Genomic DNA, 110,582 nt, shown 5'->3' with positions numbered 1-110,582 from the left:
GTTCCGTCAGGCCATCGACGGCCTCGGCATTCACTTCGTGCACCTCCGTTCGCCGGAGCCGGACGCGTTTCCGCTGGTGATCACGCACGGCTGGCCGGGTTCGGTGCTCGAATTCCTGGAGATCCTCGGCCCGCTGACCGACCCGCGGGCGCACGGCGGCGACCCGGCGGACGCGTTCCACGTCGTCGCGCCCTCGCTGCCGGGGTACGGCTGGAGTGACAAGCCGACCGAAGCTGGTTGGGGCGTGCGGAAAATCGCGATGGCGTGGGATCAGCTGATGGTCTCCCTCGGCTACGACCGGTACGGCGCGCAGGGCGGCGACTGGGGTTCGGCGGTGTCGGGGGCGCTCGGCGAAGTCGCGCCGGAGCGGGTCGCGGGCGTGCACGTCAACATGGCGGCCGCTCCGCCCGGGGAGTTCGCGGACGAGACGGCCGAGGAACGCGAAGGCGCGCAAGCGATGGCGGAGTTCCGGCGTACCGGCCAGGGGTATTCGGGGCAACAGGGCACGCGTCCGCAAACTCTCGGCTACGGCCTCACCGACTCGCCGGCCGGACAGGCGGCCTGGATCGCCGAGAAGTTCTGGGCCTGGACTGACAACAACGGCCGTCCAGAGGACGCGGTCACCCGGCAGCAGCTCCTCGACGCGATCTCGGCGTACTGGTTCACCGCGTCGGCGACGTCGTCCGCCCGGCTGTACTGGGAGAGCTACCGCAGCTTCGGCGATCTCGTCACCGCGCCGTCGGGCATCTCGGTCTACCCGCGCGACATCGTCCGTCCCTCGCGGCGGCAGGCGGCGCTGAAGTACACCGACCTGCGCTGGTTCGAGCGGCTGCCGCGCGGCGGGCACTTCGCGGCGATGGAACAGCCAGAGTCGCTCGTCGAGCAGATTCGCGGGTTCTTCCGCCTCGTGCGCTGATCTTTCCCACCTCGCGGAACAGGGCTGGGAGAACGCTCCACCAGGCATTAGAGTGAAGTTAGGCTAACCTGTATTGCACATATGCGCATGTCACTATATATTTCCTCTCGACACCGAAACTTGGGAGGCGAGCGATGGGACACGGGCACGGCCACGGGCACACCGCCGCTCCGGCGAGCGCGTCCGGCCGCTACGTCCGCGCACTGCTGATCGCGCTCGCGGTCGGTGCCGGGTTCATGGTCCTGGAGTTCGCGGTCGGCTTCGCCACCGGCTCGCTCGCGCTGATCTCCGACGCCGCGCACATGTTCACCGACGTCCTCGGCGTCGGCATGGCGCTCGCCGCGATCGTGCTCGCGCGCCGCAGCGGGCCGACGCCCAGCCGCACGTTCGGCATGTACCGGGCGGAAGTCCTTGCCGCGCTTGCCAATGCGGTGCTGCTGTTCGGCGTCGCGGGGTACGTGGCGGTCGAGGCGATCGGCCGGATCACCGACCCGCCGGAGGTGCCCGGGCTGCCGGTGCTGCTCGCCGCGGCGGCGGGGCTCGTCGCGAATATCGTCTCGTTCCTGGTGCTGCGCTCGGGCGCGAAGGAAAGCCTGAACGTCCGCGGCGCGTACCTCGAAGTGCTGGCCGACCTCGTCGGCTCGGTCGGCGTGCTGCTCAGCGGCGCGATCACGCTCACCACCGGATGGCGTTACGCCGACCCGATCATCGGTGTCGCGATCGGACTGTTCGTGCTGCCGCGCACCTGGACGCTCGCCCGCCGCGCGCTGCGGATCCTCTTCCAGCACGCGCCCGCCGGCGTGGACGTCGGCGAGATCAGCACCGAACTCGCCGCGCTGCCGGGCGTCGCGGACGTGCACGACCTGCACGTCTGGACCCTCACCTCGGGCATGGAGGTCGCTTCGGCGCACTTGACGGTGAAAGCCGACGCCGAACAGTCCACAGTGCTCACCAAGGCGCAGGACCTGCTGTCGGTCCGCTACGAGATCAAACACGCGACGCTGCAAGTCGAAGGACCGCAATGCGCGCGCCGGTGCTCGGAGCTGTCCTGGTAGACCGGGGGCTATGCGCAAGGATTTCGACCCCGCACAGCTGGCCCCGAACGCGTTCTACCACCTCCTGACCGCCGCCGTCGTGCCCCGGCCCATCGCCTGGGTGTCGAGCACGTCGCGGGCCGGGGTGGACAACCTCGCGCCGCATTCGTTCTTCACCGTCGCCTCGGCCGCGCCCGCCGTCCTGCAGTTCACCTCCGTCGGACGGAAGGACACCCTGCGCAACGTCGAGGCGACCCGGCAGTTCGTGGTCAACCTCGCGCCGGAGCCGTTGTTCGAGCAGATCAACGCCACCGGCGCGGATTTCCCGCCGGAGCTGAGCGAATTCGACGAAGCGGGGTTGACCCGCGAGCCGAGCCTGAAGGTCCGCCCGCCGCGGGTGGCGGAATCGCCGGTGGCGTTCGAGTGCGAACTGCACAGCACGGTCGGGTTCGGGCGTTCGACGGTGGTGTTCGGGCGGGTCGTGCACCTCGCGGTCAGCGAGCAGGTGCTCGACGGGGACCATCCGATGATCGAGCGGCTGCGGCCGTTGTCCCGGCTGGGGCGGGACGAGTGGGGGAAGCTGGGGGAGATCGTGGAGCTGGCGCGGCCGCGGTACAAAAGCTCGTGAGTGGCAATCCCGGTTAGAACCGGGATTGCCACTCACGACGTCTTTCAGGGGCCAGGCAGCGGCTGCGCGCTCCGGTCCTTCAGCATCGCCTTCATCTGGTCCATCTCGGCCCCTTGCGACACCAACATGCTGCGGCACAACGCTTTCACCGCGTCATTGGCCGTGTGGTCCTGCGTGTACTCGGCCATCGCGACGCCGCCCTGGTGGTGGCGCAGCATCAGCTGCAGGAAGTCGACGTCCAGCGCGCGGCCGGACAGCGTGCGCAGCTTCGCGAGTTCCGCGTCGGTGGCCATGCCGGGCATCGGCGCGCCGCCCGCCGGGGAGCTGGTCGGCATCTGCATGCCGGCGTGCCCCATCGGCTCGGTCATCCACTTCATGTACGCGCCGGTCGCCTGCTCGGGCTGGTCCCACAGCATGAGCCAGCCCTTCATCCGCCCGACCTGCTCGGTCTGCGTGCGCTCGATGTCGAACGCGAGCTGGCGGATCTCCTGGTCGGCCGAATGGTCGCGGGCCCAGCCCGCCATGGTGACCGCCTGCAGGTGGTGCACCGACATGTCCTGGGCGAACCCGACCTCGACCGAACCCGCGCCGGGCGTCGCCGGCACCGCGTCGCTGCCGTCGGTGAGCCGCGTCGCGAAGACGCCGATCGCGGCCCCGACCAGCAGCACGGCGAGCAACGTCCCGCCGATGACCACCCAGCGCGACCAGCCGGTCCGTTCCACCGGAGCCGGCTCAGCCTGCTCAGCGGGTTCGGCGGCCTCGAGCTTGGTGCTTTCGACGCCGCCGACCTCAGCCGCCTCTTCGGAACGCCCCACGGTCACTGCCCGGCCGGCGGGGTCCCCGGCATGCCGCCCTGCTCGCCCTGTGCTCCGGGGCTGCCCTTGTAGTCCATCGGCTTCGCGTCCTTGCCCGGCTTGCTCGGGTCGAACTTCGGCGGGTTGGCCGGGTCGAACAGGCCCTTGCCGAGCGCGTCGCACGAGGCGCCGATCTCCGGGTACACGCCGTTCGGGTTGCTCCGCAGCGCGGCGATGAACTGGTCGATGCGCGGGTCGTCGGCGCTGTCCAGCTTCAGCTGGTGGCCCCACGACTGCAGCGAGATCGGCTTGTCCAGGCCCGGATACGGCGACATCATCGTGAACGGCTTGCCCTTGACCCGCGCCTCGAGCAGCGCCACCTGGTCGTCCTTGACCTGGTCCGGGTTGTAGGCGATCCACACCGTGCCGTGCTCCAGCGAGTGCACCATGTTCTCGTTGCGCACCGCTTCCGGGTACACGACGCCGGTGCAGGTGGCCCAGCTCTGGTCGTGCGGGCCGCCGAACGGCGGGCTCTGGTCGTAGGCCACCCGCTCGGTGGGCAGGATGTGCAGCTGACCGGTGTACTGCTTGATGACGATGCCGGGGATCTTCTTTGACGGGTCCGGGTTGCTCGCGGTCGGCGCGAAGGCGGCGGCCGCCTCGTCGCGGGACGCCTGGTCGCGCTTCGGAGCGGACTTCACCAGGTAATAGGTGACGACACCGGCCAGCAGAGCGACCACCACGACGACGCCGATGATGGTGCCCCAAGGCGTCCGCTTGCCCGCGACGACCGAGCGGTTCTTCGCCGCCTTGACCGCGGACGAGCCCTTTTTCTTGGTGGTCCCGTTGGCCATGATTGCCGAGATCTCCTCGTGAGAGCGGGGAAGGGAGCCGGGCGGACCCCTGCCGGTAGCCCAGTGTAGAGACCGGGCGTGCGATCACCGTGAACACCCGGGAGGCGCCCCGGCGAGCGGAACATCCGCCTCCGGTGTGCCCGCCGTCTCGCCAGCGCGTACCGCCGCGAGCGCGCGGCCGAAGCGCACCTAGAATCCGGAGAGTGACTCCCGCCGCTCTCGCCGATCTGGTCCGCAGCTCCGCCGAGCAGGTCCTCGCCGCACGCGGCGTCGACGCCGCCGTGCTGCCGGAGACCGTGACCATCGAACGCCCGCGCAATCCGGACCACGGAGACTACGCGACCAACCTCGCGCTGCAGGTGGCCAAGAAGGCGGGCATGCAGTCGCGCGAGTTCGCCGAGGCGCTCGCCGAGGTCGTCGCCGGCGCGGACGGCGTGGCCGCGGCCGAGGTCGCCGGGCCGGGCTTCCTCAACTTCCGGCTCGCCGCCGACGCGCAGGGCGAGGTCGTGCGCCAGGTGCTGGCCGCGGGCGCGGAGTACGGCCGCGGCGACGCGCTGGCCGGGACCCGGATCAACCTGGAGTTCGTGTCGGCGAACCCGACCGGCCCGATCCACCTCGGCGGCACGCGCTGGGCCGCGGTCGGCGACGCGCTGGGCCGCGTGCTGGGCGCGCAGGGCGCGGACGTCACCCGCGAGTACTACTTCAACGACGCCGGCGCGCAGATCGACCGCTTCGTGCGCTCGCTGATCGCCGCCGCGAAGGGCGAGCCCGCGCCGGAGGACGGCTACGCGGGCGGGTACATCAGCGACATCGCGGCCGAGGTGATCAAGGCCGAGCCGAGCGCGCTGAGCCTGCCCGAGGACGAGCGGCACGAGACCTTCCGGCGCATCGGCATCGAGCTGATGTTCAGCCAGATCAAGCAGAGCCTGCACGAGTTCGGCACCGATTTCGACGTCTACTTCCACGAGAACTCGCTGCACGAGTCCGGCGCGGTCGACGCGGCGGTGCAGCAGCTCAAGGACTCCGGCAACCTCTACTTCGCCGAGGGCGCCTGGTGGCTGCGCTCCAGCGAGTACGGCGACGACAAGGACCGGGTCGTCATCAAGAAGGACGGCAACCCGGCCTACATTGCGGGCGACCTGGCCTACTTCAAGGACAAGCGCAACCGCGGTTTCGACCTGTGCTTCTACATGCTCGGCGCGGACCACCACGGCTACATCGCCCGGCTCAAGGCCGCCGCGGCCGCGTTCGGCGACGACCCGGCCACCGTCGAGGTGCTGATCGGCCAGATGGTGAACCTGGTCAGCGACGGCAAGCCGGTGCGGATGTCCAAGCGCGCGGGCACCGTGATCACGCTCGAGGACCTCGTGGAGGCGGTCGGCGTCGACCCGGCCCGCTACGAGCTGATCCGGTATTCCGTCGATTCCTCTTTGGACATCGATTTGGACTTGCTGCGCAAGCATTCCAACGACAACCCGGTCTACTACGTGCAGTACGCGCACGCCCGGCTGTCGTCGCTGCAGCGCGGCGCGGCGGACCTCGGCATCACGGTCTCGGACGTCGATTTCGGACTGCTCACCCTGCCCGCCGAGGGCGATCTGATCCGCACCATCGGCGAATTCCCCGCCGTGGTGCGCCGGGCCGCGGAGATGCGCGAACCGCATCGCGTCGCCCGCTACCTCGAGGAACTGGCCGGGGCGTACCACAAGTTCTACACCGTGGGCCGTGTTCTTCCGCAGGGCGACGAGGAGGCCACCCCCCTCACCCACGCCCGCCTCGCTTTGTGTGAAGCCGCGCGCCAGGTGCTGGCGAACGGCCTGTCGCTGCTCGGTGTCTCCGCTCCGGAACGGATGTAAACCATGGCGCACCCCGCGGGCCCCCGCCACGCCGACGTCTACCCCCATGCCGACGCCTCCGGGTTCCCTCCCGCGAGTGCCGGCGAACTCGACCAGCTGCCCGCGAAAGTGTGGCCGCGCAACGTTTATCGCGCCGCGGACGGCGTCGTCCGGATCGCCGGGGTCGACGTGCGCGACCTCGCCGAGAAGTACGGCACGCCGTTGTTCGTGGTCGACGAAGCGGACTTCAAGTCCCGCTGCGCCGACTACGCCGAGGCGTTCGACGACCCGGCGCTCGTGCACTACGCGTCGAAGGCGTTCCTGTCCGTCGAGGTCGCCCGCTGGGTGGCCGAGCAGGGGCTGAGCCTCGACGTCTGCAGCGGCGGCGAGCTGGCCGTCGCGCAGCGCGCGAACTTCCCGGCGGAGCGGATTACGTTCCACGGCAACAACAAATCGGTCGCCGAACTGGACGCCGCGGTCGAGGCCGGGGTCGGCACCGTGGTGGTCGACTCGTACTACGAGATCGCCCGGCTCGCCGAAATCGCCGCCGCGCACGGGATCGAGCAGAAGGTGCTCGTCCGGGTGACGGTCGGCGTCGAGGCGCACACCCACGAGTTCATCGCGACCGCGCACGAGGACCAGAAGTTCGGCTTCTCGCTGGCTTCCGGCGACGCCGCCGAGGCCGTGCGCCGGGTGCTGAACGCGCCGTCGCTGAAGCTGGTCGGCCTGCACAGCCACATCGGTTCGCAGATCTTCGACGCCGACGGGTTCGAGGTCGCCGCGCGCCGCGTCGTCGGGCTGCTCGCCGACCTGGCCAAGGAACACGGCCGGGACCTGCTGGAGCAGATGAACGTCGTCGACCTCGGCGGCGGTTTCGGCATCGCGTACACCGAAAAGGACAACCCGCCGCCGCCGTCGCAGATGATCACGCAGATCCGCGACATCGTCCGCAAGGAATGCGCGTACGCCGACCTTCCGGTGCCGCGCATCGCGGGCGAACCCGGCCGCGCGATCGCCGGTCCGGGCACGTTCACGCTGTATGAGGTGGGCACGATCAAGGACGTCGCGCTCGGCGACGAGACCGCCCGCCGGTACGTCAGCGTCGACGGCGGCATGAGCGACAACATCCGCACCGCGCTCTACGACGCGGTCTACGACTGCCGGGTGGTTTCCCGGTCCGCGGCCGACGGAGACGACCCGGTGACCCCGGCGCTGTCTCGCGTGGTGGGAAAACACTGTGAGTCCGGCGACATCGTCGTCCGAGACTGCTGGTTGCCAGACACCCTGGCTCCCGGCGACCTGCTGGCCGTCGCGGCGACCGGTGCCTATTGCTACGCGATGGCCAGCGGTTACAACCGGCTGCCTCGGCCCGCGGTGGTCGCCGTGCGCAACGGCGCCGCCCGGCTGCTGCTGCGCAGGGAGACGACGGACGACATGCTGCGCCTGGAGGTTTGAGAAGTGTCCACTGTGTCTCCGAAGAGCCTGTCTCCAACGGACCGTGCGCCCATCCGGGTCGCCATGCTCGGCTGCGGCACGGTCGGCAGCGAGGTCGCCCGGCTGCTCACCGAACAGGCAGGCGAGCTGGCCGCCCGTGCGGGCGCGCCGGTGGAACTGGCCGGCATCGCGGTGCGGCGGCCGGACAAGCACCCGGAGCTGCCCGCCGAACTGCTCACCGACGACGCCGCGGCGCTCGTGGCCCGCGAAGACGTCGACGTGGTGGTCGAGCTGGTCGGCGGGATCGACCCGGTGCGCAGCTGGCTGCTCACCGCGCTGAACGCGGGCAAATCCGTGGTCACCGCCAACAAGGCGCTGCTAGCCGAGCATTCGGCCGAACTGTTCGAGGCGGCCGACGCGGCAGGCGTCGACCTGTACTTCGAGGCGGCCGTCGCCGGGGCCATCCCGCTGCTGCGCCCGCTGCGCGAATCGCTGGCGGGCGACCGGATCACCCGCGTGATGGGGATCGTCAACGGCACCACCAACTACATCCTCTCCGCGATGGACGCCACCGGCGCGGGCTACGCCGAAACGCTCGACGAGGCCAGCCGCCTCGGTTACGCGGAGGCCGACCCGACGGCGGACGTCGACGGCTACGACGCCGCGTCGAAGGCCGCGATCCTTGCCTCGCTGGCGTTCCACACCCGCGTCACCGCGAAAGACGTGCATCGCGAAGGCATCGCGGACGTCACGGCGTCCGATCTGGCCGCCGCGCGCACGCTCGGCCGCACGGTGAAGCTGCTGGCGATCTGCGAACGGGTGACGGCCGACGACGGTGCGGAATCGGTGTCCGCCCGCGTGCATCCGGTGATGATTCCGCGCAGCCACCAGCTGGCCGGCGTCGGCGGCGCGTTCAACGCGGTCTACGTCGAAGCGGACGCCGCGGGCGAGCTGATGTTCTACGGCCAGGGGGCAGGCGGCGCGCCGACCGCCAGCGCGGTGCTCGGCGATCTCGTCGCGGTCGCGCGCAACCAGGTGCTCGGCGGCCGCGGCCCGCGCGAATCCGCGCACGCCGCGCTGCCGGTGCGGCCGATGGGCCAGACGCCGACGCGCTACCACGTGAGCCTCGACGTCGCGGACCGCGCCGGGGTGCTCGCCCAGGTGGCGCAAGCGTTCGCCGGGCACGGCGTGAGCATCGCCGCGGTGCGCCAGCGCGACGCGAACGACACCGCGAGCCTCGTCGTGGTGACTCATCTTGCGCCCGACGCGGCTTTGCAGTCCACTGTGGACGAAATCGCGAAACTCGATGTGGTGCACGAGGTTGTCAGCGTGATGCGGGTGGAAGGCGAAGACGCATGAGTGCGTGGCCGGGAATTATCGAGGCGTACCGCGACCGGGTTCCGGTCCCCGACGGGGCGCGCGTGGTGACGCTCGGCGAGGGCAACACCCCGCTGCTGCCCGCCGCGCACCTGTCCGAGCTGACCGGCGCCGAGGTGTACCTGAAGGTCGAGGGCGCGAACCCGACCGGCTCGTTCAAGGACCGCGGGATGACCGTGGCGATCACGCACGCGCTGGCCAGCGGCCTCAAAGCGGTGATCTGCGCGTCCACCGGCAACACCTCGGCCTCGGCCGCCGCGTACGCCGCGCGGGCCGGGCTCACCTGCGCGGTGCTGGTGCCGCAGGGCAAGATCGCGATGGGCAAGCTCGCCCAGGCGGTGCTGCACGGCGCGCGCATCCTGCAGGTCGACGGCAACTTCGACGACTGCCTCGAACTCGCCCGCAAGACCGCCGCGGACTATCCGGTCACGCTGGTCAACTCGGTCAACCCGGTGCGCATCGCGGGCCAGAAGACCGCCGCGTTCGAGATCTGCGACGTGCTCGGCGCGGCCCCGGACGTGCACTGTCTCCCGGTCGGCAACGCGGGCAACATCACCGCGTACTGGAAGGGCTATTCGGAGTACGCGGCCGACGGTGTGGTCAAGAACACCCCGCGGATGTTCGGTTTCCAGGCCGCCGGTGCCGCGCCGCTGGTGCACGGCGAGCCGGTTTCCGACCCGGACACCATCGCGACCGCGATCCGCATCGGCAGCCCGGCGTCCTGGGCGGGCGCGGTGTCCGCGCGCGACGAGTCGGACGGCCTGTTCGAGGCGATCACCGACGAGAAGATCCTTGAGGCGTACCGGCTGCTGGCCCGCCGCGAGGGCGTGTTCGTGGAGCCCGCGTCCGCGACGAGCGTGGCCGGCCTGCTGGCCACCGCGGCCGACGGACGGCTGCCGAAGGGCGCGAAGGTGGTCTGCACGGTCACCGGGCACGGCCTGAAGGACCCGGCGACGGCGCTGGAAGGCAACGTCGAGGTGGAACCGCTCGCGGTCGACCCGACGGCCGTGGCGGCGGCGCTGGACCTGCGATGACCGCGCTGCCCGGGTTCCGCGCGACGGTCCCGGCGTCGACGGCGAACCTCGGCCCGGGATTCGACGCGCTCGGCCTCGCGCTGGCCCGCTACGACGTGGTCGAACTGCAGGTCACCGAGGGCGGACTGAAGATCGAGGTGCTCGACGCTGGGGCGGGCGGCGTCGAGGACGTCCCGACCGACGATTCCCACCTGGTGGTCCGTGCGATCCGGCGGGCCTGCGAGCACCTGGACGTACCGGTGCCGGGCCTGCATCTTCGTTGCCATAACAGCATTCCGCACGCGCGCGGCCTCGGTTCGTCGGCCGCCGCGGTGGTGACCGGCGTGGCGCTGGGCTACGCGCTGGCCGAGCGTCCGCTCGACGACGACGCGCTCCAGCTCGCGGCCGAGTTCGAGGGCCACGCCGACAACGCGGCGGCGAGCCTGTTCGGCGGGCTCGCGGTGGCCTGGGCCGAGGACGGCCGGTTCCGCGCCGAGCGCGTGGAGCCGAACCCGGCGATCCGGCCGGTGGTCGCGGTGCCGGCGGAGAAGTCGTCCACCAACATGACGCGCGGCCTGCTCCCGGCGCAGGTCCCGCACGCCGACGCGGCGCACAGCGCGGGACGGGCGGCGCTCGCCGTGCTGGCCGTCACCGAGCGGCCTGAGCTGCTGATGGCCGCCACCGAGGACCGGTTGCACCAGGATTACCGCGCCGAGGCGTACCCGGCGAGCACCGCGCTCGTGCGCACGCTGCGTGCCCAAGGCGTGCCCGCCACGATTTCCGGAGCCGGGCCGACTGTGCTCGCTCTCACGCTGAACGGAATACTCCCGGCGGGCGTGGACGTCACCGGGTTCGACGTCGCCGAATTGCCGGTGGACCGCGATGGCGTGCAGGTTGTGGCCAGGTGACGACCTGGTCACAGGCTGGGCGGCAGCGTGCGCCACGCGGGGGGTGGTTGTTGCACCCGGACAGGGCGCGGTCTACCCTCGGGGGCGTTCGATCACCGTGCGTTTCCGCACCCGATGCCGGGCCTGTTCGCCCCTAGCGGCGGCTCCGGTCCGCATCCTTCGTCGATCCGCCGATTCCGCACCGCCTGGCACGCGGGAGGCGGAGGGACGCAGGCGGGTTTCCGGTTCCGGCGGTGCCGAATTCCGCTTTCTCCGTCCGGAGGGGGCAAACACCCTGTGCTGGCGGCGCTTCGCTGTGTCTCGCACGGCTGGGCGCGAGCCGTCCGCATCGGAGGCAGAAGCCGTCTCGCTACCGGCGGCAGTCCGCTGATCCACCTGGAACGTGGATCGGTCAGGAAGGACATGTGTGAGCAACACCGATCTGTTGAGCGGCGACGTGGAGACCCCCGCCGCGGCCGCTGAGACCAATGGGGCCGCGGCAGCTCCGAAGCGCCGCACCGGGGGCCTGTCCGGAATGGTCATCGCCGAACTCCGCCAGCTGGCGGGCGAACTGGGCGTTGGCGAGACCACCGGCATGCGCAAGGGGGACCTGATCGCCGCGATCCGCGAGCGCCAGGGCAAGAGCAAGAAGCGCGCCGCCGCGACGGCCGAGACGCTGCCGCTCGACGGCGTCGGCGAGCCGGTCAAGGCGGAGAAGGCCGAGAAGCCCGCCCGCCGGGCCAAGTCCGACGCGCCCAAGTCCGAGGCCCCCAAGGCGGAGCCGAAGACCGAGCAGGCGCAGGCGGAGGCTCCCAAGGCCGAGGCTCCGAAGGCGGAGACCGCGCAGGCTCCCGCCGAGAAGCCCGCCGCGCAGGAGCGCCCGGAGCGGCACGACCGCTCCGAGGGCCAGTCCGACGGCCAGTCCGAGGAGGGCGGCCGCAACCGCCGCCGCCGCGGCGGCGCGAACCGGGGCGACGGCCAGCGCGACCAGCGCGGCGACCGCCAGGGCGGCAACCGCGACAACAACCGGGACAACCGGGACGGCAACCGCGATAACCGCGACAACCGGGACGGCAACCGCGACAACCGCGGCGGGCAGGACAACCGGCAGCGGAACAACCAGCAGGACAACCGCGACAACCGGAACGACAACCGGAACAACGGCCCGCAGGACGACGACGAGGAAGGCGGCCGCCGCGGGCGCCGCTTCCGCGACCGCCGCCGCCGGGGCAGCGGGGGCGGCCAGCGCGAGGGCGGCGCGCCGGACACCGAGATCCGCGAGGACGACGTCCTGCTTCCGGTCGCCGGCATCCTGGACGTGCTCGACAACTACGCGTTCGTGCGCACCTCGGGCTACCTGGCCGGGCCGAACGACGTGTACGTGTCGCTGTCGCTGGTCCGCAAGTTCGGCCTGCGCCGCGGCGACGCGATCACCGGTGTCGTGCGCCAGCCGCGCGAGGGCGAGCAGCAGCGGCAGAAGTTCAACCCGCTGGTGCGCGTCGACTCGATCAACGGGCTGGAGCCGGACGAGGCCAAGCGCCGTCCCGACTTCACCAAGCTGACCCCGCTGTACCCGAACGAGCGGCTGCGCCTCGAGACCGAGCCGCACAAGCTCACCACCCGCGTGATCGACCTGATCATGCCGGTCGGCAAGGGCCAGCGCGCGCTGATCGTGTCCCCGCCGAAGGCAGGCAAGACCACGATCATGCAGGACATCGCGAACGCGATCACGACCAACAACCCCGAGGCCCACCTCATGGTCGTGCTGGTCGACGAGCGTCCGGAAGAGGTCACCGACATGCAGCGGTCGGTGAAGGGCGAGGTCATCGCCTCCACCTTCGACCGCCCGCCGTCCGACCACACCTCGGTCGCCGAGCTGTCCATCGAACGGGCCAAGCGCCTCGTCGAAATGGGCCACGACGTGGTCGTGCTGCTCGACTCGATCACCCGTCTCGGCCGGGCCTACAACCTGGCCGCGCCCGCGTCCGGCCGGATCCTGTCCGGTGGTGTCGACTCGACCGCGCTGTACCCGCCGAAGCGTTTCCTCGGCGCCGCGCGCAACATCGAGAACGGCGGCTCGCTCACCATCTTCGCGACCGCGATGGTGGAGACCGGGTCCACGATGGACACGGTGATCTTCGAGGAGTTCAAGGGCACCGGCAACGCGGAGCTCAAGCTGGACCGCAAGATCTCCGAGCGCCGCGTGTTCCCGGCGGTCGACGTCAACCCGTCCGGCACCCGCAAGGAGGAGCTGCTGCTCTCGCCGGACGAGCTGGCCGTCACGCACAAGCTGCACCGCGTGCTGCACGCGCTGGACTCCCAGCAGGCCATCGACCTGCTGATCTCGCGGCTGCGCAAGACGAAGACCAACATCGAATTCCTGATGCAGGTCTCGAAGACCGCCCTCGGCGGCGGAGACGACGACTGAGTCTCGCCTCTTCGTGAAGCGGCCCGCCCCGGGTTTCCGGGGCGGGCCGCTTTCGTTTCACGATCAGGCGCGGCTCCCGGTCAACCGGCATCCCGGCCGGTCAAGGTCGATCCGGTTTCCCGGGGCGAGGCAGCCGTCGATCGCCGACACCTGCTGTCCGTAGCTGCGGCCCTTGACCGCGGTGACCGTTCCGTCCGCCGCCACCTCGCACGGGTTGCCCTCGGTGCACGACTCGCCGTCGCGGTTGTGGGTGTTGTTGATCCCCACCACGGTGTTCCCGTCCGGCGACAGCAACGCCGTCCCGGAGTACCCGGGCAGGCTGACGCATTTGTCGCTGTCGGCGTATCGCACCGACTGGTCCTGCTGCCAGCCGCCTTCCCTCAGATGCGGCACCACGGCCGCCGCCTCGCATTTCGGCCGGCTGCTTTCGTAGGCCATCTGCATCCGGTCCCCGGCTCGCATCGGGGAAGACGACAGCTGGAACACCTTGGCGCCCGCGGCCGCCAGCTGCGCGTACGTCCGGTCCAGCCGGTACAACGCGACGTCGGTGCCGGTCATCGTCGCGTACGCCAGCCGGGTCGCCTTGGCGGTGGTCTTCGGATATCCCTGCCGATCGGCGATGGGAATCGCCTTTTCCAGCCCGGCCGGCTGATTCACCAGCGCTTTGCCCGGCTCCGGCCGGTTACCCGACACGCAATGGCCGTTGGTCAACGCCAGCGCCGGGTCCGAATCCTTGGCGGTGCGCGGCCGGATCACCGATCCCATGCACCCGCCGATCTTGGCGGTGCCTTCCACGTTGGGAATGACCGAGTCCGGCGGAACGGCGGTGCCGGACACGATCCCGTTGATCCATCCGGCGTTCCGCGTCACGTCGACGTACATGGCAGGCAGATCGGCACCGCGGATGCCCGAGCCGACTACCGTTCCGGCTAACGCCCATCCCGCGCCGTCGCGGACCAGCGCCGGTCCGCCGGAGTCGGTCACGCCCGGCCCGACCTTGTCCTGCAGGCTTCCGATGCACAGGGGAGGCGAGATTCCGTTGTCGTCCCAGCATTGCGGCAACGGCTGCACCACGGTGTCCGCTTGGTGCAGCTTCCGGGGAAAGCAGACCGGATCGGCGAAGTTCCCGCACGACAGCGAAGTGGCGCCCCAGCCGAGAATCCGGACCTTGGTGCCGTCGGCCGGGGTGCCGGTCGCCAGCCGGACCGGCTGCGCCCGGACCGGACTGGCCAGATGCAGCAGCGTCAGGTCCTCGCCGGGCGGGTTGTAAGTGGCGTGGCGGCGGTAGAACTTGTCGACCGAGACCAGCTCGCCGCCGGATTTCGTGTCCGCCGATCCGACCCGGACTTTCCAGCCGCGGGGCACCGCCGTGGTCGCCCCGGTGGGAGTGTTGGCGCAATGCCCGGCGGTCAGCGCCCACTGCGAGCCGATGAGCACGCCGGTGCACCGATGCCCGTCGGGCCGGGGCGCGTCGTACTGGAGGGAAACGAGGAATGAGTAAGGCTGCGAAGACTCGGTGCCGCCGATGATGGCGGACGCTGGGCTGGCCTGGACCACGGTGGCGGCCAGCACAGTGCCGAGCAGCAGCGCGGAAGATCGAATGCGCATGGCTCGCACGATGTCGGCCGCATGTCCGCGGACGGCAACCGCTGGGTGATAGCTGTGTTGCAGTAAGGGTTTTCTCGCGCCGACGGAGCGCTCCCGAGGCGGGGAGCGCTCCGTCGGTTCAGCCGCTCATCCGGGGGATGGCAGGGATGAGCGGCCTCCGCCGCTCAGTGGCGGGGGACAGCGGCGGGGGTCCAGCCGCGGTAGTTGTTGAAGTAGCTCGTGGAGCTGGCGTGGCCGATCTTGCCGCCGACGGCGGTGGCGTAGAACCCGCCGTTGCCGTCCGCGATGCCGACGTGGCCGTAGGCGCTGATGTTCCAGTACACGAACGAACCGGCGGGCGGTTTCCCGCTGGTGTGCTTCGGGCTGGCCCCGTTCCAGTGCGCGTTGGCCGACGCCCAGACCCCGGTGGTGCCGTAGGAGTTCTCCGCGGCCTTCTCGCAGTAGTGCTCCCACCCGGTGCTTCCGGCGTGCGCCTTGTACCAGGCGATGGCACCGGCCGGAGTGCCGTCGGCGGCCCCGGCCAGGTTCGCTTCGGGCAGCTCCGAGAACGTCCCGGCGGCGGGGTTCACGTCCGCCGCGGTGATCCCGCCGGAAGCGTTCGCGGCAGGCGCGAAGACCGCGGCGGAAGCGGCCAGTGCGAGCACCGCGGCCGGCTTCGCGAGCCGGGTGAGCAGGTCGGTCGTGCGCATGTCCGGACCTCCAGTGTGTGAGCGATTCACGAACTCGGCCAGCTTCCCGCCAGCGGGTACAAAATCCGTACAATGCGAATGTCCTTCACTACCCACCGTGGCGTCCGGCGCTGGAATACCTGGTCACCGGGGTGTGTTGAAGCCCTTGCCAGCGCGTCTGGCAGAATGACCCGCTGAAGTCCGGCACCGGTTCACCCCGCACTGGGGACCCGGGGCCAACGAGAGAGGACACCATGAAGAGCGGTATTCACCCCGAATACGTGACCACGACCGTCACGTGCAACTGCGGGAACAGCTTCGTCACTCGCAGCACGAAGGAGTCGGGTCAGATCCACGTCGAGATCTGCTCGAACTGCCACCCCTTCTACACCGGCAAGCAGAAGATCATGGACACCGGTGGCCGGGTTGCCCGGTTCGAGAAGCGCTACGGCAAGCGTCAGCAGAAGACCGACGCCAAGTAGCTTGTCCAACGGCGCCCACCCGCACGCCCGGGTGGGCGCCGTTGTTCTGTCCGGGCCCGTTCGGGAAAGGGAGACGGCGAAGTGGATTCGAGTTCGCTCAAGGGGCTGCTCGACGAGCACGCCCAGCTGGAACAGCAGCTCGCCGACCCGGCGGTGCACGCCGACCAGGCCCGCGCTCGCAAACTGGGCCGCCGCTACGCCGAGCTGAGCCCGGTCGTGCGCGCGGTGCGCGAGCTGGACCAGGTGCGCGACGACCTTTCCGCGGCCAAGGAACTGGCCGCGGAGGACGCCGCGTTCGCCGCCGAAGCCGACGAGCTGACGGCGAAAATCCCGCAGCTGGAAGCGAAACTGACCGAACTGCTGCTGCCGCGCGACCCGTACGACGGTTCCGACGTCGTCATGGAGATCAAGTCCGGCGAGGGCGGCGAGGAATCCGCGCTGTTCGCCGGCGACCTGCTGCGGATGTACCTGCGCTACGCCGAGCGGCACAACTGGAAGGCCGAGGTGCTCGACTCGACCGAGTCGGATCTCGGCGGCTACAAGGACGTCACGCTGTCGCTCAAGAGCAAGACCGCCGACGTCGAAGGCGTGTGGGCGCGGCTGAAGTTCGAGGGCGGCGTGCACCGCGTGCAGCGCGTGCCCGCCACCGAATCGCAGGGCCGCATCCACACCTCCGCGTCCGGCGTGCTGATCTACCCGGAGCCGGAGGAGGTCGAGGTCGAAATCGACCCGAACGACCTGCGCATCGACGTGTTCCGGTCGTCCGGCCCCGGCGGGCAGAGCGTCAACACCACCGACTCGGCCGTGCGGATCACGCACCTGCCGACCGGGATCGTCGTGTCGTGCCAGAACGAGAAGTCGCAGATCCAGAACCGCGCGCGGGCCCTGCAGGTGCTGCAGGCCCGGCTGCAGGCGATCGCAGAGGAAGAGGCGGCCGCGAAGGCGTCGGACGCCCGCCGTTCGCAGGTCCGGACGGTCGACCGGTCGGAGCGCGTGCGGACGTACAACTTCCCGGAGAACCGGATTTCGGACCACCGGGTGAACTACAAGGCGTACAACCTGGACCAGGTTCTCGACGGCGAACTGGACGGCGTGCTGGACGCGCTGGCCACGGCCGACCGGGAGGAGCGGCTCGCCTCGCAGGCGGGCTGATTCTTAGACGGCGGCGGGGATTTCCTCGGCGCTCGGGTCCTCAGTGTGTTCCGGCGCGGTTTCCGCGCGGGGGAGCAGGCTGAGGACCGCGAACACCACGGCCAGTACGGTCGGGAACAGCGTGAGCAGCTGGTGTTTCACGCCTTCGATGCCTTCGCCCAACGCGGACAGTCCTAACTGTCCGGCCGCGAAGAACACCAGCAGGAACGCGACAATCCCGTACTCGCGCCGGTTCCGGCGGAACGCGCGCACGCCGGCCCAGCCGACGAGCACCCAAATCGGTACCAGCACGAACAATCCGAGCGGCGCGACCAGCGCGGCGAGGCCGGAGAACACCGGCACCCGGTACTCCTTCGCGAGCCGCGGCTGTCCGGACTGTTCGCCGAAGCTGCCGAGGTTGTCCGGCCGGGCGGTGAGCGCGTCGACGCCGCCCTGCTGGAGGATTTCCGCGGTCCGCGCGGGATGCGTCGCGTAGTAGTTCAGCACGTTGCGGCGGCTGATTTTGTCTTTGTACTGCGGGTAAAGCGGGTCGTGCCAGGCCGCGCGCTCGCCCCACCAGCCGGTGCCGACGTACTGCTCGAACGACTCCGGCAGCCCGAGCGCGGCGAGATCGGCCTTCGTGTCGTGCTTTCCGTCCACAATGGAGTCGAAGACCGCGTGGTACATGTTGGCCTCGCGGTACTCCGCGTTGGCCGGGTCGCCCTGGGACTGGATCGCCAAGGTGCCCGCACCGGTGATCGCGAGTACCGCCAGCGGCAGCACCCAGCGATGCCGTCCGCGCGCGCCGGACGGCCGGGTCAGCAGCAGCGCGAGCGCGAAAAGCGGGATGAGCAACAGAGTCTGCGATTTGGCGTTGATCCCGACGAGTCCACCAAGGACAGTCACCGCGGCACCGGCCCAGCGCAGCTTTCCGGTGCGGTGCAACAGGAACAGGCCGCCGCAGATCAGCAGGATGCCGAGGAACGCCGCGCCTTCGCTGAGCACCGACGCGAAGTAGCCGAAGAACGCCGAGTCACCCATGACCAGCAGCAGCAACACCGTGGCGATCAGCCGGTTTCGCCGGTTCAGATCGAGGCCGAGCACAGTGACGGTGATCGCCCCCGCGACCAGCACGCAGGTGAGCACGCCGAGCACCAGCAGGTTCAGCACGCCGGACGCGCCGAACAGCGCGCCGATCTTGCTCGCGGCCCAGTCGAGCCAGTTCTGGCTGGAGACGTACGCGGAATCACACGGCGGCGCGGACCCGTAACTGAACCGGACGAAGCCTTCCAGCGGCCGGTCTGGCTGCCGCCCGCCGAGCTGGCACAGCAACCGCCAGCCGTCGCCGTTGTCGGCCATCCCGACCGGGCGCGGCACGAGGAACCGCAGCAGCAACAGCCCGAGCGAGGCGACGAATACCCCGAGGCCGAAGCGCAGGTCCCTGGATCTCACCGGGCGGAGTCTAGGGGGCGGACGAGAAGGGGGACGCGGGCGGGCATCGGCGGTGGCTGGGTCTCGTGAGTGGCAATGCCGGTTCTAACCGGGATAAACACTCACGAGACCCAACCACCGTCCCAGCCGCGCCTTACTCGCTCCCCGCCGCGAACGCCGCCATCCGCTCCTCATACCCCTCGTCCCCGCCGAAGTGCACCGCCACCGCGTCCGCCCCCGCCTCCCGATACGCGCGGTAAGTCTCGACCGCCTTCCCCTCGTCGAACTGCTGCCGGGCGATCCGCCGCACCCGCCGTTCGGGGTCGAGCTGGTCCAGCGTCGCCACCCGCTCGGCGAACGTGTCCGGCGAAAGACCCGCGCTGACCCACTGATCACCAGCTCGGACCGCCCGGCGCAGCGCGACCGTCGAGTTCCCTCCGACGAGGATCGGAATCCGCCCAGCCGGCCGTGGCTCGAAGTACCCGCCCGCTCGGCCGCGTCCGGTGGTGAACAGCTGCTCCAGCAGCGAAAGCGTGTCGTCCAAGACCGCTCCGCGGCGCGGGAAATCCGCGCCGATCTCGGCGAACTCCGGCTCGTTCCATCCCGCGCCGACGCCGAGGATCAGCCGGTGCCCGGACAGCCGGTCGATCGTCGCGGCCTGCTTGGCCAGCAGGTACGGCTCGCGCAGCGGCGCGATCACCACGGACGTGCCCAGCTGGACGCGTTCGGTCGCCGCGGCCAGGTAAGCGAGCGTGGCCAGCGGTTCGTACACCCCGCCGAAGACCTCGCCGAACGGTTCCGGCGGCAGCACGTGGTCCGGCAGCCAGACCGACTCGTAACCCAGCTCCTCGGCCAGCCGGGCAAGAGAGGCGAGGCGCTGCGGGGTCAGGTCGGGGGATTCGTTCGGCAGGACGACCTGGCGGCTCATCGCAGCCCCTTCCGGATCGCGGTCAGCCAGGCATCGGGCGCTTCGTCGGTGATGCCGTGCCCGGACGCGATCTCGACCAGCTCCGCGCCGGGAATGCCGTCGGCCAGCTCCCGCGAATGCCTGGGCGGCACGAGGGCGTCCAGGGTCGTGGCGATCACCAGGGCCGGGACCGCGATCGACGCCAGCTCGGCCCGGGTGTCGACGTTCCGGACCAGCTCGACCTGCTTCGCCGTGCCTTCGGGCACCGACGAGGCCAGCCCGGCTACCGCCCCGGCGAGCTGGTCGGGCGAGAGCGAGGCGAGGAAGGGCTCGCTGACGGCGGTCAACATCAGGAACTTGGCGAGCAGGGTTCGGTCGCCCTCCAGCAGGTGCGCCCACACGTTGAGGGCCAGCTCCATGCGCGCGTCCGGCCGGGCGAAACCGGCGGTCAGGATGAGCCCGGTCACGCGGTCGGGGTGCCGGGTCGCGACGCGGACCGCGACGGCGGTGCCGAGCGAGTAGCCGAGCACGGTGAACTTCTCGACGCCCGCGTCGACAGCGGTCTTGACCAGGCCGTCGGCGAGTTCGTCGAGAGAGCCGCCCGCGGCCGGGTAATCGGCCCCGACCACGGTGTGCGTGCGGGAGAGGTCGTCCAGGAGCGGGCCGAAGTTGGCGGTCACGCCGCCGCCCGCGCCGTGGGCGAGCAGCAGGCCGGGGCCTTGGCCGCGAACGAAATGTTCTGTCATGTCCGCGACGTTAAGGATTGACACCAGTGTGAAGGCCAGATTCAGGGGAAAATCGGATGCTGATCGGCGAACTCTCGCAGCGCACCGGCGTGGCCTCGCGGCTGTTGCGGTACTACGGCGAACAGGGGCTGCTGGACTCGTCCCGCAACACGAGCGGCTACCGCGTGTACGGGGAAGAGGCCGTCGTGCGGGTGCGGCAGATCCGGAAACTGCTGGCCGCGGGCCTGACCACGGAGATGATCGCCGAAATGCTCGACTGCGCGATCGGACCCGCCGCGCACCTCGACCTGTGCCCGGACCTGGTGCGCAGGCTGCGCGGGGAACTGGCCGAAGTGGACCGGCGGATGGGGGATCTCGCTCAACGGCGCGAAGTCCTGTCCGGGTATCTCGGCAAGGCGTGAGGCCCGCGCGGCCGGGGGTCGATACGCTGGGCAGCACCCCCGACGGGGGGAGTTTCGACGAGTGAAGGACGACCAGTGAATCGGCAGCCGCTGCGCCTGGCCATCATGGAGGCCACCCGGATCCTCACCGAGGCGGGCGTGGAATCGCCGCGGTCGGACGCGGATCTCATCGCCGCGCACGTGCTCGGCGTCGAACGGGGCAGGCTGCCGATGGTGCCGCTGGTCGACCCGCCGGTGATCGACGCGATCGGCCAGCTGGTCGCGCAGCGCGCCAAACGGATCCCGCTCCAGTACCTGACCGGCTGGGCCGCGCTCGGCAACATCACGGTCAACGTCGGCGCGGGCGTGTTCGTCCCCCGTCCGGAGACCGAGCTGCTGCTCGAATGGGGCGTCAAGTTCCTGCAGGGCCGCGAATACCCGGTGGTGGTCGACCTGTGCACCGGCTCCGGCGCACTGGCGCTGGCGCTGGCGCACGAACGCCCGGACGCGGTGGTCTACGCGGTCGACGTCGACGCCCAGGCGCTTGCCTGGGCCCGGCACAACGCCGACGTGCACAGCGCGGCGGGCAACACGCCGATCCGGCTCTACTCCGGCGACATCGCGGACCCGACGATGTTCGCCGAGCTGGACGGTCTTGTGGACTTGGTGCTCTGTAACCCGCCGTACGTGCCGGAGGGCACGCCGGTCCCGCCGGAGGTCGGCGAGCACGACCCGGCACGCGCGGTGTTCGCCGAGGAAAGCGGCCTGGCGGTGATCCGGCACGCCATCGCGGCCGGCGCGCGCTTGCTGCGCCCCGGCGGCGGTCTGGCGATCGAACACGACGACACCCACGGGTCGGCGGTCCCGGCCCTGGTACGGGCGCGCCGGGTGCTGACCGGCGTCGAGGACCATCCGGACTACACCGGCCGTGCCCGGTTCGTCACCGCTCGCCGCCTGGGCTGAGGCTCCTCCGCTCCGAGGCTGTCCGTGAAGGTGCCCCTCACGGCCCGGCTGGCGTCTGTGAGGGGAACCCTGGGGGAATCAGCGTCCGTGAAGGTGGCCCTCACGTCCCGCCGCCGTCTGTGAAGGTGCCCTTCACAGCCCGTTGGCGTCCAATGCCGGGGACTCAAGGCGGCGCGGTGGGCGCAGTTGAGGCGCGTTTGACCAGGTCGCAGGGCTGGCAGGACTGGCGTCGGCTCGTCGGCTCGGCGGCGGGGAGGACCAGCGCCCCAATGTGGCGTTGGGTGCATGTGACGCACCCAACGCCACATTGGTGCGTCAAAGGAACGGACAGGCAGACACCAATCGGTCATTTCACCCACGCAGGTGTCCTTTATGGATGGTCAGCGGGCTGCGGCCACCCGGCTTAAGTCCCGGGCATGGGAATCCAAGTCTGTGAAGGGGCCCCTCGCAGCCCGCTGATGTCCGTGAGGGGAACCCCGAGGGAATCAGAGTCCGTGAAGGTGGCCCTCACGTCCTGCGGCCGTCCGTGAAGGTGGCCCTCACGGACCACCCCCGGCACTGCCCGCCCGCCACTGGGCCATTCGCACCTTTGCCCTCCTCCTGCCCGACTTTCGTCGTGCGGCAGCGGGGTGGATCTCGTTCGCTCGCCTAACGATCACCGTTAGCGTCGGGCGTCGGGACCGCCGGGCGTACCGGCGGACTGTGAGGAGCGAGGATGAGATCCCCCTTACCCCGCCGGAATCACCGCACCCGGAACCATCACGCCCGGAACCACCGCACCCGAAACCGCGCCGCCGTAGTCGTGGCGATCGCGGCACTGGCGCCCGCGTTGCTCGCCGGGACCGCCGCGGCCGATCCGCTCACCCGGGGATGGCCCGCGCCGCTCGACTCCGCGCGCTGGGCCGACCAGGCGAGCATGACCTGGCAGGACTACCGCCAGGTGCCCGGCACCAACTGGGCCGACCCGTCCCTGAAACCGACCGTGCGCAAGTTCAAGGGCGCCGTCGTGCTCGCCGACTACCCGGACGCGGATTTCGTCGTCACGAAGCCGCCGCATTCGACCGTCTTCGGCAACCCGTCGCCGTCGGCGAGCGATCTGCCGCGCGGGAAAGTCGCGCAGTACTACCAGGATTTCCTCAACAAACCCGAAACCCTCAACCACGGCCACACCATCAACGAGTACTGGATGGAGGACTCCGGCGGCCGGTTCGGCGTCGACCTCACCGCGTTCGGCCCCTACCGGATGCCCGGCAAATCCTTCGAGTACGGCATGGAAATGCAACCGCAGGACTGCCCGCCGTCCGCCGACTGCACCCGGGACCTGCGCAAGGACGCGGGCGACGCGTGGCGCGCCGACGTCGGTCCGATCGCCGACCAGTTCGACTTCATCTTCTTCCTCTCCGCGGGCCAGGACGAAAGCTCGACCTGGCAGGAGTTCGGCGAGATGAAGTTCGGCGCGAAGGAGAACGTGCCCGCCGAGTTCGGCCCGCCGGGCAGCAAACCGGGGGACCCGAACTGGGCGCACACGCGGTACGTGCCGTGGACGTCGTGGGCGTCGGCGTCGAGCATCTGGCCCAATGCGGTCGAGGGATCCTCGACCCAGGCGGAAAGCTCCGGCCAGGGCGTGTTCGCGCACGAGTTCAGCCACATTCTCGGCATCGGCGACAACTACAACAACCCGTTCGGCAACCCGCCCCGGCGCGCGTACACCGGGCCGTGGGAAATGTTGTCGCGCGGCAGTTTCAACGGTCCGGGCGGTCCGCACACGCGCTGGCAGATCCCGGCCACCGAGGGCGGTTCGATGGGCGCGCACCACATGCTGCGCAACAAGATCAAGCTCGGCATCGTCGATCCGAACGCCGTCCTGCAGTTGGACCGGAACCAGCTCGCCAAGACCGGTCCCGTCACCGCTCGGGTGACCGCACGCGAGGCAGTGCCGGAACAGGGTGCGTACGCGGGCGTCATGATCGCGCTCACCGGCGGCGACCATTCGCCCAAGTGCGATCCGAAGAAGGACCCGAAGTGCGACGGCGGCGGATACGACCACTACAGCGTCGAGGTCGTCGACCGGATGGGCTCGGACTCGTTCGCGCCGGACTCCGGCGTCCTGCTGGCCAAGACCAAAAAACGGGACGCGGCACCGTTCGAATGGATCGTGGACGCGAACCCGCAGGACATCGGGCTGACCGACTACGTCCGCCCGGACGGCACGCCGGTCAAGATCACCGTCGGTGATTACCGGCAGCTCAACGACGCCACGTTCAAGGCGGGCACCGGGGCGGCCGGTGGTTACGAGTACACCGACGAGGCCAACCGGTTGCGCTTCCTCGTCGCTGACCTCGACCGGGACAGCCGCGGCGTCCTGTCGTACACGGTCACCGTCGCGTCCCTCGACGGTGCCGGACCGCAAACCCGGGGCGCGTGGCTGTGGCCCGCATTGCCCGCGTTCACTCGCGGCGGGCTGGCTACCTGCGACTTCCGCCTCTCGAACCAGGGTTCGGCGCGCGGCGCGGCCGCCCCGTACGACCAGGACACCTACCGGCTGAGCGCGTCTACCGACACCCGCGGCTGGGAGGTCCGCCTCCCGAACGCATTGGCCACCGCCAAGTTCGGCGACTCGACCCGAATCCAGGCGTACGCGAAACGCTCGGCGAACGCCCCGCACACCGCACGGGTGAAGCTGACCGCGACGTCGATCGCCGACCCGACGAAGACCACGACCACCGCCTGTACCGCGATCGGATTCTGAACCAGCTGACGGTGCCATCCGCCTTCCCGGTGGATGGCACCGTTTTCGACTGGGCGACAACCACTTGCCGACCCGCCGGACGACCCCCTACGTTGGGGCGGCCTATCGACCAGACTCTGGGGGAGTCATGTCCTTACGTCATCGAATCGGCGCCGGATGCGGCGCTGTGCTCATCGCCGCCAGTGTGCTCACCGCGAGCGCGACCGGCGCCTCCGCCGCGGCAGGGCCGACCACCCTTCCCGCCGGCGAATACACCCTGACCTCGGATTACCACAAGTACGACGCGGCCTATTCCGGTCTCGCGGCCAAGCTGCCCGTCCGGGCGGTGCACACCGTGATGGACAACGCGAACCACGACCGCAAACCGCTGCCGTCGACCTTCAAACCAGCCGGGCTGACCGGCGGTTTCCGGTTCGACGACGGCGACAACGACGACTGCACCAACTACCCGCAGGGCATCACCACCAGCCGCGACGCGGTCGGCGGGGCCAACGGCGGCAACTACGACGGGCACCAGCTCGTCGCGGTCAGCTGGTACACCCGCGACGCCTGCGGCGGCAAACAGGTCCGCAGCCGCATCACGCTCGCCGACTGGGACGCGACGTACCCGAACAAGTACCGCAAGATCCTGCTCGTCGAACCGACCGGCACCACCGCCGCGCCGAACTACAAGGACATCCCGATCCACGCCGGCGGCGTTTCCTGGTACGGCGACTACCTGTACGTCGCCGACACCGGCGGCGGCATGCGGGTCTTCGACATGCGCAAGATCCTCGAGGTCAACTCGGGCGGCACGGCGGACCAGATCGGCGAGTCCGGCGGCCAGTACTACGCGCACAACTACCGCTACGTCCTGCCGCAGGTGGGCACGATCGCCGCGCACACCACGTCCGGCACGAACCTGTCCTGGTCGAGCATCTCGCTGGACCGGGTCAGCAAGTCGATGGTGATGACCGAGTACACCTGCAAGGCCGACTGCACGCAGTACCCGAACCGGGCCCCGCGCGCGGTGCGCTTCCCGTTCGCCTCGGGCGCGACGACGTTCGCCGCCTCCACGACGGCGAGCCAGGCGCTGAAACTGCCCTGGTACAACCTCAACGGCGTCGCCTCGCACAACGGCCGCTGGTGGTTCAACTCCTCCACCCAGAAGCAGCTCTACTACTGGGCCCCGAACGCGGGCCCGGCCACCCACTCCTGGGTGAGCTACGGCGAGAGCATCTCGTACTGGGAGGACCCGGCGGGCGCGGACCTGCTGTGGTCGCTGCAGGAGGGCAAGGGGAACCGGAACGTCTTCGCGGTCAAGCAGGCCACCTACGGCGCCTGACCTCTCGCTCGCCGGACCCCGCTCCAGATGTCCGTGAGGGGAACCCTGGGGGACTCTGATTCCCTCGGGGTTCCCTTCACGGACTTCTGCGGCCCGCACCGGGCCCACCCTGCGTCGGGGCGCTCCAGGGACCGGCGCGGCGGGGGATAGGCTGCCGGTCATGAGTGCGGTCTACGACTGCGGCAAGCGCGAATCCCGAGCCGAAGGCCTGTCCGCGGCGGCTGCCGCGGTGCGGTCGAGCCGGCTGGTCGTCCTGCCGACGGACACGGTGTACGGCATCGGTGCCGACGCGTTCGACTCCGGCGCCGTCCAGGCGCTGCTGCGGGCGAAGAACCGCGGCCCGGACATGCCGGTCGGCGTTCTCGTCGGTTCCTGGTCCACTGTGGACGGTCTGGTGCTCGGCGTGCCGCCGCAGGCGCGGGCGCTCATCGAGGCGTTCTGGCCCGGCGATCTGTCGATCGTGCTGCCGCACGCGCCGAGTCTGCAATGGAATCTCGGCAACTCGCGCGGCACGGTGATGCTGCGGATGCCGTTGCATCCGGTCGCGCTGGAGCTGCTGCGCGACGTCGGCCCGATGGCGGTGTCGAGCGCGAACGTATCCGGGCGTCCGCCCGCCGCGACGGCCGAGGAAGCCCAGGAGCAGCTCGGCGATTCGGTGTCGGTGTATCTCGACGGCGGTTCGAGCGGCGAGCCGGTGGCGTCGTCCATCGTGGACCTGACCGGCGACAAGCCGGTGGTGCTGCGCGAGGGCGCGGTCACGAAGGCCGCCATCGCCGAGGTGATCGGCGTCGCCGAGGAGACCTTGGACTGAGCCGGGGAAGTGACTGCCGTTCACCGGGGCCGCACGCGGGCGCGGTAGCGTGACGCCGTGACTCCGACCTCCCGGCGGGCGTGACACATGCCTGTAGTCCAAGGACTTCTCCCGATCCGGGAGTACCTGCTCGTAGCGCTGACCGCGACCGCGGTGACCTATCTGCTGACCGGCGTCGTGCGGCGCGTGGCCATCCGGATCGGCGCGATCGCCAACCCGCGCGCGCGCGACGTGCACGTGAAGCCGATCCCGCGGATGGGCGGCGTTGGCATCTACCTCGGGATCGCCGCGGCGATGGGGCTCGCGCACCAATTGCCCGCGCTCAGCCACGGCTTCGACGTCTCCTACGACGCGGTCGGCGTGCTGCTCGCGGCGGGCGTCATCTCGCTCATCGGCATCCTGGACGACCGGTTCGAACTCGACGCGTGGACGAAGCTCGCCGGACAGGTCATGTGCGCCGGGATCCTCGTCATCTTCGGCGTGCAGTGGGTGTCGTTCTGGGTGCCGTGGGGCGGCAACGCCGATTCCATCGGCTCGGTGCTGGTGCTGGACAAGAACCAGGGCGCGCTGCTGACCGTGGTCATGGTCGTGGTGATGGTCAACGCGATGAACTTCGTCGACGGCCTCGACGGGCTGGCCGGCGGGCTCGGCTTCATCGCCGCGACCGCCACCTGCGCGTTCTCGATCGGCCTGCTCGACAACGCGGGCGGCGACTTCGGCGCGTACCCGCCAGCGCTCATCGCGGCCGCGCTCGCCGGGGCCTGTCTCGGTTTCCTGCCGTACAACTTCCAGCCGGCAAAAATTTTCATGGGCGACTCCGGATCGATGATGATCGGGCTGATGCTCGCCGGGGCCACCACCTCGGCGAGCGGCCGGGTCAACTACACCCGGTTCTCCGCCTCGGACGCGCTGGCGCTGCTGTCCCCGCTGGTCGTCGTGGTGGCGGTGCTTTTCGTGCCGGTGCTGGACCTCGTGATGGCCGTCGTCCGGCGCACGCGGCGCGGGCAGAGCCCGTTCGCCGCCGACAAAATGCATCTGCACCACCGGCTGCTGGAAATCGGCCATTCGCAACGGCGGGCAGTGCTGCTGATCTATTTGTGGGCCGGAATTCTGTCTTTCGGCGCGGTCTCCATCACGATTTTCGACAGTCCGGTCGTGTTCTGGGCCATTGCCGCCGCACTGGTGGTCGCGGTCTTGGTTTCACTGGTGCCGAGGCTGCGTTCCCGGCACCGCCACGGCGTGTGACTTCCCCGGCGGTCTATACTGGCGGGTCGAACCGAACGAGGAGCGAATGCAGTGAGCGACACCGAGACGCCGGACACGACGCCCGAGACGTCCCAGGCACCGGCTCAGGCCACAGCTCCGGAGAACCCGCACGCCGCTCCGGTGCGCCAGCTGGCGCGCTCGATGACGAAGGCCTCGCTGCTGTTCACCCCGCCGTTCATCGTGGTCTGCATCGCGCTTTTCACCGTCCTCAACGGACTGCACGGCTTCCTCGGCGCACTGGTCGGCGGCGTGCTGGCGATGGTCGCGTCGCTGTCCACGCTGGGCATGATGAAGGTCTCCGCCGGGCAGGACCCGTCACTGGTGATGCTCATCGCGCTCGGCGGTTACGCGGCGAAGGTCATTCTGCTGTTCCTCGCGCTCACTCTGCTCAAGGGCGTCACCGTGCTGCACCCGCTTTCCCTCGGGATCACGATGATCGTCGCCATTCTCGTGGCCGCCGCGGTCGAGTTCGCGGCATTCCGCAAAGCGCGTATCCCGACCATCATTCCCGCCGCGAATTGACGGGTTCGGGACAAGGGTCCCAGCCGGATTCGGGACCTAGGTCCTGGACCGTTCGGCTGGTTAGGAGTACGCCTGTACGGCAGTGATTGACCTGCTGGTATGGTCCGCGTCATGGGTGGCGGCCTCGGCCGCGCACTCCCGACGACGAACCGCGATCAGCAGTGTGGCGACCGGATGGTTCCGCCTCTCAACCCGCTGGTCCGAAGTAGACCGCAGGGCAGTGTTCACGCGAGACCTCCCTCGTGCGCAGACCGGCTGACTGGCTCCGCGCACGGTGGATACCCGCCGCCTCCGGCGTCCCGATGCGTATCGGGTACGTTAAGTCCAGATCGTGACGATTCCCCCGGCGGAGTGAACGCCGGCCGGGAGAACCGGGAGGAGCCCAGTGGCCGCGCTGGTACTGACCGAGGGTGCGACCTTCACACCCCCTGGCGCCGAAAGCTTTGAGCTGCCGCCGTTGTTCGGCTTCGTCACGAAGCCGATGCTTCTGGTGGTGCTCTCGGTGATCATCATCGCGGGGTACTTCCTGCTGGCGACGCGCAAGCTGAAGGTCGTTCCGACCAAAGGCCAGTTCGTGGCCGAGGGTATCTACGACTTCGCGCGCAACAACATCGCCCGCGAGCAGATCGGCTCGAAAGACTTCAAGCGGTTCGTGCCGGTCATCTTCGCGTTGTTCACCTTCATCCTGCTGAACAACCTCTACGGGGTCATCCCGTTCCTGCAGTTCCCCACCATGGCGCGGTTCGGATTCCCGGTCGCGCTGTCGGTGCTCGTGGTCTACCCGGTCTACCACTACGTCGGGATCAAGAAGCACGGTCTCGGCGGGTACTTCAAGAAGGAACTCGCCCCGGCCGGCGTCCCCGGCCCGGTGCTGCCGCTGTACGCGCTGATCGAGTTCGCGGAGAAGTTCTTCCTGAACCCGCTCACGCTCGCCATCCGTGTTTTCGCCGCCATGTTCGCGGGACACCTGATCCTGGCGGTCTTCACTCTCGGCGGCACCTTCCTGCTCACCGAGACCTCGAGCATCGCGCTGAAGCCGGTGTCGCTGGTGGCGTGGATCTTCGCCATCGGCCTGACGTTCCTGGAGGCCTTCATCCAGTGCCTCCAGGCGTACATCTTCGCCCTGCTGTCCGCGGGGTACATCGGCGCCGCGCTGGCGTCGGAGCACTGAGAACACCTAAAGACCCCGATCCGCGTGAGTGCGCGGACCGAAGTGAAGGGAAACGCACGTGAGCAACATCGTTCTGGCCCAGGCCGCCGCCGAGACCATCAACCTCAACAAGGGCCTCGCCGCGATCGGCTACGGCCTGGGCGCGATCGGCCCGGGCATTGGTGTGGGCCTGATCTTCGCCGCGGTGATCAACGGCACCGCGCGTCAGCCGGAGGCCCAGAGCAAGCTGCAGGGCATCGGTTACGCCACCTTCGTGCTCACCGAGGTGCTGGCCCTGATCGGTATCGTCATCTACTTCATCGCCTCCGCCTGAGTCGTCCGCTCTCGCGTAAGGAGACGTTGTGCTGAAGACCGAAGCTGTGCTCGCAGAAGCACACAACCCGATCGTTCCGGACCCCTCGGAACTGATCCTCGGCATCGTCGCCTTCCTGATCCTGCTCTTCCTGCTCAAGAAGTACGTCGTCCCTCGCTTCGAGAAGGCGTACGAGGAGCGGGCACAGAAGATCGAAGGCGGGATCGAGAAGGCCGAGAAGGCTCAGGCAGAGGCCGAGAAGGCGCTGTCGGAGTACAAGGCGCAGCTGGCGGACGCTCGTTCCGAGGCCGCGAAGATCCGCGACGACGCCCGGCTCGAAGCCGAGCAGATCAAGGCGGAACTGCGGGAGCAGGCCGAGGCCGAATCCCAGCGGATCGTGGCGCAGGGCCACGCCCAGCTGCAGGCGCAGAAGGCGCAGATCGTCGCCGAGCTGCGGGCCGAAATGGGCCGCAACGCGGTCGAGCTGGCCGGCCGCATCGTCGGCGAGTCGCTCGAGGACGAGGCGCGCCGTCGCGGCACCGTCGACCGGTTCCTGGCGGAGCTGGACACGGCAGGGGCCACCAACGGAGCGGGGAAGTAGACCGTCATGACGCTGCATGCTGCGAGCCGTGAAGCGCTCGACCTCGCCGAGCGGTCGCTCGGCGAGGTGCTGGCCGGAGCGGGTGCTGATCCCGCGAAGGTCGGAGATGAGCTGCTCTCGGTCGTCGACCTCCTTGACCGCGAAATCGGCCTGCGCCGTGCGGTCGGCGATTCTTCGGTCGCTCCGGAGAGCCGCCAGGGCCTGGTCCGCCGCCTGTTCGACGGAAAGCTGAGCGAGCAGGCCCTGAAGGTGCTCGACACCGTGGCGGGCAGCCGCTGGTCCAGTCCCCGCGAGCTGGTGGACGGGCTCGAGTCGATCGGCCGTTCGGCGCTGCTCACCGCCGCCGAAAAGGCCGGGACCGTCGAAACCGTCGAGTCTCAGCTGTTCCAGGTCGCGCGGATCGTCGCGGGCGCCCCGGAACTCGAGGCGGCGCTGTCCGACCTGACCGCTCCCGCGGAAGCGAAGCGGACCCTGGTCCGCGGGCTGTTCGCGGGCAAGGTCGACGCGGTCGTCGAGACCCTCGTCGAGCAGGCCGTGCAACGCGCCAAGGGGCGCGGCATCGGCAACGGGCTCGACAAGCTGGTCGCGCTGGCCGCCGAGCGGCGCGAGCGCTCGGTCGCGTACGTGACCTCAGCGAACGCGCTCACCGACGAGCAGCGGGCCCTTCTCGGGACCAAGCTCGACGGCATCTACGGGCGGCCGATCGCGCTGCACGTCGAGATCGACCCGGCACTCGGCGGCGGCCTCGTCGTCCGCGTCGGGGACGAGGTCATCGACGGCAGCACCTCCGGGCAGCTGGCGGCCGTGCGCCGCACGCTGAGCCGGGCCTGAGCGGCACAACAGACTTTGCACACTGGACAGAAGAGAAGCGAGAGCGGGAACGAAATGGCGGAGCTGACGATCTCCTCGGACGAGATCGCCCACGCGATCGAGAACTACGTCTCGAGTTACGCCCCTTCCGTGGAGCGGGAAGAGGTCGGCGTCGTCGCCGACGCCGGTGACGGCATCGCCCACGTCGAAGGGCTGCCCTCGGCCATGGCCAACGAGCTGCTCGAGTTCCCGGGCGGCGTGCTTGGCGTGGCGCTGAACCTGGACGCGCGCTCCATCGGCGCGGCGATCCTCGGCGACTTCGAGAGCATCGAAGAAGGCCAGCAGGTCAAGCGGACCGGCCAGGTCCTCTCGGTGCCGGTCGGCGACGGCTACCTCGGCCGGGTCGTCAACCCGCTCGGCCAGGCCATCGACGGCCTCGGCGAGATCGAGACCACGACCCGGCGTCCGCTGGAGGTCAAGGCCGCCTCGGTGGTCGAGCGCCAGCCGGTGGCCGAGCCGCTGCAGACCGGCATCACCGCGATCGACGCGATGACCCCGATCGGGCGCGGCCAGCGCCAGCTGATCATCGGCGACCGCAAGACCGGCAAGACCGCGGTCGCGGTGGACACGATCATCAACCAGAAGGCCAACTGGGAGACCGGCGACCCGAAGAAGCAGGTTCGCTGCATCTACGTCGCGGTCGGCCAGAAGGGCTCCACGATCGCCTCGGTGAAGTCGGCGCTCGAGGACGCGGGCGCGATGGAGTACACCACCATCGTCGCGGCCCCGGCGTCGGACTCGGCGGGCTTCAAGTGGATCGCCCCCTACACCGGCTCGGCCATCGGCCAGCACTGGATGTACGAGGGCAAGCACGTCCTGATCGTGTTCGACGACCTGACCAAGCAGGCCGACGCCTACCGCGCGATCTCGCTGCTGCTGCGCCGCCCGCCGGGCCGCGAGGCGTTCCCCGGCGACGTCTTCTACTTGCACTCCCGTCTCCTCGAGCGGTGCGCCAAGCTCTCGGACGAGCTGGGCGCGGGCTCGCTGACCGGTCTGCCGATCATCGAGACCAAGGCCAACGACGTGTCGGCCTACATCCCGACGAACGTCATCTCGATCACCGACGGCCAGTGCTTCTTCCAGTCGGACCTCTTCAACGCCGGTCAGCGCCCGGCCATCGACGTGGGTATCTCGGTGTCCCGCGTGGGTGGTGCCGCGCAGGTCAAGGCGATGAAGAACGTCGCGGGCTCGCTCCGTATCGACCTGTCCCAGTACCGCGAGCTGGAGGCGTTCGCCGCCTTCGCCTCGGACCTGGACGACGCGTCGAAGGCGCAGCTGGAGCGCGGTGCCCGGCTGTACGAGGTGCTCAAGCAGCCGCAGTACTCGCCGGTTCCGGTCGAGGAGCAGGTCGCCACGGTGTACCTGGGCACGAACGGCTACTTCGACTCGGTCCCGACCGAGGACGTGCGCCGCTTCAACCTCGAGTTCCTCGACTCGGCGCGGCGCAAGCACGCCGAGGTGCTCGGCGCGATCCGCGACACCGGCAAGTTCGAGGACGACACCCGCGACGCGCTCATCGCGGCGGTGAACGAATTCAAGAAGGAGTTCACCACCTCTGAGGGCAAGCCGCTGGAGTCGAACGCCGACGCGATGGCCGCCGAGAAGGTCGGGCAGGAGACCGTCAAGGTCAACAAGCCCGCCCCGAAGAAGTGAGCTGGTAGCCCATGGCCGCACAACTCCGGGAGCTTCGCTCGCGCATCAAGGCGACGAAGTCGATCGGCAAGATCACCAAGGCGATGGAACTCATCGCCACCGCGCGCATCACCAAGGCGCGCGCGAAGGTCGCCGCTTCCCGGCCGTACGCGGACGAGATCACCAAGGTGCTCTCGGCGCTGGCCGGCGCGGCGGCCAACCTCGACCACCCGCTCCTGGTCGAGCGCCCGAACCCGAAGCGCGCCGCCGTCCTGGTCGTCACCAGTGACAAGGGCCAGTGCGGCGGTTACAACTCCAACGTGCTGAAGGCGACCGAGGAACTGCTTGCCCTCCTGAAGAAGGAAGGCAAGGAGGTCGACGTCTACACGACCGGCAGCAAGGGCCTGAACTACTACCGGTTCCGCAACCGCCCGGTCACCGGCAGCTGGATCGGGTTCTCCGACCAGCCCGGCTACCCGGACGCGGTCGCGGCGGCCGAGACGCTGGTGCAGTCCTTCAACGCGGGCGTCGATGACGCCTCGGGCAACGCGGACGGCATCACGGGCGTGGACGAGATTCACGTCGTCTACACCGAGTTCGTGTCGATGCTGACGCAGCGCCCGGTCGCCAAGCGCGTCGCGCCGCTCGAGGTCGAGTACTCCGAGGGCGAGGACGAGAAGCCGGCCGGTCTGCTGCCGAGCTACGAGTTCGAGCCCAGCGCCGACAAGCTGCTCTCCGCGCTGCTGCCGAAGTACATCAACACCCGGCTGTACTCGGCGCTGCTGGAGTCCGCGGCCTCGGAGCTGGCGGCCCGCCGTACGGCGATGAAGGCCGCGTCGGACAACGCGAACGACCTGGTCGGCACCCTGACGCGGGAGATGAACCAGGCCCGCCAGGCGCAGATCACCCAGGAGATCTCCGAAATCGTCGGTGGCGCGAACGCGCTCACCGCAGCAGGAAGTGATGATTGATGACCACTACTGAAGCCCCGCGCGCCAAGGGGCGCATCGTCTCGGTGACCGGGCCGGTCGTCGACGTCGAGTTCCCGCGCGGTTCCGTCCCCGACCAGTTCAACGCGCTCAAGTGCGAGATCGAGTTCGAGCAGCTGCGCAAGACGGTGACGCTCGAGGTCGCGGCCCACCTCGGCGACAACCTCGTGCGCACCATTTCGCTGCAGCCGCAGGACGGCCTCGTCCGCGGCGCGGAGGTCACCGACACCGGCGGCCCGATCACCGTTCCGGTGGGCGACAAGGTCAAGGGCCACGTCTACAACGCGCTCGGCGAGTGCCTCGACGAGCCCGGCTACGGCGACGACCTCGAGCGCTGGGGCATCCACCGCAACCCGCCGTCCTTCGACCAGCTCGAAGGCAAGACGGAGATGCTGGAGACCGGCCTGAAGGTCGTCGACCTGCTGACCCCGTACGTGCAGGGCGGCAAGATCGGCCTGTTCGGCGGCGCGGGCGTGGGCAAGACGGTGCTGATCAAGGAAATGATCACCCGTGTCGCCCGGAACTTCGGCGGTACGTCGGTGTTCGCCGGCGTCGGCGAGCGCACCCGTGAGGGCAACGACCTCTTCCTGGAGATGTCCGAGGACGGCGTCATCAACGACACCGCCCTCGTGTTCGGCCAGATGGACGAGCCGCCGGGCACGCGTATGCGCGTCGCGCTGTCCGCGCTGACCATGGCGGAGTACTTCCGCGACGTCCAGAACCAGGACGTGCTGCTGTTCATCGACAACATCTTCCGGTTCACCCAGGCCGGTTCCGAGGTGTCGACCCTGCTGGGCCGCATGCCTTCGGCGGTGGGCTACCAGCCGACGCTGGCCGACGAGATGGGCCAGCTGCAGGAGCGGATCACCTCGACCCGGGGCCGTTCGATCACCTCGATGCAGGCGATCTACGTCCCCGCGGACGACTACACCGACCCGGCCCCTGCCGCGACGTTCGCCCACCTGGACGCCACCACCGAGCTTTCCCGGTCGGTGTTCCAGAAGGGCATCTTCCCGGCGGTGGACCCGCTGGCGTCGACGTCGACGATTCTCGACCCGGCGATCGTCGGCGAGGACCACTACCGCGTCGCCTCCGAGGTCATCCGGATCCTGCAGAAGTACAAGGAGCTGCAGGACATCATCGCGATCCTCGGCATGGACGAGCTTTCCGAAGAGGACAAGCTGACCGTGCAGCGGGCGCGCCGGATCGAGCGGTTCCTGTCGCAGAACATGCTGGTGGCCGAGGCCTTCACGCAGATCCCGGGCTCCACGGTGCCGCTGTCCGAGACCATCGAGTCGTTCGACCGCATCACCAAGGGCGACTTCGACCACTACCCGGAGCAGGCGTTCCTGGGCATTGGCGGGCTCGAGGACCTCGAGAAGAAGTACCACGAGATCACCGGCAAGTGAGTGCGTGAGACCGGCGGGGGCACTGTCCATTGTGGACACCGGCCCCCGCCGTTCTCGTAACCGAAGCAAGACCTATTACACTCGGTGGTGACACCCCGAGCGAAGGAGTGCTACGTGGCTGAGATGTCCGTGGAGCTGGTTGCCGTCGAGCGCCGGCTCTGGTCGGGTACCGCCACCTTCGTGGTGGCGCAGACCACCGAGGGCGAGATCGGCATCATGCCCGGACACGAGCCGGTGCTCGGCCAGCTCGTCGAGGGTGGCGTGGTGAAGGTGAACACGACGGACGGCGACGTGCTGACCGCCGCGGTGCACGGCGGATTCCTGTCCGTCACCGCGACCGGGGTGAGCGTGCTCGCGGAGAGCGCCGAGCTGTCCGACGAAATCGACGTGGCCGCCGCGAAGGCGGCCCTCAGCACCGGCGACGAGGCGGAGCGGACGAGGGCCACGGCCCAGCTCCGCGCGGCCGGACAGTCGGTCTGACCGGACGAGACGGGCAGGAGCCGGGCCGTGCAGATCGCTGTGGTGGTGCTAGTGCTCCTGATCGTGCTCGTCGTCGTGGTCGGCTGGTACGGCCAGCGGTGGATCCGGATGCGCCGCGGCGGCGGCGTCAGCGTCGCGCTGCGGTGGCGTCCGGACAGCCCCCGTTCGAGCTGGCATCTCGGCCTCGGCCGGTACGAGGGCGAGAAATTCGTCTGGTACCGCGTGTGGAGCCTGCGCACCGGCCCGGATCGCGTGTTCCAGCGGGAAAGCATGCAGATCGCCGACCGGCGGGATCCGTCCGGGTCCGAAGCGTACGCGGTGCCTGAGGGGTCGACGGTGCTGCGCTGCGAGTCCTCGGACCAGGAAGCGATCGAGATCGCGATGGGCCCGGGTGCGCTGACCGGCTTCCTGTCGTGGCTGGAGTCGGCTCCGCCGGGGCGAAGGCTGCCGCGAGCCTCGTGAGTTTTTCCGCAAAGCCCGTCACCGCGGTGGCGGGCTTTTTGCTGCTCGTGCACCGGGCGGCTCGGCGCTATTCTTGAGCCATGGACGCCCGAGAACGGGAAGACCGGGCCCGCCGCTGGCGGACCCTGCCGGAGCCGGTGCGGCTCGAGGACCTCACGCTGGCCCAGGCCGTCGAGCCGGGCAGTGACTCGACGTGGAACGTCGACTACGAGCGCTACTGGGCCGCGCAGGAAGCTAACTGGTCCGGGCGGTAACCGAGCGGACGATCTCGGCGAAGCGTGCCGGTTTCTCTCCGTGCACGTTGTGTCCGCTGTCCACTCGCACTACCTCGACGTCCGAGATCAGCGAAGCGATCTGCCGCGCGTCGTCCGCGTCGATCGCGCCCAGCAGGACGCCGTCGTCACCGTGCTTCCAGTTCGCGTGGATCAGGATCGCCGGCGCTTCGATCTTGCGCAGCGTCGCCTCGTGATCGAAGCCGTCGTCCCAAGCTCCGGTGTAGAACGCGTCCCCGAAGCGCGGGTCGTAGTGCTCGACCGCGCGTTGCATGTCGTTCCAGCTCGACGGCATGAAGAACACCGTGATCGGCTCGTCCGGATGCTTTTCCCGGCGCTTGAGGCCAGATCGGACGATCCGCTCCGCGCCGTCGCCGAAGAAGTCCCACAGCTTCTGGTGCGCGAACAGGTAAGCGCCCCAGTCGGATTCGCCGGAGTGCAGGTACGTGTGGCAGGCGGTGGCGAGGTCGACCCAGTTCCAGGTCTTCTCCGCGCGCGGCAGCAGGGTGGTGAACAGCGGCGGGTCCTCCAGCACGACCGCCTTGACCAGATCCGGCCGGTTCCCGGCGAGCCAGGCCGCCAGCTGCCCGCCCGATGAGTGCCCGGACACGATGACCCGCGTTCCGATCACCTCTTCGACGAACCGGGCCAGGTCGGCGCCGATCGCGGCCGCGGTGTACTTCTCCGGCGTCCGGGCGGACTGGCCGTGTCCGTGGACGTCGACCGCGTACACCGTGAAGTCGCGCGCCAGCTCCGGCAGCACCCGCGCGTAGCTCTGCCAGTCGACGGCCTGGCCGTGGATCAGCAGCAAGGCTGGCTTGGCTCCGGCCGGGCCGGCGGCGTAGTGGAGCTTCGAGCCGTTGATCACCGCGTCGTGTTCGGTGAATCCGGCCCGCCGGGTGCGGGCCATCGCCCAGTCGTACGTCTTGAGGTTGCGCGCCGCCCAGCCGCCTGCCGCGAGGCCCGCCGCCGCGACGACGGAGGCACCACCGGCCGCGATCAGCCGCCCGGCTGCCACAGCACGTCCCCTTCCGGGTTGGCCAGCCGGGCGAGGATGAACAGCAGGTCGGACAGCCGGTTCAGGTACTTGGCCGCGACCGGGTTCGAGGTCTCCGGCTCGGCCTCCATCAGCGCCCACGCCGACCGTTCCGCGCGGCGGGAGACGGTGCGCGCCTGGTGCAGGAAAGCCGCGCCCGGGGTGCCGCCCGGAAGGATGAAAGACGTGAGCTTCGGGAGCCGCTCGTTGAAGTCGTCACACCAGCCTTCGAGCCGTTCCAGGTACGCCTCGGTGATGCGCAGCGGCTCGTAGGGCGGGTCTTCCTGGATCGGCAGGCACAGGTCCGCGCCGACGTCGAACAGGTCGTTCTGGATCCGGCGCAGCACGCCCGCGATCTCGTCGGGGAGCCCGCCGAGCGCGATCGCCAGGCCGAGCACGGAATTCGCCTCGTCGGTGTCGGCGTAGGCGGACAGCCGGGCGGAAGTCTTGGGCACCCGGGACCCGTCGCCGAGCGCGGTCGTGCCGCTGTCGCCGACCTTCGTGTAGACCCGGTTGATACGAACCACCATGCGCCCGACTCTACCGGCCCGGGTTCGGGCAAAACTGGGCGAGAGGGCATGATTGGCGGCCATGAGCGAGCACTTCGACGTGCATGGCGGAGCGCGGCTGGTCGGCGAGGTCGACGTGGTCGGCGCCAAGAACAGCGTGCTGAAACTGATGGCCGCGGCCCTGCTGGCCGAGGGCACCACGACCATCACGAACTGCCCGCAGATCCTGGACGTCCCGCTGATGGGCGACGTCCTGCGCAGCGTCGGCTGCGAGGTGGAGATCGAGGGCGACACGGCGCGCATCACCACGCCCGCGGAGCTGTCGCACCGCGCCGATTCGGCGGCGATGGGCAAGCTGCGCGCCTCGGTGTGCGTGCTCGGCCCGCTGGTCGGCCGGCTGAAGCAGGCGGTCGTCGCACTGCCCGGCGGCGACGCGATCGGCCAGCGTCCGCTGGACATGCACCAGAACGGCCTCCGCAAGCTCGGCGCGACGAGCACCATCGAGCACGGTTGCGTAGTGGCGAAGGCCGAAACGCTGGTGGGCACGCAGATCTGGCTGGACTTCCCGAGCGTCGGCGCGACCGAGAACATCCTGATGGCGGCGGTGCTGGCCGAGGGCACGACGGTGATCGACAACGCCGCCCGCGAGCCGGAAATCGCTGATATCTGCACGATGCTGACCGAGATGGGCGCGAAAATCGAGGGCGCGGGCACCTCGACGCTCACCGTCCACGGCGTCGAGGCACTGCACCCGACCGAACACCGCGTGATCGGCGACCGGATCGTAGGCGCGACCTGGGCTTTCGCCGCGTCGATGACCCGCGGTGACCTGACCGTGCGCGGAGTGAACCCGCACCACCTCGACCTGGTCCTGGACAAACTGCGCCTGGCCGGCGCGGAGGTCACCACCTACGACGACAAGGGTTTCCGCGTCGTCCAGCCGGAACGCCCGAAGGCGGTGGACTGGGTGACCCTGCCGTACCCCGGCTTCGCCACCGACCTGCAGCCGTTCGCGGTCGCGCTGTCGGCGGTGTCCGAGGGCACGTCGATGATCACGGAAAACGTGTACGAGGCGAGGTTCCGCTTCATCGAGGAAATGATCCGGCTCTCCGGCGACGCCCGCACGGACGGCCACCACGCGGTGGTCCGGGGCGTGGAGAAGCTGTCGAGCGCGCCGGTGTGGGCGTCGGACATCCGGGCAGGCGCCGGCTTGGTGCTGGCCGGACTGTGCGCGGACGGGGTGACCGAGGTGTGGGACGTGTTCCACATTGACCGGGGGTATCCGCATTTCGTGGAGAACTTGAACCGGCTGGGTGCCCGGATCGACCGGGTGACGGGGGAGCCGGAGCGGGCTTGAGCTGCGGCTCGTGAGTGTTTATGCCGGTTCTAACCCAATGCCGCGTAGCTTAAGCCGGCGCTGACGGTGCCGGAGCGGGTTTGCGGTCCGTGAGGGGAACCCTGAGGGAATCAGATTCCCTCAGGGGTCCCCTCACGGACGAGAAGATACGGTCAGACAGGCATCAATCGGGTGTTTCGGCGCAGGTTGCGTCCATTGTGGACGAAAGCAGGCCGAGGCGACGCGGCTTCGGTTCCCGGCATTGGGTTCTAACCGGCATAAACACTCACGAGCACGTCAACGCGCGCACCACCATGTCCGTCACCTGATCCAAATACTCCTCCCCAGCCGGAACCCCACGCACGATCAGCCGCCAGTAGACAATCCCCGCGCCCATATCCAGCGCCAGTTCGACATCCGTATCCGCCGGGATTTCCCCGCGCTCGATCGCCCTCGTGAACACCGCTCGGTTGATCGCCCGGCGCGGTCCGCCGATCGTGATGCGGGCGAATTCGGCCATTGCCGGGTTTTGCCGGGCCTCCGCGATCAGCCCGGGGAAAATCCGCGAAAACCGCGGATGCGTGATCCATTCGTAGAGCGCCTGCAGCGTGGCCCGGAGGTCGCCGCGCAGGCTGCCGGTGTCCGGGTCCACCGCGCGCGCCACGCTGAATTCCGCGATGACCGCGCCGATCATTTCGTCGCGCGACGGCCAGCGCCGGTATAGCGCGCTCTTTCCGACGCCCGCGCGTTTCGCGACCGCTTCCATCGACAGCCTGCCGAAACCGTGGTCGGCGAGTTCGTCGATCACGGCTTCGGTGATGGCGAAAGTGACGTCGGGCTGCAGAACGGCAGCCCCGGTCGGCGTCCGGCGCGTTGTCATGCCGATCAGCATAGCGGGTGGACGAGACGGTCCCGTCCCGTGTACGGTCGACGTCGAGACGATACCGTCTCGTCCATTTCTGAGGAGGGGTTCGATGGCGCTCATCGATCACGCGCTTGACCTGCTGATCCGGCACGACATGGCCGGTTTCCTGGAGCTGTTCGCCGAGGACGCCGTGGCCGAGTTCCCGTTCGCCGCGCCAGGACGGCCGGAGCGCGTCGAAGGCCGCGCGGCACTCACCGAGTACCTGAGCGACTATCCGAACCTGCTCGACCACCGCGAGATCGTCGCGAAGACCGTGCACCAGACGACCGACCCGGAGGTCTCGATCACGGAGTTCGAGCTGGCTGGCATCGCGGTCGCCACGCAGAAGCCGTACCGCCTGCGCTACGTCGTGGTACTGACCGTCCGCGACGGGCTGATCCGCCGGTACCGCGACTACTGGAGCCCGCTCGCCGTGATCGACGTTCTCGGGGTGCCGGGTGTCTGACGTCCTCGTGCTCGGCTCGACCGGCACCACCGGCAGCCGCGTCGTGCACGGGCTCGAAGCCGCGGGCGTACGGCCGCGTGCGGCGACTCGGAATCCCGTTAAGCCAGGCCAGATCCGGTTCGACTGGGACGAGCCCGCGACGTACGGCCCGGCGCTGGACGGGGTCTCGGCGGTCTACCTGATCGCGCCGGTCGCGGCCGAGCCGCAGCCGCTCGTCGAGGCGTTTCTCCAGCACGCGCCGGACGCGCGCGTCGTGCTGCTCAGCTCGTCCTCGGTGGACGAACACACGCCGGTGATCGGCGGGCTGCCCGGTCTGGTCCGCCGCCAGCCCGGCTGGGCAGTGCTGCGGCCGTCGTGGTTCATGCAGAACTTCACCGCCGGGCAGCTGGTCGGCGACAGTGCGCGCGCGGGCCGGATCGTCACGGCGACCGGCGACGCCCGGGTGGCGTTCGTGGACGCGGGCGACATCGCCGCGGTCGCGGTCCGCGCGCTGCTCGATCCGGAGCCGCACAACACCGACCACCTCATCACCGGCCCGCGCGCGCTCAGCTACGCCGAGGCCGCCGAGATCGTCGGGAAACGGCTCGGCCATCCGGTCGTGCACGCGCCGGTTTCCACCCTTGACTACCAGCGATTCCTGGTCCGCGACGGCCTTCCCGCGGACTACGCCGAAATGCTCGCCTTGCTGGACGAGGCGATCCGCGGCGGGGCCGAGGACCGCGTGACCGACACCGTCGAGCGGGTCACCGGACGACCCGCTCGTGACTTCCGCACCTTCGCGAAAGAGGAGATCCGATGAAGCCGCTGCTGTTCGAAGACGACCCGCAATTCTGGTTCGAGACGCTGATCGCGCTGGGCCAGATCGCCTACGGCGGCGCGGATTTCGGCGAGGTCGTCGCGATCGCGTCGAACATCAAGTCCGGTGACTACGACAGCTGGCACGACGCCTGGCTCGCTGGTGCCGAGCGGCTGTACGCCGAGGCCGCCACCATGCACCCGGTCAGCGCGCGCGACGCGTACCTGCGCGCCTCCACGTACTACCGCCGCGCCGAGTTTTTCTTGCACGGCAACCCCGAGGACCCGCGGATCAACTACGCCTACGAGCGCAACGTCGAGTGTTTCCAGCGCGCGGTGGAGTCGATCGACAACGTCGAGCGGATCGAAATCCCGTACGACGGCCACGTCCTGCGCGGCTACTTCTATACCGCTCCCGGCGACGGTCCGAAGCCGCTCCTTGTGGTGCACAACGGGTTCGACGGCAGCGCCGAGGACCTGCACTTCATGGGCGCGACCGCGGGCCAGGAACGCGGCTACCACGTGCTGACCTTCGACGGCCCCGGCCAGCCGAGCGCCGTGCACCGCGACGGGATGCTGTTCCGCCCGGATTGGGAGCACGTCGTCGGCCAGGTGCTCGACTACGCTCTCGCCGACCCGCGGGTGATCCCGGAGAAGGTCGCGCTGATCGGCTGGAGCCTCGGCGGGATGCTCGCGCCCCGCGCCGCCGCGTTCGAACCGCGGCTGTCCGCCGTCGTCGCGGTGGACGGGCTCTTCGACGCGGGGGCGGCGTTCGCGCAGCAGCTCCCGTGGGACCGCGACGAGGTCATCCGCCGGGCGAACGCGCCGGAAGATCCCGAACTGGATGCCTTTCTAGCCGCCGCGAAGGAGCAGAGCCCCACCGTCCGCTGGGCGCTGGGCCACGGCCGCTACGTGATGGGCGGCGCGACCGATCGCGAGTTCCTGGCGAAGTACCTCGAGTACCACCTCTACGACGGGGTGGCCGAGCGCATCACCTGCCCGGCGCTGATCTGCGACGCTCCGGAGGACCTGTTCTTCACCGGCGAGCCGCAGCAGTTGTACGACCGGATCAGCGGCCCGAAGAAGCTGCTCAACTTCACCGCGGAGGAGGGCGCGGACGCACACTGCCACGTCGGCGCGATGCGGCTCGCGAACGGCCGGATCTACGACTGGCTGGACGACGTGCTCTGACTTCTCGTGAGTGGCAATGCCGGTTCTCACCGGCGCCACCACTCACGAGGGTGGTCAGGATTCCAACGCCAGCGCCGCGCTGAACCCGACCAGCGCGGTGCCGGTCATCCCGTCCAGCGCGCGGCGGACCCGGCGGCGGCCCAGCCACGCGCGGACGCGGTGCACGAAGAACAGGAGGACCAGCAGCCAGATCGTGCCGAGCACGGCGACCGTGTAGGCGAGCAGCAGCGCGTCCAGGGTGGTCGTGCGCACCGGGTCGAGGAACTGCGGCAGCACGGACAGGTAGAGCACCAGCACCTTGGGGTTCGTGATGTTCGACAGGAACCCCTCGCGCCACCGCCGGAAGCCGCTGGCGCGTTTGCGCTGGGGGTCGGCGACGGTGTCGTAGTTGCCGCGCCACGCGCCGCGCAGCGCCTGGAAGCCGAGGAACAGCAGGTACGCCGCGCCGAGCCACTTGAGCGTGAGGAACACCGGCTGCGAGCGGGCGATGACCACGCCGAGCCCGAGCGCGGCGGCCGTGCCCTGCACCGCGTTGCCGGCGAGGATGCCCGCCGTGGCCAGCAGCCCGCCCCGCGCCCCGCCGGACAGCGCGTTCTTCAGCATCACCATCGTGTCCGGCCCCGGCGCGAGCACGATGAGGACCACGATCACCAGATAACTGCCGTACCCGCTCCACGTCACGGTTGACCACGGTAGATCCCGGATCGGCCGTCGTCTCGCGGATTTCCGTCACAGCGGAGCGGCGGGGCGGGCAACCCCGGCGAACCGGACAGCGTGCTTTCTTCGACTGCGAGGAGGCCTCAGGTACCCGCTGGCTGAAGGCGAACAACTGCTCTGGTCCGGGTGGCGGCGCTACCGCGACTTCCACTACTACCTCACGGTCGCGATCCTGCTCTGGCCGCCGCGGCGCTGGCCGCGAGCTTCGACCTGAGCTACGGGGGCCTGCTCGGCTGGATCGTCGTGCTCGGCCTGCTCGTCGGGACCGCGGTCGAGCGCCGCGGCTTTGTCGCCGGGACCAGCTATCTGGTCACCGATCGCAGGCTGGTCTTCGTCTCGCCGCGGCCGCCCGGCACCGAGTTCCGCTGGGCTCAGCTCGCCGGCCTCCGTCCGCCGCGAGTCCGCGACCACGGCGACGGCGACGGCACGATCGACTTCCGCCCCACGGCCACCAAGCGGAGGGCCACCGGTCGCGGCCGGCCTGGTCCCCGATCCTGCCAGAGCTGATGGCCGTTCCGGACGCCGCCGAGGTCGCCGACCTGATCGGACGGAACGCTTCGCGCGCGCCGGTCGTTGGGTGAAACATGCTGCTGACCTTGCTGGGTCTCTCGCTGCCGGTCGCCACCATCGCGCTGCTGATCGTCGGCGGGTGGGAGCTGCGCCGCCGGAACAAGCCGTCGCGGCTCAAGGCGCGGCTGTCCTCGACATACCTCGACGAGGTCACCGCGTTCCTCTACGGCACCAAGCGCAACGAGCTGGAACACCGGGATTCGGTGGAGATGACTCTCGACGAAGAAGCGCAGGGAGCGCCGCCGCTGGGTACGGTCGACCTCGACCGCGGGGTAGTGGTCGTCCGGCCCGGCGCGTCACCCGGGCGTGGCCGAATCCACTCCGCCGATTAAGTTACCGGCGGGTACACTCGGGCGGTCGTCTCGGCGAAGAGAGGTGCACCGTGCCGTACCCCACCGACCACGAGCGCGACCGGCCCTGGGTGATGCGCACCTATGCGGGTCATTCGTCCGCCGCCGCGTCCAACGAGCTTTACCGCCGGAACCTCGCGAAGGGGCAGACCGGGCTGTCGGTCGCCTTCGACCTGCCGACGCAGACCGGCTACGACCCGGACCACGTGCTCGCGCGCGGCGAGGTCGGCAAGGTCGGGGTGCCGGTGTCGCACATCGGCGACATGCGGCTGCTGTTCGACGGCATCCCGCTCGCCGAGGCGAACACCTCGATGACGATCAACGCCCCGGCGATGTGGCTGCTCGCGCTGTACGTCTCGGTGGCCCGCGAGCAGGCGGAGGCCGAGGGCCGCGACGTCGACGAGGTGCTGGCCAAGCTCACCGGCACCACGCAGAACGACATCATCAAGGAGTACCTGTCCCGCGGCACCTACATCTTCCCGCCGGGACCGAGCCTCCGGCTGATCACCGACATGATCGCGTGGACCGTGCACCACGTGCCGAAGTGGAACCCGATCAACATCTGCAGCTACCACCTGCAGGAGGCGGGCGCGACGCCGACGCAGGAGGTCGCGTACGCGCTGTGCACCGCGATCGCCGTGCTGGACGCGGTGCGCGACTCCGGGCAGGTCGACCAGGCCGACATGGAGAAGGTCGTCGCGCGGATTTCGTTCTTCGTCAACGCGGGCGTCCGGTTCGTCGAAGAGATGTGCAAGATGCGCGCGTTCACGCAGCTGTGGGACGAGCTGACGCGCGAGCGTTACGGCGTGGAGAACCCGAAGGCACGGCGGCTGCGGTACGGCGTCCAGGTGAACTCGCTGGGGCTGACCGAGGCGCAGCCGGAGAACAACGTCCAGCGGATCGTGCTGGAGATGCTGGCGGTTTCGCTGTCGCGCGGTTCGCGGGCGCGGGCGATCCAGCTGCCGGCGTGGAACGAGGCGCTCGGCCTGCCCCGGCCGTGGGACCAGCAGTGGGCGCTGCGGATGCAGCAGGTGCTCGCGTTCGAGACGGATCTGCTGGAGTACGAGGACATTTTCGACGGCTCGCACGTCGTTCAGGCCAAAGTGGACGAGATCGTTTCCGGCGCGCGCGAGGAAATCGCGCGGGTACAGGATCTCGGCGGTGCGGTGGCCGCGGTCGAGAGCGGGTACATGAAGTCGCAGCTGGTTTCGTCGCTCGCGGAGTACCGGCGGGGGATGGAGAACGGCGAGCGGATTCTGGTGGGGGTCAACAAGTTCGAGACCACCGAGCCGTCGCCGTTGCAGGCCGAAGGCGCCAAGGCGATCGAGACTATTGACCCGGCGGTGGAGAAGGCCGCGGTCGCTTCGGTGGAGAAGTGGCGCGAGGAGCGGGATAACGCCGCAGTGGCCGAGGCGCTCGCCGCGCTGAAGGCCAAAGCGTCCACTTCGGACAATCTGTTCGAGGCCACTGTGGACTGTGCGCGGGCGGGCGTGACGACCGGCGAATGGTCGGGCGCGCTGCGCGAGGTGTTCGGCGAATACCGGGCACCCACGGGAGTTTCCGCCGCGGCGGCACCCGGACAGGGTGATCCGGAGCTGGAGCGCGTTCGCGAACTGGTCCGCCGTACCGAGTCCGAAATGGGGGAGCGGCTGCGGATTCTCGTGGGGAAGCCTGGGCTGGACGGGCATTCCAACGGGGCCGAGCAGGTCGCGGTGCGGGCTCGGGACGTCGGGTTCGAGGTGATCTACCAGGGCATCCGGCTGACCCCGGACCAGATTGTCGCGGCCGCCGTCCAAGAGGGCGTGCACGTGGTCGGGCTGTCGGTGCTGTCCGGGTCGCATTTGGAGGTCGTGCCGCTCGTGGTCGACGGCCTGCGCGCGGCCGGGGCGGGCGACATCCCGGTGATCGTGGGCGGCATCATCCCGCCGGACGACGCCGCGCTGCTGACCGAACGCGGCATCGCGCGCGTGTTCACGCCCAAGGACTACGAGCTGACCGACATCATGGCCGGGATCGTGGAATTGATCCGCGAGCGGCACGGATTGGCCGGTGCGTAGCCGCTCGGTCATTCAGCGTGAAGCCCGGTGTCGCGACGCGGACGGAAACCGCAGGGCCAGCGCACATTTCCCGGTGATCATTTTTCGCTGGCACCGGGAAATGCGCCGGACAGCGCGTTTCTAATCGGTAACAGAAACGACCGGACGCAAGCGAATCTTTGACCGCGCCGCGACCGGCACCTACGTTCGATCCTTGTCGGCGTCACTGCCGCCAGCTTCGCGGGTGGGGTCCCTGGCAGGCCGTGACCGGAAATCGAGGTCGCGGGCACGCGGCCCGATCAGGGCGAAGGGGCCGCAGACATGGGTCACGACGACTGGAAGCGCCGGGACTTCTTCCGGCTGGCCGCGTCCGGAGCGGTGGTGCTGAGCGGGGCCGCGTTCGCGGCCGCTTGCACCGAAGCACCCCAAGGGCAAAGCGGCGGCGGTGCGCTGGAACGGGCGAAGAAAGCGGGCACGATCAAGGTCGGCATCGCCGGCGAAATTCCCTACGGCTACACCGACGGCGGCAATGTGACCGGCGAATCGCCGGAGGTCGCCAAGGCGGTGTTCAAGAACATCGGCATCGCGAAGGTCGACGCGACCCAGGTCGAGTTCAAGCAGCTCATCCCCGCGCTCGCCGCCGGACAGTACGACATGGTCGCGGCGGGAATGGCGATCTTGCCGGACCGCTGCAAACAAGCGGCGTATTCCGCGGTCGACTACGTGACGCCGACGGCTTTCCTGCTGCCCAAAGGAAATCCGAAGCAGGTGCTGACCTTCGAAGACATCAAGACGAAGGGCGTGAACCTGGCGGTGCTGTCCGGCACCGTCGAGCAGCAGGTGGCCAAGGCGACCGGGATCCCGGACAGTCAGCTGCAGACCTACGACGGCCAACCGCAAATGCTGCAGGCGTTGCAGGCGAACCGCGCGTACGCCGGCGCACTCACCGACATCTCGTTGAAGGCCCTGCTGAAGCAGAATCCGGGCGCAGCGCTGGAAGTGACAAACGGTTTCGTGCCGGAAGTGCAAGGCAAGAAACAAATCCAGGCCGGCGGATTCGTGTTCCGCAAGAGCGACAGCGATCTCGTGACCGCGTTCAACGCTGAGCTGGCGAAGCTGCACCAAAACGGCCAATGGCTGGAGATCGTCAAGCCGTTCGGCTTCACCAAGGACAACCTGCCACCCGCCGACGTCACGACCGAACAGCTCTGCTCGGCTTCCTGACAGGGCGGTGGACGGCTGATGTTCGACCACTTCGGACTGTTCGTCTCCACCGTCGCCGACGGTCTGCTGCTGACGATCGAGGCGACCGTCGGCGGAATCCTGCTCGCCACCGTGCTTTCGTTCCTGGCCGGGCTGGCGATGCTGTCGCGGTTCGCAGTGCTGCGCGCGATCACCCGGGTCTACGTCGAGGTGTGGCGCGGAACCTCGGAGGTGGTCCAGCTTTTCTGGATCTACTTCGCGTTGCCGGTGCTCACCGGTTTCCAGATCCTGCCGTTGTGGTCCGGCATTGTGGTGCTGGGCCTGAACTTCGGCGCGTACGGCGCGGAGATCGTGCGCGGCGCGGTACAGGCGGTGCCGCGCGAACAACGGGAAGGCTGTGTCGCGCTCAACTTCACGCCGGCACAGCGGATGCGACGGGTCATCCTGCCGCAGGCGTTCGTGGACATGGTGCCGCCGTTCACGAATCTGTTCATCCAGCTGCTCAAGGGCACCGCGCTGCTCACGTTCATCACCGTGCCCGAGATGACCTATCAAGCGAGCCAGGTGCTGGTGACGCGCTACACCGGGCAGGCCGCGCTGATCTGGACCATCGTGCTGGTGTTCTACCTGGTCCTCTCAATTCTGATCACCAGCGGAATGAAGGTGCTGGAACGGCGGGCAGCCGTGCGAGTGGGCCGCGCGCCACGGCGGGCCGCACTCAGCGGGGCGGGCACATGAGCTGGGACTGGGACTATCTGTGGAAGGTGCTTCCCTCGGTGTTGGAGGGACTCCTGATCACCTTCGAGGCGACCGTCCTCGGCGCGCTCCTCGCGTACGTGCTCGGGCTGGTGTTCGCGATCCTGCGCCGCTCGGGGATCCGCGTGCTCAGCTGGGTGATCTGGCTGATCGTGGAATTCGTGCGCAGCACTCCGTTGCTGGTGCAGCTGTTCTTCCTGTTTTTCGTACTGCCGCAATTCGGCGTCACGCTTTCGCCGCTGGTCGCCGGAGTACTCGGGCTCGGCTTGCACTACGCGACTTACACGTCGGAGGTGTACCGCGCCGGGATCGAAGCTGTCCCGAAAGGACAGTGGGAAGCCGCGGTGGCGCTCAGCCTGCCACGGGCGCGCACCTGGCTGCGGGTGATCCTGCCGCAGGCGATCCCCCGGGTGCTGCCCGCGCTCGGCAACTACACGATCTCGATGTTCAAGGAAACCCCGCTGCTGCTGGCGATCGGCGTGCTCGATCTCGCCGGGGCCGCGTTCGAGGTCGGCTCCCTGAACTTCCGGTACGTCGAACCGCTCACCCTGGCGGGCGTGCTTTTCCTCGTGCTGAGCTATCCGGCTTCCCTGCTCGTGCGATTCCTGGAGCGTCGTTTTGGCCTCAGCAGATGAACCGATGATCCGGTTCGACCGGGTCGTGAAGAAATTCGGCGGCACCACCGTGCTGCGCGAACTGGATTTCGCCGTCGCGCCAGGGGAATTCGTCTCGCTGATCGGCCCGAGCGGCTCCGGCAAGACGACCATCCTGCGCCTGCTGATGACGCTGGAGAAGGTCGACGGCGGCACGATCGAGGTCGGCGGCCAGCCGTTGAGCCACATGCCGCGCCGCGGAAAACTCGTTCCGGCGGACGAAAAGTACCTGCGCGGGATGCGCCGCCGGATCGGGATGGTGTTCCAGCAGTTCAACCTCTTCCCGAACATGCGAGTGCGGCAAAACATCACCGAGGCACCGGTCCGCGTGCTCGGACTGTCCACTGCGGACGCTGAGGCGCGCGCGATCGAACTGCTCGAACTGGTCGGCCTCGCGGACAAGGCGGACGCGCATCCGGCGCAGCTGTCCGGCGGCCAGCAGCAGCGCGTCGCGATCGCCCGCGCGCTGGCGATGCGGCCCGAGGTGCTGCTGCTGGACGAGATCACGTCGGCGCTGGACCCGGAGCTGGTCGCCGAGGTGCTGCGGGTGCTCCGGGAGATCGCGGCCACCACGGACATCACGATTCTGTGTGTGACGCATGAGATGCAGTTCGCGCGTGAGGTGTCGGATCGGGTGATGATGTTCGACCGCGGTCAGGTGCTGGAGGACGCGCCGCCGGACCGGCTGTTCACCGCGCCGGAGCACGAGCGCACGAAGGAGTTTCTGCGCGCAGTCATCGATCGAGCGTGAGAATCTCCTTGGTGGACTTGACTGTCGCGAAGCGGTCGCCGTGCAGGTTTGTCGCGGTCGCGCGGTACAGCTCGTCGGCGGTCATGACGGTGCCGTCCGGGCCTTCCAGGTCGAAGGTGAAGGTCGCGTCCAGGGCGAAAGTGACGTCGTAGCCCAGGTTTCCGCCCATGCGCGCGGTGGTTTCGCAGCAGAAGTTGGTCTGGATCCCGGCCAGCACGAAGCTGGTTATGCCGCGGGTCTTGAACCACGCGTCCAGGTCGACGTCGCCGAGGAAGGCAGAGTTCACCTTCTTGCCGAACACCAGGTCGGGGCGGGCACCGTCGAGTTCGGGTTTGAAGTCGTTGCCGGGCTGGCCAGGACGCAGCGGCGAACCCGGCGTGACCGAATCGTGGTGCACGAGCACGACCGGGTCGCGGCGGTCCTGCCAGGCCCGCAGCAGCGCCCTCATGTTCGCCTCCGCGCCGGGGTTGTTGCGCGGGCCCCAGAACGCGGCGTCGTCGAAGCCTTGCTGGACGTCGATCAGCAGCAGTGCGGTAGTCATGCTTCGAGTTTGGCCGGGAAACCGTGCCGAGGGGAGTGGCACAAGACGCGCGATGCGGTACTTTTCTGCCATGCGCACGATCGGGGTGCTGCTCCTGCCCGGCAGCCGGATGTTCGACCTGGCGGTGATCGCGGAGGTGTGGGCGCAGGACCGCACCGACAGCGGCATCGGCCCGTTCACCGTGCGGGTCTGCGCGCCCGGACGAGGCCGTACGCAGGTGTCGCCATTCGGTGAAGTCGTTGCGACGCATGGCCTTTCCGGCTTGGCCGACTGTGACCTGGTCCTTGCTCCCGGCCGCGACAACCCGCTCGCCGAAGTCCCCGCGGCGGCGAAGGCGGCGCTCCGCCGCGCACACCGCTCGGGCACGGTGGTCGCCGGACTCTGCTCCGGAGCCTTCACCCTCGCCGCCGCCGGACTGCTCGACGGCCGCCCCGCCACCACGCACTGGCGCGACCTGGACGCACTCGCGACGGCCGCGCCAGCCGCCGACCTTCGCCGCGACGTGCTGTACACCGAACAAGACGGCGTGCTCACGTCGGCCGGCGTCGTCGGCGGTCTCGACCTTTGCCTGCACCTGGTCCGCCGCGACCACGGAGCGGAGGTCGCCGCACGCCTCGCCCGCCGGCTCGTCATGCCACCGGTTCGCGAAGGCGGCCAACGTCAGTACGCGGAATCCCCGTTGCCCGACAGCCCATCCCGGCCCGGCATATCGTCCACTATGGACTGGGCGATGACCCGGCTTTCCGGCGAGATCGGCGTACCGGACCTGGTCGGGCATTCGGGCATGAGCGCGCGGACGTTCCACCGCGAGTTCGTCGCCGCGACCGGCAGCACGCCCGGCCGGTGGCTGCTCGTCCAGCGGGTGCGGCACGCGCGGCGGCTGCTGGAAACGACGGATCTGCCGGTCGCCCGGGTGGCCGAACGCGCGGGGCTCGGCAGCGCCGCGAACCTGCGCCGGCGGCTGCGCGCGGAGGTGGGCGTCGGACCGGATTCCTATCGGCGCACTTTCCGCATCCCGTCCGGCGGGGTTACGGTCGGGGCATGGGCGAGTACGAGCACCTCCTCGTGAAGCGGGACGGGGACACGGTCACCATCACGATGAACCGCGCGGCACGGCGCAATTCGCTGTCCGCCGACCATCTCGGCGAGCTGCTGGCCGCGTTCCGCGAGGCAGGCGAGTCCGACGCGACCGGCATCGTGCTGGCCGGCGCGGGCCCGGTGTTCTCCGCCGGACACGACTTCGGCGACGTCGCCGCGCGCGACCTGATGGGCGTGCGCGAACTGCTCACCCTGTGCACGACGCTGATGCGGACGATGGAATCGGTGCCGCAAGTGGTCATCGCGCGGGTGCACGGCCTGGCGACCGCCGCGGGCTGCCAGCTGGTGGCGTCGTGCGATTTGGCGGTCGCGGCGGAGTCGTCCGGCTTCGCCCTGCCCGGCGGCAAGGGCGGCTGGTTCTGCCACACGCCCGCGGTGCCGGTGGCGCGCGCGATCGGCCGGAAACGCCTGATGGAACTGGCCCTGACCGGCGACGTCGTGGACGCCGCGACCGCGCTCGACTGGGGTTTGGTCAACCGGGTCGTCCCGGACGATTCCCTGGACGAAGCGGTCGCCGAACTGCTCGGCCGCGCGACCCGGGGCAGCCGGGCGAGCAAGGCGATGGGGAAGCAGACGCTGTACGCCCAGCTGGACCGCCCGGAAGCGGACGCGTACGCGATCGCCGTCGAGGTGATGGCGTCGGCTTCGCAACTGCCGGGCGCGCGGGAGGGGATGGCGGCGTTCCTGGAGAAGCGCAAGCCCGACTGGACGGACTGACCGCGCCCCGCAGCTCCAGCGCGGCCGGTGATCAGCGGCGTTCGTGCAGCAACAGCAACGTGTACGCCGCCACCGACTGTGCGTCCGAGATCTCCCCGGCGGCGATCATCTTCTCCACCTCGCCCCGGCCGAACCACGCCGTCCGCATGTCCTGTTCCTCCAGCTCCCGCTCCGGCTCGCCCTGCGAAAGTCCCGTCGCGAGATACACGTGCCCGCGCTGGCTGGTCAGCCCGGGCGCGACGTCGAGCATCCCCAGTTCCGTGAACGCCGACGCCCGCAGCCCGGTCTCCTCCCGCAGTTCGCGCTGCGCCAGTTCGGCGGGTGGGGTCTCGGCGAGGTCGGGCGCGGTGCCCTGCGGGAATTCCCACCGCCGCATCCCGAGCGGGTACCGGAACTGCTCGACCAGGTGCAGCCGGTCGCCGTCGAGGGGGATGACCAGCGCGTAGGTCGGTTTGTCGACGACGCCGTAGATGCCGTCGCTGCCGTCGGCGCGGCGGATGGCGTCCTCCCGCACCGTCATCCAGTTGTTCCGATACACCTCGCGGGTCGCGACACGCTGAATGGGGTCCACCTCGCCAGTATCGCCGAGCCTGTCCTACCCTCGGCGGGTGCGTCTCGTGCTCCCCTCTCAGCAAGCCAGCCCGCTCGGTGCGGGGCGGGTCCGATGAGGCTCGTCGTCGCCCGGTGCCAGGTCGACTACGTCGGCAGGCTGACCGCGCATCTCCCGATGGCCAACCGCGTCCTGATGGTGAAGGCCGACGGTTCGGTGCTCGTGCACTCCGACGGCGGCTCGTACAAGCCGCTGAACTGGATGTCGCCGCCGTGCTGGCTGATCGAGGACCCGGACGTCTGGACGGTCCAGAACAAGGCGGGCGAGAAGCTCGTCATCACGATCGACGAGGTCATGCACGACCTGAAGCACGACCTCGGCGTCGACCCCGGCCTGCAGAAGGACGGCGTGGAGGCGCATCTGCAGGAACTGCTCGCCGAGCACATCAAAACCCTCGGCGACGGCTACACCCTGGTGCGCCGCGAGTTCCCGACCGCGATCGGCCCGGTGGACATCATGGCCCGCGACGCCGACGGCGGTTCGGTGGCGGTGGAGATCAAGCGCCGCGGCGAGATCGACGGTGTTGAGCAGTTGACCCGGTACCTCGAACTCCTCAACCGGGACCCGTTGCTGGCCCCGGTGCAAGGAGTGTTCGCGGCGCAGGTGATCAAACCGCAGGCCCGCGTTCTCGCCGAGGACCGGGGGATTCGCTGCGTGGTCCTGGACTACGACGCGTTGCGCGGCACCGACTCGGACGAGTTCCGGCTGTTCTGACCGCGTTCACCGCGGGCTGGGCGCCGGAACCGTGCCCTGGCGCTCCAGTGCCTTGTCCGCGAACCAGTCGCTCGCTTTCTCGCTGAACAGCGCCGACATCGCCAGGCCGACCAGCACCAGCCCGACCAGCATCGCCAGGTTCCCCGAGAACAACGCGATCAGCGCGACAAGCACGGTCAGCGCCTCGAACGACGACACCAGCCACCGTCCCCAGTTATGCCCCAGCGCGACCGCGATTCCGCCGAACAGCAGTGCCCCGGCGAAGACGTACGACACCACCACGGCGAAGGGCAGTTGCGGCAGCACGTCCTGGTGATGGCTTGCCCGTTCGCTGATGTCGATCTGCGTCAGCACCGCGAACATGCCATTGCCCAGCGCCTGCAGGAAGACGAACACGAGCACGGCGATCAGCCGTTTGGGCATGCGCGGGCGGATCGTGGGATAGGTCATCACGACGAGTCCTTTCCAGCCTTGCCGACAGTGGCGCGAAGGTAGACCCGCTGTGGCGGGACCCGTCCCCAGTTCGGGATCGTCGGCGACGCGTCAGCTCGTCGAACCCGCTCGGCGCTGAGCGGCCTTCGCCGCGAACCACGTCATCACCGGTTCCCGGAACAGCGTCGTCACCACGACTCCGGCCAGCACCAAACCGACCGCTGCCGCCAGGCTGCCGCCCGCCAGGTTGGCCAGTCCGCCGATCGCGGACAGCACCTCGAACGCCAGCAGCGACCATCGGCCCCAGCCGTAGCCGAACAGGATCGCGATCCAGGACACCAGCAGACCCGCGGCGAAGGCGTACGACAAGCACGTCATCGCGTACAGGATGGAAAACGGCTCCTCGCCGCCGCTTCGCTGCTTGGCGATCTGCACCTGGGCGGACGCGCCGAACACGCCGTTCATGAGCACCTGCAGGAACACGAGCGCGAGCGCGGCGCGCAGCGGTCCGGGCATGGGGATCGTGGGGCCGGGCATCGCGGCGAGGTCCTTTCCGAGGGCACCGACGGTGCCGGGAGCTTAGGGGCAGCCCGGTGGCAACCCGCCCGGATCGGGTGAATTCGTCCCGGTGGTGAGTGGTTCGCCGGCGAAGCGACAGGACTCAACACGGGTGCTTCCGGGCACGTGGAATGCACAGGTCAGCGGCAGGTTGGTGAAAAACCGCGGTGTCGGGGTGCCTGTTCGGAATCCATGCAGTACTGTGCCGGTCTGACAGGAACGATGGTGTTTTCTGTGTGAGAATGTTTGATTCGGAGGTGGCAGGGGTGCCGTTCCTCGCCGACGCGAACTTGCGGCTCGACGCGAGTCCGATCGACTACATCGAGTTGGCGTTCTATTTCGTCCTGGTGCTGGGCATCGGATACCTCGCCCGAAGGCAGGTGTCGAGCAGCCTCGACTTCCTGCTTTCCGGCCGGTCGCTGCCCGCGTGGGTCACCGGTCTGGCGTTCATCTCCGCGAACCTCGGCGCGGTCGAGGTCATGGGCATGTCCGCCAACGGCGTCCTCTACGGCCTGCCGACCGTCCATTACTTCTGGATCGGCGCCATCCCGGCGATGCTGTTCCTCGGCCTGGTGATGATGCCGTTCTACTACGGCTCCAAGGTCCGCAGCGTGCCGGAGTTCATGCGCCGCCGGTTCGGGCCGACCGCGCACCTCGTCAACGGCATCAGCTTCGCCGCCGCGCAGATCCTCATCGCGGGCGCGAACCTGTTCCTGCTGGCCAGCGTCGTGAACCTGCTGCTGGGCTGGCCGCTGTGGCTGTCGATCGTCATCGCCGCCGCGATCGTGCTCGGGTACACCGCGCTCGGCGGGCTTTCCGCCGCGATCTACAACGAGGTGCTGCAGTTCTTCGTGATCGTCGTGGCGCTGCTGCCGCTCACCATCGTCGGCCTGGTCAAGGTCGGCGGCTGGCAGGGCCTGGTCGACAAGATCACGCACAGCCCCGGCGGCACCGAGCAGCTGCACTCCTGGCCGGGCGACAACCTGACCGGCTTCGGCAACAACTTCCTGTCCGTCCTCGGCATCGTGTTCGGTCTCGGCTTCGTGCTGTCCTTCGGGTACTGGACGACGAACTTCGTCGAGGTCCAGCGCGCGATGGCGTCGAAGAGCATGTCGGCCGCGCGGCGGACGCCGATCATCGGCGCGTTCCCGAAGATGCTGGTGCCGTTCATCGTCATCATCCCCGGCATGATCGCCGGCGTCGTGGTGCCGGAGTACCTGCAGGACAAGGGACTGCTGCTGGCGGACAAGCCGGCCCAGAGCGGGGTCACCGCGAACAACGCGCTCCTGCTGCTGATGCGCGACCTGCTGCCCAACGGCATCCTCGGCATCGCGATCGCCGGTCTGCTCGCGTCGTTCATGGCGGGCATGGCGGCGAACCTCAGTTCGTTCAACACCGTGTTCACGTACGACATCTGGCAGACGTACGTGAAGAAGGACAAGCCGGACGGCTACTACCTGAACCTCGGCCGCAAGACCACGGTCGTCGCGACCGTGCTGGCCATCGGCACCGCGTTCGTCGCGTCGCAGTCCTCGAACATCCTGACCTACCTGCAGGACCTGTTCTCCTTCTTCAACGCGCCGCTGTTCGCCACGTTCATCCTCGGCATGTTCTGGAAGCGGATGACCGCGGCCGCCGGCTGGATCGGCCTCGTGGCGGGCACCGCGTCGGCGATCTTCATCTGGCTGCTGTCGCAGCTGGACGTGCTTTCGCTCGCCGGGCAGGGCACCAGCTTCGTGGCGGCGGGCACCGCGTTCGTGGTCGACATCGTGGTGAGCATCGGGGTTTCGATGGTCACCCAGCCGAAGCCGGAAGCGCAGCTGGTCGGCCTGGTCTACTCGCTCACGCCGCGCGACGCGCTCAAGCACGACAACACCGGCGAGAACGCGGGCTGGTACCGCAAGCCGGGCCTGCTGGCCGGCATCGTCCTCGTGATCACCATCGCCCTCAACATCATCTTCTGAGGAGGCCCGCATGACCGAGAAAACCTCGCGGCCGCACAAGGCGGGCGCCTTCGACATCCGGCTGATCATCGCGTTGCTGCTCGGCGTCTACGGCGTGATCCTCACGATCATGGGCGCCGGGTTCACCAGCGACGACGACCTGAAGAAAGCCGCCGACGTGAACATCAACCTCTGGTCGGGCATCGGCCTGCTGGTGGTGACCGCGTTGTTCGTGCTGTGGGCGGTGCTGCGGCCGCTGGTCGTGCCGCCGTCGGCCGAAACGACGGAAGAGTCACCCGCCGAATAACCGGGTTGTTCCCACGTCCGGCGACCTGGCCCGCTAGGTTGCCGGACGTGGTGCACGATCTCCGGTTCGGCCGGTTCCTGAAGTTGTCCGCCCTGGTCGCCGCGGGCGCGTTCGCGCTGTCCGCGTGCGGCGGTCCGAACTTGGGCAAGGAGAACTTCGCGCGCACGACCGTCCCCGCCGCCGGGGACAGTGCCGCGACGTCCGGCCCGATCACCGACCCCGCGGTCGCCCCCGCCGTGCTGCGCGACCTGATGCCGTGCCAGTTCGTGGACAAGACCGCGATGAGCCCGCTCGGCACGCCGCAGGGCGAGGCGAAGCCGTCGAGCACGCAGTTCGACACCTGCGTCGCCAAGGCGAACGACCCGGGCGGCAAGGAAATCCGGGCGAGCGTCGACGTCGGCGGCATCGTGACGTTCGCTTCGGACAAGACGACCGGTGCGGTCGGCGGGCTCCCGCAGGTCGAGGTCCCCGACCTCGGCGGCGGATCCGGCTGCGTGGTCAGCGCGCTCACCGCGCGGAACCCGACCTTCGGCGTGTCCTTCCGGATCGACTACACCGGCGGCGACGCGTGCGCCGCCGGCCGCAAGCTCGTCGCGACCGCCGTCGAGAAACTGCACAACAACCCGCAGAAGTACACGCCGGGACCGGGCACGCTGCTCGCCGTCGACCCGTGCACCGTCCTCGACACGGCCGCGGTCGACGGCGTCGTGAAGGGCGGGAAGCCGCGGGCGTCCGGCCTGCACTCGTGCGAATGGGGTCTCATCCCGAGCGTCCGGGTGACGATGTTCCCCGGCATCGCGCCGAGCGAGGGCGACGGCTGGCTGAAGGCCGACGTCGGCACGCCGAGCCAGGCGTACGCGAAGCAGGGCAGCACTGGGTCCAGCTGCCAGGTCAAATGGCAGCACCGGCAGTGGAAGGAAGACCGCGTCGAGGTCGTCCAGCTGGAGTACACGAACTCCGACGCGCAGCCGGACAAGGACGACCCGTGCGGCAAGACTGTCGGGCTCGCCAAGCAGCTGGCCGGGAAACTGCCCAAGGCGTGACGAGGGGGCGCTTTGCGGCGCGCCCGGCGACCTCATAGGTTGGGGCAGTCCACGACGCCGAGGTGCCGGAGGCCCGCCATGAAGAAGATCATCAACGATCCGGCTGCCGTCGTCGCCGAGTCGCTCAGAGGGCTCGCGGTCGCGCACGCCGACCTGCTGCGAGTACGCGACGATCCAGCGCTGGTCGTGCGCGCGGACGCGCCGGCGGCGGGCAAGGTCGCGGTGGTTTCCGGCGGCGGATCCGGGCACGAACCGCTGCACGGCGGGTTCGTCGGCCCCGGCATGCTCGACGCCGCGGTGCCCGGACCGGTGTTCACCTCGCCCACTCCGGACGCGGTGCAGGCGGCCGTCGCCGCGACCACCGGACCGGCCGGGGCGCTGCTGATCGTGAAGAACTACACCGGCGACGTGCTGAACTTCGAAACCGCCGCCGAACTGGCCGCGGCTGAGGACCTGGACGTGCGCAGCGTGGTCATCGACGACGACGTGGCGGTCAAGGACTCCACGTTCACCGCCGGGCGGCGCGGCGTCGGCGGCACCGTGCTGCTGGAGAAGATCACCGGCGCGGCGGCCGAGCGCGGCGATTCGCTGGACGCGGTGGAAGCGTTGGCGCGCAAGGTGATCGGGCAGGTCCGGTCCATCGGCGTGGCGCTGTCCGCGCCGACCGTGCCGCACGTCGGCGAGCCGAGCTTCGACCTCGGCGACGACGAGATCGAGTTCGGCATCGGCATCCACGGCGAACCCGGCCGCGAGCGGATTCCCGCCGAACCGGCCGACGCGCTGGTCGCCCGGATGGTCGAGGCGGTGGTGTCCGACCTGCCGTTCGAGTCCGGCGACAAGGTGCTGCTGTTCACCAACTCGATGGGCGGCACGCCGCAGCTGGAGCTGTACCTCGCGCACGGCATCGCCGAGCGGCTGCTGGCCGAGCGCGGGATCCTGGTCGAGCGCAGGCTGGTCGGCCCGTACATCACGAGCCTGGAAATGCAGGGCATCAGCCTGACGCTGCTGAAATTGGACGACGAGCTTACGCAGCTGTGGGACGCGCCGGTGCGCACGCCCGCGCTGCGGTGGGGGATCTGATGGGCTGCAGTGGCGAAGGGGTCGCGGCCGCGTTGCGCGCCGCCGCCGAGGTGATCGCCGAACACCGCACCGAACTGGTGGAACTCGACCGCGCGATCGGCGACGCCGACCACGGCGAGAACCTGAGCCGGGGCTTCACCGCGATCGTCTCCGCGCTGGAGACCGCGGTGCCGGAAACGCCGGCCGGGGTCGCGAAACTCGCTGCCACCACACTGATTTCCAAGGTCGGCGGCGCGGCGGGCCCGCTTTATGGCACGGCTTTCCTGCGTGCGTCGGCGAAGCTCGGCACCGCGGCGGAGATCGACGTGCCGCTGCTGCTGGACGCGTTGCGCGCGGCGCTGGAGGGCGTGCAGGCACGCGGCAAGGCGGTGGGCGGCGACGCGACGATGGTCGACGCGCTGCTCCCGGCCATCTCGGCTGCCGAGAGCGCCGCGGACGGAACGATCGCCGACGTGCTCACCGCGGCCGCCGACGGAGCCGACCGCGGTGCGGAGTCCACTGTGGACTTGGTGCCGCGCAAGGGTCGTGCGTCGTACCTCGGAGAACGCGCGGTCGGGCACATGGATCCGGGCGCTCGTTCGACGGCGCTGCTGCTGCGCGCGTTCGCGGAGGCGGCCCGGTGACCGTCGGAATCGTTCTTGTGTCGCACAGCGCGAAACTGGCCGAAGGACTGGCCGAACTGGCCGCGCAGATGGCCCCGGACGTCCGGATCGTCCCGGCGGGCGGACTGCCCGACGACGGCGGCATCGGCACCGACTACGACGAGGTCGTGGCCGCCACCCAGCGCGCCGACTCCGGCGACGGCGTGGTGCTGCTGTACGACCTCGGCAGCGCGCAGATGACCGCTGAACTGGCGGTGGAATCGCTGGCCGATCCGTCCGCCGCGGTGGTGGTCGACGCGCCGCTGGTGGAAGGCGCGGTGGCGGCGGCCGTCGCGGCGCAAGGCGGCGCTGATGCCAAAGCGGTAGGGGAGGCGGCGGCGAGCGCCGGGGTCGCGCCCGATCTGGCCGCGGTGGAGCCTTCGGCGGCGGGCGAGGAAGGCGTGGTGGAGAAGGAATTCACGCTGACCAACGACGTCGGGCTGCACGCGCGCCCGGCCGCGGTCGTGGTGCGCAGCCTGGCGGAATTCGAGGCCGAGGTGTCGATCCGGCTTGGCGAGCAGGAGGCGGACGCGCACAGCGTGCTGGCCCTGATGTCGCTCGGCGCGCGCCAGGGCGACCGGATCGTGGTGCGGGCGCGCGGGCTGCAGGCGGCCGAGGCGGTCGCGAAGGTCGCCGAGCTGGTGGAGGCGAACTTCGGGGAGTGACCTGCGAGTTTCCGACCGGGTGACTTCGCCGGGACTGACTCGATTCCGATGTGCTTTCCGAGGTCCCGCGTGGCACAGTGAGCGGCAATTACCAGCGGGTAACCTCTGGAGGCCTTGTGGCACGGGAAATCTCGACGGTCGGTGTGGTCGGCCTCGGCACGATGGGCGCGGGCATCGCCGAGGTGCTCGCCCGCAGCGGGCTCGACGTCGTGGCGGTGGAACTGGACGAGGCCGGGGTCGAACGCGGCCTCGGCCACCTGCGGCATTCGACCGAACGGGCGCTCGCGGGCGGGAAACTGGACGAGGCGGGCCGGGAGGCGCTGCTGGGCCGGGTCCGCTGCACCACCTCGCTCGCTGAGCTGTCCGAAGTGGACCTGGTGATCGAGGCGATCCCGGAGAACCTCGCGGCGAAGGCCGAGGTGTTCACCCAACTGGACCAGGTGACCCGGCCGGACGTGGTGTTCGCGTCCAATACGTCTTCGCTGTCCATCACCGAGATCGGCGTGCACACCGCGCGGCCGGGCAAAGTCGTCGGGATGCACTTCTTCAACCCGGCCCCGGTGCTGAAGCTGGTCGAGGTCGTGCGCACGGTGGTGACCGAGCCGGACGTGGTGTCCGACGTCGTGGAATTCGCGCAGCGGCTGGGGAAATCGCCGGTGGTGATCGGCGACCGGGCCGGGTTCATCGCGAACGCGCTGCTGTTCGGCTACCTCAACCACGCCGTGCGGATGTACGAGCAGCGCTACGCCACCCGCGAAGATCTCGACGCGGCAATGCGATTCGGCTGCGGCTATCCGATGGGCCCGCTCGCGCTGCTCGACCTGATCGGGCTGGACACCGCGTACGAAATCCTCGACACGATGTACCACCAATCCCGGAACCGGCTGCACGCGCCCGCGCCGCTGCTGAAGCAGATGATCACCGCCGGGCAGCTGGGACGCAAGAGCGGCCACGGTTTTTACGCCTATGACGCGCCGGATTCGCCGGTGGTGGTGGATTCCGTCGCGTCGTCCACTGTGGATTCTTCGCTCGCGCGCGAGGTTCAGTCCGTCGGCGTGATCGGCACCGGAACGATGGCCACCGGAATCGCGGAAGTGTTCGCCAAACGCGGGTTCGACGTCGTGTTGCGGGCGCGCAGCATGGATAAGGCCGAAGCGTCGGTCGCGAAGGTGAAGAAGTCACTCGACAAGGCCGTGGTGAAGGGCAAACTGTCCGAAGAGGACGCTGCGGCGGCGCTCGCCCGGATCCGGCCGGTGACCGAATTCGAGGAACTGGCCGGCGTCGACCTGGTGGTCGAGGCGGTGGCTGAGGAGCTTTCCGTTAAACAGGCGGTGTTTTCGGCGCTGGACGAGGTCGTCCGCCCGGGCGCGGTGCTCGCGACCACGACGTCCTCGCTGCCGGTCATCGAATGCGCGGCAGCGACCTCGCGCCCTGGCGACGTGATCGGCCTGCACTTCTTCAACCCGGCACCGGTGATGAAACTGGTGGAGGTCGTGTCGACGATCGCAACCGCCCCGGACGTCACCGCGACCGCGACGGCGGTGTGCGCAGCCGTCGGAAAACATCCGGTGCATTGCGGCGACCGGGCCGGATTCATCGTGAACGCGTTGCTGTTCCCCTATCTCAACGACGCGGTGAAAATGCTGGAGGCGCATTACGCGTCGGCGGACGACATCGACACCGCGATGAAGGTCGGTTGCGGCCTCCCGATGGGACCGTTCGAATTGCTGGACGTGGTCGGTCTGGACGTCTCGCTCGCGATCGAGCGGACGCTGTTCAACGAATTCCGCGAGGAAGGCTTCGCGCCGGCGCCGCTGTTGGAACACTTGGTGACGGCAGGACGATTGGGACGCAAGACCGGGAAGGGCTTCAAGGACTACTGACGCTTGTACGTGTAGAGAATGAAGCCGTCGTGGTATTTGCCCACTCGGTCGTAGAGCGCGCGGGCTGAGGCGTCTTCGAGGGTGTTCCAGTAAAGCGACGGAAAGCCTTGTTCGTCAGCGTCGCGGGCCACCCATTCGATCAACCTCGTCGCGACGCCCTTTCGCCGGACATTCTCCGCCACGAACAGATCAGCGAGGTAGCACTTCCCGGAGTACCAAATGCTGGCATGGAACAGGTAATGCGCGATGCCGACCATTGTGCCGTCCAGCTTGGCGGCGATCCCGCGGAGCCGGTCGTCGTCGAGTAGCCGGCGCCAGGTCCGGTCATAGCTGTCGTCGGCGCGCTCGACGGCGAAGTAGGCGTCTTTGCCGCGGGCGAGGGTTTCCCAGTCCGCGCGGTCGGATTCGGTCAGGTAGCTGATCTCCACCGGTCCATCTTGCGCCGGTTACCGGCCGCGCCGCCGGATGCGCGCGCCCTGGGCGGGTTCGCCGTCCGGTGGCAGGAGCGGACCGCCTTGCCACTGCTGGAACACGAGGTTCGTGTGCACGCGGGCGACCTCGTCGCGGGAGGTGAGTTCGTCGAGCACCAGCCGCTGCAGTTCGGCGGCGGACGTGGTCGCGACGTGCGCGAGGAAGTCGTCCGGCCCGGTCAGGTGGTAGACCGCGCGGATTTCCGGCAGTGCCAGCAGATGCTCCACGAACTGCTCGACCAGCGGCCGCCGATGCGGCCGGACCTGCACGAACAGGAACGCCTCCAGCGGACGCCCCACCTTCGCCGCGTCGACCTTGGCGTGCTGCCCGGTGATCACCCCGGTCTCGCGCAGCCGGGCCACCCGGTCCAGACAGGTGGACGGCGCGAGCCCGACCGCCGCCGCCAGCTCCTTGTTCGACGTCCGGGCGTCGTTCTGCAACACGCGCAGAATCTCAAGATCAACCGGACTCAGTTCGATCGGCTCGGTCATTTCTGAATTATAACCGAGATCGTTGCGTATCAGCCGTTGCTTGTCCGACCGTGACTGCCATGACTTCCGCCTTGCGCACCCGAGCCGTCCACGCTGGCCGCGACGATCTCGCCGACCTCGGCCTGCACGCCGCCCCGCTCGACTTCTCCACGACCTACCCCGCGCGGGACAGCGCGGAGGAGGCCCGCCGGATCGACGAGTTCGCCGCGGGCGGGAACGTCACCGGCATCTACGGCCGGATCGGCAACCCGACCGTCGAACGCTTCGAACAGGCGCTGGCGGAACTGGAGGGCTTCGACCACGCGGTGGCGTTCGCCAGCGGCATGGCGGCGGTCTCGGCGTGCCTGCTTTCCGCGGTATCGCAAGGAAAACGTCACATCGTCGGCGTCCGGCCGCTGTACGGCTGCACCGACCACCTGCTGACCACCGGACTGCTGGGCACCGAAGTCACCTGGACCGATCCGTCGAATGTCGCCGACGCCCTTCGCCCCGACACCGGCTTGGTTTTCGTGGAGACCCCCGCGAACCCGACCCTGAGCGAACTGGACATCGCCGCCCTGACCGCCGCCTGCGGTGACGTCCCCGTGCTGGTAGACAACACCTTCGCGACCCCTGTCCTGCAACGCCCCGGCCGCCTCGGCGCCCGAATGGTGCTGCACAGCGCGACAAAGTTCCTGGGCGGCCACGGCGACGTCATGGGTGGCGTAGTGGCTTGTGACGCGGAGGAAGCCGCGCGTCTGCGCTCCCTGCGTTTCGCGACCGGCGGCGTGCTGCACCCGCTTGCCGGATACCTGCTGCTTCGCGGCCTTTCGACGCTCCCGCTGCGAGTGAAGGCCGCTTCGGAAACCGCCGCCGTCTTGGCCTCGCGGCTAGCTTCGCACCCGTCTGTCAGCACCGTGCACTACCCGAAACTGGGCGGCCCCCTGGTGGCCTTCGAGGTAACCGGCGACCCCCACGCGGTCATCGGCGCGGTCCGGCTGATCACGCCCGCGGTGAGCCTGGGCAGCGTGGACACGCTGATCCAGCACCCCGCATCGCTGACCCACCGCATCGTCGCCGAGGACGACCGCACCGGCTCCGGCATCACCCACGGCTTACTGCGGCTTTCGGCTGGCTTGGAGGATGTCGAGGACCTGTGGCTTGACCTGGATCAGGCACTGAAGGCCTGCTGAGCCCCGCCTCCGCACCGGCCGGTGGTGGCTGGTGCGGAGGCCGCGACTTCTCACCGGGTCGTCCGTCGTCGCAGCTGCTGAGGTTCGGGAGCGGAAGTGCTGTCCACCGAGTCTTTCGGGCGGTGTTCGGGTGGGCAATCAGTGACTCGCATCGGTGCGATGCAGACGGTGCTTCGCCCAGATTCAGTCGAAGTCCCGCCGGTCAGCTGCAGCAACCGCCTCCGCAACACCCTCCGCCAGCCGGCGCGGGGGCGGCCGCCGAGCCGGCGAGCGCGACGGTCGTGAGCAGCTTGACCGTATCCGTGTGCCCCTCCGGGCAGGGGGCAGGCGCGCTGGACTCGGCCATCGGGCGCTGAAGCTCGAACGTCTCGGTGCAGTCGCGGCAGCGGTAGGCGTAGGTGGGCATGGCTTGATTATCGCTGGCGGGCCGCGTTGGTGGGAAGCTGTCCGGGTGGATGTGCCCCAGTACGCGGATGTTCCGCACTTAGGCCAGGTCGTTCCCGCCCTGCTCGGCGCGCTGGGCGTGCCCGGGGAGGACGGCGGCCTGGCGTTGCCCGAAGCGCGCAGCGCCTGCGTGCTCCTCATCGACGGTCTCGGCTGGGAACTGCTCGCCCAGCACGCGGCCGACGCCCCCGTCCTCACCGAACTGGCCAGCCGCCCCTTGCGAGTCGGCTTCCCGTCGACCACCGCGGCCGGCGTCGCGGCGATCGGCACTGGCCTGGCCTCGGGCGAACACGGCATGGTCGGCTACACCTTCGAAGTGCCAGGAACCGGCGTAATGAACGCCCTGCGCTGGTGCTCCCACGAAGACGGCGGCGACCTACGCGGCACCCTGCCCCCACGCGACGTCCAACCCCTCCCGACGACCTTCGAACGCGCCGCCGCCGCCGGGATCGAGGCTGTGGTGGTGTCTTCAGCGCGTTTCGCCAACACTGCCTTGACTCAGGCGACCCAAAGCGGTGCCCGATATGCCGGCGTGCACGCGCTAGGCGACCTAGCCGCGCGCACCTTGGATACCTTGTCTTCGCGCGCGTTTTGCTATGCCTACCACAGTGAATTGGACCTGCTAGGCCACCTCTACGGCCCTGGATCGACGGCCTGGCGAATGCAACTCCGCCACGTAGATCGCCTAGTTGAGTCCATTGTGGACGACCTGCCCGCCGGTGCAGTCCTCGCGGTGGTGGCAGACCACGGAATGGTCACCGTCGAGGAGAAACTGAACCTGGAGGACACCCCAGAACTGCTAGCCGGAGTCCGCACTTTCGGCGGCGAGGTCCGCGCACGCCATGTCTACACCGAACCCGGCGCGACAGCCGACGTGGTCGCCGCGTGGCGCGAAGTGCTGGGCCCGCGGGCCTGGGTACTGCCACGCGAAGAGGCAATCGCGGCAGGTTGGTTCGGTGCCGCCGTGAGCGACCGAGTACGCCCCCGAATCGGCGACGTCGTCGCGGCGGCGACGGGCACGTTCGGGATGGTGCGCGAACTGGCTGAGGCCGTGGAGACCAGCCTGGTAGGCCAGCACGGCTCGTTGACGACGGCCGAGCAACTGGTTCCGTTGGCGATCGCGCGAGGCTGATCCGGTGCGGTGACGGAACCGGGATGTCTGGGTGGCGATGCCCGGCTCGTTGCGCTGGAACTGGTGGCAACGCCTGCGCTGCTGACGCTGGCGCCCCTCGGCCTGCGCTGCTGAGTCTGGCGGCGACGTCTGGTTCGCACCGCTGAGCCCTGGCGGCGGGCGGCACTCGGTTCGCACCGCTGAGCCCTGGCGGCGGGCGGCACTCGGTTTGTGCTGCTGAACCTGGCGGTGGTGGGCGATGGGCGGCAGTGCCGCCGACCCGGTCGGGCCCGCTCGCTGCTGCACCCAATGTGGCGTTGGGCGCATCTGACGCACCCAACGCCACATTGGGTGCGTCAGATGCACCGAGCGCCACGGGGGCGCACCGAACGCTGGTTGTCGCGCGCAGCCGCTTCATCGAGCCGTCGCGAGACATGGTTCGCCAGGCAGCCAGCCTGAGTTTCCCAGGCAGGCAGCCTGCACCGCGGGGTTCCAGGTGTGGCTGAGCTGCCCAGCCCAGGCCCAGTTACCGTGACTGCGTGCCCAGACGCAATCGACCCGGCCGAGGCCGTCCCGCTTCCGGCGAGCGACCGGATGCCGGTGCGGTCAGCGGATGGGCGCGCAGCGAATCCGGGCCCGACGGCGACTGGCTGGTGCGCACCGTGCCCGGCGCGCAGGCCGCCAAGACCTACCGTTGTCCCGGCTGCGATCACGAGATCCGGCCCGGCGTCCCGCACCTGGTCGTCTGGCCCGCGGACGAGACCGGCGGCGTCGCGGATCGCCGACATTGGCATCGGCCGTGTTGGGAGGCCCGGGCCCGTCGGCGGCCGCACCGGCGCTGGTGACGAGAAACCGTTACCGGGAAAGGGATTCCTTTCGCTTCGCCATCGCCTTCGCCATCGCCTTCGCCATCGTCGACCCCCGAAGCCGTCGCCTTGGCCGCAGCACTCGCGGTCGCCTGCAGTTGCCGGACTCCGATGTTGCCTGCAGGGACGGCACCAGCTGCCGCCCTTGGCCGTCGGCACCCGCTGTCGCCCGCGGCCATCGGACCCCGCTCCCGGTCGTGTCGCCAATGCCAGGACTTAAGCCGGGTGGCCTCAGCCTGCCGACCATCCATAAAGGACACCCGCTTCGGCGAAATGCCCGGTTAACGCCGGTGTGCCCGTTTCTTCAAGTCCGTGAGGGGAACCCTGGGGGAATCTGATTCCGTCAGGGTTGCCCTCACGGACGGCACGCCCAGTTCCCGCCGCCCGCGTCGCCCCCGACGCGAGCCAGCCCGGTCCGCCAGCCGCTTCGGCCTGGGCGAACACGCCTCAGCCGCACCCCATAACGCCGCCTTAAGCCCCTGGCATTGGGTCGTGTCGCCCTTTGGGGCCCTCGCTCCCGGCCGCCGCCATCGAAAAGCCCTCACCGCCGGAGAGCCCTCACCACCGGAAACGCTGTCACCACCGGAAAGCCGTCACCGTCGCAACACCGTCACCGCCGGAAATGCCGTGAAACCGCCCCCTCGTACTCCTCCTCCGCAAACCCCTCGAACCCCAGCTTCTCCACCACCCGCAGCGACGGCGTGTTCGTCACCGCGACGCTGATCAGCACCGGAATCGCCGCTATCTCCCGTTCCGCCCACTCCACCGCCGCCCGCGCCGCTTCGAACGCGTAGCCCTTGCCCCACGCCGACGGCCGGAAGCGGTACGCCAGATTCAGCACCTTCTCGCCCCGGAACTCGCGGTTCCGGACTCCGGTCATGCCGATCACGTCCGACCCGTCGGCGGCTTCCGGCCTGCCGCGCTCCCGGACCGCCAGGTACCCGTAGCCGAACTCCGCCCAGTGTTCGAGCCAGCTGTCGAACATCACCAGCGTGGTCGCGGTGTCCGGCGGACGCGGGTTGTACCGGTTCGTCTCCGGGTCGCTGTGGATCTCCACCACCGCCTGCCGATCAGCCTCTACGAAGTGCCGCAGCACCAGCCTTTCCGTCACGATCTCTGTCACGCCCCCGACCATAACGACGGGGTCCGACAAAAATCGCGGCAAAAAACCGCGACAATCTCCGCCATGACCGAACTGCCGTTGGTGCTCCTGCACGCCTTCCCGCTCGACGCCCGCATGTGGGACCCGGTCCGCGCGCCGCTCGCGGAACGTTTCCGGGTCATCACGCCTGACCAGCGCGGCCTCGGCCGGAGCCCGTTGCCAGAGACGCCGGAGACCGAGGCCGAGACCGAACCAAGCCTGGCCGACGCCGCCCGCGACGTCATCGCGCTCCTCGACAAGCTCGAACTCGATCAGGTGGTTCTCGGTGGCTGTTCGATGGGCGGCTACCTCGCGATGTCCGTCCTGCGCCAAGCTCCCGAGCGCGTCGGCGGGCTCATCCTCATCGACACCAAAGCCACCGCGGACACCCCCGAAGCCGGGCAGACCCGGCTGGACGTCGCGAATCGCGCCGAAGCCGAAGGCGTCAAGGGCTGGCTGGCCGACGGAAACCTGCCGAACCTGCTCGCGGACACCGCTTCCGCCGACGTCTCCACGCGCGTGCGCGAGTTGATCGACGAGCAGCCGCCGTCCGGGGTCGCCTGGGCGGCGCGGGCGATGCGCAACCGGCCCGATTCTGTCGACCTGCTGCGCGAAACCGACGTCCCGGCGCTGGTCATCGTGGGGGAGCGCGACGCGATTACGCCGCTCGACGCCGCCAACACCATGGTTGAAGCGCTGCCCGACGCGACCCTCGCCGTCCTTCCCGAAGTCGGGCACCTGACGCCGTTGGAGGACCCGGCTGGCGTGGTTGAAGCGATCCTCGGCTGGCTCAGCTGAAGTACTCGGCCGCTGCAGCCCGCGCTTCGTCTAGCCGGTGCGGGAAACGCTGCGCGATCAGAAACCGCCACGCCACCACGAAGAGCGAGCGAAGCTGTGTACACGTCGCGAGGACGGCTTCGTCCGCTTCGCGCGGGTACGCGGCGAGGAACTCCGGTCCGCCTTGTCGCGCCAGGATCGCCAGGTCCCATTCGAGCGGTCCGCGCCAGGTGTCCTCGAAATCGAGCCAGCACGGGCCGCCGGCGGTTTGGATGAGGTTGCCGGGGTGGGCGTCGCCGTGGAGGGCCTGGCCGGGACCGGACGGCAGCAGTGCCGCGAGCCGTTCGGTTTCCGCGCGGATCCGGTCGGCGAAGCCGTCCAATACCTCGCTGTTGCGGGCGACGGCGGTCAGGAGTTCGTCGACCGGTCCGCGGGAAGGCAGTTCGCCGGGGTAATCGCGCAGCGCGGCATGGACCCGGGCCAGGGATCCGGCGGTCTCGTCCGGGGTGTGCCGATGGTCCGGATCGTGCGGGGTCCAATGCCAGAGCGTGACCGGCAATCCTTCGGCGAAATGCGGTCCGGCCGGGGGATCCGAAGCCGGTGAGACGACGCGCACACCACGTTCGGTGAGGTAGGCCGAAAGGGCGACATCCCGTTCGAGCCACGCCGTCGCGTCCGGCCGCAGCAGCCGCGTGGTCGCCGGGACCCGCGCGACGACCGGACCCATTCTCACCAGCACGTTCGAGCGCTCGTGGAGGACCTCGGCGGCACCTGTCGGAAGGCTGAACCGGCGGCCGACCGAGAGTGCGGCCGAGACCGCCGCGGCGCGGTACGGGTCGGTCATGCGGTGATCTAACCAGCCGGTGCGAGCGACTGTCGGTACCGAGGGCTACGATCCCCTTAACCGCCCGGATCAGGCCCGCCTGAGCCCGAGCGCCCCGAAGTTGACCACCACAAGGTTGCAGTGTTGGAGGCAGGAGTGACGGCCGTAGCCCCCAAGCCGATCGCGACGCGCCCGTATCCCGCGCGCGAGACGGCAAAGGGTTCGTACCTGCTGCGGTTGTTCCGCACGACGGACCACAAGCAGATCGGGATCATGTATCTGGTCTCGTCGTTCGCCTTCTTCATGATCGGCGGCGCGATGGCCATGCTCATCCGGACGGAGCTGGCCCAGCCCGGGCAGCAGTTCCTGTCCCAGGAGCAGTACAACCAGCTGTTCACCATGCACGGCACGGTGATGCTGCTGCTGTACGCGACGCCGAGCCTGTTCGGGTTCGCGAACTTCATCCTGCCGCTGCAGATCGGTTCGCCGGACGTGGCGTTCCCGCGGCTGAACGCGTTCTCCTACTGGCTGTTCCTGTTCGGCAGCCTGATCGTGCTGTCCGGCTTCCTGACGCCCGGCGGCGCGGCCGACTTCGGCTGGTTCGCGTACACGCCGCTCTCGGACGCCATCCACTCGCCCGGCGTCGGTGCCGACCTGTGGATCGCCGGCCTGGCGGTGTCCGGTCTAGGCACGATCCTCGGTGCGGTCAACATGATCACCACGGTGGTCTGCCTGCGCGCGCCCGGCATGACGATGTACCGGATGCCGATCTTCACCTGGAACATCCTGATCACGAGCATCCTGATCCTGCTCGCGTTCCCGATCCTCACCGCGGCCCTGTTCGGCCTGATGGCGGACCGGCACCTCGGCGCCCACGTGTTCGACCCGGCCAACGGCGGGGTGATCCTGTGGCAGCACCTGTTCTGGTTCTTCGGCCATCCAGAGGTCTATATCGTCGCGCTGCCGTTCTTCGGGATCGTGTCGGAGATCTTCCCGGTCTTCAGCCGCAAGCCGGTGTTCGGCTACAAGGGCCTGGTCTTCGCGACGCTGTCGATCGCGGCGCTGTCGGTGGCGGTGTGGGCGCACCACATGTACGCGACCGGCGCGGTCCTGCTGCCGTTCTTCTCCTTCATGACGTTCCTCATCGCGGTCCCGACCGGCGTGAAGTTCTTCAACTGGATCGGCACGATGTGGAAGGGCCAGCTGTCCTTCGAGACGCCGATGATCTTCTCGATGGGCTTCATCGTCACGTTCCTCTTCGGCGGTCTGACCGGCATCATGCTGGCCGCGCCCGCCATCGACTTCCACGTGTCGGACAGCTACTTCGTGGTGGCGCACTTCCACTACGTCCTCTACGGCACGATCGTGTTCGCGACCTTCGCCGGCATCTACTTCTGGTTCCCGAAGATCACCGGCCGGATGATGGACGAGAAGCTCGGGAAGTGGCACTTCTGGACCACGTTCATCGGCTTCCACACCACGTTCCTGGTGCAGCACTGGCTCGGCGCGGAAGGCATGCCGCGGCGGTACGCGGACTACCTGGCCAGTGACGGGTTCACCACGCTGAACACGATCTCCACGATCGGCGCGTACATCCTCGGGGCGTCCACGCTGCCGTTCATCTGGAACGTGTTCAAGAGCTACCGGTACGGCGAGATCGTCACGGTCGACGACCCGTGGGGCTACGGCAACTCGCTCGAGTGGGCCACGTCCTGCCCGCCGCCGCGGCACAACTTCACCGAGCTGCCCCGGATCCGCTCCGAGCGGCCCGCGTTCGAGCTGCACTACCCGCACATGGTGGAGCGCCTGCACGCGGAAGGCGAGATCGGCTTCTTCGGCAAGCAGAAGCACGTCGCGGCCCCGTCGCAGAAGCTCGTGGACGCCACCATGCCGGGCGACCACAGCAAGGACAACGCGAGCGAGCAGTAACGCCGCTCGGAAGAAGTACAAGGCGCGTGCCCGGTCGGTGTTTCCCGGCCGGGCACGCGCCGTTTTCGCGTCCGGGGGGCGGCGGCGGGAGTGGCTCGGCGAGGCGTTAGGGCGGTGGGGTGGCTGTGCCGGTGGGGGTGGTCGTGAGTGGCAATCCCGGTTAGAACCGGGATTGCCACTCACGAGACCCGACCAACTACCTCACCGCAGGCCCGCTTACGGTTGCCCGTCCGCCGTCCGCCGTCCGCCGCGCCTGGCCCGCTCCCGCGCGCTGGCCCGCCGTCCGCGCCGTGCGTGGCCTGGCCCCAGCCGACTCCGGTCGCTCTCGCGCCCTGGCCCGCCGTCCGCGCGGCGCGTGGCCTGGCCCCAGCCGACTCCGGTCGCTCTCGCGCCCTGGCCCGCCGTCCGCGCGGCGCGTGGCCCGGCCCCAGCCGACTCCGGTCGCTCTGGCGCCCCGGCCCGGTGCCGCCAGCGCCGCGCCTGGCCGATCCCAGCCGACTCCGGTCGCTCCCGCACCCCGGACCCGGCACCGCCCGCCGTCCTCCCCGGCCGCCCAGCCGCCGCTCCGCACTCGCCGCTACCCCGCCCGCACCGCCCCCGCATCGCCCGTTCGTGGCGTCCGCGGTGTGAAGCACGGCACGGGGACGTTCTGCCCGCCGCCGCGGGAGGCCAGACTGGGCGTGCCGACTCGCCGTGGCCTAAGCGTCGGTGCCGAGACGAACGAGGGATACCGAACCAGTGAGCCAGACTCCCGTCCTCATCACCACGACCGGTCCCGACAAGCCCGGGGTCTCGTCCGTGTTGTTCGCCGTGCTGACGCGGCACGACGTGGACGTGCTCGACATCGAGCAGGTGGTCATCCGCGGGCAGCTCGTGCTCGGCGTGCTCGCCGGCGTCTACCGCGATCCGGAGGGGCTGCAGGAGTCCGTCGAGCAGGCGATGGCGACCGTCGGCATGGAGGTCGAGGTCCGGATCGGCGACGCGATCGGGGCGGATCCGTTCGCGCTCGGGCGGCGCGATTCGTCGCACGTGCTCGTGCTGCTGGGGCGGCCGGTGACCGCGCGGGCGTTTTCCGAGATCGCGCGGCGGCTGGCGGCCGTCGGGGCGAACATCGACTCGATTCGCAGCGTCGCCGACTATCCGGTGACCGGGCTTGAGCTGTACGTCTCCGTGCGCGAAGACACCGAAGCGGCCGACGCCGAACTCCGGTCCATGCTGGCCGACGCGGCGTCCGAGGCCAATGTTGACGTCGCCGTCGAGCGCGCGGGCATCACGCGCCGGGCGAAGCGGCTGGTGGTTTTCGACGTCGACTCCACGCTCGTGCAGGGCGAGGTCATCGAGATGCTCGGCGCGTATGCCGGGGTCGAGGAGCAGGTCCGCGAGATCACCGACGCCGCGATGCGTGGCGAGCTGAACTTCGCGGAGTCGCTGGAGCGGCGGGTCTCGCTGCTGGCCGGGCTGCCCGCCAGCGTGATGGACGACGTCGCGGCGAAGCTGGAGCTGACTCCGGGGGCGCGCACGACCGTCCGCACGCTGAAGCGCATGGGCTTCCGCTGCGGCGTCGTGTCCGGCGGATTTACCCAGGTCATCGACCATCTCGTGGAAGACCTTGGCCTCGACTTCGCGGCGGCCAACGAGCTGGAAGTCGTGGACGGGAAGCTCACCGGACGCGTCGTCGGCGACATCGTGGACCGCGCGGGCAAGGCGACCGCGCTGCGCCGGTTCGCTGGTGAGTACGGGATTCCGCTGGGTGCGTGCGTCGCGGTCGGCGACGGGGCCAATGACATCGACATGCTGGCCGCGGCCGGGATGGGCGTCGCGTTCAACGCGAAGCCCGCGCTGCGGGAGGTCGCCGACACCGCGCTCTCGCACCCGTACCTCGACGCGGTGCTGTTCGTCCTCGGCGTCACGCGCGCCGAGGTCGAGGCGGCGGACGCGGCCGACGGGCTTGAGCTGGCCCGCCCGTGAACCCGTTGCTCGAACCGCTGCGCAGCCGGTACGCCTCGTGGCTCGGTCTCCCCGCTGAAGACACGTCGGACACCTCCGACGAGAACCCGGACGAGGTCCGCGCGATGCCGATCATCCTGCGGATCGAACGTGCCGAACCGCCGGGCCGCACCGCGCTGCTCGAAGCGGCGGCCGCGGCGGCGCTGGCGGTATGCCTGGACGAACGCGCCGAGCCCGGCGGCGAATGGGCCGAGCCGGTGCACGCGTGGCTCGACAACCGCATTCGCAAGGTCGCGCGGCGAGCCCGTGGCGCGCACTGGCAGGCGGTGCTCGACCAGCCGGGGATCACCATCGAGGTCGACGGCGCGGAGGCACGGGCGCTCGTGCCCGGGCTGGTCAAGGAGGCGCCGAAAGAGGTCTCGCGGCTGCAGATCTCCGGCAGCGAACTGCCTGCCGACACCCCGGGCCCGGCCCCAGCCGACGTGCCGCTGCTGATGCTGAACCCGGACGTCCCGATGACCGTCGGCAAGGCGTCCGCGCAGGTCGGGCACGCCACGATGATCCTCGCGTCGCTGCTGCCGGACGCCGAACTGGCGGCCTGGGCGGCGAAGGACTACCGGGTCGCGGTGCGGACGCCCAGCCCCGGCCGGTGGAAGGAGCTGTGCCCGATCGACGACCCGGAGGCGGGCTGGCGCGACAACCGCGTGATCGCCGTCCGCGACGCGGGATTCACCGAGGTCGACCCCGGCACGATCACCGTGCTGGCGCAGCAGCCCGGAACATCGGCGTGACCGGCGCGGTTGGGGCCAGTATCAGGCGAGGGAAGGTGTCCGGATGACTCTGGAAGTACAGCGCGAAGGCAAGCACAGCTTCGTCGGCCGCAACGAACGCGGTGCTGAGGTGCGGTTGGGGCGAGCCGGCGCGGAGGGCGCGTTCTCGCCGTCGGAGCTGCTGCAGATCGCGACCGCGGGCTGCTCGGCGGTCACCGCGGAGGAGCTGATCACCCGCCGGGTCGGCGAGGACTCGAAGTTCCGCGTCGCGGTGTCGGCCGACCGGCGTGAGGGCGCGTCGGAGCTGGACGCGGTGCACGTGGACTTCGACGTGGACGTGTCCGGACTGGACGAGAAGCAGCGGGAGGCGCTGGCCGGAGCAGTCGACCGCGCGATCGAGCGGCTGTGCACGGTGCGCCGGACGTTGACGAAGGGCATTCCGGTGACGGAGACCTTCCCGGCCGCTTGAGCCGGGGCAGCAGGGTCGCCTCGCGCGCACGGTCACCGACCTGCCGCGGGCGACCCCGTCCACGCCGCTCTTCTTGCCCGGCGAGCATTCCCGCCCGCACCCGCCGTCAGCGAACGACGCTCAGCTTTGCCACACCACGTACGCCTGGTCGGCGTCCGTGGTCATCGCCTCGATGAACTTCTCGTTGTCGAAGCCGGGCAAGGTCTGCAGGCGCTCGATGAGGGCGTCCGCGGCCGGGTCGCCGCTCGGGACGGCGGTGCCTTTGCCGTCGTTGCCGACGAGCATGAAGAAGACGTCTTCGTTCCAGGGGCCGTCCGGGATGACTCTCACCATGACGGATTGCAGTTCCGACCACGTCACAGCTTCTTCGCTGCCATCGGCGAGCCGGCGCCGTACCCCGGTGTCGTCAACACTGACGGTCCGGGATTGTGCGCTGGACGAATCCTGGGTCAACGGTGCTCCCTGTCGTGTTCGTTCCACTCACCGTACCCGCCTGTCCCGTGCCGTCGGTCAGGCGGGCGCGGCCGCGTCGAGTCGCTTCAGTGCGTCCCGGGCGACCTGCGGGTCTGTGGTGGGCCAAAACGGCGGCAGCGACGCGCGCAGGAAACCGCCGTAACGTGCGGTGGCCAGGCGGGAATCCAGCACGGCCACCACGCCGCGGTCGGTGACCGAACGGTGCAGCCGTCCGGTGCCCTGTGCCAGCAGCAGCGCCGCGTGCGTCGCGGCGACGGTGAGGAATCCGTTGCCGCCCCTCGCTTCCACCGCGCGCTGGCGAGCGGAGGACACCGGATCGTCCGGACGGGGGAACGGAATCCGGTCCACCACCACGAGTTGCAGCGACGGGCCCGGCACGTCCACGCCCTGCCACAGCGTGAGCGTGCCGAACAGGCAGGTGCGCGGGTCCTCGGAGAACTGCCGCACCAACAACGGCGTGGCGTCGTCGCCCTGGCAGAGGATCGGGTGGTCGAGCCGTTCCCGCATCGCCTCCGCGGCCTGTTTCGCCGCGCGCATCGAGGAGAACAGGCCGAGCGTGCGGCCGCCCGCCGCTTCCACAAGTCCGGCCAGTTCGTCCATTGTGGACTCAGCGAGGCCGTCCCGGCCCGGCGGCGGCAGGTGCTTGGCCAGGTAGAGGATGCCGTTGCGGCGGTGGTCGAACGGCGATCCGACGTCGAGCCCGGTCCACTTCGGGCCGGTGTCCTCGTCTGACGGCGCTTCCTTGTCGGTGGCCGTGCCCGGCGACTTCGTGACGCGCGCGCCGCTCGGTGGGAGGCCCCATTGCCGTGCCATCGTGTCGAATTCGCCGCCGAGGGTGAGCGTCGCCGAGGTCAGCACGGTGGTGTGCTGGTTGAACACGCGCTCCCGCAACAGCCCAGCGACGCCGAGCGGCGCGACCTTCAACGCCGGTGGCCGCGGGTTCGCCGAGTACTTGTCGCCGGTCAGCCAGACGACGTCGCGCTGGTGTGCCAAATCCTCGTCGTACGCGTCGAGCAGCCGCACCGCGGTGTCGTGCACTTCTTCGAGCAGCGACCGCGCGAGCTTGCGCGCGGTGGCCTCCCCGACGTCTTCCTTGCGGTCCGAGCCCAGCGCGGTGAGGCATTCCTTCGCCGCGTCGCGCACCGCCGGGATCGCGCCCTGCAACGGCTTCGGCAGCGCGTCGAGCCGTCCGGCCGGGATGTCGTCGAGGATCAGCGCGAGCCCGTCGGACGATTCCAGCAGCCGGTCCGCGATGCCCGCGTCCATCAGCTTTCCGCAGCGGCGCGCGGCGGCCGACACCATCGCGCTGGTGAGTTCGCCGGTGGCGACCGAGGTGACCCGGTCGACCAGGTCGTGCGCCTCGTCGATGATCACCAGGTCGTGGTCCGGCAGCACCTGGTAGCCCTGCAGCGCGTCGATGGCCAGCAGCGCGTGGTTGGTGACCACGACGTCGGCGCGGCCTGCCTCGGCTCGCGCGCGTTCGGCGAAGCAATCGGTGCCGACCGGGCACTTCGCGGCACCGAGACATTCCCGCGCGGTGACGGAAACCTGCCGCCACGCCTGGTCGGACACGCCGGGCACCAGCTCGTCGCGGTCGCCGGTTTCGGTGTCCGACGTCCACTCGTGCAGCCGGGTGACTTCCTTGCCGAGCCGGGACACCGCGAACGGGTCGAACAGCTGCGCGTCGTCGGGCTCGTCGGCCGGGCCGGTGTCGAGCCGGTGCAGGCACAGATAGTTGCGGCGGCCCTTGAGGATCGCGAAGGTCGGTTCGCGCCCGAGCGGCTTCTTGAGCGCCTTCGCCAGGCGCGGGAGATCACGGTCGACCAGCTGGCGCTGCAACGCGATGGTGGCGGTGGAAACCACGACGGTGGTGTCTTTCTCCACCGCGTGCCGGATCGCGGGAACCAGGTACGCCAGCGATTTGCCGGTACCCGTTCCCGCTTGCACGGCGAGGTGTTCGCCGGTGCGGATGGCGTGGCCGACGGCATCGGCCATCTTCACCTGGCCGGGGCGTTCAGCGCCGCCGACAGACTCCACCGCGTGGGTGAGGAGTTCGAGGACGCCGGGGAAATCGGTTCGGGCGGGCACAGCGAGACACGATAGCCGCCGGGTCCGACAGGATCTTCGATCCGGCGCGAACGGACCCCTCGCGCCGGATCGAAGCTCCCGGAAATCCGGCTCAGTCTTCCTTGCGGAACCGCGAAACCGCGGCCCACGCGAGCGGCAGCACCCCGGCCGCGACGACGGTCTTCAGCACGTCACCCACGAGAAACGGCGTGACGCCCTTGTCGAAGGCGGTGGCGAGATCGAACCCGGTGACGGCCATCAGCCACGGCACGCCGAACGCGTAGATCGCGAGGTTGCCGAGCACCATGGTCCCCGCCGTGCGCAGCGGAGTGCGGTCGCCGCCGCGACCGGCCAGCGCGCCCACGAGCGCACCGGCGAACACGAACCCGACGATGTAGCCCGCCGAGGCTCCGGACAGCCCGGACGTCCCGCCCTGGAACCACGGCACGCCGGCCGCGCCGACGAGCAAGTACAGCAGCATCGAGGCGGCGCCGCGGCGCATCCCGAGCGTCGCGCCGACGAGCAGCGCGGCGAAGGTCTGGCCGGTCATCGGCACCGGAGTGCCCGGAAGCGGGATGATCAGCTGCGCGGCCGCGCCGGTGAGCACGGCTCCGCCGGCGACCAGCGTCAGGTCGCGCACCAGGGTGCCGGGCACGAGGTCGGCCAAAACCTGACGGCGGCCGGCGAGGGACAGTGACGACACGGGACCTCCAACCACGGAAAATGGACGTCCGGGCAGGTTATCGTCGAGCGAGGGGACGGAACGAGACAAGTTGCGTTCCTCACCACCCCTGTCTTGCGCCACACGTACGGGTGAGCTGTTTCGGACGACGTTTGGGACCCCCTCCGCGCTGCCGATGTCGAAGCACGGGCGAAGGGAGACAGGTCGAATGCGCGGACGGATCCTGCTGGTCACCGGGGTTCTGCTGGCGGCGGCACCGGTGGTGGCGCACGCCGATCCGCCGGTCACGTCCACCGGATGGGGTTCCGCCGGAAGCCTCGACGTGCTGGTGGACCACGAACACGTCGTCACCGGGGAGCTGGCGCGCTGCGACGCGGATGGGCCGACGTCCGAGCGCACCACCGGCGGCGCGGCGGGCGAGGCCGCGGTGTTCGGTTTCGGCGGCACCACCTGCGAGCGCAAGGGCCCGGTCGCGAAGGTGCAGGCCGGCGGGCAGCGGTTCGAGTCCGACCTGCTCACGCGATACGGCGGGCCGGAGCTGAAGGTGCGCACGTACTCGGTCGGATGCGCCACCACGACGGATTCGGGCGCTACCGGGTCGATGTCGATCGGCGAGGTTTCCGGCTTCAAGGTGCCGTCGTCGATCCCGGCGAACTACCGCGTCACGATCCCCGGCGGCGCGGCGGGCACGGCGCTGGCCACGATCACGCTGAACGAGACCGTGACGCCGCAGCCCGCCGACGGCAGCCTGGTCACGCACGCGGTGCACGTGAAGCTGTTCCCGCAGGGCGGTCCGGCTAGCGGGGACATTTACCTCGGGACGGCGGCGTGCAATCCGTACGGCAAGGGTGGTGCGCCGGTCTCGTGAGTGGCAATCCCGGTTCTAACCGGGATTAGCACTCACGAGCGCGGCAGGGCGGGCGTGCCGGTGTAGCGCACGCCTGCCTCGTCGAAGTCCTTCAGCGTCGCGTCCACCGTCGGCTGCGAACCGCCGACCGTCAGGTCCAGCAGCACCTGCACGTTGAACCCGGCCTGAGCGGCGTCGAGGGCGGTGGCGCGTACGCAGAAGTCAGTCGCGATGCCGACCACCTCGACGTCGGTCACCTCATGCGCGCGCAGCCAGTCCTCGAGCGTCTTGCCGTCGCCGGACTTGCCCTCGAAACCGGAGTACGCAGCGGTGTACTCGCCCTTCGAGAAGACCGCCTCGACCGGCACCACGTCCAGCTCCGAGTGGAACGACGCGCCCGCCGTGCCCGCGACGCAGTGCGGCGGCCAGCTGGTGTTGAAGTCGGGCGTGTCGCTGAAGTGGTCGCCCGGGTCGATGTGGTGGTCGCGGGTGGCCACGATGTGCGTGTAGCCGCCCTCGGCCATCCGCCGCGAGATGGCGGCCGCGGCAGCCGCCCCGCCCGGCAGGCCGAGCGAGCCTCCCTCGCAGAAGTCGTTCTGCACATCCACCACGATCAGCGCGGTCCCCATGTTCGGCACAGTCGGCTCCCTACAGAAAAGTCGTCGGTATCGCGGGCTCGCCGTGCGAGAGCTTGAGGCCCTCCCACGGCAGGCTCACCTGCGCGCGCCGCAGGCGGGCACGCGCGTCGTCCAGCGTGGGCAGATCATCCACCGGCGCGCCGTCTCGCACCAGAGGGATCTGCAGGTCGAGATCGTTCTCGCCGGCCTCGGGGCGGCTTCCGGCGGCGGTCCAGACCACTTCCTCGACCGCCGTGCCGGTGCTGCGGTGCCGCCGAAGCGCGTGCTTGCGCCCGCCCCGGGATTCCTTGTGCGCACTGCGTTTCGCGACCGGTCGGCCGTCGACCTCGACCAGCTTGTACACCATCCCGGCGGTCGGCGCGCCGGATCCGGTGACCACCGAGGTGCCGACGCCGTACGCGTCCACCGGTTCCGCGCGCAGCGCCGCGATCGCGTGCTCGTCGAGGTCGCCGGACACCACGATCCGGGTGTCCTTCGCGCCGAGCGAGTCGAGCTGGTCGCGGGCCTTGCGGGCGAGCGGGCCGACGTCGCCGGAGTCGATCCGGACCGCGCCCAGCTCCGGGCCGGCGACGCGCACGGCCGCCTCGATGCCCGCGGTGATGTCGTAGGTGTCCACCAGCAGGGTGGTGTCCGCGCCCATCTTGCTGACCTGAGCGCGGAACGCGGCTTCCTCGCTGTCGTGCAGCAGCATGAACGCGTGCGCGACGGTGCCGCGAGTGGGGATTCCGTAGCGGCGGCCGGCTTCGAGGTTCGACGTGGTGGCGAATCCGGCCAGGTAGGAGGCGCGCGCGGCGGCGACCGCGGCGTACTCGTGCGTGCGCCGTCCGCCCATCTCGATGATCGGCCTGCCGTGCGCCGCGCCGGACATCCGCGCGGCCGCCGACGCGATCGCGCTGTCGTGGTTGAGGATCGACAGCACCAGCGTCTCCAGCACCACCGCTTCGGCGAAGCTGCCGGTCACGGTGAGGATCGGCGAGCCGGGGAAGTACAGGTCGCCTTCGCGGTAGCCGTCGATGTCGCCGCGGAACTCGTAGTCGGCGAGCCACGCCAGCGTTTCCGGGTCGACGACCGCGGTCTGCTCCAGCATGGTCAGCTCGGCGTCGGTGAACCGGAAGTCGGCGATCGCGTCGAGCACCCGCGCGGTGCCCGCGACGACGCCGTAGCGGCGGCCGTCGGGAAGCCGCCGCGCGAAGACCTCGAACACGCACGGCCGTCCGGCCGTCCCGTCCGCGAGCGCGCTCGCCAGCATGGTCAGCTCGTAGTGGTCGGTGAGCAGCGCCGTGCTGGCGCTGGTGACCGGCTCGGGGGAACCCATGGGAGCAGCCTATTCACTCACATGGACGGACCTGGCGCGGCGTACCGGGATGGCCCCGTGACACCATGGTGTGCATGTCCACGCCTGTCGCATCCGAACAGACGCAGGTCGATCCACTCGGGGCCGAGCTGGCCGAATCCGACCAGCCCTGGCGGACGATCGTCTGGAACGACCCGGTGAACCTGATGTCGTACGTGACGTACGTCCTGCAGAAGCTGTTCGGCTACAGCCGGGACCACGCCACGAAGCTGATGCTCGACGTGCACAACAAGGGCAGGGCGATCGTGTCGTCCGGTTCGAAGGAGAAGGTGGAGACCGACGTGGCGAAACTGCACGCGGCGGGCCTGTGGGCGACCATGGAACAGCCCTCGTGAAGGCCTGGCGGCGCAAGGGGGACGCCATCCTCGCCGGGTTCGAACAGCAGGAGGCCGCGGTGCTGCGCGGGCTGGTCGGGCAGCTGGAGGACATGCTCACCGCCAGGGCCGAGGAGGCCCCGCAGGACGAACTGGCCGAGCTGACCGGGATCCGCACCGGGCCCGCCGAATCGCCGGACGACCCGGTGCTGTCGCGGCTGCTGCCGGACTTCCACCGGCTCGACCCGGACAACCCGAGCCGCGAGGACATCGATTCGGCGGCGGCGATGCGGTCGCTGCACGAGCCGGAGCTGCTGGAGAAGAAGGTCGGCGTCGCGAAGATCGTGCTCGACACGCTCCCGCGCGACGGCGGTTCGGTGAAGCTGTCGTTCGAGCAGGCCGACGCCTGGCTCGGCGCGCTGAACGACGTCCGGCTCGCGCTGGGCACCGCGCTCGACGTCACCGAGGACATGCCCGACGAGCTGCCCGAAGACGACCCCCGGGCGCCCCATCTCGGCGTCTACCATTGGCTCACATGGGTGCAGGAGACGCTGATCCAGGCGCTGACCGGCTGACCGGCGGGAAAATCACCGACGTCCCCGGCGTGCTCGTAGGCCACCACCACCGGCTCGGCGACGGCTGGGCCACCGGAACCACGGTCGTGCTCGTGCCGGACGGCGCGACCGGCGCGGTCGATCAGCGCGGCGGCGCGCCCGGCACGCGCGAAACCAACCTGCTGGAGCCGGAAAACCTGGTGCAGCGCGTGAACGCGGTCTGTCTTTCCGGCGGAAGCGCGTACGGGCTCGCGGCGGCGGACGGCGTGATGCGGTGGCTGTCCGAACGCAATCTCGGGTTTCCGGTCGGCGCGAAGCCGCATGAGGTGGTGCCGATCGTGCCCGGGGCGGTGCTGTTCGACCTGCCGCGCAGCGAATGGGGCAACCGGCCGAGCGCCGATTTCGGTTACGCCGCTTGCGAAGCAGCCGGGGAGCCGGTCGCGATGGGCACCGTCGGCGCGGGTTCCGGCGCGGTCGTCGGTTCGCTCAAGGGCGGTATCGGGACGGCGAGCGAGGTCGTCGGCGAGGTGACGGTCGGCGCGATCGCCGCGGTGAACGCGGCGGGCGAGGCGGTGGATTTCGCGACGGGGCGGGCGTTCGCGGGCGATCATGAGGTGGACGGCGAGTTCGGCGTCCGCTGGCCGGATCGGCCGGGCGAGGTGCCGGGGCAGCGGACGGATCTGAACACCACGATCGGTGTGGTGGCTTGCGACGCGACGCTGACGAAGGCCGAGGCGCGCCGGCTGGCGGTCGCCGCGCAGGACGGGCTGGCCCGTGCGGTGCGTCCGGCGCACTCGATGTTCGACGGGGACACTGTGTTCGCGCTGGCGACGGGCGCGCGGGAGCTGCCGGGGGAGCCCGGGTCGTTCGCGGTGGCGGCGCGAGCGGGCGCGTTGGACGCGCTGTGCGCGGCGGCGGCGCGGGTGTTCGCGCGGGCGATGGTGCACGGGCTGCTGTCGGCGACCTCCGCGGCGGGCGTCCCGGCTTATCGGGATGTGTGGCCGGAGGCGCTGAGCGTCAGAACGGGTCCTTAGGCAGGGCGTCCTCGCTGCGTTCGAGGTCGGCGGCGCGCACGACGGCCACGTACTCCTCGTCGATCTCCAGCACCAGGTCGCCGAACGACACGGTCGGCCCGAGCGACGGATGCGTGTCCACCGGGCCCAGTTCGGTCGACCTCGGCAGTTGCTGCCACACCGAAACCGGCTTCCACCGGCGGAAAGTGCTGCAGGCGAGCACCGTCACGTGCCGGTCGGTGACCACGACGAGGAAGTTCCGGTGCGCGGCCATCATCGTCACCATCAGCGATGTGGCGGGGAACACGTACTGGACGACGTCGCCCTCGGCCAGCAGCGGACGGCAGCGTTCGCGGATCTTCGAGGACACCGGCATCCCGTTATTGTGCCCTGACCTGCGGATGAGCGGTAGCTCTCACAGTGTGGACTCGTTCGGTCCACGAACTAAGATGTCCGTGTGCTCCGGATCCGCCGTGAACTCGTCGACGAGATCGTCGCCCACGCCCGCCGTGACCACCCCGACGAAGCGTGCGGGGTGGTGGCCGGTCCTGCCGGCTCGGACCGTCCCGAGCGGTTCATCCCGATGCTGAACGCGGCGCGCTCGCCGACGTTCTACGAGTTCGACTCGGGCGACCTGCTCAAGCTCTACCGGGAGATGGACGCGAACGACGAGGTCCCGGTGGTGATCTACCACTCGCACACCGCGACCGAGGCCTATCCGTCGCGCACCGACGCGAACATCGCCGCCGAACCTGACGCGCACTACGTGCTCGTCTCGACAAGAGAGCCCGATTCGCACGAGTTCCGCTCGTACCGGATCGTGGACGCCGAGATCACCGAGGAGCCGGTCGAGATCCTCGACTGAGCGTCCCGGAATAAAGCGCGGCGTCCGATACGTCAGCGTGTAGGAACCCACCCGGAGGTAGAAACCATGGCCGTCACCGTCTCCATCCCGACCATCCTGCGCACCCACACCGGCGGCGAGAAGTCCGTCGAGGCGGCGGGCAAGACCGTCCTCGAGATCATCGACGACGTCGAGTCGCGGCACGCCGGGCTGAAGGCGCGCCTGGTCAAGGAGGAGAAGCTGCACCGCTTCATCAACGTCTACGTCAACGACGAGGACGTGCGCTTCTCCGGCGGGCTCGACGCCGAGGTCAAGGACGGCGACACCCTCACCATCCTGCCCGCCGTCGCGGGCGGCGCGCGCTGAGCCGGTGACTCGCTACGAGTCCCTCCTCGACGCGCTCGGCGGCACGCCGCTGGTCGGACTGCCCCGGCTGTCCCCGACCGACGAGGTGCGGCTGTGGGCGAAGCTCGAGGACCGCAACCCGACCGGCTCGATCAAGGACCGGCCCGCGCTGGCGATGATCGAGGCGGCCGAACGGGACGGCATCCTGCGGCGCGGGTCCACGATCCTCGAACCGACCTCGGGCAACACCGGGATTTCGCTGGCCATGGCCGCGAAGCTCAAGGGCTACGGCCTGGTGTGCGTGATGCCGGAGAACACCTCGGCCGAACGCAAGCAGCTGCTGCAGGCGTACGGCGCGCGGATCGTGTTCTCGCCGGCCGCGGGCGGTTCGAACGAGGCCGTGCGGCGGGCCAAGGAGCTGGCGAAGCAGAACCCGGACTGGGTGATGCTCTACCAGTACGGCAACCCGGCCAACGCGGACGCGCACTACCGCGGAACCGGCCCGGAGCTGCTGAAAGACCTGCCGACGGTGACGCATTTCGTCGGCGGGCTCGGCACGACCGGGACGCTGGTGGGGGTGGGGCGCTACCTCCACGAGGTCAAGCCGGACGTCCAGGTCATCGCGGCCGAACCGCGGTACGGCGAGCTGGTGTACGGCCTGCGGAACCTCGACGAGGGGTTCGTGCCGGAGCTGTACGACGAGAGCGTGCTCAACGGGCGCTATTCGGTGGGGGCGTACGACGCCCTCCGGCGCACGCGGGAGCTGCTGGAACACGAAGGAATTTTCGCCGGGATCTCCACCGGCGCCGTGCTGCACGCGGCGCTGGGGGTCGCGGAGAAGGCCGCCGCCCGGGGCGAGAAGGCGGACGTCGCGTTCGTCGTCGCGGACGCCGGGTGGAAGTATCTGTCGACCGGCGCTTACTCCGGGTCGCTGGACGAAGCGGCAGAACGGCTTGACGGTCAGCTCTGGGCCTGACCGTCCGTGAAGGGAACCCTGAGGGACTCTGATTCCCTCAGGGTTCCCCTCACGGCAGTAAACCCAGCACGAGTGCGCGTACGCCTCGTTCGTAACTGTCTTGTGCGGTAAGGGTTTCCCAGCGCGTCCCGATCTGGGTCAGCGTGGGGAATTCCGTCGCGTCCAGATTCGCGAACACCTGCTCGCGGTAGGTGCCGCCGCCCTCGTCCCGTCGCCGCGCGGCCGCCGCGCGTGAGCTGATCTCGCCCAGCGTGTAGTGCCACACCGCTCGGTAGACCCCCACCGCCGCTTCCGTCGGCAGCCCGGCTTTTACCGCCGCCGCAACGATTTTCTCCGGATACCACAGCCCGCCGACCGACAGCAGGTCGTCGGAGCGCAGGACGTCCACGATCCACGGGCAGCTCGCCAGCCCGTCCCGCATCGCCGTCGCGACCGCCACGATCCGCTCGCCCGGTTCGCCGGGGAGGTTCTCCGGCCGAGGCATCTCGCGCTGTGCGTAGTCGTCGAGCAGCAGCAGGAGCAGACCCTCTTTGTCGCGCACGTGGTGATACAGCGCCATCGCCGTGCTGCCGACCTCGCGAGCCAGCCGGCGCATGGTCAGCCCGGCGACGCCGTCCTCCTCGATGACTCGGTGGGCGGCGGCCACGATGTCGGCCTTCGAGATCTTCGGCGGTCGGCCGGTGCGCGCTGGCATGTCGCCATGCTACTTTTTATACATGTATAAAAACTACTGGGGGACGGTCGCCGCGCTGGCGTTCGCGGTGGCGGTCGGGACGTTGCAGATGACCGTGGTGGTGCCGTTGCTGCCGCAGCTGCAGGTAAAGCTGGGGGTGCCGCTCAGTTCGGTGTCATGGGCGCTGACCGCGGGGCTGCTGGCGGGCGCGGTCGCGATTCCGCTGGTCGCCCAGCTGGGCGACCTGTACGGCAGGCGCACGATGTCGCTGGTCGTGCTCGGATTGCTGGTGGTGGGATCAGTGCTGGGGGCGGTGGCCGGGTCGCTGCCGTTGCTGGTCGTCGGCCGGATCCTGCAGGGGACGGCCGCGCCGCTGCTTCCGCTGGCGATCGGGCAGGTCCGGACCGTGTTGCCGGCCCGGTCGCTGCCGACTGCGATCGGCATTCTGAGCGCGACGATCGGCGCGGGCAGCGGTGGCGGAATGATCCTCGCGGGGCTCGCCGGCGGCGATCATCAGACGGTGTTCTGGGTGCTGGCGGCGCTGGGCGTGGTGGCGTTCGTGCTGGTCGCGGCGGTTCGGGAGGACCGGGCGGCCGCCGTCCGGAGCGGTGCGCCGGATCTGCTGGGCGCGGTGCTGGTGTCGGGGTGGCTGATCTGCCTGCTGCTGGCGATCAGCAAGGGTTCGGAATGGGGCTGGGCGACCGTCGGACTGCTGGTCGCGGCCGTGGTGCTGGCGGCGGTGTGGGTGGTGACAGCGCGGCGGACGAAGACGCCGCTGATCGAGATTCCGATGCTGCTGCACCGAAAGACGGTGGGCGCGACGGTGGCGTCGTTCCTGCTCGGCTTCGCGTTGTTCGCCACGATCATGACGCTTTCGGCATACGCGCAGGGCGTGCTCGGCGCGTCGGTGCTGCAGGTGGGGCTCTATCTCCTGCCGACGACGATCTTGATGCTGGTGGTTTCCGTGCTGGCTGGTGCGCTGATGCGCCGCTTCAGCGCGCCCGCGCTCGTCGCCGGCGGTTCGGCGGTGGTGCTGGTGGCCGCGTTGTGGCTGACGTCGTTGCCGGGGGACGGGCTGGGGCTGTACGCCGTCGCTGCGGTGCTGGGGCTGGGCATCGGGCTCGGTTATGCCGCGCTGGGGACGATGGCGGTCGAGCACGTCGAGCCCGCGAAGACGGCCGCGGCGGGCGGGATCAACGCGCTCGTCCGGGTAGTGGGCAGCAGTCTCGCCGGAGCGGTTGGCGCGGTGGTGCTGTCGGCAGGCGGTCCAGGATGGAGCTTCGGGGTGGCCGCGGCGGCGGCGCTGCTTTCCGCGTTGTTCGCCGCTGGCTATGGAAACTTGCTCCGGAAGCCTGCAATGGCTTGAGCCGCGGTCCGTGAAGGACTCCTTGAGGGAATTAGATTCCCGGAAGGAGTCCTTCACTGCAGGTCACCCAGGGGCCAAGTTCAGGGATTTCTCCCGAGGCCGTCCGGCCAGCACCGACGTAGCCTGAGGGCGTGAGCACACTGCCTCCCCTCCCGCCGACGTCGCCGCCGCCCGCTGCCGGCAGCGGCAAGCCGGTCGACGTCGCGAAGCGCATCCTGCCGCCCAATCCCAAGGCCGCGGCTTTCGTCGCGCTGGGGTTTGTCGCGGTGCTGTACCTCGTGGAACTGCTCGACGTGATCCTGCCGGGCAAGTTCACCGACGGCGGGATCCTGGCCCGGCACGCGTCCAGTCTCGACGGCATTCTCTGGGCGCCGATGCTGCACGCGAACTGGTCGCACCTGTTCTCCAACACGGTGCCGGTGCTGGTGTTCTCGTTCCTCGCGATGGCTGGCGGGATCGGCCGGTTCGCCGTGGTCACGGCGATCATCTGGGCGGTTTCCGGGATCGGGGTGTGGCTGGTCGGGCCGTCGGACGCCTACACGGTCGGCGCGTCCGGGCTCGCCTTCGGCTGGCTCGCGTACCTGCTGGTGCGCGGCCTGTTCCACCGGTCGCTCGCGCAGATCGCGGTCGCGGTCGTGCTGCTCGGGATCTGGAGCGGGATGCTCTGGGGCCTGCTGCCCGGCAACCCCGGCATCTCCTGGCAGGGCCATCTCTTCGGCGCTCTGGCCGGCATCCTCGCCGCGTGGCTGACCTCACGCGGGGAGCGCGTCAAATCCCCGAAGATCGAGCCGACGACGCCGGGTAATCTCGGGGTGTGAGTTCTCCCGGCGCGCCCATCGGTGTTTTCGACTCCGGCGTCGGCGGGCTCACCGTCGCACGGTCGATTCTCGAACTGCTGCCTGCTGAACAGTTGCGCTATGTCGGCGACACCGCGCGCAACCCGTATGGCCCGCTGCCCATCGCCACCGCGCGCGAGTACGCGTTGTCCGCTCTCGACGACATGGTCGAGAGCGGGGTGAAGGCGTTGGTGATCGCGTGCAATACAGCGTCTGCGGCCTGCCTTCGCGACGCGCGCGAACGCTACGACGTACCCGTCATCGAGGTTGTGCTTCCGGCTGCGCGTCGGGCCGCCGTTGCCACACACAGCGGGCGCGTCGGCCTTATCGGCACCGAGGGCACAGTGCGTTCGAGGGCATACGACGACGCCTTCGCCGCCGCGCCGGACGTACGCCTCACCAGTGTCGCCTGCCCGCGCTTCGTGGACTTCGTGGAGCGCGGCATCACGACCGGCCGACAGATCCTCGGTCTGGCGCAGGGTTACCTGCAGCCGTTGCTCGAAGCCGAAGTCGACACGCTCATCCTCGGCTGCACGCACTATCCGCTGCTGTCCGGCGTACTGCAGATCGTGATGGGGCAGGACGTCACGCTCGTCTCGAGCGCCGACGAAACCGCCAAGGACCTTTACCGCGTGCTGACCGAACTAGACCTGCTCGCCGAGCGTGACGAGCCGCCGCGGCACGAGTTCCTCGCCACCGGCTCGCCGGAGCCGTTCGCCCGCTTGGCGCAGCGGTTCATGGGCTTCGCGCCCGGTGCGCTTGCCCCGGTCAGCGCGTGACGCTGCGGCAGCGCCTAGCGGAGTTAGGGTGACGGGGTGCGACTGACGATCCTCGGGTGTTCGGGCAGCATTCCCGGGCCGAACGCCGCCGCGTCCGGATACCTCCTGGAGGCGGAGGGCTACCGGCTCGGGCTTGAGCTGGGCACCGGTGCGTTCGCCCAATTGCAGACCGTCCTGGATCCGTTCGACCTCGACGCACTCGTCCTTTCGCACCTGCACGCCGACCACTGCGCCGACGTCAACTCGCTGACAGTGCTTCGCCGCTATCACCCCGCGCCGCCGTACCCGGCGCGGCCGCGCCAGCTGCCGCTGTACGCACCGGCTGAAGCCCCTTCACGCCTCGCGCACGCGTACGCAGCTGACGCGGCCGAGCGTGCCGCCGCGGATCTGTCGGACGTGTACGAGTTCCACGAGCTGCGCGAAGAGACCATCGAGATCGGGCCCTTCGACGTCACCGCGGTCGCGGTGCACCACCCGACTCCGGCGTTCGGCCTACGTATCGCGTACGGAGGCAGCATCCTCGCGTACACCGGCGACACCGGAATCTGCCGCGGCCTGGGCGAGCTAGCCGACGGCGTCGATGTCCTGCTTTCCGAAGCGTCCTGGACCGATGCCGCCGACCGTCCGCAAGGCGTGCACCTCTCCGGCAAGGAAGCCGGCGAACTGGCCAAAGAGGCTGGTGTCGGCCGTCTTCTGCTCACCCACATCGCCCCGTGGACCGACCGCAACGCCGTCCTCGCCGAGGCCAAGGCCGTGTTCCCGGACGCCGAACTGGTGACCCAAGGCGCGGTCTACGACCTCTGATCGGAAACTGTCGGGGGGACGTCCTAGAGTGCTCCTCGTGGCTAGAAAAGATGGCAGGAACGACGACCAGCTCCGCGAAGTGAAGCTCACCCGCGGGTTCCAGAAGTGGCCTGCCGGGTCGGTGCTCGTCGAGTTCGGCAACACCAGGGTGCTGTGCGCGGCGAGCGTGACCGAGGGCGTGCCGCGCTGGCGGGCCGGCTCCGGGCTCGGCTGGGTCACCGCGGAGTACGCGATGCTCCCGTCCGCGACCAACACCCGCGGCGACCGGGAAGCGGTCAAGGGCCGCATCGGCGGCCGGACGCACGAGATCTCCCGGCTGATCGGCCGCTCCCTGCGCGCCTGCATCGACCTGGCCGCGCTCGGCGAGAACACCATCGTCATCGACTGTGACGTGATCCAGGCTGACGGCGGCACCCGCACCGCGGCGGTCACCGGCGGCTACGTCGCACTGGCGGACGCGATCACCTGGCTGGGCGCGGCGAACCGCTTGAACGACCCGCAGCCGCTGTCGTCCTCGGTGGCGGCCGTGAGCGTCGGCGTCGTCGATGGCCGGGTGCGCCTTGATCTGCCGTACGAGGAAGACTCGCGTGCCGAGGTCGACATGAACGTGGTCGCCACCGACGCCGGAACCCTCATCGAGGTGCAGGGGACGGGTGAGGGAGCCACCTTCGCGAGGTCCACTTTGGACACCATGCTGGACCTGGCGCTGGCCGGCTGCGCGGACCTGACGCGCCTGCAGAACGAGGCGCTGGCGCTCCCGTACCCGGGCGAGCTGCCGGAACCGCGTCCGGACAAGAAGAAGGGCCAGAAGTGACCAAGCTGCTGCTGGCCACCCGGAACGCGAAGAAGCTGGGCGAACTGCGCCGGATCCTGGAGGCGGAGGGCATCCAGGGCATCGAGGTAGTGGGCCTGAACGACGTCGAGGAGTTCCCGGAGGCCCCGGAAACCGCCCCCGACTTCGAGGGCAACGCGGAGGCCAAGGCGCGCGACGCGGTGGCCGCCACCGGCCTGCCCGCGGTCGCGGACGACTCGGGCCTGACCGTGGACGCGCTGAACGGCATGCCGGGAGTCCTTTCCGCCCGCTGGTCCGGCAAACACGGCGACGACGAGGCAAACCTCAACCTGGTGCTGGCACAGCTGACGGACACCCCCGACGAGCGCCGGGGCGCGGCCTTCGTCTGCGCCGCCGTGCTGGCCCTCCCCACCGGCGAGACCACCACGGTCCGCGGCGAATGGCGGGGCTCGCTGACCCGGGAAAAGCACGGCACCAACGGTTTCGGCTACGACCCGATCTTCATTCCGGAAAACGAAACCAGGACCAGCGCGGAACTGGATCCGGCGGAAAAGGACGCCGCCTCCCACCGAGGCAAAGCACTGCGCGCCCTTCTGCCCGCCCTGCGCAAAATAGCCGCCTCGTAACCGCGGCTTGACGGATATGTGCGCCAACATCGTTCTGGCCGAAGACGATCCGAAACAAGCGGAACTGGTCCGCCGGTATCTAGAGCATGAACAGCACACCGTAACCGTCGCCCCTACCGGCGAAGCCGCGCTGGCGGAAGTCCGCGCGGCGGAGCCGGACCTGCTCATCCTGGACGTGATGCTCCCCGGCATGAGCGGCCTGACCGTCTGCCGGACCATCCGGGCGAGTTCCACCCTGCCCATCCTCATGCTCACCGCGAGGTCGACCGAGGACGACCTCCTGCAGGGCCTTGACCTGGGCGCGGACGACTACGTGACCAAGCCCTACAGTCCGAGGGAACTCATGGCGCGGGTGCGAACCCTGCTCCGCCGGACCAGTGCCGCCGACGGCCCCATCCGGGTCGGCAACCTGACCGTGGACAAAGACAAACACGAGGTGACCGTCAACGGCACTCCGGTGGAAACCACTCCCGGAGAATTCCGCATCCTCGAGGTCATGGCCGCCCGCCCGGACCAGGTTTTCACGCGGGCGCAGCTTCTGGAACACCTGCACGGATTCGATCGCTACATCACGCAGCGAGCCATTGACGTCCACGTCATGAATCTCCGGAAGAAAATCGAACCCAACCCCCGAAAACCGGCGAAACTCCTGACGGTCTACGGCGTCGGCTACAAACTGACCGCCAAGTCCGATGCCTCGTAGCCTTCTCTTCCGCCTTTTCGCGGTCACCGCGGCCATCGCGGTGTGCTCCATCGCGGCCACCGCCTGGCTGGCGTCCAGGACGACCTCCGGCGCCATCGAACGGGAACAAGGCCAGCTTTTCGCCGACGACGGCACCATCTACCAGGCCCTGCTCTCCTATGCGGCGACCCACCCCACCTGGTCGGATGCCACCAAAACGATCAACGACTACGCGGACAAGACCGGTCGCAAAATCGTCCTGACCACCCCGCAGGGCAAGCTGATCGCCAGCTCGGAGCAGAACCCGGGCAAACTCCCGCCGCAGCCGTCCGCGGTCATCGACCCGCTGGCCGTCGACACCCGCCTAGGCGTCAAATCCACCCCCGACCGGATCGACCCGGACGCGGTAGGCCCGTACAACCTCCCCGCCGCGGAACGCGGAGACCTGCAGGAGATCGCCGAGAAAGTCCTGTCCTGCACCCAGCGCAGAACCGGCCTTGGCAGCATGGAAGTCTCCCCGAGCGGACACCCGAGAGTCATCGCCCCCGCCGGCACCGCACAGTGCGGAACCGCCCTGCTTGAGCGTCCGACCGAGACCGAACGAGCCGCCCTGGCCAAGCTCTCCGGCCTGATCGACGCCTGCCTTGGCCGCAACGACAGCGCCATCCCAGTAGCGAAACTGGCCCTGTCCTGGACCTTCGACGGTCCGGTAGTCCAAGCCACCGACCAGACCATCACCAACTGCGTAACCTCGGCCCGCAAAGAGCAGCTGACCCCGTATGTCGCCCCCGCGGCCTGGCTCTACATCACCGAAAAAGGCTCCGACCAGCCCCCGACCGGTTTCACCCTGTCGTCGGAAAACCGCACGAAGCTAGTCGCCGTCACCGCCGCGATCCTCCTGCTGACGGTCATTGTCACCGCCCTGGCGTCGATCCGCCTGATCCGCCCCCTCCGCGCGCTGACCGGCGCCGCCCAACGCCTGAAAGCAGGCGAGGCAGGCGCCCGGGTCCGAGTCAAAGGCAAGGACGAAATCGCCCGCCTGGCCACCGCTTTTAATGACATGGCGCGCGCGAGGGAAGAGCTGGAGAACGCCCGCAAGGCCATGGTCAGCGACGTAGCCCACGAACTGCGCACCCCACTGGCCACGATCCGCGGCTGGCTGGAAGCAACCCAAGACGGCATCAGCCAGCTGGACGACGACCTGGTCGCCTCGCTCCTGGAAGAAGCCGTCCACCTGCAACACATCGTGGACGACCTGCAAGACCTAGCCCTAGCCGACGCCGGTGCCCTGCGCGTCCACCCAGAACCGGTGGACGCCAACACCCTGCTGACCCAACTGGCCGCCGCCCACACCCCACGAGCCGAAACCGCCGGCGTCCACCTCTCAGTGCCCGCCATGGCCGACCCAGCCATCACCGCGGACCCAGTACGCCTGCGCCAAGCACTGGACAACCTGGTCTCAAACGCCATCCGCCACACCCCACCCGGCGGCTCGGTAACTGTCACCGCGACCCAAACCGAAAACGACGCGATCTTCACCGTAACCGACACCGGAACCGGCATCGCCGCAGAAGATCTGCCCAAAGTCTTCGACCGCTTCTGGCGCGCAGACCCATCCAGAAGCAGAATCTCCGGCGGCAGCGGTTTAGGCCTGGCAATCGTCCGCAACCTAGCTGAAGCCCACGGCGGCGAAGTCACCGCCACCAGCACCCAAGGCAAAGGAACGACTTTCACCCTGCGCTTCCCCGCGCAATAACCGTGAGGGGAACCCTCACAGCCCCAGATTCCTTCAGGGTTCCCCTCACGACCCTTCGGCGAGCCGACCGTCCGTGAGGGACCCCTTCACGTACTTAGATTCCCTCAAGGAGTCCTTCACGGACGGCCAAAACCGCCACCGATGCACTCAAACGAGCGAGGCACCCAGCCCCTCCCCCCGCACCCCGATACGAAGCCTCCCTGCAGTTCGGGGGTGCTTGTCAAGGCATCTTTCCCGCCTTGACAAGCACCCCCGAACTGTCAGCACAATCAGGCTTCGGGGTGCCCCACGCAACAAATTCCCCAACGCCAGAACCTCAGGAAGAAATCCCCAAATCCCGAATCAACTTAGCCACATGCCCAGTAGCCCGCACGTTATACCCAGCCCGAGCAATCTTCCCCTCCGCATCCACCACGAACGTGGACCGGATCACCCCCTGCACAACCCTCCCGTAATTCTTCTTCTCCCCAAACGCCCCCCACTCCTTCAGAACCGTCTTCTCCGGATCCGACAACAGCGGGAACGTCAACTTCTCCGCATCCACGAACTTGGCCAACTTCTCCGGCTTATCCGGAGAAATCCCCAACACCTGATACCCGGCGTCATTCAGCTCAGCCAGATTGTCCCGGAAATCGCAAGCCTGCTTAGTGCACCCCGGCGTACCGGCAGCCGGATAGAAGTACACCACCACGGCCTGCCCGCGAAAATCGCTGAGCGAGACGTTCTTGCCGGTGCTGTCCGGCAGGGTGAATTCGGGCGCTTCGTCGCCCGGGGCGAGTCGCTGGTCGGTCATGGAGACGAGGGTAATTCAGGCGTCCCCGCAATACGTGACGACGGCGGGCTCACCAGTACTAGGCCGCACCTGCACCGCCATCCGGGCACTGTCCACCGGCACCGCGAAGGCGAGCGTGAGCTGCGTAGACCGGCCCGGCATCAGGTCCTTGCCCGCGTCGGTGACCCCGCCGAGCCCCTGCGTGGCGTCCACGACCTGCTTAGCCGGCTTCCCCGAGACCGACGCGGTGACCGAGAGCGAGGACACCCGGTACGGATCCGTGCCGTTGTTCGTGACCTGGATGTAGAACGCCGCCGCACGCGCGCTGCGCGGGTACGCGGCCGGGCTCGGCTGGAAGGACTGCGGGGCCGACAGCGAGACCGTGATCCCGCTGGCGAAGCGGTGGTTGGCGCCGAACTGCAGGTCGCCGGAGGCTTGCGCGGCCGCGGGCTGGGCCGCTGGGTTCCCGACGCCCATCGCGGCGGAGCCTTCCCGGGCGTTGACGCCGCCGCAGGCTGCCACGGAGAACAGCAGGCAGGCGGTCAACAGCAGCTTCGGGGTGCGCGCGGGCGCCATCGCGGGGGTACTCCAGTCGGGGTGGGGCGGTGTGCCGTTCGGCGTAGTTGCCGAGCGGACCCGCTCCACTCTGGCGGCACTATTGCCGTCACGGTGCGGAAGACGCGGACCTGGTGTACACCCGTGGCCGATCCGTGATCGAAAGAGCACTCCGGGTGACAGTCGTCACCTTGATGTCAATTCGCCGCCGAAGCGTCGAACGCGACTCAGACCGCGAACGCGAACAACAGGATGAACACCGCGACCCCGGCGCCCCACGCGACCATGAGCCAGCCGAAGTCGCGTACCGGGTCGACCGCGCGGCTTTCCTCGCCGGGGATGTACACGCCGCGGTTCTCGAACCAGTCCGCGCATTTGCGCAGGATCCGCAGCGGATTGCGTTCCGGCACGGCCTACACCTCCCCGATGTCGGGGCCCAGCCTACGGGTTCGCCGGGGTGTCGCGACGGCCGGCGATGCGCACGGCGAGTTCGACGAACGAGCGGACCAGCGGCGGCTCCGAGTCCGCGCGCCAGGCGACCACGAGCCGGCTCGGCGGATAGCCGGCCAGCGGGACCGTCGTGACGCCCTCGGGAAACGAGTGCGCGAGCGGCGCGAGCCCGACGGTTCCGTTCCACAGCACGGCTTGCAGGCATTCGTGCACCGTCCGGACGACCGGGCCGCCCGCCGTCCCGCCGCTCCAGAACTCCTGCCACCGCGGGTCGGTGCCGTCCGGGAAGCGGAACCAGGTTCGGGCGGCCAGGTCCTCCCGGCGCACCTGCGCGCGTCCGGCCAGCGGATCGTCCGCGCGCAGCACGACGCCCATCGGGTCGGCGCGCAGCACCTGGGTGTGGATTCCGGTGGTGTCGAACGGAATCCGGGTGAGCGCGACGTCCACCAGCCCGGCGCGCAGGCCGGTAGTCGGGTCGGTGAGATCGGCCTCGCGGACGCGGATCCGCACGCCCGGATGCCGTTCGCGGAACTCGCCGGCCAGCTGGATTCCGACCGGTTCCGAGCTGTCGGCGAGCGTGCCGAGCGTGAGCGTCCCCGGCCCGGCCGCCGCGGCGACCCGGGCGCGGGCCTGGTCCGCGCCCGCGAGCAGGGTGCGGGCCTCGTCGTAGAGCGCGGTTCCGGCGGCGGTGAGCGCGACCCCGGCGGGCGAGCGGTCCAGCAGGGTCGCGCCGAGGTCGGTTTCGAGCTGTTTGATCGCGCGGCTCAGCGGCGGCTGGGTCATGTGCAGCCGCGCCGCCGCCCGGCCGAAGTGGCGTTCCTCGGCGACCGCGACGAAGTACCGGAGCGAACGGAGATCCACAACCAGCGACAATACCCGCGCGGTATCGGGAAAAGCGGATCGGTCTTGGACACCGCGCGGGCGCGGCGCTGGACTGGAACGGTCACTGATTCCGCGCTTTGAGGAGCATCCGGCGATGGCCGACTACCCGTATCCCGATCCCGTCGTGCAGACCTCGCAGGCGCGCGAACTCGCCCGCGACCTCGTGGTGCTCCCGAACCAGGGCGTGCAGCTGGTGCCGAACGTCGGCGTCATCGGCGGAACGCATTCGGTGCTCGTCGTCGAGACCGGCATGGGCCCGCGCAACGCCGAAACCGTGCTGAAGTTCGCGACCGAGTACGCGCGCGGCCGCCGGATTTACCTGACCACCACGCATTTCCACCCCGAGCACGCGTTCGGCGCGCAAACCTTCGCCGGGGCCGCGACGTACCTGGTCAACCGCGCGCAGGCGACCGATCTCGCCGCGAAAGGCCCCGATTACCTGCAGATGTTCACCGGCTTGGGGGAGCCGGTCGCGCGCCAGCTCGAAGGCGTCGAACTGCCGACCCCGGACGTCGTTTACGACTCCGCACACGACCTCGACCTGGGCGGACGTGTGGTGCAGCTGCGCGCCACCGGCCGCGCGCACAGCAGGGGCGACCAGGTCGTGACGGTTCCGGACGTGGGCGTCCTGTTCACCGGCGACCTCGCCGAGACCGGCCAGTTCGCGATTTTCCCGTGGTTCCCGCCGCACGACACCGACGTGTCCGGGATCCGCTGGATCGAGGTCATGCGGAAGCTTTCCGAGCAGCGGCCGGAGATCGTGGTGCCTGGCCACGGCGACATCAGCGGCCGGGAACTGCTCGACGACCTGCGCGCCTACCTCGAACTGCTGCGCGACGAGACCTGGCGCCGCCGCGATTCGGCGATGGACGAGGCGACTGTGATCGCGGAGGTGCGCGAGGAGCTGATCAAGCGGCATCCGGAATGGGAAGGCCGCGAGTGGATCGACACCGCGGTGGCGTGTCTGTGCGCGGAGCACGTCAGTCACGCTTGAGCAGCGGTGCCAGCGTCGTCGCGATGGCTTGCCGGGTCGCTTCGTTGCGCTGTTCGGCGGTGAACTCGCCGGTGCGGTCGAGCATCGCCTGCGACGCACCGCGCACCGCACCGGCGAACGCGCCAGTCAACGCCCGCGCGCTGAGGTCGTCGACCTGGTCCGGGAAAGCTTCGACGAGAAGCTCGGAGATCCGGCGTTCGGTGTCGAACTGGATTTGCAGCGCTCGGCCCCGGAGCGCGGGCACGGTCTGCATCAGCCGCATCCGCAACGGGGTCAGCTTGCCGACGATGTCCTTGCTGACCTCGCCGCCGTCGGAGAGGACGCGGACGAGCAGGTCGATCGGCCGGTCGTCCGGGGCGCGGTTCGCGAGCGCGTCGATCATCGCCTGTACGCGGCTGTCGGCGTCCGGGAACAGCAGTTCTTCCTTGCTGGCGAAGTAGCTGAAGAACGTGCGCGTGCCGATCTCGGCGGCTGCGGCGATCTCGGCGACGGTCGTCTCGTCGTAGCCGTTGCGCTCGAAGAGGTCCGCGGCCGCGTCGATCAGGGCCTGACGGGTGCGGGCGCGCTTGCGTTCACGGAGCGACATGGCATCAGATTACGGCATCGAGTGCGGATCTGCACTCATTGCAAAACTGCACTGAGTGCGGTTATCGTCGGAGGCATGACTCAAGACGTGCTTGTGTGCGGTGCCGGCATCGCTGGCTCGACCCTGGCGTTCTGGTTGGCACGCAACGGTTTCCGGCCGACGGTGGTCGAGCGGGCGGCGGGTCAGCGCAGCAGCGGCAACCCGGTCGACGTGCGCATTGGCGCGATGGAGATCGCCGACGCGATGGGGGTCGTGCCGCGGTTGCGCGAGGTCGCGACGCACGCGCGCCGCCTGCGCGTGCTCAACGCGCGCGGGCGTTCGGTGACGACGGTGCGGATGGCGGTCCGCAAGGAGATCGAAGTCCCGCGCGCGGACCTCGCCTCGGTGCTGTACGAAGCGGCGCGCGACGACGCGGAGTTCCTCTTCGGCGACACCATCACCGCGTTGCAGCAGGACGCCGGCGGGGTCGACGTCACCTTCGAGCACGCTGCGCCGCGCCGGTTCGACCTGGTGATCGGCGCGGACGGCGTGCACTCGGCGGTGCGGCGGCTCGTGTTCGGTGCGGAGGAGGAGTTCATCCGGCACGTCGGGTTGTACGTCGGGACGGTGTCGCTCGGCGTGCCGTCCGACTATCCGGAGGACGTGGTCCTGCTGAATGCCCCGGGCCGGCTCGTGGCGATCCATCCGGTGCGGGGGAATTCCGGGGTCGCGTTCATCTTCCGGGAGCCGAATCCCGGTCAGGGCAAGGAAATCGTGTCCACCGCCTACCGCGGTCTCGGCTGGCGGGTCCCTGAACTGCTGGCTCGCTTCGAGGCGACGGACGACGTGTTCTTCGATGCGGTCGCCGTGGTCGATCCGCCGAAGTGGCACCACGGCCGAGTCGCGCTGGTCGGCGATGCCGCGTCCTGCGTCTCGCTGCTCGGCGACGGTTCGAGCCTCGCGATCGTCGGGGCGCACACCCTGGCCACCGCCCTCGCTGACGGCGCGCATGCCGAGGCCTTCGCGTGGTACGAGGCGACCCATCGAGCACGCGTGAAGCCCAAGCAGCGCGGGGTCCAGACGGCGGCTTCGGTGCTGGTCCCGCGCACGAAACCCGGCCTGACGGTCCGCAACCTCGCTGCCCGCCTGCTGCCCGGGTAAAAGAATTCCTTGACACGAATATTCGACTCAGTGAATACTTCTGTGCATGGACGGGATCGCCGCAGCACTCGCAGACACCACCCGGTGGCAGCTGGTCGGGCTGCTCGCTGAACGGCCCCGGTCGGTCGGCGAACTGGTCGAGCTGACCGGGCTGCGCCAGCCGCAGACGACTAAGCACCTGCAGACCCTCGCCCGCGCCGGCCTGGTCACCATGGCCCCGCTCGGGCAACGCCGGGTCTACGCGGCCGAAGCGGCTCCGCTGCGCGAGTTCGCCGGTCAGCTCCAGCAGTTGGCCGCGACGATCGAGGCGCACACGGGGGAGCGCGGTGTACTCGACCGCTACCGTGCCGCGATCGAAGCCGACACCGCCGCCGCGGACCGGGATCGCTGGGCCGACGGTCGCGCGTTCTCCTTCGAACGCGTGCTGCCGGTGCCGCCGGAAACGGTCTGGCGGTACTGGACGGACGCCGGACTGCTGGCGTCGTGGTGGGTCCCGCCGTCCCTGACTGTCACCGAGTGTGTCCTCGAACCGAAGGCGGGCGGACGCGTCGTTCTCGCCTACCGCGACGCCGAAGGCACCTACCGCTCGGAAGGACAGGTCCGGATCGCTCACGAAACCGAGCAGCTCGTGTTCGACCTGGCGGTGCTGGACGCGGCGGGAGACATCGCGTTCAGCGGCCACTACGACCTCGCCCTCGCCCCGGCGAACGGCGGCACCCGGCTGCGGCTGGGCCTGGAGATCACCGAAACGACCGTCGAGGCCGTGCCCGCCATCGCCGGCATCGAGACCGGCTGGGGACAGGTGCTCGACCACCTCACCGAAGTCATCACCCGAAAGGAAGTTCAGTCATGACCGAGCGTCGTGTCACCGCCAACCTCGCCCTGACCCTCGACGGCCGCTACCACGGTCCGGACGGCCCCGGCGACATGAGCGCGATCATCCCCTACGTCACCACGGAAACCGCCCGCAACCAGCTCGGCCGGATCTGGGAGCACGCGACGACCGCGCTGCTCGGCCGCCGCAACGCGGAAGGCTTCCTCGGCTTCTGGCCGACCGTCGCCGCCGACGAAAACGCCGACCCGCGCGACCGCGGCTACGCGAAGTGGTTGGTGGACACGGAAAAAGTGGTCCTGTCGAGCACACTCACCGAAGCGCCGTGGGAGCGCACGCGCATCGTGAACGCGCCCGCCGCCGAGGTCGTCGCGTCGCTCAAGGCCGACGGCGAGGGCGACATCCTGGTCAACAGCAGCGTCAGCGTGATCAAGGCGCTGCTGGCCGAGGACCTGATCGACCGGCTGTACCTGACCATCTGCCCGCAGATCGCTGGCGGCGGCCCCCGGCTGTTCGACGACGGCCTGCCGGGTACGAAGTGGACAGTCACGCACCAGGAGACCGGCGATCTCGGCGAACTGGCGCTGGTTTACGACCGCGTGCGCTAAGCGGCTTGACCTTGACGCATACGGCAATGTTTAGCGTCGATCGCATGAGTGATGGACAGTTTCAGGGCAAGGCCGTAATCGTCACCGGCGGCGGCACGGGCATCGGACAGGTCACCGCACGCGAGTTCGCCCGCCAGGGCGCGAACGTGCTGGTGGTCGGCCGAACCGCGGAACGGCTCGCCGAAACCGCGGAAGGCTCCGAACGGATCCGCCCGTTCGCCGCCGACCTCACCGAGGACGGCGCCGCGGAGGCGATTGTCGCTGCGGCGCTTGCCGAATTCGGCCGCATCGACGTTCTGGTGAACAACGCGGGCATCGTCGAACCGGCCGCGCTGGGGGAGATCAAGCCAGGCGCGTTCGACCGTGTCGTAGCGACAAACCTGCTGGCGCCGGTCTACCTCCTCCAGGCCGCGTTGCCGCACCTGAGCGAGAGCCAGGGCGCGGTGGTGAACGTGACCACCGCGATCGGGCAGCGTGGATGGCCCATGACCGGCCGCGAGTTCTACGCGGCGACGAAAGCCGCGTTGGAATCGCTGACCCGAAGCTGGGCAGTGCAACTCGCCCCGCGCGGCATCCGCGTTTCGGCGGTCGCACCCGGCCCGATCGCCACCCAGATCTACGCGCACGAGGGCCTGACCGCCGACGAAGCCCGCGCACAACACGAAAGCCTCAAGGGGATGGTTCCGTTGCGGCGACTGGGCAAGCCAGACGAGATCGCGTACTGGATCGTCCAGCTCGCCAGCCCCAGCGCGGCCTTCGTGACCGGTGCCGTCATGCCCGTCGACGGCGGCGCAGTGATCGCTTAACGGCGTACGCTCGGTTCCGTGCGAATCGGGGAGCTGGCGAAGGCCACCGGCGTCACCACCAGGGCGCTGCGGTTCTACGAGGAGCAGGGGCTGTTGACCGCCGCCCGCTCCCACAACGGATACCGGCATTACGACGAGTCCGCGATCGAGCGGGTGGCGAACATCCGCTACCTGCTCGACTCGGGGCTCACCATGGAGGACATCCGCCCGCTGGGCTCGTGCCTCCAAGGCAACCTGCCCGAGCGGCGGCTGTCCTCGAGCGCCGTCGCCCTGGTGGACCGCAGGCTGGCCGCACTGGACGAACGCATCGCGGCGCTGACCCGGGCCCGGGAACGGCTGTCGTCCCGCGCGGCCGCGGCCAGTGGCGGGGTGGCTTGCGATTGACGCGGTGCCGACGACAAGATAAGCGGAGAGTGCTCGCGCCGTTACGGTAGATTCGTTCTAAGTAAGATCCGATCTTACTTAGATGAGATCAAGGCACGCGGAATCTTGGCCGCGGTCTCCGCCGCTAACCGCGCGAGCATCTGCTCCGGCCGATCCGGGCTGGGTCCCTCGTTCGAGCCTGACTCACCTCTCCGGCGCGGTCGCGGTTTCCATCCACCGCAAGTAGTCCGCAGACCCGCGTGCCAGCTCGATGCCGGTCACTTCCGGCTTGTCCCATGGATGCTCGGCGCGGATGTGCGCCTCAAGTTCGTCGTAGCGTGCATCGGTGGTCTTGAACGTGACGACCCACTCCTCGCTTTCACCGGCCTCGCCGAGGTGCCAGAAGTACGACGCGACCGGACCGCAGACCTGAGTCGTGGCGGCGAGCCTGCGCGCCACCGCGGACGAGGCGATCCGGGCAGCCGACTTGCGATCCGGGGTGGTCGTCATGACCAGGAGATGATCAGCCATGCCCGCCACCGTAGAGACGGAAAGACCTCTGCGGCGGCGGGCTGTGGCACGGCTGTGGCACGCGATCGATGTTGATCATCGGCGGATCTCGCCGCGCTGCTGGTCAGTGCGTGAGGGTGGGGCCGGAGAGACTCGAACTCTCACTGGCACGGACCTAAACCGTGTGCCTCTGCCAATTGGGCTACGGCCCCCGCGAACCAGGTGTGATCGTAGCGTGCGCCACGTTCGGGTCGGCTCGGCGTGGCCAGTGGCCCTCGCACCGGGGTTGTCCTCTACCGTGGACCGCCTACAGTCCGACTGCGGCGAGGAGGGCACGTGGCTCGCGACCCCGAGACCATCGAGCGTGAGATCGAGCAGGCGAGGACCGCTCTGGCGGCGACCCTCGACCAGCTGGGCACGAAGGCCAACCCGCAGAAGCTCGCCGAACAGGCGAAGGACGGCGTGCGCGCGAAGCTCGACAACCCGAAGGTCAAGTACCCGCTGATCGGCGCCGGGGCGCTGGTGGCGTTCCTGCTGGTGCGGAAGCTGTTCCGCTGAGGGGTCGCTGCCCGCGTTGACGCTGGGCGGGACGTTGCTCGTGGGGCTGCGGGGACGGGGCTTTGCTCCTGGCCCGGGTGCTGGGCGGGGACTCTGCCTCGCGGGGCGCAGGGGCGGGACTTCCGATCGGGCCGCTGGGGCGAGACTCTGAGCGGTTCTTTCCGCGGTTCGGGAACGTCCGGGACGAGGCTCTTCCTCTGGGTTCCTGCATGGGCGCGGTGCGCGAGGAGCTACGGCTCGGCGTTCGCAGGCGGCGAGGTCAGCGGTTCGGCGATTGCGGCTACTCCGCGTAGCAGGTGAGGCCGGAATGCTCGACGGCGCGTGATCTGCCGGGTACTGTCTGTTTCATCCCTGGATGGCGGATCGACAGGCTTGATCGTCACGGCGGGTTAACTTCGTGAGAAGAGCCACTGAACGTGGGGTCACCCTTTTGGCGGTCGCTCACCTGGGTCGCTTGGCGGGATGACGTTCGCCGCATTGGGCTACCCCGCCTGGGTGACGTGCTGTTTTTATCCCGCTGTGCTGGGCATAGCCGACTGTTCGCGGGCTCTGTGAGGATGGATGCCGACGCGGTCTCTGGGCGTTCGTGCGGCCCGATCTGCGGGGAACGTCCAGGCTTCAGGGGAGAAGCGACCGCCCGACAGCGGTTATCGCATCAGTGACGGACCTCTGAATGCCCGGGGAGGGCACAGCGAACAGCCCGCCAAAAGCGAGCTGCGTGGAAAGTGCGGGTCAGGCGCGCGCGACCGGCGGCGTGGCCGATGCACCGGCGGTCACGCCGGGGCGGCTCGTTTCTTCGGGCTTGCGGTCTTCGACCTCTTTCGGGAGCTGCTTGCCCGGCGGCAGCGCGGGCTTGGCGGGCTGCTCGGGAGCCTTCTCCGCGGTGGCCTTCGAGGCCGGAGCCTTGTCAGCGGCGGAAGCGTCGGAGGCTTCGGAAGCGCCGGCGGCGTCCGTGGTCAAGGCGGTGTCGGAGCTGGAAGAAGCGTCCTTGGCCGCCTTGGCTCCGCCGGACGGCGGGACTTCCAGCGGTTCGATCTCCGGCAGCGTCAGGCGGGCGGCCATGTACGTGCTGGTGAACTCCAGCGCGTTGCCGTTCAGCAGGTGCACGACCGTGGGACGCTCGTTCGGGGAGAGCTTCTCCACGAGCTGGTCGGCCCGGTCGCGGGCGGCGATGATGCCCGGCGCCTTGCCGGTCAGCTCCTTGCCGCGACCGCTGACGGTGATCGTCCAGTCGTCGTTGTCGTGCTCGTATGTCGCCGTGATCGTTTCCACCACTGCCTCACCCCTCTCGTCATCAGCATGCGTCACCGTTCGAGACCCGGCCACCGCAAACTCATGACGCGATTCCTGCTTGCCGGCCGCTGGCGCGACACTCAGTGTGTCTTTCTACCGTGTCATCGATACCTCAAGAAAACTCTGTGTCACAAGTAACGGGACGAGATGTGCGCTGAGTGACGACCGAATGGCCTAATGCACGGTCATCTTCACGTGCACATCAGATCGCTCGCTGTGACAACCCGGCCCAGAGGAGATCCATGGCGTATTCGGTCGCCTTCTCCGGGGTCACCTCGGGGAAGCGCTCGCACCAGATCGCCAGCCGTTCGCAGGCCCCGACGACGAACTCGGCCGAGGCTTCGGCGCGCAGGGTGTCCGCGCTGTCGAAGTAGCCGCTCATCAACGCGGTGATCAGGTCGGTCTGCTGGCGGCGGGTTTCCTCGATCTCGTCCGCGGCGGGGGTGCCGATCAGGGCCATCTCGTGGCGCAGCAGCGACCAGGCTTGGCGGCGTTCGCGGATGAAGACGAAAAACGCCAGCAAGCCGCGGCGCAGTGCGTCCTGTGCGGACTCCGCGCCGACGATCGACTGCTCGGTGGCCTCCTGCAACGCCGATCGCGACTGCCGGATGCACGCCAGCAGCAGGCCTTCCTTCGAGTTGAAGTACTCGTACAGCATCGGCTTGGACACGCCGACCAGTTCGGCGATCTCGTCCATCGACGCCATCGCGTAGCCGCGCTCGCCGAAGACCTGCTCGGCGACCTCGATCATCTGCCGTTCCCGCTCGGCTCGGGGCATGCGCTTGCGCTTGGCGGTGGTCATGGCGCACACTCTACCGCCAGTAACCTACTCCGAGTAAGCTGGACTTCGGGTAACAGTTAACGGGAGGACGCATGGGCAACCGCACCGAGACCGGCGTGATCGTGGTCGGCACCGGGTTCTCCGGGCTCGGCATGGCGATTCAGCTGCGCAAGGACGGCCGCGAGGACTTCGTCGTGCTGGAAAAGGCCGAGGACGTCGGCGGCACCTGGCGCGACAACAGCTACCCCGGTTGCGCGTGCGACATCCCGTCGCACATGTACTCCTTCTCCTTCGAGCAGAACCCCGGCTGGTCGCGCGCATACTCGCCGCAGCCGGAGATCTACGAGTACATGCGCGGTGTCGCGGACAAGTACGACCTGCGCCGCTTCATCCGCTTCGGCCAGGAGATGACCGGCGCGCGCTGGGACGCCGAGGAGAATCGCTGGCACGTCAGCACCCGCGGCGGCGACGAGTTCGTGGCTCCGGCGCTGGTCGCGGGCGTCGGCGCGCTGCACCGGCCGATGATCCCGGACCTGCCGGGCATCGAGCGGTTCCAGGGCCGCGCGTTCCACTCCGCCGAGTGGGACCACGACTTCGACTTCGCCGGCAAGCGCGTCGCGGTGGTCGGCACCGGGGCGAGCGCGGTGCAGTTCGTGCCGAAGATCGCGCCGGAGGTGGCCGAGCTGACGTTGTTCCAGCGCACGCCGCCGTGGGTGATGCCGAAGGCCGACCGCGACATGCCGGGCTGGCTGCGCGGGCTGTTCCGCGCGGTGCCGCCGGTGCAGCGGCTGTACCGGAATTTCCTTTACTGGACACTGGAAGCGCGCGCGATCGGGTTCAACGGCCAGCCGTGGATCATGAAGATCGGGCAGCGGCTCGCGAAGAGCAACATCGACCGCGCGGTGTCGGATCCGGAGCTGCGCGCCAAGCTGACCCCGGACTACACCATGGGCTGCAAGCGCGTGCTCATCTCGAACGACTACTACCCGGCACTGGCCCGCGACAACGTCGACGTGGTCACCGACGGGATGGCCGAGGTCCGCGAGCACAGCGTCGTCGATCAGGCCGGCGTCGAGCACGAGGTGGACGCGATCGTCTACGGCACCGGGTTCCACGTGACCGACGCGTTCGACAGCCTGGAGATCGTCGGCCGCGACGGGCGGAACCTCGCGAAGGAGTGGGCGAGCGAGGGGATGCGGACGCACCTCGGGATCACCGTGAACGGCTTCCCGAACCTGTTCTTCCTGCTCGGGCCGAACACCGGGCTCGGCCACAACTCGGTGGTGTTCATGATCGAGGCGCAGATTTCCTATATCGCGCAGGCGTTGCGGCTGGCCGGCGACCGGGCGCTGGACCCGCGCGAGGAAGTGCAGGAGCGGTTCAACGGCGAGATGCAACGGAAACTCGACAAGGGCATCTGGACGCAGGGCGGCTGCAAGAGCTGGTATCTGGACGCGAAGGGCGTGAACCGGACGCTGTGGCCGGGGTTCACCTGGCGGTACTGGCTGGACACCCGGACGGTGCGGCGCGAGGACTACGAACTGCTCGGGTGACCCCGGGGGTGCGGCACGAGGGGGACGTTCGCGGCGGGGGTGGAGTCGCGAAGGTCCCCCTCGTGGTCTGCGGGGTCCACAATGGACTTCAGGGGCCGGTACGAGAGGACCTTCGCGGCAGGGGAGGAGTCGCGAAAGTCCCCTCGTAGTTCAGGGGGGATCGGCGGGCAGCATTGAGCGCGGACGATCCACAATGGATTTTCAACGGCGGGCGAACCCGCGAAAGATGAGGAGTACGAGGGGGACGTTCGCGGCAGGGGAGGAGTCGCGAAGGTCCCCCTCGTGGTCTATCGGCGGATCAGGCGGGCGCGAGCTTGCGCAGGTGCGAAACCAGCTCGGCCGTCGGCAGACCGCACAGTTCGGCCATCCGCTCCAGTGCGGCGAAGTCGAGCGACACCTCGTCGGTGCCCGGAGCGGACGGAGTTTGGCTTGGCGCGCTTGCGGATCCGGGTACGACGGGCACCGGGCCAGGCGCGGAAGCCCGTGCCGGGGAAGCGGAACCTGGGCGCGCGACGGCTCCCGGCAGCGCTATTCCGTTCTGCCGCAACCGTCCTTCGGCCCAGCGCCGCAACGGCGTCAGCTCCGGACCGGCTTCCTCGACGACCCGGCGCAGGTCGACGCGGACCCGGCCCGGCTCCTCGGTGAAGACCCGGCTGTGCACCTTCGCCAGCAAATCCTGCGGAAGCTCGTCCATCGCCACGCACAGTTCGACCAGGCGCACCACGGAACACTGCCGCGTGCCCAGTTCGTACGTCGCCAGTGTCTGCAGCGAGATTTCGCTCTGCAGATGCGCGTTCAGCTCTTTGCGCGTCCATCCCCGGCCACGCCTGAGCTTGCGCAGCTCGTCTCCCAGCACTCGCTGGTAGTGCTCAGCGTCGATCACGGCCCCTGCCCCTCAACCAACTTCGCGGACGCGGGCTTGCGTCCCGGTGGTGAAAGTGCCGAAGCGGCCGCTCATTACGCGAGTTTCGCGAAGAGTTCTCGACTTACCCCGAATGGAGCAACGCGTCAGTTGACGCAGGGCACGCCGTCAGCGGTGATCGGCTGGTCGTCGCTGCCCGGGCCCGAGGGCGCGGACGGGGGCGCGGCCTGCTGCTGCGCCGGCGGGGCTTGTGCCGCACCGGTTCCGCTCGAGGCGCCGGCCGAGGGCTGGTAGTCCGAACCGAGGAAGACCTTCACGTGGCCCTTCGGCACGCTCTTGTCTTGCTGCACCGTCGCCTTGGTGCCGAGCGCGTCGGCGACCGCCTGCCCGGCCGCTTCGCCGCCGCTTGGGACCCAGATCACAGTCGTCTTCCGCGAGGACGCGTTGTCCGTGTCGCCCGCGGTGAAGCCCTTGTCCACCAGTTGCTTCGACACGGTCGCCGCGAGACCGGTGCGGTCCGAGGCGTTGCGCACGTCGACCGTGGTGTCCTTGTGGGACTCGTCCGGCTTCTGTTGCTGCTGCTGCGCCGGGGCGCCGTCCGCGCCTTCCTGCGGACCGGCGAGGCCCTGCACGAAGGACTTCACCTTCTCCGGGTCGACCTTGACCGCGACGCCGTCGTTCGGCGTCCGGTACTCGACGTTCTCGACCGGGATGGTGCGGAACTCCATCTGCCCGCCGGTGAGGCCCTTCATCTGCTGGGCGAAGCTGAAGATGTCCCAGTTCTGGTTCAGCACCACGGACTTCTTGATCGCGTCGATCAGCGAGTTGAGCTTGCCCGAGTCGGTCAGCGTTCCCGCGGACAGGACCTTGCGCGCCATGCCCGCCATGAACACCTGCTGGCGCACCACGCGGTCGAGGTCGCCGCGCGGCAGCCCGTGCCGCTGCCGGACGAACTCCAGCGCCTCGACCCCGGCGATGGTGTGCTGGCCCTTGGTGAAGTTCGCGCCGGAGTAGTCGTCGTCGACGTTGTTCTTCAGGCAGACGTCCACGCCGCCGATGGCCTTCGTGATGTCGCTGAAGCCGAGCAGGTTGATCGCCGCGTAGTTGTCGATCGTGGACCCGGTCAGCTCCTGGATCGTCGCGATCAGCAGTTTCGCCCCGGCCTGGTTGGCCTTGACGTCGATCTCCTTCGGATCGGTGACGCCTTGCGCCTGCAGGTCCTTGCGCGCCTGCAGCATCGCCCTCGCGTACGCCGAGTTGATCTTGTGCTTGCCGTAGCCGGGGATGTTCACGTACGAGTCGCGCGGCAGCGACATCGCGACGGCCTTGCTCCCGTCGTTCGGGATGTGGACCATGATCAGCGTGTCGGTGTTCAGCTCGCCGTCCGATTCGCCCGCGCGCAGCTGGGCGAGCAGTTCCGGGGACAGCGGGTTGCCCTGCATGTCGGTGCGGCTGTCGAGGCCGACCAGAAGGATGTCGCGGGCGCCGTCGGCGGGCTTTTCGCCGCCCGCGCCGTCGCCGATCACGTCGGAGTAGCTGAGGCCGTTGACCAGGCCCTGCAGCGACGCCCACGCGTACCCGGTGAGCCCCATGACCAGCAGCGATACGACCGTCAGGGCGATTTTCGCGCCGCGCAGCCCGCCGCCGCGGCGGGACCGGCGCTCCGGACGACGCGGCGGCGGTCCGGGGCGGCGCCCCTCCGGCGGTTCCCGTCGGATGCGGGGAGGTGGCCCGGGACGCCGTGCCGGAGCCCGGCCGGGCTGGTCCTGCCACGAGCGGGCGGGGCGGCGATCGCCTTGCCCGTTCCGAGGCGGGTAGTCCACGCGGTCGGCTCCTTCTCGTCGTTCTGGTCGTCCGCTTCTGAAGACGCATGGTGCCGGGCGGGGGTTGCGGCGGATTCGCACCTCCCCCGGACGGTGTGGCGTGCACCACCCATGGTCCGTTATCCGAAGCAGTTTCGCCCGGTCGGCGGTACGCGTGTCGCGGGTCAGGGCGAGGCGCTGGCCGGTTGTCTCGCCGGAACCATGCACGAAACCGCCGCGACCAGCGCAAACAGCGCGGTGCCGAGGTGCAGGACGACGATCGCTGAACCGTGCGTCTCGCCGCCGGAAGCGGCCACGAGCGACGGCACGCAGGTCAGCGCGGCGGCGAGCCAGGTCGCCGCCGAGGTCGCCGCCCCGCCGGTGCGGACGGCGTGCAGCAGCAGCACGCCGAGGAGAAGGTGCACGAGGCTCTGGACCGGGTCCAGCCGAAGGCCGAGCACGTCGGCGTCCGCGGCCTCGGCGCCGAACCGGGCCAGCGCGAGACCGAACACGCCGAGCGTCGCGTACCCGATGCCCAGCGCGGCGGCCGCGCGAGTGAGCAGCACCGGACGGCGGCCGGTCGGCGGATGCGGAAGCGGCACGGCCGGCACCTCGGCGGCGGGTTTGCCCGGGTGCCGTTCGAACCACCAGAAGACCAGCGCCGCGGGTACGAGCAGCAGCGCGACGGCACCGAGCATCCGCGGAGTCAGCAGCCAGCTCAGACCGTTGGCGATCGGTCCGGGCAGGTAGACCACGGCGACGAGGAGCAGCATCGCGGCGAGGAACGCCAGGTACAGGCTCATCGGAGCGCGCAGCACAAGGGCGGCCGTGCGGGTGACGCGGTCGCGGGTGGCCCAGCGGCGTAGTGGCGTAGCGAGGAGCCCGACGACGCCGAGCTGCGACACGCTCAGCAGTAGTACTGACCACGGCCTCGCGGACAGCGCGGCCGGCGCACCCGGGTTGCCGAGCAGTACTGGCGAAGCGTCGAAGGCGAACACTGCGATCGCGAGGGCGGCGACACCGCCTACAGCCGCGACGCCCAGCAGTGGGCGACGAAGGCGGACGCCGTCCGCGTACGCGAACGCCACCTGTTGCGCGAGGAGCGCGAGAGCGAGCGTGGCGGCGTAGCGCGGCCAGGACTCGTTCGTCCAGCTCGCGGCGAGTTCTCCGGCCACGACGACCGCCGTCAGCGCCGCGACCGACCACAGCCGCGTCCGGCGGTACAGCGCGAGCAGCATCGGCGCGCCGACGACGGTCAGCAGGTAGACGCCCAGCAGCCACAGCGGGTGCAGCGCGATCCGCATGACGGTGGCGTTGGTCCCGGCCGGGATGCCCAGCAGCTCCAGCGCCAGCGGCACGATCAGGGCGACCACGGCGAAGATCAGCGCCGGGCGCAGCAGCGGACTGGACCGTTCGGCGAGGTAATGCCGGTAGCCGCGGTCGCGCTCGGCCCGCCAGCCCGCCGCGTTGGCGAGGCCGCCGGCGAAGAACAGCAGCGGGGTGAGCTGGGCGAGCCAGGTCAGCGGCCACCAGGTGGCCTGCGGCGCGCCTGCCCAGTCGGCCAGCGCGGTCGCCGACTCGCCGACCACCAGCAGCACCGCCCCGGCGACGCCGAGCACCGCCCACGGCCGCGGGATGCCACGCGGCCGATGCGGACGCGGGCTCGTGCGCCGGGCGGTGTGCCAGCCGCGCAGCCGCATCACGAGCAGGCAACCGATCACCAGCACGCCGGCGACCATCGGGCCGATCGGGTCGCCGACCGGCGGACCCCAGCGCTGATGCCACGAGTTGACCACCAGCCCGCCGGTGAACACCGACGCGACGAGCTGGCAGGTGCGCTCGGAGTTCACCGGGTTCAGCTCGCAGGTGCGGTGCATGTCCTGTTCGAGCCGGTCGTCGAGCGAGGCACGGGCGGACTGGCCGAGCGGGTGGCCCTTGTCGTTGGCGTAGCGGAGCAGGTCGTAGCCGAGGTCGTGCGCCTTGCACGGGACGGAGAAGTCCCACTTCGTGTTGTCGTCGCCCCACGGCGCCGAGCAGCCGCCGTCGAGGTGCGCCGCGCGGACGGTGCCGTCGCGGGCGGGCAGCGGGCCGGGCCGCACGCCGGTGACCGCGGTGAAGTCCTTCGGCAGGAGCGCCAGCGCGGTGGCCTGTCCGTCGGGGTGGGCGAGGGCGTTGACCGCGTTCTGCGCCGCGAGCACGCCGCCGGTCGGCGGGCCCTGGTCGGGCGGGGACGCGGGGCGCGAGGCGATCAGGCCGAAGCCGAACACCACGAGCAGGACGAGGAACAGCCAGCCGGACGTCGACCAGGGTCGGCGAACGCGAACGGCGGCCGGGGCACGGTCGTCGGTGGCTGGCATGCGCTCCAGGGTGCCAGCCCGGTTCGGGATGCGGGAGGCGGCTGTCCCCCTCACCCGCGCGGGGGGTAACCCCCAGGGGTCCCGCACTTGGCTCGCTGGCCGAGGAGCGCCCCAATGGGCGTTTTTCATCTTGGTTTGTGCTGGTCTTGGCGGGTTGACGGGGTGTGGTAATT

General features: G+C 69.4%; 118 protein-coding genes and 1 tRNA gene (1 of these 119 running past the window's edge). 80 read left to right on the top strand and 39 right to left on the bottom strand.

What is annotated here, in order from left to right:
• From ACFSVL_RS25810 to ACFSVL_RS25800, 3 genes are all read left to right on the top strand, one after another.
• Window positions 1-916, top strand: the 3' portion of a protein-coding gene (locus ACFSVL_RS25810) for an epoxide hydrolase family protein (RefSeq protein ID WP_378308124.1). The gene continues 206 nt to the left of window position 1, outside the view; the window shows 916 of its 1,122 coding nt (coding positions 207-1,122); its start codon lies beyond the left edge, outside the window; its stop codon occupies window positions 914-916.
• A gap of 134 nt (window positions 917-1,050) precedes the next feature.
• A complete protein-coding gene (locus ACFSVL_RS25805; RefSeq protein WP_378308123.1) occupies window positions 1,051-1,971 on the top strand; it encodes a cation diffusion facilitator family transporter in 921 nt (306 codons plus the stop codon).
• A gap of 10 nt (window positions 1,972-1,981) precedes the next feature.
• The gene (locus tag ACFSVL_RS25800; RefSeq protein WP_378308122.1) at window positions 1,982-2,578 is read left to right on the top strand and encodes a flavin reductase family protein; all 597 of its coding nucleotides are present in this window, start codon (window positions 1,982-1,984) and stop codon (window positions 2,576-2,578) included.
• Window positions 2,579-2,622: 44 nt separating this feature from the next.
• Here ACFSVL_RS25800 and ACFSVL_RS25795 read toward each other — a convergent pair whose 3' ends face one another.
• Together ACFSVL_RS25795 and ACFSVL_RS25790 are read right to left on the bottom strand one after the other, a co-directional pair.
• Window positions 2,623-3,300, bottom strand: coding sequence for a DUF305 domain-containing protein (locus ACFSVL_RS25795; RefSeq protein WP_378308392.1), 678 nt, complete (start codon window positions 3,298-3,300; stop codon window positions 2,623-2,625).
• Window positions 3,301-3,395: 95 nt separating this feature from the next.
• Window positions 3,396-4,226, bottom strand: a complete 831-nt coding sequence (locus ACFSVL_RS25790) for a DUF3105 domain-containing protein (RefSeq protein WP_378308121.1) — start codon at window positions 4,224-4,226, stop codon at window positions 3,396-3,398.
• Window positions 4,227-4,429: 203 nt separating this feature from the next.
• Here ACFSVL_RS25790 and argS point away from each other — a divergent pair, with 203 nt between their 5' ends.
• The 6 genes from argS to rho all read left to right on the top strand — a co-directional run bounded on the left by argS (window position 4,430) and on the right by rho (window position 13,200).
• Window positions 4,430-6,082: an arginine--tRNA ligase gene (gene argS / locus ACFSVL_RS25785; protein WP_378308120.1), complete on the top strand. Its 1,653-nt coding sequence runs from the start codon at window positions 4,430-4,432 to the stop codon at window positions 6,080-6,082.
• Window positions 6,083-6,085: 3 nt separating this feature from the next.
• Complete coding sequence (gene lysA / locus ACFSVL_RS25780) at window positions 6,086-7,516, top strand: diaminopimelate decarboxylase (protein WP_378308119.1); 1,431 nt, start codon at window positions 6,086-6,088, stop codon at window positions 7,514-7,516.
• A gap of 63 nt (window positions 7,517-7,579) precedes the next feature.
• Window positions 7,580-8,854 (top strand): homoserine dehydrogenase, encoded by a 1,275-nt coding sequence (locus tag ACFSVL_RS25775; protein WP_378308391.1) that lies wholly within the window; start codon window positions 7,580-7,582, stop codon window positions 8,852-8,854.
• A complete protein-coding gene (gene thrC, locus ACFSVL_RS25770; protein ID WP_378308118.1) occupies window positions 8,851-9,906 on the top strand; it encodes a threonine synthase in 1,056 nt (351 codons plus the stop codon). Before ACFSVL_RS25775 ends, thrC begins: the two co-directional genes overlap by 4 nt.
• Window positions 9,903-10,793 (top strand): homoserine kinase, encoded by an 891-nt coding sequence (gene thrB, locus ACFSVL_RS25765; RefSeq protein WP_378308117.1) that lies wholly within the window; start codon window positions 9,903-9,905, stop codon window positions 10,791-10,793. The genes thrC and thrB overlap by 4 nt, the downstream gene beginning before the upstream one ends.
• Before the next feature lie 406 nt (window positions 10,794-11,199).
• Complete coding sequence (rho, locus tag ACFSVL_RS25760; RefSeq protein WP_378308116.1) at window positions 11,200-13,200, top strand: transcription termination factor Rho; 2,001 nt, start codon at window positions 11,200-11,202, stop codon at window positions 13,198-13,200.
• A gap of 63 nt (window positions 13,201-13,263) precedes the next feature.
• Here rho and ACFSVL_RS25755 read toward each other — a convergent pair whose 3' ends face one another.
• Window positions 13,264-14,808 carry a S1 family peptidase gene (locus ACFSVL_RS25755; protein WP_378308115.1) on the bottom strand — a complete coding sequence of 515 codons (1,545 nt, stop codon included), beginning with the start codon at window positions 14,806-14,808 and terminating at the stop codon, window positions 13,264-13,266.
• A 164-nt stretch (window positions 14,809-14,972) separates the two neighbouring features.
• Window positions 14,973-15,497, bottom strand: a complete 525-nt coding sequence (locus ACFSVL_RS25750; RefSeq protein ID WP_378308114.1) for a CHAP domain-containing protein — start codon at window positions 15,495-15,497, stop codon at window positions 14,973-14,975.
• 233 nt (window positions 15,498-15,730) lie between these two features.
• Between ACFSVL_RS25750 and rpmE the strand changes: the two genes are divergently transcribed.
• Both rpmE and prfA read left to right on the top strand, forming a co-directional pair.
• Window positions 15,731-15,958, top strand: coding sequence for a 50S ribosomal protein L31 (gene rpmE, locus ACFSVL_RS25745; protein WP_009082617.1), 228 nt, complete (start codon window positions 15,731-15,733; stop codon window positions 15,956-15,958).
• Window positions 15,959-16,039: 81 nt separating this feature from the next.
• Entirely contained in the window at window positions 16,040-17,110 is a 1,071-nt protein-coding gene (gene prfA / locus ACFSVL_RS25740) for a peptide chain release factor 1 (RefSeq protein WP_378308113.1), read from the top strand.
• Between the two features lie 3 nt (window positions 17,111-17,113).
• Here the strand turns inward: prfA and wsfD are convergent, their stop codons facing one another.
• From wsfD to ACFSVL_RS25725, 3 genes are all read right to left on the bottom strand, one after another.
• Window positions 17,114-18,541: a glycan biosynthesis hexose transferase WsfD gene (gene wsfD, locus ACFSVL_RS25735; protein WP_378308112.1), complete on the bottom strand. Its 1,428-nt coding sequence runs from the start codon at window positions 18,539-18,541 to the stop codon at window positions 17,114-17,116.
• A 133-nt stretch (window positions 18,542-18,674) separates the two neighbouring features.
• Window positions 18,675-19,448 (bottom strand): TIGR03619 family F420-dependent LLM class oxidoreductase, encoded by a 774-nt coding sequence (locus ACFSVL_RS25730; protein WP_378308111.1) that lies wholly within the window; start codon window positions 19,446-19,448, stop codon window positions 18,675-18,677.
• On the bottom strand, window positions 19,445-20,173 hold the full coding sequence (locus ACFSVL_RS25725) for an alpha/beta fold hydrolase (RefSeq protein ID WP_378308110.1): 729 nt from the start codon (window positions 20,171-20,173) through the stop codon (window positions 19,445-19,447). The genes ACFSVL_RS25730 and ACFSVL_RS25725 overlap by 4 nt, the downstream gene beginning before the upstream one ends.
• Window positions 20,174-20,229: 56 nt before the next feature.
• On the opposite strand from ACFSVL_RS25725, the gene ACFSVL_RS25720 reads away from it, so the two are divergent.
• The 17 genes from ACFSVL_RS25720 (at window position 20,230) to ACFSVL_RS25640 (ending at window position 36,348) form a co-directional block, all read left to right on the top strand.
• Complete coding sequence (locus tag ACFSVL_RS25720) at window positions 20,230-20,574, top strand: MerR family transcriptional regulator (RefSeq protein WP_378308109.1); 345 nt, start codon at window positions 20,230-20,232, stop codon at window positions 20,572-20,574.
• Between the two features lie 75 nt (window positions 20,575-20,649).
• Complete coding sequence (gene prmC / locus ACFSVL_RS25715; RefSeq protein ID WP_378308108.1) at window positions 20,650-21,516, top strand: peptide chain release factor N(5)-glutamine methyltransferase; 867 nt, start codon at window positions 20,650-20,652, stop codon at window positions 21,514-21,516.
• Between the two features lie 715 nt (window positions 21,517-22,231).
• On the top strand, window positions 22,232-24,265 hold the full coding sequence (locus ACFSVL_RS25710; RefSeq protein ID WP_378308107.1) for a M6 family metalloprotease domain-containing protein: 2,034 nt from the start codon (window positions 22,232-22,234) through the stop codon (window positions 24,263-24,265).
• 127 nt (window positions 24,266-24,392) lie between these two features.
• A complete protein-coding gene (locus tag ACFSVL_RS25705; protein WP_378308106.1) occupies window positions 24,393-25,589 on the top strand; it encodes a hypothetical protein in 1,197 nt (398 codons plus the stop codon).
• Window positions 25,590-25,749: 160 nt separating this feature from the next.
• Window positions 25,750-26,400: an L-threonylcarbamoyladenylate synthase gene (locus ACFSVL_RS25700; protein WP_378308105.1), complete on the top strand. Its 651-nt coding sequence runs from the start codon at window positions 25,750-25,752 to the stop codon at window positions 26,398-26,400.
• An 87-nt stretch (window positions 26,401-26,487) separates the two neighbouring features.
• Complete coding sequence (locus ACFSVL_RS25695; protein ID WP_378308104.1) at window positions 26,488-27,645, top strand: glycosyltransferase family 4 protein; 1,158 nt, start codon at window positions 26,488-26,490, stop codon at window positions 27,643-27,645.
• Window positions 27,646-27,696: 51 nt separating this feature from the next.
• Window positions 27,697-28,188 carry a hypothetical protein gene (locus ACFSVL_RS25690; RefSeq protein ID WP_378308103.1) on the top strand — a complete coding sequence of 164 codons (492 nt, stop codon included), beginning with the start codon at window positions 27,697-27,699 and terminating at the stop codon, window positions 28,186-28,188.
• Between the two features lie 385 nt (window positions 28,189-28,573).
• Window positions 28,574-29,359 carry a F0F1 ATP synthase subunit A gene (gene atpB / locus ACFSVL_RS25685; protein ID WP_378308102.1) on the top strand — a complete coding sequence of 262 codons (786 nt, stop codon included), beginning with the start codon at window positions 28,574-28,576 and terminating at the stop codon, window positions 29,357-29,359.
• Between the two features lie 58 nt (window positions 29,360-29,417).
• Window positions 29,418-29,672, top strand: a complete 255-nt coding sequence (locus ACFSVL_RS25680) for a hypothetical protein (protein ID WP_009082593.1) — start codon at window positions 29,418-29,420, stop codon at window positions 29,670-29,672.
• A 28-nt stretch (window positions 29,673-29,700) separates the two neighbouring features.
• On the top strand, window positions 29,701-30,252 hold the full coding sequence (locus tag ACFSVL_RS25675; protein WP_378308101.1) for a F0F1 ATP synthase subunit B: 552 nt from the start codon (window positions 29,701-29,703) through the stop codon (window positions 30,250-30,252).
• 6 nt (window positions 30,253-30,258) lie between these two features.
• Window positions 30,259-31,083 (top strand): F0F1 ATP synthase subunit delta, encoded by an 825-nt coding sequence (locus tag ACFSVL_RS25670; RefSeq protein ID WP_378308100.1) that lies wholly within the window; start codon window positions 30,259-30,261, stop codon window positions 31,081-31,083.
• A gap of 54 nt (window positions 31,084-31,137) precedes the next feature.
• Window positions 31,138-32,775, top strand: coding sequence for a F0F1 ATP synthase subunit alpha (atpA, locus tag ACFSVL_RS25665; protein WP_378308099.1), 1,638 nt, complete (start codon window positions 31,138-31,140; stop codon window positions 32,773-32,775).
• Window positions 32,776-32,786: 11 nt separating this feature from the next.
• Window positions 32,787-33,725: a F0F1 ATP synthase subunit gamma gene (locus tag ACFSVL_RS25660; protein WP_378308098.1), complete on the top strand. Its 939-nt coding sequence runs from the start codon at window positions 32,787-32,789 to the stop codon at window positions 33,723-33,725.
• Window positions 33,725-35,152, top strand: coding sequence for a F0F1 ATP synthase subunit beta (atpD, locus tag ACFSVL_RS25655; protein WP_378308097.1), 1,428 nt, complete (start codon window positions 33,725-33,727; stop codon window positions 35,150-35,152). Before ACFSVL_RS25660 ends, atpD begins: the two co-directional genes overlap by 1 nt.
• A 114-nt stretch (window positions 35,153-35,266) precedes the next feature.
• Complete coding sequence (locus tag ACFSVL_RS25650; RefSeq protein ID WP_009082582.1) at window positions 35,267-35,632, top strand: F0F1 ATP synthase subunit epsilon; 366 nt, start codon at window positions 35,267-35,269, stop codon at window positions 35,630-35,632.
• A 27-nt stretch (window positions 35,633-35,659) separates the two neighbouring features.
• Complete coding sequence (locus ACFSVL_RS25645; RefSeq protein ID WP_037815359.1) at window positions 35,660-36,094, top strand: DUF2550 domain-containing protein; 435 nt, start codon at window positions 35,660-35,662, stop codon at window positions 36,092-36,094.
• Between the two features lie 80 nt (window positions 36,095-36,174).
• A complete protein-coding gene (locus ACFSVL_RS25640; protein ID WP_378308096.1) occupies window positions 36,175-36,348 on the top strand; it encodes a hypothetical protein in 174 nt (57 codons plus the stop codon).
• Here ACFSVL_RS25640 and ACFSVL_RS25635 read toward each other — a convergent pair.
• Together ACFSVL_RS25635 and ACFSVL_RS25630 are read right to left on the bottom strand one after the other, a co-directional pair.
• Window positions 36,329-37,384: an alpha/beta fold hydrolase gene (locus ACFSVL_RS25635; RefSeq protein ID WP_378308095.1), complete on the bottom strand. Its 1,056-nt coding sequence runs from the start codon at window positions 37,382-37,384 to the stop codon at window positions 36,329-36,331. The two genes, ACFSVL_RS25640 and ACFSVL_RS25635, sit on opposite strands and share 20 nt — an antisense overlap.
• Complete coding sequence (locus ACFSVL_RS25630) at window positions 37,366-37,932, bottom strand: cob(I)yrinic acid a,c-diamide adenosyltransferase (RefSeq protein WP_378308094.1); 567 nt, start codon at window positions 37,930-37,932, stop codon at window positions 37,366-37,368. Before ACFSVL_RS25630 ends, ACFSVL_RS25635 begins: the two co-directional genes overlap by 19 nt.
• A gap of 61 nt (window positions 37,933-37,993) precedes the next feature.
• Here ACFSVL_RS25630 and murA point away from each other — a divergent pair, with 61 nt between their 5' ends.
• Window positions 37,994-39,268 (top strand): UDP-N-acetylglucosamine 1-carboxyvinyltransferase, encoded by a 1,275-nt coding sequence (murA, locus tag ACFSVL_RS25625; protein ID WP_378308093.1) that lies wholly within the window; start codon window positions 37,994-37,996, stop codon window positions 39,266-39,268.
• 265 nt (window positions 39,269-39,533) lie between these two features.
• Here the strand turns inward: murA and ACFSVL_RS25620 are convergent, their stop codons facing one another.
• Window positions 39,534-40,127: a TetR/AcrR family transcriptional regulator gene (locus tag ACFSVL_RS25620; protein WP_378308092.1), complete on the bottom strand. Its 594-nt coding sequence runs from the start codon at window positions 40,125-40,127 to the stop codon at window positions 39,534-39,536.
• Window positions 40,128-40,221: 94 nt separating this feature from the next.
• Between ACFSVL_RS25620 and ACFSVL_RS25615 the strand changes: the two genes are divergently transcribed.
• The 3 genes from ACFSVL_RS25615 to ACFSVL_RS25605 are packed head-to-tail and all read left to right on the top strand — an operon-like array spanning window position 40,222 to window position 42,603.
• Window positions 40,222-40,617 (top strand): nuclear transport factor 2 family protein, encoded by a 396-nt coding sequence (locus tag ACFSVL_RS25615; protein WP_378308091.1) that lies wholly within the window; start codon window positions 40,222-40,224, stop codon window positions 40,615-40,617.
• Window positions 40,610-41,416 (top strand): NmrA family NAD(P)-binding protein, encoded by an 807-nt coding sequence (locus ACFSVL_RS25610; RefSeq protein ID WP_378308090.1) that lies wholly within the window; start codon window positions 40,610-40,612, stop codon window positions 41,414-41,416. The genes ACFSVL_RS25615 and ACFSVL_RS25610 overlap by 8 nt, the downstream gene beginning before the upstream one ends.
• On the top strand, window positions 41,413-42,603 hold the full coding sequence (locus tag ACFSVL_RS25605) for an alpha/beta hydrolase family protein (protein ID WP_378308089.1): 1,191 nt from the start codon (window positions 41,413-41,415) through the stop codon (window positions 42,601-42,603). Before ACFSVL_RS25610 ends, ACFSVL_RS25605 begins: the two co-directional genes overlap by 4 nt.
• 54 nt (window positions 42,604-42,657) lie before the next feature.
• On the opposite strand, the gene ACFSVL_RS25600 is transcribed toward ACFSVL_RS25605, so the two are convergent.
• Complete coding sequence (locus tag ACFSVL_RS25600; protein ID WP_378308088.1) at window positions 42,658-43,284, bottom strand: LysE family translocator; 627 nt, start codon at window positions 43,282-43,284, stop codon at window positions 42,658-42,660.
• Between the two features lie 162 nt (window positions 43,285-43,446).
• Between ACFSVL_RS25600 and ACFSVL_RS25595 the strand changes: the two genes are divergently transcribed.
• The 7 genes from ACFSVL_RS25595 (at window position 43,447) to ehuA (ending at window position 49,639) form a co-directional block, all read left to right on the top strand.
• A complete protein-coding gene (locus ACFSVL_RS25595; protein ID WP_378308087.1) occupies window positions 43,447-43,827 on the top strand; it encodes a hypothetical protein in 381 nt (126 codons plus the stop codon).
• A 77-nt stretch (window positions 43,828-43,904) separates the two neighbouring features.
• Window positions 43,905-44,222, top strand: a complete 318-nt coding sequence (locus ACFSVL_RS25590; RefSeq protein WP_378308086.1) for a DUF6191 domain-containing protein — start codon at window positions 43,905-43,907, stop codon at window positions 44,220-44,222.
• Window positions 44,223-44,272: 50 nt separating this feature from the next.
• Window positions 44,273-46,297 (top strand): protein meaA, encoded by a 2,025-nt coding sequence (locus ACFSVL_RS25585; protein WP_378308085.1) that lies wholly within the window; start codon window positions 44,273-44,275, stop codon window positions 46,295-46,297.
• Between the two features lie 300 nt (window positions 46,298-46,597).
• Complete coding sequence (ehuB, locus tag ACFSVL_RS25580) at window positions 46,598-47,500, top strand: ectoine/hydroxyectoine ABC transporter substrate-binding protein EhuB (RefSeq protein ID WP_378308084.1); 903 nt, start codon at window positions 46,598-46,600, stop codon at window positions 47,498-47,500.
• An 18-nt stretch (window positions 47,501-47,518) separates the two neighbouring features.
• Window positions 47,519-48,217, top strand: a complete 699-nt coding sequence (ehuC, locus tag ACFSVL_RS25575; protein ID WP_378308083.1) for an ectoine/hydroxyectoine ABC transporter permease subunit EhuC — start codon at window positions 47,519-47,521, stop codon at window positions 48,215-48,217.
• On the top strand, window positions 48,214-48,870 hold the full coding sequence (gene ehuD, locus ACFSVL_RS25570; protein ID WP_378308082.1) for an ectoine/hydroxyectoine ABC transporter permease subunit EhuD: 657 nt from the start codon (window positions 48,214-48,216) through the stop codon (window positions 48,868-48,870). The genes ehuC and ehuD overlap by 4 nt, the downstream gene beginning before the upstream one ends.
• 4 nt (window positions 48,871-48,874) lie before the next feature.
• A complete protein-coding gene (ehuA, locus tag ACFSVL_RS25565; protein ID WP_378308081.1) occupies window positions 48,875-49,639 on the top strand; it encodes an ectoine/hydroxyectoine ABC transporter ATP-binding protein EhuA in 765 nt (254 codons plus the stop codon).
• On the opposite strand, the gene ACFSVL_RS25560 is transcribed toward ehuA, so the two are convergent.
• Window positions 49,623-50,180: a cysteine hydrolase family protein gene (locus ACFSVL_RS25560; protein WP_378308080.1), complete on the bottom strand. Its 558-nt coding sequence runs from the start codon at window positions 50,178-50,180 to the stop codon at window positions 49,623-49,625. The genes ehuA and ACFSVL_RS25560 overlap by 17 nt on opposite strands.
• A gap of 70 nt (window positions 50,181-50,250) precedes the next feature.
• Here ACFSVL_RS25560 and ACFSVL_RS25555 point away from each other — a divergent pair, with 70 nt between their 5' ends.
• Both ACFSVL_RS25555 and ACFSVL_RS25550 read left to right on the top strand, forming a co-directional pair.
• The gene (locus ACFSVL_RS25555) at window positions 50,251-51,249 is read left to right on the top strand and encodes a GlxA family transcriptional regulator (protein ID WP_378308079.1); all 999 of its coding nucleotides are present in this window, start codon (window positions 50,251-50,253) and stop codon (window positions 51,247-51,249) included.
• Entirely contained in the window at window positions 51,222-51,995 is a 774-nt protein-coding gene (locus tag ACFSVL_RS25550) for an enoyl-CoA hydratase-related protein (protein WP_378308078.1), read from the top strand. Before ACFSVL_RS25555 ends, ACFSVL_RS25550 begins: the two co-directional genes overlap by 28 nt.
• A gap of 31 nt (window positions 51,996-52,026) precedes the next feature.
• Here the strand turns inward: ACFSVL_RS25550 and ACFSVL_RS25545 are convergent, their stop codons facing one another.
• Window positions 52,027-52,515, bottom strand: coding sequence for an NUDIX domain-containing protein (locus ACFSVL_RS25545; RefSeq protein ID WP_449224386.1), 489 nt, complete (start codon window positions 52,513-52,515; stop codon window positions 52,027-52,029).
• A gap of 144 nt (window positions 52,516-52,659) precedes the next feature.
• Between ACFSVL_RS25545 and nucS the strand changes: the two genes are divergently transcribed.
• Window positions 52,660-53,319, top strand: coding sequence for an endonuclease NucS (gene nucS / locus ACFSVL_RS25540; RefSeq protein ID WP_378308076.1), 660 nt, complete (start codon window positions 52,660-52,662; stop codon window positions 53,317-53,319).
• A 6-nt stretch (window positions 53,320-53,325) separates the two neighbouring features.
• Here the strand turns inward: nucS and ACFSVL_RS25535 are convergent, their stop codons facing one another.
• Both ACFSVL_RS25535 and ACFSVL_RS25530 read right to left on the bottom strand, forming a co-directional pair.
• On the bottom strand, window positions 53,326-53,772 hold the full coding sequence (locus tag ACFSVL_RS25535; RefSeq protein ID WP_378308075.1) for a hypothetical protein: 447 nt from the start codon (window positions 53,770-53,772) through the stop codon (window positions 53,326-53,328).
• Between the two features lie 90 nt (window positions 53,773-53,862).
• Complete coding sequence (locus ACFSVL_RS25530) at window positions 53,863-54,288, bottom strand: hypothetical protein (RefSeq protein ID WP_378308074.1); 426 nt, start codon at window positions 54,286-54,288, stop codon at window positions 53,863-53,865.
• Window positions 54,289-54,575: 287 nt separating this feature from the next.
• Here ACFSVL_RS25530 and ACFSVL_RS25525 point away from each other — a divergent pair, with 287 nt between their 5' ends.
• The 7 genes from ACFSVL_RS25525 (at window position 54,576) to ACFSVL_RS25495 (ending at window position 61,871) form a co-directional block, all read left to right on the top strand.
• Window positions 54,576-56,273 (top strand): sodium:solute symporter family protein, encoded by a 1,698-nt coding sequence (locus ACFSVL_RS25525; protein ID WP_378308390.1) that lies wholly within the window; start codon window positions 54,576-54,578, stop codon window positions 56,271-56,273.
• 10 nt (window positions 56,274-56,283) lie between these two features.
• The gene (locus ACFSVL_RS25520) at window positions 56,284-56,559 is read left to right on the top strand and encodes a hypothetical protein (protein ID WP_378308073.1); all 276 of its coding nucleotides are present in this window, start codon (window positions 56,284-56,286) and stop codon (window positions 56,557-56,559) included.
• Window positions 56,560-56,606: 47 nt separating this feature from the next.
• A complete protein-coding gene (locus ACFSVL_RS25515) occupies window positions 56,607-57,602 on the top strand; it encodes a hypothetical protein (RefSeq protein WP_378308072.1) in 996 nt (331 codons plus the stop codon).
• A 78-nt stretch (window positions 57,603-57,680) separates the two neighbouring features.
• A complete protein-coding gene (gene dhaK / locus ACFSVL_RS25510; RefSeq protein WP_378308071.1) occupies window positions 57,681-58,682 on the top strand; it encodes a dihydroxyacetone kinase subunit DhaK in 1,002 nt (333 codons plus the stop codon).
• The gene (dhaL, locus tag ACFSVL_RS25505) at window positions 58,682-59,305 is read left to right on the top strand and encodes a dihydroxyacetone kinase subunit DhaL (RefSeq protein WP_378308070.1); all 624 of its coding nucleotides are present in this window, start codon (window positions 58,682-58,684) and stop codon (window positions 59,303-59,305) included. The genes dhaK and dhaL overlap by 1 nt, the downstream gene beginning before the upstream one ends.
• Window positions 59,302-59,988: a dihydroxyacetone kinase phosphoryl donor subunit DhaM gene (gene dhaM / locus ACFSVL_RS25500; RefSeq protein ID WP_378308069.1), complete on the top strand. Its 687-nt coding sequence runs from the start codon at window positions 59,302-59,304 to the stop codon at window positions 59,986-59,988. The genes dhaL and dhaM overlap by 4 nt, the downstream gene beginning before the upstream one ends.
• Window positions 59,989-60,104: 116 nt before the next feature.
• Window positions 60,105-61,871: a 3-hydroxyacyl-CoA dehydrogenase family protein gene (locus ACFSVL_RS25495; protein WP_378308068.1), complete on the top strand. Its 1,767-nt coding sequence runs from the start codon at window positions 60,105-60,107 to the stop codon at window positions 61,869-61,871.
• Here the strand turns inward: ACFSVL_RS25495 and ACFSVL_RS25490 are convergent.
• Window positions 61,865-62,299 (bottom strand): GNAT family N-acetyltransferase, encoded by a 435-nt coding sequence (locus tag ACFSVL_RS25490; protein ID WP_378308067.1) that lies wholly within the window; start codon window positions 62,297-62,299, stop codon window positions 61,865-61,867. The two genes, ACFSVL_RS25495 and ACFSVL_RS25490, sit on opposite strands and share 7 nt — an antisense overlap.
• Window positions 62,300-62,317: 18 nt before the next feature.
• Complete coding sequence (locus ACFSVL_RS25485; RefSeq protein WP_378308066.1) at window positions 62,318-62,833, bottom strand: Lrp/AsnC family transcriptional regulator; 516 nt, start codon at window positions 62,831-62,833, stop codon at window positions 62,318-62,320.
• 59 nt (window positions 62,834-62,892) lie between these two features.
• On the opposite strand from ACFSVL_RS25485, the gene ACFSVL_RS25480 reads away from it, so the two are divergent.
• On the top strand, window positions 62,893-64,005 hold the full coding sequence (locus ACFSVL_RS25480) for a trans-sulfuration enzyme family protein (protein ID WP_378308065.1): 1,113 nt from the start codon (window positions 62,893-62,895) through the stop codon (window positions 64,003-64,005).
• 202 nt (window positions 64,006-64,207) lie between these two features.
• Here the strand turns inward: ACFSVL_RS25480 and ACFSVL_RS25475 are convergent, their stop codons facing one another.
• Window positions 64,208-64,411 (bottom strand): FmdB family zinc ribbon protein, encoded by a 204-nt coding sequence (locus ACFSVL_RS25475; protein WP_378308064.1) that lies wholly within the window; start codon window positions 64,409-64,411, stop codon window positions 64,208-64,210.
• A 45-nt stretch (window positions 64,412-64,456) separates the two neighbouring features.
• Between ACFSVL_RS25475 and ACFSVL_RS25470 the strand changes: the two genes are divergently transcribed.
• A complete protein-coding gene (locus tag ACFSVL_RS25470) occupies window positions 64,457-65,581 on the top strand; it encodes an alkaline phosphatase family protein (protein WP_378308063.1) in 1,125 nt (374 codons plus the stop codon).
• Between the two features lie 518 nt (window positions 65,582-66,099).
• A complete protein-coding gene (locus tag ACFSVL_RS25465; protein ID WP_378308062.1) occupies window positions 66,100-66,405 on the top strand; it encodes a hypothetical protein in 306 nt (101 codons plus the stop codon).
• A gap of 631 nt (window positions 66,406-67,036) precedes the next feature.
• On the opposite strand, the gene ACFSVL_RS25460 is transcribed toward ACFSVL_RS25465, so the two are convergent.
• A complete protein-coding gene (locus ACFSVL_RS25460) occupies window positions 67,037-67,561 on the bottom strand; it encodes a GNAT family N-acetyltransferase (protein ID WP_378308061.1) in 525 nt (174 codons plus the stop codon).
• Window positions 67,562-67,612: 51 nt separating this feature from the next.
• Between ACFSVL_RS25460 and ACFSVL_RS25455 the strand changes: the two genes are divergently transcribed.
• Window positions 67,613-68,365, top strand: a complete 753-nt coding sequence (locus ACFSVL_RS25455; RefSeq protein WP_378308060.1) for an alpha/beta fold hydrolase — start codon at window positions 67,613-67,615, stop codon at window positions 68,363-68,365.
• On the opposite strand, the gene ACFSVL_RS25450 is transcribed toward ACFSVL_RS25455, so the two are convergent.
• Window positions 68,358-69,188, bottom strand: coding sequence for a phosphotransferase enzyme family protein (locus tag ACFSVL_RS25450; protein WP_378308059.1), 831 nt, complete (start codon window positions 69,186-69,188; stop codon window positions 68,358-68,360). The two genes, ACFSVL_RS25455 and ACFSVL_RS25450, sit on opposite strands and share 8 nt — an antisense overlap.
• A gap of 135 nt (window positions 69,189-69,323) precedes the next feature.
• On the opposite strand from ACFSVL_RS25450, the gene ctaD reads away from it, so the two are divergent.
• The 4 genes from ctaD to ACFSVL_RS25430 all read left to right on the top strand — a co-directional run bounded on the left by ctaD (window position 69,324) and on the right by ACFSVL_RS25430 (window position 74,282).
• Window positions 69,324-71,096: an aa3-type cytochrome oxidase subunit I gene (gene ctaD / locus ACFSVL_RS25445; RefSeq protein ID WP_378308058.1), complete on the top strand. Its 1,773-nt coding sequence runs from the start codon at window positions 69,324-69,326 to the stop codon at window positions 71,094-71,096.
• A 738-nt stretch (window positions 71,097-71,834) separates the two neighbouring features.
• Entirely contained in the window at window positions 71,835-73,064 is a 1,230-nt protein-coding gene (serB, locus tag ACFSVL_RS25440; RefSeq protein WP_378308057.1) for a phosphoserine phosphatase SerB, read from the top strand.
• Window positions 73,061-73,834 (top strand): peptidyl-tRNA hydrolase, encoded by a 774-nt coding sequence (locus tag ACFSVL_RS25435; RefSeq protein WP_378308056.1) that lies wholly within the window; start codon window positions 73,061-73,063, stop codon window positions 73,832-73,834. The genes serB and ACFSVL_RS25435 overlap by 4 nt, the downstream gene beginning before the upstream one ends.
• A gap of 43 nt (window positions 73,835-73,877) precedes the next feature.
• Window positions 73,878-74,282: an OsmC family protein gene (locus ACFSVL_RS25430; RefSeq protein ID WP_378308055.1), complete on the top strand. Its 405-nt coding sequence runs from the start codon at window positions 73,878-73,880 to the stop codon at window positions 74,280-74,282.
• Between the two features lie 120 nt (window positions 74,283-74,402).
• On the opposite strand, the gene ACFSVL_RS25425 is transcribed toward ACFSVL_RS25430, so the two are convergent.
• The 3 genes from ACFSVL_RS25425 to ACFSVL_RS25415 all read right to left on the bottom strand — a co-directional run bounded on the left by ACFSVL_RS25425 (window position 74,403) and on the right by ACFSVL_RS25415 (window position 77,526).
• Entirely contained in the window at window positions 74,403-74,735 is a 333-nt protein-coding gene (locus ACFSVL_RS25425) for a hypothetical protein (protein ID WP_009082506.1), read from the bottom strand.
• Between the two features lie 57 nt (window positions 74,736-74,792).
• Window positions 74,793-76,844 (bottom strand): ATP-dependent DNA helicase, encoded by a 2,052-nt coding sequence (locus tag ACFSVL_RS25420; protein WP_378308054.1) that lies wholly within the window; start codon window positions 76,842-76,844, stop codon window positions 74,793-74,795.
• Between the two features lie 91 nt (window positions 76,845-76,935).
• Window positions 76,936-77,526, bottom strand: coding sequence for a biotin transporter BioY (locus tag ACFSVL_RS25415; protein WP_378308053.1), 591 nt, complete (start codon window positions 77,524-77,526; stop codon window positions 76,936-76,938).
• A gap of 187 nt (window positions 77,527-77,713) precedes the next feature.
• Between ACFSVL_RS25415 and ACFSVL_RS25410 the strand changes: the two genes are divergently transcribed.
• Entirely contained in the window at window positions 77,714-78,373 is a 660-nt protein-coding gene (locus tag ACFSVL_RS25410) for a choice-of-anchor P family protein (RefSeq protein ID WP_378308052.1), read from the top strand.
• A gap of 32 nt (window positions 78,374-78,405) precedes the next feature.
• Here ACFSVL_RS25410 and ACFSVL_RS25405 read toward each other — a convergent pair whose 3' ends face one another.
• Window positions 78,406-78,981 carry an isochorismatase family protein gene (locus ACFSVL_RS25405; RefSeq protein ID WP_378308389.1) on the bottom strand — a complete coding sequence of 192 codons (576 nt, stop codon included), beginning with the start codon at window positions 78,979-78,981 and terminating at the stop codon, window positions 78,406-78,408.
• A gap of 19 nt (window positions 78,982-79,000) precedes the next feature.
• On the bottom strand, window positions 79,001-80,305 hold the full coding sequence (locus ACFSVL_RS25400; protein ID WP_378308051.1) for a nicotinate phosphoribosyltransferase: 1,305 nt from the start codon (window positions 80,303-80,305) through the stop codon (window positions 79,001-79,003).
• A 74-nt stretch (window positions 80,306-80,379) separates the two neighbouring features.
• On the opposite strand from ACFSVL_RS25400, the gene clpS reads away from it, so the two are divergent.
• The 3 genes from clpS to ACFSVL_RS25385 are packed head-to-tail and all read left to right on the top strand — an operon-like array spanning window position 80,380 to window position 82,246.
• The gene (clpS, locus tag ACFSVL_RS25395; protein WP_067593947.1) at window positions 80,380-80,679 is read left to right on the top strand and encodes an ATP-dependent Clp protease adapter ClpS; all 300 of its coding nucleotides are present in this window, start codon (window positions 80,380-80,382) and stop codon (window positions 80,677-80,679) included.
• Window positions 80,676-81,233 carry a DUF2017 domain-containing protein gene (locus ACFSVL_RS25390; RefSeq protein ID WP_378308050.1) on the top strand — a complete coding sequence of 186 codons (558 nt, stop codon included), beginning with the start codon at window positions 80,676-80,678 and terminating at the stop codon, window positions 81,231-81,233. Before clpS ends, ACFSVL_RS25390 begins: the two co-directional genes overlap by 4 nt.
• The gene (locus tag ACFSVL_RS25385) at window positions 81,194-82,246 is read left to right on the top strand and encodes a P1 family peptidase (RefSeq protein ID WP_378308049.1); all 1,053 of its coding nucleotides are present in this window, start codon (window positions 81,194-81,196) and stop codon (window positions 82,244-82,246) included. Before ACFSVL_RS25390 ends, ACFSVL_RS25385 begins: the two co-directional genes overlap by 40 nt.
• Here ACFSVL_RS25385 and ACFSVL_RS25380 read toward each other — a convergent pair.
• On the bottom strand, window positions 82,230-82,601 hold the full coding sequence (locus ACFSVL_RS25380; protein ID WP_378308048.1) for a hypothetical protein: 372 nt from the start codon (window positions 82,599-82,601) through the stop codon (window positions 82,230-82,232). The two genes, ACFSVL_RS25385 and ACFSVL_RS25380, sit on opposite strands and share 17 nt — an antisense overlap.
• An 81-nt stretch (window positions 82,602-82,682) precedes the next feature.
• Between ACFSVL_RS25380 and ACFSVL_RS25375 the strand changes: the two genes are divergently transcribed.
• From ACFSVL_RS25375 to ACFSVL_RS25365, 3 genes are all read left to right on the top strand, one after another.
• Window positions 82,683-83,090 (top strand): Mov34/MPN/PAD-1 family protein, encoded by a 408-nt coding sequence (locus ACFSVL_RS25375; protein ID WP_043827849.1) that lies wholly within the window; start codon window positions 82,683-82,685, stop codon window positions 83,088-83,090.
• A gap of 66 nt (window positions 83,091-83,156) precedes the next feature.
• Window positions 83,157-83,435, top strand: a complete 279-nt coding sequence (locus ACFSVL_RS25370) for a MoaD/ThiS family protein (protein ID WP_370934711.1) — start codon at window positions 83,157-83,159, stop codon at window positions 83,433-83,435.
• A gap of 4 nt (window positions 83,436-83,439) precedes the next feature.
• Complete coding sequence (locus ACFSVL_RS25365) at window positions 83,440-84,390, top strand: PLP-dependent cysteine synthase family protein (protein ID WP_378308047.1); 951 nt, start codon at window positions 83,440-83,442, stop codon at window positions 84,388-84,390.
• 49 nt (window positions 84,391-84,439) lie between these two features.
• Here the strand turns inward: ACFSVL_RS25365 and ACFSVL_RS25360 are convergent, their stop codons facing one another.
• A complete protein-coding gene (locus ACFSVL_RS25360; protein ID WP_378308046.1) occupies window positions 84,440-85,084 on the bottom strand; it encodes a TetR/AcrR family transcriptional regulator in 645 nt (214 codons plus the stop codon).
• Between the two features lie 22 nt (window positions 85,085-85,106).
• Here ACFSVL_RS25360 and ACFSVL_RS25355 point away from each other — a divergent pair, with 22 nt between their 5' ends.
• The 8 genes from ACFSVL_RS25355 to ACFSVL_RS25320 all read left to right on the top strand — a co-directional run bounded on the left by ACFSVL_RS25355 (window position 85,107) and on the right by ACFSVL_RS25320 (window position 92,705).
• On the top strand, window positions 85,107-86,429 hold the full coding sequence (locus ACFSVL_RS25355) for an MFS transporter (RefSeq protein WP_378308045.1): 1,323 nt from the start codon (window positions 85,107-85,109) through the stop codon (window positions 86,427-86,429).
• Between the two features lie 131 nt (window positions 86,430-86,560).
• Window positions 86,561-87,247, top strand: coding sequence for a rhomboid family intramembrane serine protease (locus ACFSVL_RS25350; RefSeq protein ID WP_378308044.1), 687 nt, complete (start codon window positions 86,561-86,563; stop codon window positions 87,245-87,247).
• Window positions 87,244-88,044: a glutamate racemase gene (gene murI, locus ACFSVL_RS25345; protein ID WP_378308043.1), complete on the top strand. Its 801-nt coding sequence runs from the start codon at window positions 87,244-87,246 to the stop codon at window positions 88,042-88,044. The genes ACFSVL_RS25350 and murI overlap by 4 nt, the downstream gene beginning before the upstream one ends.
• A 36-nt stretch (window positions 88,045-88,080) precedes the next feature.
• Window positions 88,081-88,848: an MBL fold metallo-hydrolase gene (locus ACFSVL_RS25340; RefSeq protein ID WP_378308042.1), complete on the top strand. Its 768-nt coding sequence runs from the start codon at window positions 88,081-88,083 to the stop codon at window positions 88,846-88,848.
• Window positions 88,849-88,885: 37 nt separating this feature from the next.
• Window positions 88,886-89,662 carry a ribonuclease PH gene (gene rph / locus ACFSVL_RS25335; protein WP_378308041.1) on the top strand — a complete coding sequence of 259 codons (777 nt, stop codon included), beginning with the start codon at window positions 88,886-88,888 and terminating at the stop codon, window positions 89,660-89,662.
• Window positions 89,659-90,267, top strand: coding sequence for an RdgB/HAM1 family non-canonical purine NTP pyrophosphatase (gene rdgB, locus ACFSVL_RS25330; protein WP_378308040.1), 609 nt, complete (start codon window positions 89,659-89,661; stop codon window positions 90,265-90,267). Before rph ends, rdgB begins: the two co-directional genes overlap by 4 nt.
• A gap of 16 nt (window positions 90,268-90,283) precedes the next feature.
• Entirely contained in the window at window positions 90,284-90,970 is a 687-nt protein-coding gene (locus tag ACFSVL_RS25325; RefSeq protein ID WP_378308039.1) for a response regulator transcription factor, read from the top strand.
• Window positions 90,960-92,705 (top strand): sensor histidine kinase, encoded by a 1,746-nt coding sequence (locus tag ACFSVL_RS25320; RefSeq protein WP_378308038.1) that lies wholly within the window; start codon window positions 90,960-90,962, stop codon window positions 92,703-92,705. Before ACFSVL_RS25325 ends, ACFSVL_RS25320 begins: the two co-directional genes overlap by 11 nt.
• A gap of 316 nt (window positions 92,706-93,021) precedes the next feature.
• Here the strand turns inward: ACFSVL_RS25320 and bcp are convergent, their stop codons facing one another.
• The 4 genes from bcp to ACFSVL_RS25300 form a co-directional block, all read right to left on the bottom strand.
• Window positions 93,022-93,498 (bottom strand): thioredoxin-dependent thiol peroxidase, encoded by a 477-nt coding sequence (bcp, locus tag ACFSVL_RS25315; protein WP_378308037.1) that lies wholly within the window; start codon window positions 93,496-93,498, stop codon window positions 93,022-93,024.
• A gap of 15 nt (window positions 93,499-93,513) precedes the next feature.
• Window positions 93,514-94,053 carry a hypothetical protein gene (locus tag ACFSVL_RS25310; protein ID WP_378308036.1) on the bottom strand — a complete coding sequence of 180 codons (540 nt, stop codon included), beginning with the start codon at window positions 94,051-94,053 and terminating at the stop codon, window positions 93,514-93,516.
• Between the two features lie 206 nt (window positions 94,054-94,259).
• Window positions 94,260-94,442, bottom strand: a complete 183-nt coding sequence (locus ACFSVL_RS25305; protein ID WP_037358542.1) for a hypothetical protein — start codon at window positions 94,440-94,442, stop codon at window positions 94,260-94,262.
• Between the two features lie 31 nt (window positions 94,443-94,473).
• Window positions 94,474-95,343 (bottom strand): LysR family transcriptional regulator, encoded by an 870-nt coding sequence (locus ACFSVL_RS25300; RefSeq protein WP_378308035.1) that lies wholly within the window; start codon window positions 95,341-95,343, stop codon window positions 94,474-94,476.
• A gap of 115 nt (window positions 95,344-95,458) precedes the next feature.
• Between ACFSVL_RS25300 and ACFSVL_RS25295 the strand changes: the two genes are divergently transcribed.
• Complete coding sequence (locus tag ACFSVL_RS25295) at window positions 95,459-96,358, top strand: MBL fold metallo-hydrolase (RefSeq protein ID WP_378308034.1); 900 nt, start codon at window positions 95,459-95,461, stop codon at window positions 96,356-96,358.
• Here the strand turns inward: ACFSVL_RS25295 and ACFSVL_RS25290 are convergent.
• Window positions 96,345-96,944, bottom strand: a complete 600-nt coding sequence (locus tag ACFSVL_RS25290) for a TetR/AcrR family transcriptional regulator (RefSeq protein WP_378308033.1) — start codon at window positions 96,942-96,944, stop codon at window positions 96,345-96,347. The genes ACFSVL_RS25295 and ACFSVL_RS25290 overlap by 14 nt on opposite strands.
• A 75-nt stretch (window positions 96,945-97,019) precedes the next feature.
• Between ACFSVL_RS25290 and ACFSVL_RS25285 the strand changes: the two genes are divergently transcribed.
• Genes ACFSVL_RS25285 through ACFSVL_RS25265 form a run of 5 tightly spaced genes read left to right on the top strand, consistent with a single transcriptional unit; the run spans window position 97,020 to window position 100,714 of the window.
• Window positions 97,020-98,084, top strand: coding sequence for an FAD-dependent oxidoreductase (locus ACFSVL_RS25285; RefSeq protein WP_378308032.1), 1,065 nt, complete (start codon window positions 97,020-97,022; stop codon window positions 98,082-98,084).
• 46 nt (window positions 98,085-98,130) lie between these two features.
• Window positions 98,131-98,937: a metalloregulator ArsR/SmtB family transcription factor gene (locus tag ACFSVL_RS25280; RefSeq protein ID WP_378308031.1), complete on the top strand. Its 807-nt coding sequence runs from the start codon at window positions 98,131-98,133 to the stop codon at window positions 98,935-98,937.
• Window positions 98,934-99,524, top strand: a complete 591-nt coding sequence (locus tag ACFSVL_RS25275; RefSeq protein WP_378308030.1) for a dihydrofolate reductase family protein — start codon at window positions 98,934-98,936, stop codon at window positions 99,522-99,524. The genes ACFSVL_RS25280 and ACFSVL_RS25275 overlap by 4 nt, the downstream gene beginning before the upstream one ends.
• 44 nt (window positions 99,525-99,568) lie before the next feature.
• Window positions 99,569-100,330: an SDR family NAD(P)-dependent oxidoreductase gene (locus ACFSVL_RS25270; protein ID WP_378308029.1), complete on the top strand. Its 762-nt coding sequence runs from the start codon at window positions 99,569-99,571 to the stop codon at window positions 100,328-100,330.
• Window positions 100,331-100,348: 18 nt separating this feature from the next.
• A complete protein-coding gene (locus ACFSVL_RS25265; RefSeq protein ID WP_378308028.1) occupies window positions 100,349-100,714 on the top strand; it encodes a MerR family transcriptional regulator in 366 nt (121 codons plus the stop codon).
• Window positions 100,715-100,897: 183 nt separating this feature from the next.
• Here ACFSVL_RS25265 and cutA read toward each other — a convergent pair whose 3' ends face one another.
• A complete protein-coding gene (gene cutA / locus ACFSVL_RS25260; RefSeq protein ID WP_378308027.1) occupies window positions 100,898-101,224 on the bottom strand; it encodes a divalent-cation tolerance protein CutA in 327 nt (108 codons plus the stop codon).
• A 117-nt stretch (window positions 101,225-101,341) separates the two neighbouring features.
• Window positions 101,342-101,415 (bottom strand) — tRNA-Leu (locus tag ACFSVL_RS25255).
• 124 nt (window positions 101,416-101,539) lie between these two features.
• Here ACFSVL_RS25255 and ACFSVL_RS25250 point away from each other — a divergent pair.
• Complete coding sequence (locus ACFSVL_RS25250) at window positions 101,540-101,761, top strand: DUF3618 domain-containing protein (RefSeq protein ID WP_378308026.1); 222 nt, start codon at window positions 101,540-101,542, stop codon at window positions 101,759-101,761.
• A gap of 732 nt (window positions 101,762-102,493) precedes the next feature.
• On the opposite strand, the gene ACFSVL_RS25245 is transcribed toward ACFSVL_RS25250, so the two are convergent.
• Window positions 102,494-103,036, bottom strand: a complete 543-nt coding sequence (locus ACFSVL_RS25245) for a hypothetical protein (protein ID WP_378308025.1) — start codon at window positions 103,034-103,036, stop codon at window positions 102,494-102,496.
• 220 nt (window positions 103,037-103,256) lie between these two features.
• Window positions 103,257-103,856, bottom strand: a complete 600-nt coding sequence (locus ACFSVL_RS25240; protein WP_378308024.1) for a TetR/AcrR family transcriptional regulator — start codon at window positions 103,854-103,856, stop codon at window positions 103,257-103,259.
• 71 nt (window positions 103,857-103,927) lie between these two features.
• Between ACFSVL_RS25240 and ACFSVL_RS25235 the strand changes: the two genes are divergently transcribed.
• Window positions 103,928-105,388, top strand: a complete 1,461-nt coding sequence (locus tag ACFSVL_RS25235) for a flavin-containing monooxygenase (protein WP_378308023.1) — start codon at window positions 103,928-103,930, stop codon at window positions 105,386-105,388.
• 298 nt (window positions 105,389-105,686) lie between these two features.
• Here the strand turns inward: ACFSVL_RS25235 and ACFSVL_RS25230 are convergent, their stop codons facing one another.
• From ACFSVL_RS25230 to ACFSVL_RS25220, 3 genes are all read right to left on the bottom strand, one after another.
• Window positions 105,687-106,271 (bottom strand): helix-turn-helix transcriptional regulator, encoded by a 585-nt coding sequence (locus tag ACFSVL_RS25230; protein WP_378308022.1) that lies wholly within the window; start codon window positions 106,269-106,271, stop codon window positions 105,687-105,689.
• A 125-nt stretch (window positions 106,272-106,396) separates the two neighbouring features.
• On the bottom strand, window positions 106,397-108,073 hold the full coding sequence (locus ACFSVL_RS25225; RefSeq protein WP_378308021.1) for an LCP family protein: 1,677 nt from the start codon (window positions 108,071-108,073) through the stop codon (window positions 106,397-106,399).
• Between the two features lie 164 nt (window positions 108,074-108,237).
• Window positions 108,238-110,409, bottom strand: a complete 2,172-nt coding sequence (locus tag ACFSVL_RS25220; RefSeq protein WP_378308020.1) for a phospholipase A2 — start codon at window positions 110,407-110,409, stop codon at window positions 108,238-108,240.
• Between the last annotated feature and the right edge of the window lie 173 nt (window positions 110,410-110,582).

The sequence above is a fragment of the Amycolatopsis silviterrae genome, from assembly GCF_042684085.1.
Taxonomy (GTDB): Bacteria; Actinomycetota; Actinomycetes; order Mycobacteriales; family Pseudonocardiaceae; genus Amycolatopsis; species Amycolatopsis silviterrae.
The sequence above is the reverse complement of the archived record's forward strand: the minus strand, read 5'-3'. Positions and strand labels throughout refer to the sequence as shown.

Excerpts from the sequence above, each read along its gene's own strand:
- ACFSVL_RS25805 (WP_378308123.1), top strand. The coding sequence starts at position 1,051 with ATGGGACACGGGCACGGCCACGGGCACACCGCCGCTCCGGCGAGCGCG.
- ACFSVL_RS25800 (WP_378308122.1), top strand. The coding sequence starts at position 1,982 with ATGCGCAAGGATTTCGACCCCGCACAGCTGGCCCCGAACGCGTTCTAC.
- ACFSVL_RS25790 (WP_378308121.1), bottom strand. The coding sequence starts at position 4,226 with ATGGCCAACGGGACCACCAAGAAAAAGGGCTCGTCCGCGGTCAAGGCG.
- lysA (WP_378308119.1), top strand. The coding sequence starts at position 6,086 with ATGGCGCACCCCGCGGGCCCCCGCCACGCCGACGTCTACCCCCATGCC.
- ACFSVL_RS25775 (WP_378308391.1), top strand. The coding sequence starts at position 7,580 with ATGCTCGGCTGCGGCACGGTCGGCAGCGAGGTCGCCCGGCTGCTCACC.
- thrC (WP_378308118.1), top strand. The coding sequence starts at position 8,851 with ATGAGTGCGTGGCCGGGAATTATCGAGGCGTACCGCGACCGGGTTCCG.
- thrB (WP_378308117.1), top strand. The coding sequence starts at position 9,903 with ATGACCGCGCTGCCCGGGTTCCGCGCGACGGTCCCGGCGTCGACGGCG.
- ACFSVL_RS25755 (WP_378308115.1), bottom strand. The coding sequence starts at position 14,808 with ATGCGCATTCGATCTTCCGCGCTGCTGCTCGGCACTGTGCTGGCCGCC.
- ACFSVL_RS25750 (WP_378308114.1), bottom strand. The coding sequence starts at position 15,497 with ATGCGCACGACCGACCTGCTCACCCGGCTCGCGAAGCCGGCCGCGGTG.
- rpmE (WP_009082617.1), top strand. The coding sequence starts at position 15,731 with ATGAAGAGCGGTATTCACCCCGAATACGTGACCACGACCGTCACGTGC.
- ACFSVL_RS25730 (WP_378308111.1), bottom strand. The coding sequence starts at position 19,448 with ATGAGCCGCCAGGTCGTCCTGCCGAACGAATCCCCCGACCTGACCCCG.
- ACFSVL_RS25725 (WP_378308110.1), bottom strand. The coding sequence starts at position 20,173 with ATGACAGAACATTTCGTTCGCGGCCAAGGCCCCGGCCTGCTGCTCGCC.
- ACFSVL_RS25720 (WP_378308109.1), top strand. The coding sequence starts at position 20,230 with ATGCTGATCGGCGAACTCTCGCAGCGCACCGGCGTGGCCTCGCGGCTG.
- ACFSVL_RS25710 (WP_378308107.1), top strand. The coding sequence starts at position 22,232 with ATGAGATCCCCCTTACCCCGCCGGAATCACCGCACCCGGAACCATCAC.
- ACFSVL_RS25705 (WP_378308106.1), top strand. The coding sequence starts at position 24,393 with ATGTCCTTACGTCATCGAATCGGCGCCGGATGCGGCGCTGTGCTCATC.
- ACFSVL_RS25700 (WP_378308105.1), top strand. The coding sequence starts at position 25,750 with ATGAGTGCGGTCTACGACTGCGGCAAGCGCGAATCCCGAGCCGAAGGC.
- ACFSVL_RS25695 (WP_378308104.1), top strand. The coding sequence starts at position 26,488 with ATGCCTGTAGTCCAAGGACTTCTCCCGATCCGGGAGTACCTGCTCGTA.
- ACFSVL_RS25670 (WP_378308100.1), top strand. The coding sequence starts at position 30,259 with ATGACGCTGCATGCTGCGAGCCGTGAAGCGCTCGACCTCGCCGAGCGG.
- atpA (WP_378308099.1), top strand. The coding sequence starts at position 31,138 with ATGGCGGAGCTGACGATCTCCTCGGACGAGATCGCCCACGCGATCGAG.
- ACFSVL_RS25660 (WP_378308098.1), top strand. The coding sequence starts at position 32,787 with ATGGCCGCACAACTCCGGGAGCTTCGCTCGCGCATCAAGGCGACGAAG.
- atpD (WP_378308097.1), top strand. The coding sequence starts at position 33,725 with ATGACCACTACTGAAGCCCCGCGCGCCAAGGGGCGCATCGTCTCGGTG.
- ACFSVL_RS25640 (WP_378308096.1), top strand. The coding sequence starts at position 36,175 with ATGGACGCCCGAGAACGGGAAGACCGGGCCCGCCGCTGGCGGACCCTG.
- ACFSVL_RS25630 (WP_378308094.1), bottom strand. The coding sequence starts at position 37,932 with ATGGTGGTTCGTATCAACCGGGTCTACACGAAGGTCGGCGACAGCGGC.
- murA (WP_378308093.1), top strand. The coding sequence starts at position 37,994 with ATGAGCGAGCACTTCGACGTGCATGGCGGAGCGCGGCTGGTCGGCGAG.
- ACFSVL_RS25620 (WP_378308092.1), bottom strand. The coding sequence starts at position 40,127 with ATGACAACGCGCCGGACGCCGACCGGGGCTGCCGTTCTGCAGCCCGAC.
- ACFSVL_RS25615 (WP_378308091.1), top strand. The coding sequence starts at position 40,222 with ATGGCGCTCATCGATCACGCGCTTGACCTGCTGATCCGGCACGACATG.
- ACFSVL_RS25605 (WP_378308089.1), top strand. The coding sequence starts at position 41,413 with ATGAAGCCGCTGCTGTTCGAAGACGACCCGCAATTCTGGTTCGAGACG.
- ACFSVL_RS25590 (WP_378308086.1), top strand. The coding sequence starts at position 43,905 with ATGCTGCTGACCTTGCTGGGTCTCTCGCTGCCGGTCGCCACCATCGCG.
- ehuB (WP_378308084.1), top strand. The coding sequence starts at position 46,598 with ATGGGTCACGACGACTGGAAGCGCCGGGACTTCTTCCGGCTGGCCGCG.
- ehuC (WP_378308083.1), top strand. The coding sequence starts at position 47,519 with ATGTTCGACCACTTCGGACTGTTCGTCTCCACCGTCGCCGACGGTCTG.
- ehuD (WP_378308082.1), top strand. The coding sequence starts at position 48,214 with ATGAGCTGGGACTGGGACTATCTGTGGAAGGTGCTTCCCTCGGTGTTG.
- ehuA (WP_378308081.1), top strand. The coding sequence starts at position 48,875 with ATGATCCGGTTCGACCGGGTCGTGAAGAAATTCGGCGGCACCACCGTG.
- ACFSVL_RS25560 (WP_378308080.1), bottom strand. The coding sequence starts at position 50,180 with ATGACTACCGCACTGCTGCTGATCGACGTCCAGCAAGGCTTCGACGAC.
- ACFSVL_RS25555 (WP_378308079.1), top strand. The coding sequence starts at position 50,251 with ATGCGCACGATCGGGGTGCTGCTCCTGCCCGGCAGCCGGATGTTCGAC.
- ACFSVL_RS25550 (WP_378308078.1), top strand. The coding sequence starts at position 51,222 with ATGGGCGAGTACGAGCACCTCCTCGTGAAGCGGGACGGGGACACGGTC.
- ACFSVL_RS25545 (WP_449224386.1), bottom strand. The coding sequence starts at position 52,515 with ATGACGGTGCGGGAGGACGCCATCCGCCGCGCCGACGGCAGCGACGGC.
- nucS (WP_378308076.1), top strand. The coding sequence starts at position 52,660 with ATGAGGCTCGTCGTCGCCCGGTGCCAGGTCGACTACGTCGGCAGGCTG.
- ACFSVL_RS25530 (WP_378308074.1), bottom strand. The coding sequence starts at position 54,288 with ATGCCCGGCCCCACGATCCCCATGCCCGGACCGCTGCGCGCCGCGCTC.
- ACFSVL_RS25520 (WP_378308073.1), top strand. The coding sequence starts at position 56,284 with ATGACCGAGAAAACCTCGCGGCCGCACAAGGCGGGCGCCTTCGACATC.
- dhaK (WP_378308071.1), top strand. The coding sequence starts at position 57,681 with ATGAAGAAGATCATCAACGATCCGGCTGCCGTCGTCGCCGAGTCGCTC.
- dhaL (WP_378308070.1), top strand. The coding sequence starts at position 58,682 with ATGGGCTGCAGTGGCGAAGGGGTCGCGGCCGCGTTGCGCGCCGCCGCC.
- ACFSVL_RS25485 (WP_378308066.1), bottom strand. The coding sequence starts at position 62,833 with ATGACCGAGCCGATCGAACTGAGTCCGGTTGATCTTGAGATTCTGCGC.
- ACFSVL_RS25480 (WP_378308065.1), top strand. The coding sequence starts at position 62,893 with ATGACTTCCGCCTTGCGCACCCGAGCCGTCCACGCTGGCCGCGACGAT.
- ACFSVL_RS25475 (WP_378308064.1), bottom strand. The coding sequence starts at position 64,411 with ATGCCCACCTACGCCTACCGCTGCCGCGACTGCACCGAGACGTTCGAG.
- ACFSVL_RS25460 (WP_378308061.1), bottom strand. The coding sequence starts at position 67,561 with ATGGTCGGGGGCGTGACAGAGATCGTGACGGAAAGGCTGGTGCTGCGG.
- ACFSVL_RS25455 (WP_378308060.1), top strand. The coding sequence starts at position 67,613 with ATGACCGAACTGCCGTTGGTGCTCCTGCACGCCTTCCCGCTCGACGCC.
- ACFSVL_RS25450 (WP_378308059.1), bottom strand. The coding sequence starts at position 69,188 with ATGACCGACCCGTACCGCGCCGCGGCGGTCTCGGCCGCACTCTCGGTC.
- ACFSVL_RS25430 (WP_378308055.1), top strand. The coding sequence starts at position 73,878 with ATGACTCTGGAAGTACAGCGCGAAGGCAAGCACAGCTTCGTCGGCCGC.
- ACFSVL_RS25410 (WP_378308052.1), top strand. The coding sequence starts at position 77,714 with ATGCGCGGACGGATCCTGCTGGTCACCGGGGTTCTGCTGGCGGCGGCA.
- ACFSVL_RS25405 (WP_378308389.1), bottom strand. The coding sequence starts at position 78,981 with ATGGGGACCGCGCTGATCGTGGTGGATGTGCAGAACGACTTCTGCGAG.
- ACFSVL_RS25400 (WP_378308051.1), bottom strand. The coding sequence starts at position 80,305 with ATGGGTTCCCCCGAGCCGGTCACCAGCGCCAGCACGGCGCTGCTCACC.
- clpS (WP_067593947.1), top strand. The coding sequence starts at position 80,380 with ATGTCCACGCCTGTCGCATCCGAACAGACGCAGGTCGATCCACTCGGG.
- ACFSVL_RS25385 (WP_378308049.1), top strand. The coding sequence starts at position 81,194 with ATGGGTGCAGGAGACGCTGATCCAGGCGCTGACCGGCTGACCGGCGGG.
- ACFSVL_RS25380 (WP_378308048.1), bottom strand. The coding sequence starts at position 82,601 with ATGCCGGTGTCCTCGAAGATCCGCGAACGCTGCCGTCCGCTGCTGGCC.
- ACFSVL_RS25370 (WP_370934711.1), top strand. The coding sequence starts at position 83,157 with ATGGCCGTCACCGTCTCCATCCCGACCATCCTGCGCACCCACACCGGC.
- ACFSVL_RS25360 (WP_378308046.1), bottom strand. The coding sequence starts at position 85,084 with ATGCCAGCGCGCACCGGCCGACCGCCGAAGATCTCGAAGGCCGACATC.
- ACFSVL_RS25355 (WP_378308045.1), top strand. The coding sequence starts at position 85,107 with ATGTATAAAAACTACTGGGGGACGGTCGCCGCGCTGGCGTTCGCGGTG.
- ACFSVL_RS25325 (WP_378308039.1), top strand. The coding sequence starts at position 90,284 with ATGTGCGCCAACATCGTTCTGGCCGAAGACGATCCGAAACAAGCGGAA.
- ACFSVL_RS25320 (WP_378308038.1), top strand. The coding sequence starts at position 90,960 with ATGCCTCGTAGCCTTCTCTTCCGCCTTTTCGCGGTCACCGCGGCCATC.
- bcp (WP_378308037.1), bottom strand. The coding sequence starts at position 93,498 with ATGACCGACCAGCGACTCGCCCCGGGCGACGAAGCGCCCGAATTCACC.
- ACFSVL_RS25310 (WP_378308036.1), bottom strand. The coding sequence starts at position 94,053 with ATGGCGCCCGCGCGCACCCCGAAGCTGCTGTTGACCGCCTGCCTGCTG.
- ACFSVL_RS25295 (WP_378308034.1), top strand. The coding sequence starts at position 95,459 with ATGGCCGACTACCCGTATCCCGATCCCGTCGTGCAGACCTCGCAGGCG.
- ACFSVL_RS25290 (WP_378308033.1), bottom strand. The coding sequence starts at position 96,944 with ATGTCGCTCCGTGAACGCAAGCGCGCCCGCACCCGTCAGGCCCTGATC.
- ACFSVL_RS25285 (WP_378308032.1), top strand. The coding sequence starts at position 97,020 with ATGACTCAAGACGTGCTTGTGTGCGGTGCCGGCATCGCTGGCTCGACC.
- ACFSVL_RS25280 (WP_378308031.1), top strand. The coding sequence starts at position 98,131 with ATGGACGGGATCGCCGCAGCACTCGCAGACACCACCCGGTGGCAGCTG.
- ACFSVL_RS25275 (WP_378308030.1), top strand. The coding sequence starts at position 98,934 with ATGACCGAGCGTCGTGTCACCGCCAACCTCGCCCTGACCCTCGACGGC.
- ACFSVL_RS25270 (WP_378308029.1), top strand. The coding sequence starts at position 99,569 with ATGAGTGATGGACAGTTTCAGGGCAAGGCCGTAATCGTCACCGGCGGC.
- cutA (WP_378308027.1), bottom strand. The coding sequence starts at position 101,224 with ATGGCTGATCATCTCCTGGTCATGACGACCACCCCGGATCGCAAGTCG.
- ACFSVL_RS25240 (WP_378308024.1), bottom strand. The coding sequence starts at position 103,856 with ATGACCACCGCCAAGCGCAAGCGCATGCCCCGAGCCGAGCGGGAACGG.
- ACFSVL_RS25235 (WP_378308023.1), top strand. The coding sequence starts at position 103,928 with ATGGGCAACCGCACCGAGACCGGCGTGATCGTGGTCGGCACCGGGTTC.
- ACFSVL_RS25220 (WP_378308020.1), bottom strand. The coding sequence starts at position 110,409 with ATGCCAGCCACCGACGACCGTGCCCCGGCCGCCGTTCGCGTTCGCCGA.